Here is a 111,242-nt window from a genome sequence, read left to right as displayed (position 1 = left end):
CGGGCGCGGTCCCGAACGCAATTCCCGGTCAGGTTCCCATTGCGACACCGATAGCGGTTCCTGGTCAGGTTCCCACGCCGGTAGTAGCGCCGATCCTAACTCCGCCTCTGGCACCAAACGCGACTCCAAACCGGGTTCCGACAGCTGTTCCAAATCAGGTTCCGCCATTGGCTACTGGTCCCACCGCGGTGCCGCCGCAAGTTCCGACTGCAACTCCCAATCAAGTTCCGATAGCTATCCCTGGCCAGGTTCCGCCTCAACCTACCGGCCCAACAGCGGTGCCGCCACTTGCGCCCACTGCAACACCAAACCAAATACCAGTCGCAGTTCCTGGTCTGGTCCCACCTCAGCCTACGGGTCAAACTGCTGTGCCACCGCTCGTCCCGACTGCAACACCAAACCAGATTCCGGTCGCAGTGCCCGGCCGTGTTCCGCAACCCAGCGGCACTACAGCGACACCACCGCTTGTCCCAACCGCAACCCCCAATCAGGTTCCCACGGCGGTTCCTGGTCAGGTTCCACAGTTGACACCAAAACCTACGGCAACTCACGTGGCAGTCCCAGGACATCCGAAACCACAAGGCGTCGTGACAATCATGCGCCCTAAGCCGAGGCCGACAACCGGTACTGTCCAGCAACCTGGCACAACACAAGTGACCCACCATTTAACCCACCAAAGCAATGCGAAGAAACACGATCACGTCGCAGCAACACCTGGACGACATGACCCGCACGACCTACCGAGATTCCGCAACGCGGCGGCCAAGGAAGACTGGGAATGCGTTGCCAGCGGATTTGGACAGCGCCGGTATGATGCTGGGCGAGGCGTGTTGCTGAACAACGGAGCGTTGCGGCACCTCGGAAACGTGGACGCAATGGCACGCGATGTACCGGCACGACATCCAAAACACTCTGGCTGCATTATTTCGGTCAAACGAAAGCAGCAGTAGCGCCAGGCACATCTTGAAGCCTTAGAGGAATTCTTCCGAGTGGGAAGCTGGTATCCAACCAAGGTTAAGTTGACGAATAGACATCAACCGAAGGTGTCATCTCTCAGAAGGTTAATGAGGCATACAATATGCTTTTCTGAGTGCTGTTTGGGCATCCGGCTCGGATCATCGGGTGCCCAAAAAACCGACTAGGAATTTCGCAACAAAGCGAAACCTCTACGAGAAGGAGTCCTCCATGAGTGCCAGATTAGTCCTTCTGCTTGCTGCTGTCGGCCTCGTGCCAATTGCGTTATCATATGGCCTGATGCCGGGTAGTTCGATCCCAGTTTTACTGGGATTTCCAGTGGAAGGAACGAACCAAACCCACGTGTTCCGAGCGATTATGGGTCTTTACCTGGCAAACGCGTTGTTTTGGTTGGCGGCTGCTTCGAAACCAGAATTACAACGCCCTGCGCTTTGGGTTCTGTTTTTGTTTATGTCGGGACTGGCTGTTGGACGCATGCTAAGCATTCTTATCGATGGAGTTCCAAACGGGTTGCTTCTATTTTACCTTGCGGCCGAGATAGCTTTTGCAGCTCTGGCGGCGGTTTCCCTGAGAAAAGTACAATGAAACAGGAAGTGTTAAAGTGCTGAGGTTTTTCTTTGTTCTCTCGATCATTACAACTGCGTCGGTTTCGACATCCGGTCTGGCTCAATCGTCATCTGTCCAGACTGCGGTGGACAAAAACTTTTTAGAGCTTGAGACTGCCGTTGTCGAAGCGGGAGCTACTCCAATCGCATCGATAGATCACGCGCGCTTGGCCAAAGCTGAAGGCGTAGTAATGCCAGCATCACGTGTACTCATTTTCTCTGATCCAGAGGTAAACACGCCCATTCTGGAAGAGAACATACGAGCAGGATTGGACCTTCCTTTTCGCGCTCTTTCCTTCGATCAGGATGATCGCCCGCAGATCGCCTATACAGACTCTCAGTTTCTCAAAGTGCGGCATGGTCTGAATGACACCCAAGCGTTAAATACATTTGAAAGCAAGCTGCTCGAAGTTCTGAACGGCTTGGATGCAGCACCAGCGCCAATCAGCGGATTGTTTGCCGACTATGGGGTCATCGAACTGCGATCTCAGCTCAGCGTACCAGAGGCAGTCGAACGTCTCAGGACAGCCGTGATGGGGCAGGACGATACTGTCTGGTTTGGGGAAATCGATTTTGCGACCGAAGCGTCCCAACTGGGGGTGGACCTGCCGGAGGCGGTACTTTTACTGTTCGGCGGACCAGCACCCGGTGGCGTAGCTATGGCGGGCTTTCCGGCAATTGGTTTGGATGCCTTTTGCCAAAAACTACTAGTTTACGCGAATGAAGAAGGCGGCTCCGTAGTGATTTTCAATGACATCGCTGCATTGGCGGAATTGCACTACGGTTCTTCAGCCGAACCTCATTACGGTTTGAACAAACGGCTTACCTCAACATTTCGCACTGCAATTGAGTAGCCGCTGGTCGGAAGTCACAATTTTTCTGAATTGCTATATTCCGTATTTAGCTGCCCATTCTGGGCTGGGTACAGACCATCGCTACACTTAACCCCTAACGGCAATTTGCGGGCAATGTTGCCCTGGGCGCGAGTATACAGTTTTCATTCCAAAACAACGCAGCACGGCCTTGACCATACTCAGTTGCACATTTAGTCAAAATTGATCTGCCCGCTGGGACGACCCGGCTAATTACCGGCGTATCTTCAGGACGACCTGGCAGATTAGAGGTCGAACGTGACAACCAAAACCAAACCAGCCAAGAAACTGATCGAGGGTAGACCTGCCCTGATCTTAATCGACATTCAAAAGAGCACGTTTATTGATGACAGCGAAGTGCGCTCCATTGACAACATGCCGGGTTACAAAGAGCGCATGATCGCTGCGCGCGATTTGGTTGACGCCGCGCATGACAACAATGTGCCCGTCATCTTCGTTCAGGAAATCCATCGTCCCGATAAGATAGACTTCGGCCGTGAGCTGGATGGTGACGAAGACATACACTGTCTCGAAGGTGATCCAAGAACGGAAGTTGCAAAAGATGAGATGGGATATCGCAAAGGTGATTACATCGTCCTGAAGCGACGGTATTCTGCGTTTTTTGGAACCGATTTCGAAATCCTGCTGCGCGGTTTAAAGGTGGACACACTTTTGTTGTGCGGCGGGCTGACAGATGTTTGTGTACACTACACATTCGTCGATGGCCACCAATCAGACTACTTCTGCCGCGTTGTAGAAGATTGCGTTGGCGGGTCATCTTTCCAAGCCCATGAAGCTGCTCTCAAAGCTATGGAGTATCTACAAACCGGCGCTGTTCAGAACCGAGAAGCAGTGATCAATGCCATCTCGTCGCTCTAAGTTGCAATTGAACTGTTAGTACCAGTTGGGGAGCATAATTTTTAAGGTGCAGCAACGGGTGGAGTTTTTTTGTCGCCAGAACGCCTTGGACTAGCCCATTTGATGCAGAAGGTATCAACACTTTCAGTGCTAACCTTTGAGTTTTCGATTATAGACCTTCAAAATCTGGATTGCATCGTAATCCAGCCCTTGGTCCGTATAATGCGAATATGACAAGAGATATTGAAGCTAACGCTCAGAAAATCGCTGATGCCCTGACCTCTGCCCAGCAGATATCTAAACTGTCTTCAGAGACCGAACAGCTAACGCTGGATGATGCTTATTCGATTGCAAGTCGCGTCCGAGAGCTTCAGGGCAAAAAGAGAGTTGGCCGGAAGGTCGGCTTCACGAACCGCGCGATTTGGCCTGTTTATGGCGTAGATCAACCCATTTGGGGAGAGGTTCACTCAGATGGGCTGTTTTCGACTGATCAGCCGGTAAACTTGGCAAGGTATTCAGAACCGAGAATCGAGCCAGAAATCGTACTTGGCCTCGGCGATGCGCCGACGGCTGAAATGAACAATGAGCAGTTGGCAGGTTGCGTGGATTGGGTTGCCCCGGGATTTGAAATTGTTCAATCGATTTATCCCAACTGGAAATTCTCGGTCGAAGACTCAATCGCAGCACAAGGATTGCACGGCTGCCTTGTTCTTGGCGACAAAATCGAGGCGACGCATGATGTCTTGACCGGCTTGGCCGAAGTGCCTCTAGCATTGTTCAAGGGCACCGAGGCCATCGAGTCCGGCAAGGGTGAAAACGCGCTCGGTGGCCCAATTGAAGTCCTGGCTCATCTTATTTCTCTGCTCTCAGACGCCGACCAGCTTCAAGGAGGCGAGCTAGTCACAACTGGTACTTTGACAGACGCATGGCCAGTGTTTCCGGGCGAACAATGGTCAGCGGGCTTTGGTGGTGTCATGGACACCGAGCTGTCGGTGCGATTTACATGAGGCTGTAATAGAGTTGTGACGCCTACTTCACCAAAGAAAAGTTACTCTCAATAGCTGGGCGCGATAGTCTTCCACTGATTTCATCAATTCTGGAATGCAAATTATTCGATGCTATCCAAATCAGATTACATGATGTTTCTCAGGCACCCCGCCTGGCTATGGATCAAGAAACACGCCAGGCATCTGCTGCCGCCGATTGACCCTTCATTGCAAGCGCGTTTTGACGAGGGGCACGCGTTTGAGCCATATGCTGAGGAGCTATTTGGTGATCTCGTTCGCCTCGGTTTTTCAGATTTTTCAGAATACCAGGCTCTGCCCGCGCGTACTTTGGAGGCTTGGAGAAACGGTGCAAACGCAGTGGCGCAGGGACGCTATGAAGATGGAACCATAACTTGCATCTCCGACATCGTGAGCCGCAGTGGCGATGGGTACGTTCTGACAGAGATCAAGAGCGGGACATCTGCAAAGCCCGAACACACTTTTGATCTCGCATTCCAGCGTGTCGTGCTTGAGGCGGCCGGGTTCCCCATTGCGCGCTGCGAAGTGGCACATGTGAACCGTGATTACGTCAGAAACGGCGAAATCAATCCGCAAGAGCTTGTCGGCATCACTGACGTCACGGATGCGGTGACTGAGCAGCTCGAAAAAACACGCACGCGTATCGATCAAGCATTGAGCGTCGTTGCCAGTGGTACGATGCCTGATCCGTCCCCCGAACGTGCGCGCCTTAAATCCTATGGTGAATGGCTGGAGATCCGCGAAAAACTCGACCCACTTCTCGCGCAGGACAGTATCCACCGCCTTCCGTTCATGAATGCGGAAAAAGCCTCCGAACTCATCGCAGACGGGATCACAAAGATTGATGAGATCACTGATCCCTCTGTGCTGGGCAAGTCGACGCAACGCTACTTGAGAGCTCTGGCGAACGGTGCACGCACTATCGATCATCAGGAGTTAAGCAGGTTTCTGAGCGAGATTGTCTATCCGGTTTATTACTTTGACTACGAGACGTCTCAGAGTTTGCTGCCACCCTGGGACGGAACGCGTCCCTATCAGCAAGTGGCTTTCCAGTACTCCGTGCATATCCAGCATGAGCCTGGCGGAGAAATTGAGCACAGGGAGTATCTCCACCGAGACGCCAGCAATCCGATGCCAGCCTTGCTGAAAAGGCTTCGTGAGGACATAGGAGAGGTTGGCTCTGTAGTGGTTTGGTATGCGCCGTTCGAGAAATCGCGCAACACGGAAATGGCGGAAACTTATTCAGAGCACGCAGAGTTTCTGGAAGACTTAAACGCCCGCGTAGTTGATTTGATGAAGCCATTTGCGAATGAAGTGATCAACGATCCTACGTTCAAGGGTAGCGCCTCCATCAAGGCCGTTCTTCCAGCGCTTTTGCCAGAACTTTCATATGATGATCTGGACATCAAAGAGGGGGCAAGCGCGTCTCGTCTTTGGAAGGACGTAACACTGACGGAACCGGATGATCCAGCGCGCGAGAAGGTCTATTCTGATCTCGTTGCGTATTGTACGCGCGACACTTGGGCAATGGTCGCCATTCATCGCGAATTGCTGGCGATGTGAGGTGTGCCGCGAACCTCAAAACAACTTGCGGTGCTGCTCCCCAAGTAGACTAGGCGATTTACCGGAGTTACGGCGCCCCCAACACTTAATCTTGCCAATCCAGCCGATACAAAACGTGGTGGCCGCGTAGACCTTTCAGGAGTCTTGGTTCTATTTCAGAAAATGAGAAATCGGTTCGTCCTCCGACCATGGCGCGAGTCGCATCTGAAACGAGTATCTCGCCCGCCGCACCAACGGTCGTTATGCGTGACGCTTTATTGACCACCGTACCGAAAAAATCTCCACGAGATTGCACGACATCACCAGTATGAATCCCAATCCGGACACCGAAAGATGGCTCCTCGGAAGCCGATGCAATGGCCCCCTGAATCTTGATAGCGGCCGTTAGTGCTTCTTTCGCGGACGGAAAGACGGACAACGTTCCGTCTCCAAGGGATTTCACGAACTGGCCATGATACTTTTCAATGATCGCCGCCAAGACTTGGAAGTGGTTTTCGATCAGCACCGACCAACGCTGATCGCCCAACGCCTCCGCCAACGTTGTGCTGCCCTCCACATCAGTGAAAAGTACCGAAGCCAAACCTTCGGTTTGGACCAGCTCGGGTCCATCTTCACGCGCAGCATCAACCAGTTTTTGGATGGCCAGCTGCTCTTTACCCACGAGTTCAATATTTGGAGTGGGCACTGAAGCGTGGCGATTGATGATCTTCCAGGCCGCTCCCTCAAGGACAAAAATCAGGACGGTGCGATAAAAGACGGCTTCATCAAAGCCGACAAACTGAATCTTATGGACGAAGGATGACCATCCCGTTTCTCCGTTTTCGAAGGCCTCAGCTTCAACTTCTTCGAAAACGACGGGTGCCGGGATCTCCGCAAAAAATCCGCTAACCCCATCGCGAACTGCTTGCCCGCTCCAAAACTCACCTTCGCCTGTGCCAACGAACCTTAGTTCATCTGCTTTCGACAGAAAATCCTGCAACTCGTCAGTACTCTTCTTGGTTCTGAGTATTTCATACCAACGCCTCGAAACCGCCAGCAATTCAGGTGAGGAACGTATCATCACAGATTACTCGAGACGCTAAATGGATTGAAACTTGCAAGGTCTTGCAATCGGTATCTCCATTTTTCGAAAGATGCAGGTCAATGCTGCCGCCGAGGTTTGGTCAGATCAAGACTTTTGTATTTCTTCAGAACGGAACGCATCAGACGCAGATCAAAAGGCGCGCGTCGGTTCAGAGCGAACTATCGACGGAGTTTCTAAGTTCGAGTCCGGATCACAGGGTATCGAATCGTTTCTCTGTCTGAGAACTACTCGACGCTGTACTGACCCGCAAAATAAGATGCATCAGTGTATCGGGCACACGCTAAGCTAGAAGGTTCCCAGAACTACGCGGTGAATTTCGAAGTGCAGCACGCTCCGTCTTGACATGGTTATGCGAACTGGTTCAGCTTGCGGTCATGACGTTCACACGCATCCACTGCCATCGAATATCGGCCTGAAGTCGATAACCCACGCAAAATCCGTGGGAGGCAGCATTGGTATGCGGGCGAGGCTTATATCCTTGTAATTGCTCCAGATTAGAGTGCACGAGTCGGTTCGATTCCGACGCCTCCTACCATCCCCTGGAGGAGTCCGACATGCCGGAAGGCGCTACGAACACAATTGATTTCAACGACATCAAGCAATCGGTCGAGGAGAGCCTCGGCCGCACATCCAATGGTTGGTCAGGCTTGGTCACGACGCACTTCTCAGAGATCAAACAGTACTGCGATCAGAAACAAATACCCTATCCCGTCGTTCTCCAGATAAAGGAAAAACTGGGAGAGCTCCGTATCTACCACAGGGGTGATGATCGACACATTCAGTCGATGATCGCTGCCACAATTGCACGCGCAAATCGCACCTGTGAGCAATGCGGCAATGCTGCCGAGACCCAACTTCTGGACGGCTGGTACACGACACTGTGCTGCTGGTGCGCGCATGATGTCGCGAGCAAGCGCCACCCTGAAAGGAAGAGGTTTTTTGGCGTTCGGAAAAACCCCGTTCGGGACAGGTTGACGTGCTCAATTTGTGGATATTTCGGTCAGATCGACCGATCTGATGACCACGGACGCTGTCCTGCATGTGTGACGAAAGGGTGGTGAGTGATGCTCAAAATCGTTGTCTACGTGAATGAGAGCGAAGTCGCCCGGGCCCATGCCGGGAATGTCAGCGATGATCTTAGTGGACTCTGCGACTACGAAGTGCGCGTGAACGAAAGAGAGTCCGAGCAGCTCGGTATCGAAGAGAAAGCAGTGCGCTTCGATATCTCGCAGCATAATCGCAGGCAGACGGTGTGGACACTCGTTGAGAAGATCGCCGCCATGTGGCTGGAGAAGACCGGTGCGCGAGAGCCCCGCACTAAGGCTGATGAGGTGACGCGCGCATTCCTGAAGCTGAAGAAGGCCAAATTTCTCGCCGGACAAGCATCGCTGTTTGATCCGATTGGCGCAGAGGAGTTCGACGCGCTCGCTGCTGACGTCGAGATTGATCCACTGACCAGGGCGCTTTTGGCACTACAAGAGGCAAGGATCGCACTTGGCCGCGCAAAACTATCTGATCCGATTTCCGCAGATGAGATCAGAGCGCGCAAGGTACATGAAGGTAGTGACAACGAATTGCTGTCGCAGATTCGGACGAGCATTCGCGAATTGGATGAGCGCATCGCTAGTGAAGTGAATGGCGAGGACCAGGGCGACGACGAGCATATAGATCCAGCCATCGAAGCTTTCCTTGAGCTTTTGGAAAAGGACATCGCAGCAGGCAATCTTGCTGGAGACCTAGCCGAGCACATTGCAGCGCACAAACGTCGATTGGGTGAAGATGACGACCAGGACAATTGAGCCAAATTTCACAGATACCGAAGATCTTCGATTCCTGAAGACGACATTTGCGGTTCACGACAGTGAAAGCAATGTCGTGCTCTCAATCTCGCCTACCGATTTCGTGGATATCGAAGATCTCACTGACGAAGACATTATGCGTGTATTGAATTGCAAAGCTGACGCCTTGGAGCAGCTGAAGGATGGGTAATGTGAAACAGGTTGTCGACTGGAATGACATCCATACAAGCATGTTGAAAGCCCTTGGAGAGCATTGTGTGGGTTGGGCTGACCAGCTCGCTCTAGTGTTGGAAGATGTGAAGTGCAGTGTTGCGCAACACCCCGATGTCTTTGGAGATGAGTTGCCGGTGATCGTACAGATCAAGCAAAAGTTGGGAGGCCTTCGTGTCTACACACGAGAATGCAATCGAAACATCTTCGACGAGCTGGATACGCGTGTCGAAGAGATCGAAAAGAGGTGTGAGAGATGCGGAAATTCTGCCGAAATCCAAAACATCAGGGGATATTTAGTCACCCTTTGTTGCTGGTGCTACAACCGTTACCTCGAAGATCGGTTTGAAGGCGCTGAGATGATTTGGCCAACAGATCTTGAGCTCAACGTAGCAAATCGCTTTCCAGACCTGGTGAGCGCTGATACGGCATCATTATGGCCAAGCATTGGTCCGGGCAGGTTGGTCTTGCTTGGCCGGTTCCTCGCAGAGGCGGAGCATCTGGTTCGAGAGAACCGTGAGACACCGATTCAAGTGCAGATCTCGGATATGACGACGGGCTCAGACGGTTCAATCCAGATCAACTTCCGTCGGTACGATCAATGCCTGGATCTCCCGCTCAAACGTCTCGTACTGGACAGCAAGCGCACATGTGCAAGATGTGGTCATGTCGGGGATATCGTACGGAAGAAGAACAAGGCAACTGCTCTGTGCACGCACTGTCAGGAGCAAGGCGATTGGAATCCCTTCGATGAGTGATGAGCTTTCCGATGAAGAGACCTTTGGACGTCGGTTGGAGTCCATCCCTCTGGATGACCTGATTGATGAGCTGAAAGCACGTCTGAAAAAGGATTCAAATGCATGGCCGGCACTTCTGACGACTGTACCAGAGCACATCGTGAACGCTGCTCCAGCTGATGGACCAGCAGAATGGACTGACATCTGGATTAAAGAAAATAAGTGGCCAGAATGAGTGAAAACGATAAAATCACCGAAGGATCTGGTAGCGTCTACCAGGATATTGGTCTACCGGAACCGGTTGTCAGTATGCTGTTCTGCGACCTGAGGTTCGTAGCCGTAAGAGGGCAGTTTTACCCAGTTGAAATCGCGTTCTTGAGAGTGATCGATGACGAGCCATACACTTGGTCATCTCGGATCTACCCTGCGCGATCATGGCCACAACAGGTTCTAGATGCGTCTCCAAACGACCTGTCGACGGCTCCGGCCGCTAAGGAGGTAGCAAACCAAACACTCGATCTCATCGAGCTCTCTGAAGCCGGATGGATCTACTCGGATTCTTCAGCGACCTCAGGATTGTTGGAGCGTCTTTTTGCTGAAGCAGAGGTTGGGCATTTACACAAAGTCGACGTACTTCGTGCGGACCAAATCATGCAAGATGAAGCATCTCGTCGGGCGATGAAACAGCAGTTGACGTTACACAAGCGGGTATCTGACGATCCTCGCGATGAGGTGGAGCGGTTGTGGGCCTGCTACCATGCAGTTAAAGCCTTAGCCTGATGATTTTGGATTGTTCATGCCCGTTTTCGATGGTGGTCGGAAAGGCGGGGTAATTTTTCCAGCGTGGATAGTGCCAATACTGCCAGAATGTCTCCCCTGAGACATATTGTTGCCGGCTTTGAAGGCCGACTTTTTCCGGGTCGGCCTCTTTTTGCGTGTCAAATACGACATACTTAGTCTAAATCATTGCACGTGAACGATTTTTGTACGCTTTCCTGTGTTTTGGTTGATAGGTTTTTCGCAACATTTCAACAACGCAAGGTTAACGCCAGTGGTTTCACGATTTCTTTGTTCGCTCGTCTTTGGTTTCGCCGCAGGGTTTGCGGGAGCGGAGGTGCCTAAATGTGAACGCCTGTGTTCGCGTGATTACCTGTTCAGCCTGACCTCACCGGATGCCATCATTGTGGATGTGGCCAACGGAGAGACGCCGAACGGTTACATGGAGGATGGTCGGACGCCGCTGATTTGGGCAGTCCTCGACCCTGATCCGCACGAAGCTTTCACTTATGGCCGTGCATTTCTCAGTGCAGGGGCGGATGTGAATACACGGGACAAAGAACACGGACGTACTCCATTGCACTTCCATTTCAACTCAAATTTGGCAGTGCCAGACGAAAACCTTGTGATGGAATTGTTGGGCAGGGGCGCCGATTTGCTCATTAAGGATAACTATGGGCTCACAGCCGTAGATATGGTTCACGGCCCCAACGCCACACGGAGACTTGAGCCTTGGTTATTGCGGGACATGCTTGATGAGCAAAGGAGGCAGGCTTCCCACCTCGAAGGTTTGAAGGCGATGGAAAAGAAGCGGCTGCCCGAAGCAGCCAATATCTTCGATGCTTTGGCGAGGGAGGGCTATGCCAAGTCGCAGTATACGCTGGGTTTCTTGCTCGAAACCAGTGATGACTTTTTGGTTCCAAAGGATCCTGGCGCGGCTAAGGAGCTGTATTCGGCGGCCGCAAACCAGGACTATGTGCCTGCGATCTACAGAATCGCTAGCGGTTATTACTTTGGTCGTCTTTACGACCAGGATTACGATGCTGCATTCGAATGGTTCACCCGCGGTGCACAGCTCAACCACAAGGAGGCCCAAGCTCACCTCGCATTGATGTATGCCGATGGGGATGGCGTGGACAAAGACATTTACACTTCGATGATGTGGCTGAACCTCTCCCAAGGTTCAGGCCTTGAGTGGGCTGAGGAACTGCATGCCAATATTTTCAGCAAGCTTGAGCCAGCGGACCTTGAGATGATCGCTCAGATGACAAGAGACTGCATTCTCGACTACCTGGATTCGTGTGAAACCATTGCTGGCAACTATGTTTCAGAGAGTGGTGATGAAGTGCAGGAAACATCAGAGACTTCCACTGTGTCTGAGGTAGGCTGGCCGCCCGCTCCTATTAGCAGAGAGGGGGAGCCGAAGGTATTCAAGATCGACAGTTCCAACCGGCTTTGTGAGGTTCATTGGGATGGTTACAAGGAAAATGATGTTGTTATCGACATTTCAAACGACCCTCCGGAGTATTGGACCGAGTCGATCCTGATAACTGGCTCTGGCAATGCAATCTTTGTGCAGACAGACCCACTTCAGATCTACGATGAGAGTTTGTCATTCGAATACGTGGATGAGGATGGGCTCGAGGTTTACGCCTCGATCCTTACGGAATCCGGATACAATAAGGATTACGTCATCGAGCTCATGGAGTATCGACAAGAGACGGACGATAGGTCTGTCTACCGTGGTCGGGTGTTTTGCCCGTAGAGGCAAATACCGTGTCTGACGTTAGCTCCTGCCGGATGGTTTTAAGGGCTTGAGCATCGGAAATGGGGTCAACGAGCCGAGGCACGACCAAAACCGTGGTGATTTTCAACTAAGAGGTTCGCCCTTTTAACTGTGCGAGTGCAGGATCGGCTCAGAAATGCATATTACTGTTTTGATGGTTGGAATGTTGCGAGACCCAGATGAAGTAAAACTGGTGCTTCAATAACTTAAAGGAAGGAAATTCCAATCGCCCTTGCCCGACTGAAAGCGTTCTTGGCAAAGCCACAGAAGCCTGATGCCAAAGAACCGTTGTCTATGCAGGTTATTCTGACAGAAACATACGGCAAACTGTCGGAATTGACCGTCGTTGAAAGCTCGCCTGCGCGGCGGCAAGAAGTGGCTTTCTTGCTTGAATTTATGCTCAGCGAGTTAAGGCTGGCTCAGCCGGAAACCTTAATCGAACCAATGAACTTAGTCCACGAATTCATACTGGCAATGATAGACAAACGCGAAGACGACGCAGCAAACCTTGAGAACGCAATTCTTCACTTGGTGCGCGGTGCGGGCAATAGCGAACGACAAAAATCGCGCGTCATGATGTTCATGGTAGCTCCAAACAGAGCTAACGAACTCTGGGGGTTACCCGACAATGGCGCGTGAATCTCTACCTCCTGGGTGCATAGGAATACCTTTGCTTATGCCCGTCGCTTTGACTGCGCAAACAACTGGAAATCCCAGGATGCGAAATAGATATGGCACCAGCGACATGGATATGGACGGCCGAGGAAAACTCAAATTGAACTGTACTGCGGCTTGGATCACCTTCGTTGGTTAGACCGACTTACCTTTCAACACGTGACGGACAATTAGATACTGTGAAAAGCGCTTCTCCAAAAATCATCGTTTTGCTGATCGTATCAGTAGCCGTTGTGGCTGCCACAATTGTCTATTTTGATCCATCAGATCGAATTTTCGGTCTGTTTCGCCAGTCCGATGCATCCTTTACAAGTTCCAAGCTGTGCACATGGGATCATTGCCTTGATGACAACCGAAGCTTTATCCAGTTCTTGGAAACGAACCAGGGCAGCAGTGCTATGGTCGATTTTCAGATTGATATTCCGTTTGGAGCGGGTGAATTCCAATCAGAGTGTTATGGAAAATTAGTTCTTTCGCATCCTCATGATGGAGCAGACGAAATGATTTTGGCAGTTTTGCCGAGTTTTGATCAGTGTTTTCCACCAGGCGCCGTTTTCCTAAGAGTGATGGCCGAAGATATTATGCATGTTACTGCCGTGACTGGAAATTATACAGATCGCGTTTCCGGAATATTCTCTGTTTCCCTTAGCTCATATGCTGACTCACCAATGTATACATTGGTTCGAAATCAAGACTAGTATCAGTTGATGGTGCCACCTTGGTTGCCAGTACTCCAAGTACTACAAAAAATGCAAACACAAATTCAGATGTTATTATTTTTCGCGGCTGCAACACCTACGATCTAAGGCAAATCCAGCCAAAAATAGGCTTGTATCGCGATTGGGATAAGCTGTTCAAAAAACCGAACTTGCTGCGTGGTCAAAGCATCCATTCGACCGGCAGCCAAAGTGGGCTCAATATTGCCGTTCTCTGCGGTTTGCATGGTTGGCGGGTCGCAGCCCAAACCGGACATCCATCGTCGGGCTTTGCAAACTCCCAAATGAGGTAAAAACCTGCCTCTTAACACTTGGTGCCCAATATCTGGTTCCTGCTTCTCGCGATGCTGCCAAAATTAAGTCAGCGCTGAATCAAAGCTCTTCTTCGACGAGAGAAAACAATTCGATTGGACGCGCAAGTCCACGAACTTCTTGAAACCCACAAGGGGAAAACAGATCAGGGGAGACTTCGGCAATCGCAGATGTTGCCAGCACTCTCCGGCCAATAGATTTAGTCAGCCCCTCAATTCGACTCGCAACGTTCACTGCACCTCCGAGAACCGTGAAATCAAGTCGACCAGGGCTGCCGATGTTGCCATAGCTGACTTGTCCAACATTGATCCCGATCCCAACGTCCAAAGACGGCTTTTTCGCTTCAGCGCGGCGACGGTTGAGGACCGTCAAACCGGCCAATACACTTTGTGCGGCTTGCGCAGCCTTTCGGCATCGGTCGGCGTGATCAGCCTGAGTTGCGATGGTGAAGATCGAGAGAATTCCATCACCCATGAACTTGAGAACATCGCCACCGTTATCTTCCACAGACTGAACAACCAGATCAAAGTAGCCGCTCAGCGCGTCAAACACATCGGCCTCGGGTGCGGCTTCTGAAAGCGCCGTGAACCCTCGTAAATCAGAAAACATGACCACCGCATCAAGGGTCGTTCGTTCGCCTCGCTTGATCCGCCCGCTCCATACGGCGTCGGAGGGCCCATCGCCAAGATATGTTCGCAATAGACCCTTGGCTGACTTGCGCATCGTGACAGGTTCCAAAGCGGAAGACAAAGCAGGCAGCGCTGCCTCAATCAATTCCAGATGTTGCGGTGAAAAGCCGTCTGGTTCCTGCGTGACAAATGTGCAGCCGTGCAGAGATCCGTCGCCATAATACATCAGAGTTGCATAGTAATCTGTGCCACCGAGCTCAGCGAACTCTAGATACGATAAATGCTCAGTCTTTGGATCCAGTTGTCGCAGGCTTTTGTGAAGCGGCTTTCTGTGCTCCAGAATGTACTCAAACGAGCTACCAACATACCCTTCCGTCAACATCGTTTCATGAGTTACGTCGTAGCTGTCGGTCCCATCAGGTGTCCAAACGACCCCCCATGCAATGAGTAGCGGATTGGCGAAGCGCTGACCGATATTGACCCGCCAGAGCGGTACACCTTCCTCAATTAAGGACGAGCAGAAATGCGAAACTACTTTAACAGGGTCGCCTGAGCGGCGTCCTTCGGTAATCATCCAGTCGGTTAGTTGTGCTACGGAGGCCATGTTCTCAAACTAGCTGCTTAGACAAGATGATAAAGAACCTTGTCTTTGCTTTGTTTGCCTTAATCCAAGCAGTTTCTCAACGACCTTAACCGCATACGGCAGAGCGAAGCGCTAGGGTGCAACGACCGAAAGACCGTTGCTTCAGTCTTCAATTATCTGACGACTTTTTCTCATCGTAGTCCCTAAGAAGGGCATGTGTGAATTGTACAAACAGCGTGATGAAGACCCCGACGCCTACGAAAATATACAACACGGTAAAGAGTTTTCCTGTGTCGGTTACGGGCGTTAGGTCACTGAGGCCAACCGTAGAAATAGTAGTTGCACTGAAGTACAGCGCGTCCACCCAAGACCACCCCTCGACGCTGACATAAAACAAAGTTCCGGAAAGCAACAAGAGTATTGCAAGGGTAAGCGCTCCGCGGAATCTAGGGCTACTCCACGAGCGGACAATCGCTTTTAAGAGCCTGTAGAAATTCAAAAAAAATGAAAACATTCCGCCGTCCAATCCATAGTTCTGTTTGGCAAATCGTTGAGGTGCCATTGCAATCCGTCAAGGGAACTCTGCTACATCGGAGCCGAGATTCGTATTAATCGGTTTTCGGCAGAACTAAAAAGACAACCGGTCAAATGGGTACAGTACGCTCAATTTGCTCTGATGGTAAAATTCCATATATGCTTTTGTACAGGCTCCCAAATCGTCCCAAATCGGTGAATCCGTGAGCGAGCGCCACTTGCTTCACCATGGGTTTTTGCTGAGACGCCTGAACAAGTTCATCATGGACATTGGCCAGTCTTTGAAGAGCAAAAAATCGTGCTGGTGTTTCACCCGTTACGTCGCGAAATGCTGAGATCAATGTTGGCGCGCTTACCGCGGTTACTCGACACAGATCTGCCACTGATGGCCTTTTTGACAAGGCGGAAGAATAGTACTCTCGTGCTTTTGAGACCAAACCCACTTTTTGAGACCAAGTCGCTTTGCGTGCATTCCCACTATTCAGAGATAAGGCAAAGAAGATCGCAAGCGTCCTTGCAAGACGCGCCTCCAAATCACTCTGGGTATATTGACCATCGGCTTGGTTCATTATGCAGCTAAGTGTTCGCACCAAAGCTGCGTGAAAATCAGAAGACAGTTTCACGATAACCGTTGGTCCGCGAAAATCCGATGTATTTCTGCCGGAAAAAAGTTGAACCTCTTTGAGAAATCGTTGCAAGGGCACACGACCACATAACGAAGTTCGATTGCGCGCGACTACCTCGGTTTCCGATGCAGTGAAATTGAAGAAAACGGAGTTTTCTTTCAAAGGAACGCCACTTACCGTCCATAACTCTGAAGCGCAGATTGGTACAGTGAAATTAGCGAAGCTTTCACTTTGTGCGGTTCTCACCAATGCATTGGGCTTGAAGCGGATACTAGACAAACGGGAAAGCCCTAAACGAGCTGTGAAAATTGCGCCTTCGTCAGCCCCCTTTCCCAACTGTATCACATCGCCATCGAAAACCTCTCCTGTCATTGCTTCACGTACGGTTGCCGCAAAAAGCTCCGGTTTGCCTTCGCCAAGTTCCTTAAAAAAGTTCATATCGATTTTCCTCGGAGAGTTGGCTACCTTCGTTAAAATTAAACAATCGAATGCTTTGATATTCCTAGGGTGAAAGATATGCGCAAAAATCAATTGTCAACGCTCTGCTTGGTAATCTCAAGCATGCTGGCAACGCTGGCGAGCGCTCAAGAGGATTCTACAAGAACTCTCATAACGAATGTTCATGTTTTTGACGGGGTAAACGAAGCACGCATCGAGAATGCTAACGTTTTGATCGAAGATAATCTCATAACCGCTGTTTCTTCCGACCCAATCGAAGCCGAGAACGCGGTGGTGATTGACGGTGGCGGTCGCACGATGATCCCAGGATTGATCGATGTCCATTGGCACACGACGTATGCCTACACCCCTGCATCCGTTCTAATGTTGAATCAAGGCGACATGTCGGAAGTGGCCATTCGCAGTATGAAGGGGGCTGAAGAGACTTTAATGCGTGGATTTACCACCGTTAGAGACCCTGGCGGAAATCCGTTTACGATCAAGAAACTGATTGACGCTGGTGAATACCCCGGTCACCGCATTTTGCCCTCCGGACCATTCATGAGCCAAACGTCAGGCCATGCCGACTTTCACACGCTGCTTGAAAACCCAAGAAACTCCAACTCTGAACTGAGTTATTGGGAAAAAAATATGATGGCGATGATTTCTGATGGCGTACCGGAAGTCAGAAAGAGAACCAGAGAAATCCTCAAGTTTGGTGCTACTCAGGTCAAAATCACGACTGGTGGTGGTGTCTCTTCCCAATACGATCCGCTGGATGTGAGCGAGTATTCGGTCGACGAAATTCGTGCGGTAGTCGAAGAGGCAACGAACTTTAACACCTATGTTTTGGCGCATGTGATGACAGACAGAGGTATCCGTACCTCAATAGAAAACGGCGTGATGAGCATTGAGCACGGCTTCTTCGCATCAAGAGAAACACTGGAATTGATGAAGGAAAAAGGCGCTTGGCTCAGTCCTCAGGCGATGTTTGAGGCCGATATGGTTTGGGATAGCCCAGTTAGTGCCAAAAAGTGGAAACAGGTGACTGATGCTGTAGACGCGCTGTACCCAATGGCCGTCGAAATTGGCGTGAATCTCGCCTTTGGCACCGATCAACTCATGGATCCATCAAAGGCGTATCAACAGAGCGAATATCTTGTGAGGTTGGGAACTTGGATGACGCCTTATCAAGCGCTCAAGATAGCGACCTCTGAAAATGCCCGCCTAATGGAAATGAGTGGCCCTCGTCATCCCTACCAAGACGGTCCACTCGGAGTTATCAGAGATGGCGCATACGCTGATCTGATCCTCGTGGACGGCAACCCGCTTGAAAACTTGGAGCTTGTAGGGGACCCACAAGAAAACTTCGACCTGATTATGAAGGACGGAGTCATCTATAAAAACGAGCTTTGAACTGTGTTTCGCTTAGAGCCCAAGTGTCCATAAATGTCTTAAGCTGGCAGGTGATGACGCATTGACCAACATCCAAGTGGCCATACGGTTGAAAAGGATAAGTCATGAAGATTTGGAGAATAGTCTGTGTTGCCTCTTTGATTTCAACGTCGTTGTCCGCAGAAATCGCTGAGTTAGACTGGAACCAATTGATTGATGAAGAATCTCAGGAATACGTAGATCCTTTCAAAGAACTGACACCTGACCAGCTTAGTGGTCTTGTTGAAGTCGTCCGACTAAAGCTCAGACTGGATAGTGGAGCCCATTCCGAAGATGTCCGCAAAAGTCTTGAAGCGAAAATTCTGGAAAATGAGACGCCGCTGCAAAAGGCTGGGATCGACGTTGATTGGTTGATTGAACAACGATGGGTCGTTGCAGAGCGACGAAAGAAAGCCGCCACGGCTGGTAATCCAGAAATTGACGGAAAAGTCGTAAAGCTGGCGGGCTATGCGATACCCGCACCACCGGATCCTGATGGTACAAACGTCGCTTACTTGGTTCCGGAGAGAGGTATGTGCAGCCATACGCCTCCACCGAACCCAAACCAGCTTATTCGTGTTCGATTGCCGGAAGGTTGGTATCCAGAACGCTTTCACGAGCCAGTTCGCCTTACAGGGATAGTTTCTATTTCGCCGTCAGAGAGGACGATGAATTTCGTGGATGGGTTCGTTCCAATGAGAGCAACGTATTCATTTGAAGCTCAGTATGTAGAGGCTGGCGATGATCTCCCAGCTTATGGTTGGAAGTTCACTGACGCGGATGAGGTCAACGATCCAAGCGCCATTGGAAAATTAGGTTCCGGGGCTGCAAAATTTGACGCGTCAAAATTGGCAAGTTTTCGAGCCAAAGCTGCGCGTGAAGCAAATTCGAATTAAAAACCGCCTGTCTTAAGCATATGAAAGCCAGTGTGTTACGTGCCCAGACTGTGGATAAAACAGAATGTCATGCAGTAATACTTAAATGAAATTGCTTAATACGATTATCAATCTGGCGCCCACCAAGCATTGAAGTGCTGCTTGAAGTGGAGACTGTGACTTTGCAAAGTCAGCTTTCTGCGCATCGCAGACCTTCGCGAGAATCCAAGGTTCCTTAGGGAGGCCCTTTGCGGGATTGAGCAATGCAAAGGGCCATAACCGCGACGACTAAGCCATAAACTGATTGAATTCGTCGCTAATGCAGACAAACGCGCAGCGCAAAACTATGGGCGAACTACGTAAACTTATGGGGTGCGCGAAGTGTTATGCGCAAACCTACAAGTTTCTAGAAGTCCAAATTCTCCACACTCAAGGCGTTCTGCTGGATGAATTCGCGGCGTGGCTCGACCACATCTCCCATCAGTTTGGTGAAAAGGTCATCAGCCTCGACCATGTCATCGACACGTACCTGCAGCAGGGTACGAGCATCAGGGTCAAGTGTCGTCTCCCACAGTTGATCGGGGTTCATTTCGCCCAAGCCTTTATAGCGCTGCAGCGAAAGACCTTTTTCGCCCTCTTCCAGGATCGCGCGCAACAGATCTAGTGGGCCGTGGATGGCCTGCATGCGATCGCGGCGAACCAGTGTCGCAGGGGTGTTGTAAATCTCTTGCAAGCTCTGCGTAAAGCTGCCGGTTTTGCGGGCCTCGCCTGAGCGCAGCATTGGGCCGTCCAGCGTGCGGACCTCTTCAACGCCGCGCAGGATACGTGCCAGACGGATGCCATGATCCTGTGTAATGCGCCCTTGCCAGCCGCGCTCGTATTCCAGCGCGATCAGGTCTAGGCGGGCAGCGACTTTGTCGGCCACGCCTTGCAGGTCGGCATCGACAGCACCGGGTACGAACGCCCCGGCAACTGCAGCTTGCTCCAGAATGTGGCGCGGGTAATGCGTTGGGAAAGCATCCAAAACGCGTTTAAGCTGGCGCGCTTCATCAACGACGCGGGTCAAGTCTTGGCCGACGATTTCCTCACCCGAGCCCAATTTGAGCACGGCGCCTTCGACACCCTGATTGATCAGGTAGTCATCAAGCGCCGCTTGGTCTTTCAGGTAAACCTCTGATTTACCACGTGAAACCTTATACAGAGGTGGCTGGGCAATGTAGAGGTACCCGCCTTCGATCAGCTCCGGCATCTGACGGTAGAAGAAGGTCAACAGCAGGGTCCGAATATGTGCGCCGTCGACGTCCGCATCGGTCATGATGACGATCTTGTGGTAACGCAACTTTTCGATGTTGAACTCATCCCGGCCAATTCCGGTGCCCAGCGCCATCACAAGGTTACCGATTTCCTGAGACGACAGCATCCGGTCAAACCGGGCACGCTCGACGTTCAGGATTTTACCACGTAGGGGCAGAACGGCTTGTGTCAGGCGGTCCCGACCGGTTTGCGCGGAACCACCCGCCGAGTCACCCTCGACCAGGAAGACTTCGGTCTTGGACGGGTCTTTCTCGGAGCAGTCTTTCAGCTTGCCGGCCAGATAGTTCACATCCATCGCCGTCTTGCGGCGTGTCAGTTCGCGCGCCTTTCGAGCGGCCTCACGAGCCAATGCGGCTTCGATGATCTTACCGACGATTCCTTTGGCCTCGTTCGGGTTTTCCTCGAACCATTCAGCCAGCTTTTCGTTCATTAGACCTTCGACCGCTGGGCGGACTTCGGAAGAAACCAGCTTGTCCTTGGTCTGCGACGAGAATTTCGGGTCCGGCACTTTGACCGACAACACGCAAGTCAGGCCTTCGCGTGCATCGTCACCAGTGAAGCTGACCTTTTCCTTCTTGGCGATCCCGCTGGACTGAGCATAGTTGTTGATCGTCCGGGTCAGAGCGCCCCGGAAACCGGCCACGTGCGTACCGCCATCCCGCTGCGGGATGTTGTTGGTGAAGGGCAGAACCGTCTCGTGATAGCTATCGTTCCACCACATCGCGATTTCGACACCGATATCGTCGCGTTCACCCTTGATATAGATCGGTTCGGGCATCGCAGGGGATTTGGAGCGGTCGAGATATTTGACGAATTCCTTGACGCCGCCTTCGTAGAAAAGTTCGGTTTCCAAACGCTCAGCGGGGCGTTCGTCGATCAGGATGATCCGCACGCCCGAGTTCAGGAAGGCCAGTTCACGCAGCCGCTTTTCCAGCGTCTCAAACGAATATTCGAGGTTCGAGAACGTGTCGGTCGAGGCCAGAAAGCGCACCTCGGTCCCGGTGCGATCTCCGCATTCGCCCACGACTTTCAGGTGCTCAGCAGTCTCACCGCCCTCAAAACGTGCCACGTGTTCTTTGCCGACACGCCAGATGCGCAGCTCCAGCCAATCGGACAACGCGTTTACAACCGAAACGCCCACACCGTGCAGACCGCCCGACACCTTGTACGAGTTGCTGTCGAACTTACCGCCTGCGTGCAGCTGGGTCATGATAACCTCGGCCGCAGAGACACCTTCTTCGGGGTGAATATCCACTGGAATCCCGCGTCCGTTATCACTGACCGAGACGCTGGAATCGGCGTGAATCTTAACAGTCACGTGGTCGGCATGACCTGCTAGAGCCTCGTCAATTCCGTTGTCGACAACTTCGTACACCATGTGGTGCAGACCCGAACCATCGTCCGTGTCACCGATATACATACCGGGGCGCTTACGAACCGCCTCTAAGCCTTTGAGAACTTTGATGGAATCAGCGCCGTATTCTTGTGGTGCCTGTGCGTCTTCGGACATGCCGTTAGTACCTATATTATTTTGGTAACTTATACGTTTTCTGGTGGGGATTGTCACGCGGTCCCCCAAGATTTTGTGGTTCTGATCCGCTTTATTTGCGGATCAAAGCCGATCGAGGTCAGACGCGATATCTGCGGCGATTTCCGATGCGTTCACATCATCGCGTTCTGCTGACAATCTCAACCCAAGAAGGTCAGATTGATAGCGCGCGGCAAGACGGTCCGGGTCGTGATCAGGCGCGATCTCTCCGGTATCCTGCGCGCGGCGAAAAAGGTCTGCAAAGCAGTTCTTCATCGCAACCATATGCGTACGGGCCTGACCGGCCAGATCGTGATCTTTGGCCTGCAACTCGGCATAGGTCTTGGCCAACATGCAGGCTTTGGTCGGCAGCTCTGATGCCTCGATTACGCGGCGCGGCTGCGCCTTGAGCGCGCCGAGCGGACCCAACTTTTCAGCCAGGGCCAACACGTTGGCGACCCCCTCCTGCGCATACCGCTCTAGCGCCAAGGCATAGAGGGCATCCTTCGACCCAAACGCCGCGTAGAAACTGCCCGGCTTCAGTTTCAACTCACGCTCCAGATCCTTCAGTGACGTCCCTGCCCAACCGTGGCGCCAGAAAATGTCACGGGCCTGTGCGATCAGTTCGTCGCGGTCGAATGAGGGTTTACGGGGCATAGTTTCACCAATTCTTGAACGCTCACTCAAATATATACTTGAGTGAGCGCTCAATAAACCCTAAATACGACTCATCGCGCCAGAAACAGGAGCTTTGATATGGCTAATTTCCCGTCTCACGACCTCGAAACTGCCCCTGAGGGGTCCAAACCGCTGTTGGAAAAATCGCAAGCCGCCTTTGGCCGGCTGCCCGGTCTGCACAAAGTGATGGCGGAAAGCCCGCAGCATCTGGAAGGCTATCAGGTTCTGCACGGCCTCTTCATGCAAACCGATTTCGACAACGACGAGAAAACCGTCGTCTGGCAGACCATTAACGTCGAAAACGAATGCCACTACTGTGTGCCCGCTCACACCGGTATCGCAAAAATGATGAAGGTTTCGGACGAAATAACTGAGGCTCTGCGCAACGAAACCCCACTGCCGACCGCCAAGCTTGAAGCGCTTCGCACATTCACGCTGCAAGTGATGGAAACCCGCGGCAACCCGACCGAAGAACAGCTGCAGGCGTTCTTTGACGCCGGTTATTCACACCGTGCGGTTCTGGACGTCGTCCTAGGCTTGGCACAGAAAACCATGTCGAACTACGTCAACCACATGGCCAAAACTCCGGTCGACGAAGTCATGCGCGGTTTCCTGTGGGAACGTAAAGTCGGCGAACCGGCCTAAGTGGCCACGACCGAGCCCTCATCGCCTTCGGTAACAACAAGCGTCTGGGCCCGGTCACCCAATTCCGCAAACAGTTCAGGCCCGGTACCCGTCATCCAGGCCTGAGCACCCAGCGCGCAGATCTCATCATACAGCGCTGCACGCCGCCCGGCATCCAGATGCGCGGCGACCTCGTCTAGCAACACGATCGGCGGCGCCCCCACCATACCGGCCAGCGCCCGCGCGTTGGATAAGATCAAAGACACCAGCAGCGCCTTTTGCTCACCAGTAGAGCAATCCTTGGCCGGAACTCCTTTGGCCGCGAATACACCGTACAAATCTGATCGATGCGGGCCGACAAGTGTCCGCCCGGCTGCGAGATCGCGAAACCGGCTTTCGTTCAGGGCTTCACGCAGATCATCAACGGTTTCGGGCATCGCACCTTCGGTCTGCACTAGTTCCAGATCAGCCGAAGGAAACGCCGTCTCCGCCAGTTCTTGCGCCGTCCGCAGATGATCCAAAGCGGCTAAGCGGGCCGCGTGAATGCGATGACCGGTCTCGGCCATTTGCCCTTCCAAAGCGGCATACCAATGCGCGTCCCGTACCTGCTCTTTCAACAAACGGTTACGTTCGCGCATGGACTTTTCGTAGATCAGCGACGCTTCGGCGTGGGAGGGATCGAAACTCAGCGCTATTCGGTCCAGAAACCGCCGCCGCCCCTCGGCCCCTTCGATCCACAGCCGATCCATCGAAGGGATCAGCCAGACAACACGCGCCAGCTTACCCAACTCAATCTGACTGGATGATTTACCATCAATCCGAACCTGACGCGCCGCGCCATCTTCGGACCATGTTTCGATCTCGTAGTTCTGACCCTGAGCATTCAGAAGACCGAACAGTTTCCAACCCAGTGCCTCGGGTCGTCTGGCCATATCAGCTGCACTGGCTCTGCGCATACCACGTCCAGGCGAGAAAAGAGATACCGCCTCAAGGATATTAGTCTTACCCGCCCCATTCGGACCGTGGATCGCCACTGGGCGTCCATCCAAAGACAACCGCGCCAACTTGTGCGAGCGGAAATGTGAGACCGTAAGTTCGGTCAGGGCCAAACCCATGACCCCTCCCTTTCTTTAGAAATTACCCTAGCAAGGGAATCAGACGCGCATTGGCATGACGACATAGACCGCGCTCTGGTCATTACCTTCGCGCATCAGGGTCGGGTCGCCGGCCGAATTGAACAGGAATACAGCGTTTTCACGATCCACCTGAGATGCAATCTCAAGCAGGTACTTAGCGTTGAACCCAATCTCAAGCCGTTCGTCACCGTAAGCAACGGCCAGCTCTTCCTCAGCGGCACCGCTATCCGGCGCGTTGACCGACAGCACCAGCTTGTCCGCGTCCAGTTGCAGCTTCACAGCACGCGAGCGCTCAGACGAAACGGTCGCAACCCGGTCCACGGCTTGCGCGAACTCTGCTGCGTCCACTTCTAGCTGGCGGGTGTTGCCCTGCGGAATAACACGAGTGTAATCGGGGAAAGTTCCGTCGATGACCTTCGACGTCAAAGTGATATCTGGCGTAGCAAAGCGCACTTTGGTTTCGCTGACGGACACCGCGATATCCATCTCATCATCATCCAGCAACTTGCGCAGTTCGCCTACGGTTTTGCGCGGAACAATCACACCCGGCATATCCGCCGCGCCATCGGGCAGATCAGCGTCGATACGCGCCAGTCGGTGACCATCGGTCGCCACACAACGCAGCACCTTGCCGCCCTCTGAGCCGTCGGCCACATGCATATAGACGCCGTTCAGATAGTACCGAGTCTCTTCGGTGGATATCGCGAATTTCGATTTATCAAACAACCGACGCAGCAAGGCTGCGGATGCAGTGAAATTCGACTGATATTCAGACGACGCCATCACCGGGAAGTCTTCTTTCGGCAGGGTCGCCAGCGAAAAGTTCGACCGACCCGCTTCGACCGTCAGACGGCCAGCGGCGCTGTCGGCGGTCAAAGTGACCAAAGCGCCATCCGGCAGCTTACGCACAATTTCATGCAGAGTTGTGGCCGCAACGGTTGTGGCACCTGCCTTTTCAACTTGCGCCGGGGCCTTATCCACCACTTCGATATCTAGATCCGTAGCCCGGAACATCGCTTGATCGCCTTCGGCTTCGATAAGAACGTTGGCAAGTATTGGAATTGTGTTGCGACGTTCGACAACTGACTGGGCCTGGGAAACGGCCTTGAGAAGGGTGCCGCGTTCGATGCTGATCTTCATACCCTCAATTCCTCTGACTTACGTGCCGAAATGGGCGGGACTGGCACGTTAGCGGTTCCGCCCTGAGGCACAAGGATTTTTTATGGTTTTCTGTGTCGGATTACCCAAAGCGTCAAGAGGCGCGTGACCACTTGGGCACAGTTCCTATCCAACCGTGGACTATAGTGCACAAGAAAACGCCCCGGGCGTGAGGGTCCGGGGCGTTTCCTGAGTGGTAGGGGAAGGAAGTCAGGCTTCCAGTGACCGACGCAGCATTTCAACGTCTTCAGCGATCTGGCCGTCGGTCGTCTTCAATTCTTCAATGCGTTTTACACCGTGCATGACCGTGGTGTGGTCGCGCCCACCAAAGCGGCGACCGATCTCGGGCAGGGAACGGCTGGTCAACTGCTTGCACAGATACATTGCCACCTGACGGGGACGTGCATAGGACCGCAGACGCTTGGGACCAATAATGTCGGACAAGCGAATGTTGTAGTAATCGGAAACTTTACGCTGGATCTCTTCGACCGTGATCTTGCGTTCGGATGCACGCAGCACGTCTGCCAGACAATCCTGCGTCAGCTCCATATCGATTTCGCGACCAACCAGCGAGGCAAATGCAAACAGTCGGGTAAGGGCACCTTCCAGCACGCGAACGTTGGTCGAGATGCGATGGGCCAGAAACTCTAGAACGCCATCGGCGATGGTCAGGTCGGGATAAGTGCTGCTGTACTGTTGAACCTTGTTCTGCAGGATACCCAGGCGCAGCTCATAGTCAGTTGGGTGCAGGTCGACGACAAGACCGCACTGCAAGCGCGATTTCACGCGGTCTTCCAAATCCTTGATCTCGCCCGGGGCACGATCAGCCGAGATGATGATTTGCTTGTTCTGGTCAACCAGCGCGTTGAAGGTGTGGAAGAACTCTTCCTGCGTTGACCCCTTGCCAGCGATGAACTGCACATCATCAACCATCAGCACGTCTACGGAACGGAACAGGTGTTTAAAGTCCATCATGCGACGTTCACGCAGCGCTTGTACGAACCGATACATGAATTGCTCTGCCGACAGATACAGCACATTCAATTCGGGACGCTTGGTTTTCAACTCCCATGCAATGGCGTGCATCAGGTGAGTTTTACCAAGGCCGACGCCTCCATAAAGGACAAGCGGGTTGAAAGTGACAGGGCCACCCTCTGCAACGCGACGCGCGGCGGCATGGGCCAACTCGTTGGGCTTACCGACAACGAAACTGTCAAACGTAAAGCGGGAGTCCAAAGGCGCAGCTTGCAGTGACTCTAACGCATCCCCCGCAGCTTCTGCCTGTTGTGAAATGGCTTGTTCAACTACGGCAACGGGCGCTGGTTCGGCCTCTGTCGACGGTCGCACCGGAGAGTTGGCGGCAACGCGAAACGCCAAACGTTGCACGGTCTCCCCAGCCGTATTCATCTCATATAAGATGAGATCCGCAAAATTCTGGCTCACATAATTGCCCATGAAATTCGTCGGTACCGAAAAAACCGCTACGCCATCCTGAAGCTCTTGGAATTCCAGAGGTTCAATCCAGGTGGTGTAGTTGTTCTTGCCGACCGCCTTGAGCAATTTGTTACGCAGTTGTCCCCATTTCTCTTGTGTCATCAAGCGCCTCACGCATCCCATTCTTTATTGGCCCTTCGGCCTTATTACTAAGTTCCGGTTTCCCGGCTCAGCTTTCACACGCAAAAGGATACCTACGCGCCAAACTGCAAAAGTCTGGCGGCTCTATCCTCGATAGCCAGCACTTCCAGGTTTATCGACATCCAACAGAAAGACGTCCCAGGAACCGGGTCGCGCATCGCAATCTAATTTTTCGACAGGGCTTGGTTCTTCGGTTTCCCCAAGATCCAGAGCAGATCGGCAAATCAGTAGTAACTGTTTGCCAACATTCGCTTCATGATCGTCCTGATGCCCGTCAGTGTGATCAATGAAACAGCCTGTCCCCCCAAGCGAGTGAATCGCTGAATCAGTGGTAACAAGAGGCTGCCGCTTACGGCAACGAAACTCTGATGTTGACTCGTGTTCTTGGCAGAAAGAATCTCTCGAGATCGTGAAGGCGCGGTATTCTGGCAACATAAAAAAGGCGCCGCAGGGCGCGGCGCCTTCTTAAATAGTTCAGTCTTTCTTACATGACCCTAGGTCAGCAAGAGACTCAGCCCAGCGCCTTAACGCGGGAAGACAGACGCGACATTTTACGCGCTGCAGTGTTCTTGTGGAAAACGCCTTTGGTGACGCCGCGCATCAGCTCAGGCTGTGCCGCACGCAGAGCAGCGGTTGCTGCGTCTTTGTCGCCGGATGCGATAGCTTCTTCTACTTTGCGCAGATAGGTACGGATGCGCGAACGACGAGCTTTGTTGATTGCAAAGCGCTTTTCGTTCTGACGAGCGCGTTTTTTGGCTTGGGGCGAATTTGCCATGTGTTTCTGACCTTCATTCGGTACGGTTATCAATAGAAGCGCGTCACGGACTATCCGCACCGGATCAGAAATCACGAGTGTGAGTCGGGCCAAGCGGGCCGCACGCGCATGTATAGCGGCGCTAGTTATCCAAGTTTGCAGGCTTTGCCAAGCCGATTCTTTCCCTGCACCAGGCAAGAATGAAAAAGGCGGGACATGCCCGCCTGTTCCGATCGGTTAGGAAGGCTTTACTTGTCGCGGAATTGAGCCGCTCGTTTTTCCAAGAAGGCAGCCATGCCTTCTTTTTGGTCTTCGGTCGCAAACATGGAATGGAAGACGCGACGCTCGAACAACAGGCCTTCGCTCAGAGTCACTTCGTAACTGCGGTTGACGGCCTCTTTCGCGGCCTTCGTGCTCAGCTGTGATTTCTCAGCGATCTTGTGGGCAGCACCGACGGCTTCTTCCATCAGCTTTTTGGCCGGGACAACCCGACTGACCAGCCCGGCGCGTTCGGCTTCTTCGGCGTCCATGAAACGACCCGTCAGGTTCATATCCATAGACTTGGACTTGCCGACATAGCGGGTCAAACGTTGCGAACCCCCAAGACCCGCGATCACACCCAGATTGATTTCGGGCTGACCAAACTTGGCTGTGTCGGCCGCAATGATGAAATCGCACATCATCGCCAATTCACAGCCTCCGCCCAGCGCATAACCTGCGACAGCCGCGATGATCGGCTTGCGGATTGCATTGAACCGTTCGTTCACATCCCCAAAGAAGTTGCCGTCAAACACATCAACAAAGCTGAGTTCCGACATCTCCTTGATGTCCGCGCCAGCAGCAAAGGCTTTGTCTGACCCGGTAATGACGATGCAGCGCACCTTGTCATTGGCATCGGCATCTTCCAAAGCCGTGCAAAGCTCAGAGATAAGCTGTGAATTGAGCGCATTCAGCGCGTCGGGTCTGTCGAGCTTGATAAGGGCGACGTGGTCTTCGATTTCGACGATGATCGTCTCAAAAGCCATGAGGTTTAAGCTTCCGGTTGTTCCGTTCAGATACGATTCCTTATCACGCGATTTCGCTGGATCAAGTTATCTTTGGCATTGCGCACAATAGAAGGATGAGCGACCGGACTGGGTGATTCTCTTGATTTCGCCGTCGCAGCCCTCGGTTCTGCAGGGTTCGCCCTCACGGCCATAAACATCAAAGCTGTGCTGGAAATATCCAAGTTCCCCATCAGCTTGGCGGAAATCACGCAGGGATGAACCACCCGCTTCAATCGCGTCCTGAAGCACCTTTCGGATGATCGGAACCAATGCTCCAACACGTGACGCAGAAATCTGTCCCGCTTTACGACGCGGCGACACTCGGCCGCGATAAAGCGCCTCACAAACGTAGATATTGCCCAATCCGGCAACGATTCCCTGATCCAGAAGCGCTGATTTGATCGGAGTGTTCTTACCGCGAAACGCATCAATCAGGTGCTGTTCGTGGAAATCGTTTCCCAACGGTTCTGGCCCCAGCACCGAGAGCAGTTTGTGATCTTCAGCGGTGGCTGTCGGCAACAATTCCATCACCCCGAACCGGCGTGGGTCGTTAAAAGTGATGCGTGCACCGTTAGCCATGTGAAAGACAACATGGTCGTGTTTCTCGGGCATGGGGTGCTCATGGACAAACTGACCCATCGGATCACCCGATACCGTCATCCGCCCGGACATGCCCAAGTGAATCAGCAGAGTTTCTCCGCTGTTGAGATCCGCCAGAATGTATTTCGACCGCCGTCGCAGCCGATCAACCCGTTTTCCGGTCAACCGTTCGGCCATGCGATCTGGAAACGGCCAGCGCAGATCCGGGCGGTTCACGTCCGCTCGTTCGATCACCACACCTTCCATTGCAGGCGTTAGCCCACGACGGACCGTTTCGACTTCGGGAAGTTCCGGCATGTACCCTCCTGATTAGCTGCAAGGGCGTTTTCGAGCGCCCGCACCATTTCATCATGTCCGGTTACATATTTCAGAATGCGAGCCGTCTTCCCATCTGAAAAACGCAGTACATAGTTTCCATTGTTCCGGAGAATGATTTTGGTGAGCTTGTTCAGGTCATAATACCGGCGCTGAAACAAAGTCCCCATTGTCACCAGTTCTGGTCCGTCAATCGAGATCGAATTGGCGAGATGAAAGGCTAGCGTGTAAACCACCAGCGCCATGATTCCGACCTTTATGAACACGAATGTTTCTGGATCCTGCGATGGAAACAACTCTTCGATGGCCGCCAAATCCGGCTGCACAAAGCTCATGTAAAACAGAACAACCAACACCAGCACAGTCAGGATTATGACCCCTGGAGTTGTTCGAAAGGTCAGCCGCGTTAACGATTGTTGCGCAGGCCGCTCGCTACCGGCGCGCGAAATAGATGCCGTCAAGAAATCGTTCGGTAACTCTCCAATCGCCGCGTCGACCTTACCGCCCACCCCATCGGCGTGCCGTATTCTTCGGATCGCGCGGGTAATTCCTCTTACCCACCACACGACAACAAGCCCGAAAAAGGCGATGGTCAGGATCGCCCCGACGATTACCTCAAGAACCAAAATATCTAACATGCTTGAAGGATTACTCGCTGAGATCTCAGTTATCTTAAGCAGTGACTAAGGAAAATCTGTGACGTGCATTGGCACCCTGCTACCTTTTCGCGCGATTGTCTTCCCGGCGCTGAGGCCTATAAGGATGATCAACACAGACAGAGGCGTCCCTGACATGTCCGACACCAATGACAAGACCACCCATTTCGGGTTTGAAACTGTACGCGAGACTGAAAAGGCCGGACGAGTGCAGGGCGTGTTCAACTCGGTCGCGTCGAAATACGACGTAATGAACGACGTCATGTCGATGGGTATCCACCGGGTCTGGAAAGACGCCATGATGGATTGGCTGGCACCGCGCCCGGGCCAACGGCTGTTGGACGTTGCGGGTGGTACCGGTGACATCTCCTTTCGGTTTCTAAAGCGCGCAGGCTATGGTCACGCCACCGTGCTGGACCTTACCGAACCGATGCTGGTCGAAGGCCGCCAACGCGCCGAGGCAGATCAGATGGCGGACAGCTTGAACTGGGTAGTGGGTGACGCGATGGCCCTGCCGTTCGAGGACAACACGTTCGACGTCTATACGATCTCTTTCGGCATCCGGAACGTGACCCGTCCGCAAGAAGCCCTGAACGAGGCGTTCCGCGTACTGAAACCCGGTGGCCGCCTGATGGTGCTGGAGTTTAGCCAGCTGCCCAATGACGGGCTGCAAAAGCTATACGATCTTTACAGTTTCAACGTCATCCCCCGCATGGGCAAGCTCATCGCCAACGACTATGACAGTTACCAGTATCTGGTGGAATCAATCCGCAAGTTCCCGGATCAGGATACGTTCCTCAGCATGATACGCGCCGCAGGTTTCGAGAACGCCAAGTACCGCAACCTCAGCATGGGCATCGCCGCGCTGCATTCCGGCTGGAAGATCTGATCTATGCGCGGCCCTCACAATATCATCCGCCTGATCCGCACAGGCGCCACGCTAGAGCGCACCGGTGCCATGAATGTCGTGCTGGACGCTTTCGAAGCACCAAAGTCATTGCGCTTTGTTGCGCATGCGCTGGGCAAGCCATTCCAATGGTTGGGTTACAAAGGCGATCCAGCTATGCCACCTGCCACCCGCGCGCTGACGGCTTTAGGACCTGCCTACATTAAATTCGGTCAGGTGCTATCGACCCGTCCCGACGTCGTCGGAGACGAACTGGCAGAGCAATTGCGTGTCCTGCAGGATAAGCTCCCTCCTTTTTCGAAAGCCGAAGCAATGGCAGAGGTCGAAAAAGAGCTGGGGCAACCGGTCAACGAAATCTTCAGTGAATTCAGCGAGCCAATCGCTGCGGCATCCATTGCGCAGGTCCACAAAGCCAAGCTGACCAGCACCGGAGAGGACGTCGCGGTCAAAGTTCTGCGCCCCGGTATCGAACGCGCTTTCCGCAAAGATGTCGACGCGTTCTATTTCGCCGCCCGCATCGTGCAACTGTTTGCCCCCGGTGCACGCCGCCTGCGCCCGATGGAAGTAATCGAGCATTTTGACGGTGTGGTACGTGGTGAACTGGATCTTCGCCTGGAAAGTGCTGCTGCTTCGGAATACGCGGCCAACACGAAAGACGATGCAGGTTTCTGGCTACCTCCTGTCGTGTGGTCTCTGTCTGCACGCCGTGTGATGACGCTCAGCTGGGCCGATGGTATTCCGCTGGGTGAGAACGAAGCGCTGGATGCCGTGGGTCACAATCGCCGGGATTTGGGAGAACGGGTTCTGCGCCTGTTCCTGCTTCATGCCCTGCGCGATGGCTATTTCCACGCAGACATGCATCAGGGCAACCTGAAGGTCGCCGCAAATGGTGACATCATTGCCTATGACTACGGTATCATGGGCCATATCGACGAATACACCCGCCGGGTCTATGCCGAGATCCTCTTTGGCTTCATCCGCCGGGATTATAAACGCGTTGCCGAGGTGCATTTCGAAGCTGGGTATGTCCCTGCCAATCAAGACGTCGATGAATTCGCGCGCGCTCTTCGCGCAGTGGGCGAACCGATCTTTGGCATGGACGCCACTCACATCTCGATGGGTCGTCTATTGAACTATTTGTTCGAGGTGACCGAGCGCTTTGGCATGGAAACCCGGACCGAGCTGATCCTGCTGCAACGCACAATGGTTGTTGTCGAAGGCGTTGCGCGGTCACTGGACCCGCATATCAATATCTGGGAAGTCGCCCGCCCCGTGGTCGAAGACTATATCAAACAGTCGATCGGCCCACGCGCCGCTCTGCGGGACTTTGGGAAAACGGCAATGGTATTGGCGCGTTTTGGTCCACGCTTGCCGGCGCTGGTCGAGAACGCTTTGATTGCGCAAACCCAAAAGGATGATCAACCTTACTCGCGCCTGTGGTCAGCGACCCTTCCTGCAGCTATCGGAGCTGCTGCAGGTGCAGCGCTTGTACTTTTGATAAGCGCGCTCAGCTAAAATCAAACCGCTGCCCTAAGCGGGTATCACTGTCTTTGAAACTTTGCGCCATCGGGCGATGGGGGATTGTTAACCCCCATGCCCAGATCGGGATCAGAGGCGTTCGAAGGCGATGGCGATGCCCTGACCACCCCCGATGCACATAGTGACCAATGCTTTAGAACCGCCAGTTCGCTCCAATTCGTACAGCGCCTTCAGAGTGATAATCGCACCTGTTGCACCGACCGGATGGCCAAGCGCAATGGCTCCACCGTTCGGGTTTACTTTGGCCGCATCCAGGCCCAGTTCTTGATTCACGGCCAGTGCTTGCGCGGCAAAAGCCTCGTTACTTTCGATCACGTCGAAATCGTCGACCGTCAAACCGGTACGAGCCATCAGGTTTTGCACGGCGGGAACGGGGCCAATTCCCATGACCTCGGGGCGGACGCCCGCGTGACCGTATCCAAGAATACGCGCCTTGGGTTTCAGGCCAGCCTTTTCGGCTGCGTCCGCGGTGGCCAGAACCATCGCTGCGGCACCATCATTGATGCCCGACGCATTGCCAGCCGTTACACGCCCGTCCTTTTTGAACGCAGGACGCAAACCACCCAATGCTTCGATCGAAGTTTGCTTCGGGTGCTCGTCGACAACAAAATCGACCATGTCCCGCTTAACCTTTACCTGAACTGGCGCAATCTGGCTTTGGAAATAGCCTGCCTCTAAAGCTGCTGCTGCGCGGGTTTGACTGGACAACGCAAACTCATCCATCTGTTCGCGCGTAATCTGATGTTCGTCCGCCACGTTTTCGGCTGTGATACCCATGTGGCCCGTTCCAAACGGACAGTTCAACGCACCAAGCATCATATCCAGCGAGGTAACGTCGCCCATCTTTGCGCCCCAGCGCGCCTGAGGCACAATGTACGGGCTGCGCGACATGCTCTCTGCTCCGCCGGCGACAGCAAATTCTGCATCACCCAGCATCAGGGATTGCACCGCCGAAACAATCGCCTGCGCACCAGAACCACATAGTCGGTTCACGTTCATCGCCGGAGTTTCAACCGGAATACCAGCCTGCTTGGCCGCTGCACGCGACAGGTACATGTCGCGGGGTTCCGTATTGATGACATGACCAAAAACCACATTACCAATCTGAGTGGCCTCGACACCGGAACGCTCCATGGCGGCCTCGGTCACAACTGTCGCCAGATCAATGGGTGCTGTTGATGCCAACGCTCCGCCAAAGGTTCCGATTGCGGTACGGGCACCATCAAGAATGACGATATCTTTCATGTCTCTTCTCCTCCTGGGGTTGGCCGCACTATGCCCCCGGCGCACCGGGCTGTCCCATAGGACGTACCGTCACAACCGCAATTGACATACAGAAAGCAAAAGCGCATGAAATTCCGTCATGACGGAAAGCTCAGACGATATCCTGACACGCCTGCCCGCACGCCTGAAGGAGGCGCGCCGGGCCAAAGGTTTGTCCCTAGAAGCTGTCGCAAACCTGAGCGGCGTATCACGGTCAATGGTCAGCCAGATCGAAAGGGGCGAAAGCAGCCCAACAATCTCGACCCTTTGGAACCTGACGCGCGCGCTTCAGGTCGATTTTGCAGGCCTGCTTGAAGAAGCGGACGCAGACAGTCAGATCGAAGTGCTCAGGAAGTCCGAAGTTCCCAGCATCGAGAATATGGGCCAGAATTGCCGAATTCGTATTCTGTCTCCGCCAGAAGAGGCCGGCGGGCACGAAGTCTACGATATCCTTTTCGATAAGGGTGGTGTCCTTTCCAGCCAGCCCCATGCGCGGGGGGCACGGGAACAACTGACTGTGCTTGAAGGGGCGGTGCGCGTGACCTCGGGCACCGCTGTCAACGATCTCCAACAAGGGGACACGGCGCGCTACGCCGCTGATGTGACCCATTCGATCACGGCAGCGAACCCTGCCCGCGTTTTCCTGATCGTCAAAAACGCCTGACAGTTCCCGCCCCTGGTTTAGGGAAAACAGCAGTTCTGTGATAATTTGGAGCTTTCTCATTCATTGAGGAGGCAACCAAATGGCACTTGATGTGATAGGGGCCGGCTTTGGCCGCACGGGAACGAATTCACTCAAGATCGCATTGGAACAATTGGGATTTGGCCCGTGTCATCACATGTTCGAAGTTCGGGACAATCCCGAGCAACTACCCGCATGGGAGGCCGCCGCACAGGGTGAACCCTCGGACTGGGACGCTATGTTTCGGGGCTATCGTGCACAGGTCGACTGGCCCGGTGCAGCGTATTGGCGTCAACTGGCCGCGCACTATCCCAACGCCAAGGTCATCCTGAGTATTCGGGACGCCGACGCCTGGTTTGATAGCGTGCAAGCCACGATTGGTCCCTTCATGACCACAATGCGGGGCAAACACGAACAACCCCATGCAAACGCCATTGCTGAAATGTGCAGCAAATTCATCGTGCAGGATATTTTTGATGGCCGGTTGGATGACCGGGACCATGCTAAAAGAGTGTTCAAAACACATATCGACACTGTGCGGCAAGCAATCCCAGTTGAGAGGCTTCTTGTGTATGAAACCGGTAGTGGCTGGGACCCACTTTGCACTTTTCTGGGCGCGGATATCCCGGACACCCCCTATCCCACCACCAATTCAACCAAAGAATTTCGCGAAAAGGTAAGCGATCCTAGATAATTAGCTACATCACAGTGGATGGGCCACTTGCAATTCCAATATTTAGGATTTTATTCCGCAATACAGTATTCCCGTATTTCGGAATCTAATCCGTTATGGTAGATGCCGTTTTGCGCAAGGAGGATTCGATGTCACAAGATTTCCTGAACCACATCACCGAAACGCTCGGTCAGATCCGGTCTGAAGGTTTGTACAAGACCGAACGAATGATCACCTCGCCTCAGGGCGGTGAGATAACGGTGGGCGACAAGCAGGTGATCAACCTGTGCGCCAACAACTATCTCGGGCTGGCCGATCACCCAGCGCTGATAGACGCCGCCAAGGGCGCGATGGATCCCAAGGGGTTCGGCATGGCGTCAGTCCGGTTCATCTGTGGCACACAGGACATTCACCGCGAGTTAGAGCAGAAGCTAGCCAGGTTTCTGAAAAAGGATGATGCGATCCTCTTTGCGGCATGTTTCGACGCCAATGGAGGGCTGTTTGAGCCTTTGTTAGGGCCTGATGACGCCATTATCTCGGACAGTCTGAACCACGCTTCGATCATCGACGGCGTGCGTTTGTGCAAGGCGAAACGCTACCGCTATATGAACAATGACATGAACGACCTTGAGGCTTGGCTGAAACAAGCTCGCGAGGACGGGGCGCGGCACATCATGATCGCAACGGATGGTGTGTTCTCGATGGACGGTTACCTGGCGAACCTGCCAAAGATCCGGGAACTAGCCGACAAATATGACGCCATCGTCATGGTCGACGACTGCCACGCCACAGGCTTTATGGGGCCAAACGGCGCGGGCACACCAGATCACTTCGGTGTCGACGTGGACATTTTGACCGGTACTTTGGGCAAAGCACTTGGCGGAGCAATCGGCGGTTACATCGCCGGGCCGCAACCAGTGATTGATCTGCTACGGCAGCGGGCGCGGCCCTATCTTTTCTCAAATTCGCTGCCACCCTCCATCGTCGCCGCAGGTATTGAAGCGATCCGCTTGGTCGAAGAAGGTGACATGCTGCGAGCTCAACTGTTCGGCAACGCCAAGTACTGGCGCGCGGGGCTTGAGAAACTGGGTTTTGACCTGCTGCCCGGAGAGCATCCGATAATCCCTGTCATGCTAGGTGAAGCAAAGCTGGCGCAGGAGATGGCATCGCGCCTGTTCGAAGAAGGCGTCTATGTCTCCGGCTTCTTTTTCCCGGTAGTGCCGCGCGGGCAAGCGCGGATCAGAACTCAGATGAATGCGGCTCTAACAAAGGACGAATTGGACCGAGCGCTGTCCGCCTTTGGAAAAGTTGGCAAAGAGTTAGGAGTGATCTGATGCGACCCAATACGATGAAAGCTCTTGAGAAGTCCAAGCCCGAAGAAGGCCTCTGGATGGTGCAGGCCCCAGTGCCTGAGATCGGTCCGGAGGAAGTGCTGATCCGCGTCAACAAGACTGGCATATGCGGAACGGATATTCATATTTGGAACTGGGATGAATGGGCGGCAGCAACGGTACCGATCCCAATGATCACGGGCCATGAGTTTGCCGGTGAAATCGTAGAGATCGGCCGCAACGTATCCGGGCTTGAAATCGGTCAAAGATGCTCAGGCGAAGGTCATCTGATAACCACCGACAGTCGCCAGAGCCGCGCGGGTAAGTTTCACCTGGACCCTGGCACACGGGGGATTGGCGTGAACGAACAAGGCGCCTTTGCTCAATATCTGAAACTACCTGCCTTCAATGTCGTTCCTTTGCCTGACGATGTGCCCGATGAAATTGGTGCGATCCTCGACCCACTGGGGAACGCCGTCCATACAGCACTGAGTTTTGACCTGCTGGGTGAAGACGTCCTGATCACCGGTGCCGGCCCGATCGGCATAATGGCCGCTGCCGTTGCACGCCATGCCGGCGCGCGTCATGTGGTGATCACCGACATTAACCCCGACCGCCTGAAACTGGCTGAGCACGTTGTGCCCACTGTGCGAACCGTCGATGTTTCTAAAGAAGAGCTTCAGGACGTTATCACCGAACTGGGCATGAAAGAGGGCTTCGATGTCGGGCTTGAGATGTCCGGCTCGCAAATTGCTCTGGACCAGATGGTCGAAGCGTTGGTGATGGGGGGTAAAATCGCATTACTGGGTATTCCACCCGGGAAATCTCCAGTCGATTGGTCCCGCATCGTTTTCAAGGCCATTACCATTAAGGGTGTATACGGGCGTGAGATGTTTGAGACTTGGTACAAGATGATTGCCATGCTGCAGAACGGTTTGGACGTCAGCCGCGTTATCACTCATCAGATGAAAGTCGACGATTTCACCGAAGGGTTTGCCGCCATGAAATCCGGTCGATCCGGTAAGGTGGTTCTCGACTGGACCTGAAAACAGTTGATTTCGCGCGCGGGCTGCTCAAGGAATACCCCATAGACGAAAAGGGTTTTTTCTATGCTGTATCGCGGATTTTCGCAGGATGAACTGGATCAGGAGTATTCTCCGCGCTCTATGATAGGTGGCGATCTGACACCCTATTTAGACAGCTATGCGGCTCTGAGTGTGCAATACCGCGCCCAAATGAAGGTGATCGAAAACCTTGCCTATGGTGACAACCCGACGCAGGTTCTGGATTTCTTTCCGGCAGTAGGCGCGGGTGCACCGCTGCATATCTTTATCCACGGCGGCTATTGGCAGGCTCTCAGTCAACGCGAGTCGGCAATGATGGCCCCTGCGCTTGTCGAATCCGAACAGTCCTTTGCAACGTTGAACTACACACTCGCCCCGGATGCACGCATTGGAGACATGGTTGACGAATGCCGCAACGCCTTGCTCTGGCTAGCGGAAAACGCGTTCAATTTGGGGTTCGATCCATCCCGCGTCACCCTATCTGGTCACAGTGCTGGGGCTCAATTGGCAAGTATGGTCATGGCGACTTCAGCCGACGCGCTGGCGCGCGCAGGGCTGCGTGTGCGTGATGTGATTCTGATCAGTGGGGTTTATGACCTCGAACCAATCAGCCTGACCCCGGTGAATGAGCCGCTGCAACTGACCCCGGTCGAAATTCATGACCTGTCCCCTATCCTGCACCTTCCAGCCCCCGGTCCACGCTACCACGTGATTGTCGCGGAACGGGATACGCCCGAATTCATCCGCCAAAGCCGAGACTATGCCGAATTGCTACGAAAGGGCGGACATTCGGTCAGCTTCGATCTGCAACGGGGGATGCAGCATTTCGACATCATAATGCATCCCGGCACGTTTCTACCCGAAGGTCACTAGCACCAAAGAAAAACAGCGGCCCGAGGGGCCGCTGTTTTCTATCTCTACAGTGTACTGGATCAGTCCAGGGTGCGGGTGACTTCTTCGCGTTCGAAGATTTCGATCACATCGCCAGCGCGGATATCGTCGTAGTTTTCGAACGCCATACCGCATTCCTGACCCGACTGAACCTCAGACACCTCGTCCTTGAAGCGCTTCAGCGTCTTCAGCGTACCTTCGTGGATCACCACGTTGTCACGCAGCAGACGGACGCCTGCGGACCGGCGGGCAACACCCTCGGTGACCAGACAGCCAGCAACTTTGCCAACACCGGTAACCTTGAACACTTCGCGAATTTCGGCGTAACCGATGAACTTTTCACGGATCTCAGCGCTCAGCAGGCCGGATGCGGCCGCTTTCACGTCGTCGACCAGATCGTAGATCACCGAGTAATAGCGAATCTCGACACCCTTCTGGTTCGCGGTGTTCCGTGCCGAAGCATTGGCACGTACGTTGAAACCAAAGATCGGTGCGCCCGAAGCCTCAGCCAAACCGACATCCGTTTCGGTAATCGCGCCAACGCCCGAGTGCAGAACGCGTACACGTACTTCGTCGTTACCGATCTTTTCCATCGCCTGAACGATAGCCTCAGCCGAACCTTGTACGTCCGCTTTCATCAGAATCGGCAGTTCGGTGACGTTTTCGTCTTCCTTGGCCTTCTGCATCAGCTGCTCAAGGGTTGTTGCGGCACCAGCGGCGGCGCGTTTGTCCTTGGCGGCTTGCTCGCGGTATTCAGCGATCTCGCGGGCTTGAGCTTCGGTCTCGGTCACGTTCAGAACGTCACCCGCCTCGGGCGTGCCATTCAGGCCGAGGACCTCAACCGGTACCGACGGACCTGCTTCTTTTACGCGATCACCCTTGTCGTTGATCAGCGCACGGACCTTACCGTACTGCTCACCCACAACGAAGATATCACCCTGACGCAGTGTACCATTCTGAACCAGAACGGTCGCCACGGGGCCGCGGCCCACATCCAGCTGAGCCTCGATCACGGCACCTTGGGCGGCGCGATTCGGGTTGGCCTTCAGTTCTAGAATTTCGGCCTGCAGCGCGATGGCTTCCAGCAATTCATCCAGACCCTGACCGGTGATGGCGGACACTTCGACGTCCTGAACCTCACCAGACATTTTCTCGACGATCACTTCATGCTGGAGCAGATCGGTACGTACCTTGTCCGGGTTTGCATCCGGCTTGTCGACCTTGTTGATCGCCACGATCATCGGCACTCCGGCCGCTTTGGCGTGGTTGATCGCTTCGATCGTCTGCGGCATCACTGCGTCGTCAGCAGCAACAACCAGAACTACGATATCCGTAACCTGAGCACCGCGCGAACGCATCGAAGTAAAGGCCGCGTGACCCGGTGTATCCAGGAAGGTCAGCGTTGTGCCGCTGTCGGTTTTCACCTGATACGCGCCGATATGCTGGGTGATGCCGCCGGCCTCACCAGCTACAACACGTGCGTCGCGGATTGCGTCCAGCAGCGAGGTCTTACCGTGGTCAACGTGACCCATGATGGTAATGACCGGCGGACGCGGCTGCAGATCGTCTTCGCTGTCTTCGACCTCTTTGATGACGTCTTCAACATCCGAATCAGAAACACGGGTTACCTTGTGGCCGAATTCCTCGATGATCAGTTCCGCGGTGTCTGCGTCGATGGTCTGGTTCTGAGTAACCATCATGCCCATCTGCATCAGTGATTTGACTACGTCAGCAACGCGTTCAGCCATACGGTTGGCCAGCTCAGACACCATGATTGCCTCGGGCAGCTGAACGTCGCGGATCACCTTTTCCCGCTCGACCGGGCCGCCCATGGCTTTCTGACGCGCACGCTCCTGCTTACGCTTCATCGACGCCATCGAGCGTTGACGGTTGCCTTCGCCACCAGTGGCCTGACCCAGTGTCAGCTTGCCGGAACGACGGTTGTCATCACGACCCTTGCCACGGCCACGCTGTTCGCGTTCACGCTCCTGCTTGCGCGGAGCTGCGGCAGGCGCCGGCTTGCTGGCCGGGCTACGAGCCGCTTTGGGCTCTTCAGGGGCCGGAGCTGCAGCAGCGCGTTTGGCAGCTTCTTCTGCCTCTTTGCGCTTACGCTCTTCTTCTTCGGCCTTCTGACGCGCACGTTCCTCGGCCTCACGCTGTTCGCGTTCTTTGGCCTCTTGTTCCGCACGGCGACGGGCGCGCTCTTCTTCGCGCGCCTTTTCGGCTGCCTCACGGGCTGCGGCCTCTTCGGCCTCGCGAGCTTTGGCTGCCTGAAGCGCCTTGAGGCGGCGATTCATTTCCGCGTCTGAGATACCCGCAGGGCGGCGCGAAGGATCACCCGATGGCGCAGCTCCGCCACCCGGCTTGCCAGCACCCGGCTTGGGAACCACCACGCGCTTGCGTTTGGTTTCCACCACGACATTCTTGGTGCGTCCGTGGCTGAAACTCTGTTTCACATTTCCGGGGCGTGCCCCGCCACGAAGACCCAATGTCTTTTTGCCGTCATTATCGCTCATAAAGCTTCTTACCCTTCCGCGCGGCCCCTGCCGCCGTCATCCGTTTCGCGCAAGCCACGCAGGCGCTGCGCTTCCTCTACAACACGTTTGGCGAGTCCGCCAGAGGCCAGCGCTGCATGAATCACGGTTTGGCGCCCAAATGCCTGTCCTAATTCATCTGCAGTCAACCAGCCGATGTATTTACCGAAGTGCGGCGTGCTTAATTTCGACTTGCCGCGCCCCGATCCGTCAACGGCCTGAATCAGCACCTGGGCCTCTTCACGGTCCAGCCACGTCTTGACCTTTTCGTAACCGGCAACTGCGTCACCGGACTTTCGCGCAAGGCTCAGCAGTTCGATCACCCGGCGCGAGACTTGTCGCTCGACCTCTTCAGTCAGGTCCTTCGGCACAGTTACCTGCGCTTTGAACCCGCGCGCGAACAGCTTTTTGCCGACCGCCTTGTCCAGCGCCGCGCGATCTGCTGCCACATAGACCCCACGCCCCGGCAATTTCGCCGCGACATCGGGAAAGACCTGACCGTCCGGCCCCGTCACAAAGCGGATCAACCCGTACTTAGGCTGAACCTCGCCCGTGGCGATGCACTTGCGCTCAGGTCCTTCTGACCGATCCTTATGGACGCCACCGCGACCCATTCACGCCACCCGAGGCCCTGAGATCAGGCCTCGGCCTCCTCTTCAGCAACTTCGCCATCTTCTTCGGCTTCTTGTTCCAGCTCGGCAGGATCAACCCAGCCCAGCATGATGCGGGCGGTCATGACCAAATCCTGTGCTTCTTCCAGCGAAACGCCGAAAGGCTCTAGTACACCGTCATCCTTGATACGCTCACCATCAACTGTGGTCCAGCCACCGGCCAACTCCCAGTCGGCGCAAGTTGCAAAGTCTTCCAACGTCTTCACGTCGTCCTTTGCCAGCGCTTCTACCATTTGGGGTGTCAGGCCTTCGAATTCAATAAGGCTGTCTTCGGCACCCAACGCGCGGGCACTATCCAGCGCCGCCTTGGCCTGTGCTTCCAGGAATTCGCGCGCACGGGTCTGCAATTCTTGCGCAGTGCCTTCATCGACGCCGTCAATCACCAGCAGCTCGTCCAGCTCGACATATGCAACCTCTTCGAGGTTGGTGAAGCCTTCGGAAACCAACAGCTGAGCAAAGAATTCATCCAGATCCAGGCTGTCCATGAACAGCTGGGTGCGGGCTTCGAATTCCTTCTGACGACGCGCCGATTCTTCGGCTTCGGTCATGATATCAATGTCCAAGCCAGTCAGTTGGCTGGCCAGACGCACGTTCTGACCACGGCGTCCGATTGCCAGCGACAACTGTTCTTCAGGAACAACAACTTCGATCTTGCCGGCTTCTTCGTCCAGAACCACCTTGGAAACCTCGGCAGGTTGCAGAGCGTTCACGAGGAAAGTCGGCTGATCTTCGTTCCACGGGATGATATCGATCTTTTCACCCTGCAGCTCGTTGACAACGGCCTGCACACGGCTGCCGCGCATACCAACGCAGGCACCGACAGGGTCGATCGAGCCGTCATACGAGATCACGGCGATCTTGGCGCGCGAACCGGGGTCACGGGCCACGGCCTTGACCTCAATGATGCCGTCATAGATTTCCGGCACTTCCATCTTGAACAGCTCGGCCATGAATTCCGGCGCAGTGCGCGACAGGAAGATCTGGTGACCACGAACCTCGCGGCGAACCTCTTTGATGTAAGCGCGCACGCGGTCATTCGGGCGATAGCTTTCACGGCCGATCTTGTCGTTGCGGCGCAGAACAGCTTCGGCACCGCCCAGATCGACGATGACATTGCCAAATTCTTCACGCTTCACAGCACCATTGATGATGGTGCCGGCACGATCCTTGAATTCTTCGTACTGACGGTCACGCTCGGCTTCACGAACCTTCTGCAGGATGACCTGCTTGGCGGATTGCGCCGCGATCCGGCCCATTTCGACCGGCGGCACTTCTTCAACGAAGACATCACCCACCTCGGGCGCTTCCATATACTGACGCGCCTGCTCGACGGTCATCTCAGCTTGGTAGTTCTCCAGCTCGTCGTCTTCGACAACGGTACGAACGCGAGTAAAGGTCGCCTTGCCGGTCTTACGGTCGATGCTGACGCGGATGTCCATCTCGGCGCCGTAGCGGCTCTTGGCGGCACGAGCGAGCGATTCCTCCATCGCTTCGACAACCAGACCGGGGTCGATCATCTTTTCGCGGGCCACGGCCTCGGCGGTCTGCAGCAGCTCCAGCTGGTTGGCTGAGGTGATTGCCATCAGTTCGTCTCCTCTTCGGACCCTTCGGTCTCAATCTCGTCGAAAGCGTTTTCGTTCAGGGCACCTGCGTCTTTGCGCTGGCGCAGCATTTCTTTGATCAGGTCATCGGTCAGGACAAGCTTAGCATCGCTCAGCCAGTCGAATTGCAAACCGATGGTGATCGTTTCGGATCCCTCGGGAATGTTGATCAGAACCTCATCCCCTTCGATCCCGGCCAACTCACCCTTAAACCGGCGGCGACCGTCGATCAGCTCAGCGGTCTCGATCTTGGCCTCATATCCTTCGAAGTTCTCAAAATCCTTGAGACGGGTCAAAGGGCGGTCGATACCTGGGCTGGAAACCTCAAGCGTATAGGCGTCCAGAATCGGATCCTCGACATCCAGCGTGGCGCTGACGGCGTTGGAAATCTCGGCGCAGTCATCCACTTCGATACCGCCATCCGGCTTATCTGCCATAATTTGCAGCGTCGTCTGCTTGCCGCTCATCAGGCGAATACGGACGAGCTCATACCCCAGATCCTCGATCACGGGGGTGATGATCTCGGCCAGTCGCCGGTCAATGGCAGCTTTGGCTATCAGGTCGTTTGTCATATGGTTCTCTACCCTTCGAACGGGCACAAAAAAACGGGCGCGCGGCCCGTCGAAATTTCCGGTGGAGCCCCGGACCGAAGCCCGACACGCCGCTGTTGGAACTGCATATACGCAGGGTTTCCCGAAACTGCAACCCCCGGTGGGAATCGTGAACGGATTTACGCCATCCACCACCGCTCGGCGATGCGCCCGTCATCCAGCGCACGGCCTCTGGCGATCTGGCGCGGCATTCCCACATGAGGCGCCACGGCAAGTGCCATTTCTGATTCGTCAGGATAATAACGCAGGCCGCGCTCGCCCTTCAGTTCATCGCTTTCCGGCAAGGCCGCAACGTCCACGTATCCATCCCGCAGAGCTTCGGCTCGAACGCGCGCGTCCGGAATCACAATAATCTCGAACGTCTCGGCCCACCCTGCTGCGCCATTTTTGTAATGGCCTGCTACTTTTCGCCCAAGGAAATGACGATCATCTTCGGCCCGCTCAACCCGGTAACATCCAGTGCCGTTGGCCGTGTGCAGCGGCGTCACGCCCTGTCCATCCCGCGTGATGACAAAACGACTGTCGGCCAGCAAGAAAGGTAGACCCGGATTGGCCTGGGCCAACTCAAGCCGCACTGTGTCAGGAGCTAAAGCTTCTACTTGTCCAACCTCACGCAACACGGACACCACATCAACTACGTCCAAAGCCGCACCGTCATGAAAGGTCACATCCCGGCGCAAATCAAAACGCCAAACACGTGCGTCGGAATCAGTGTGCCAAGCAGTTGCCAATTCGCCGCGTAAGGTGCCGTCGGGCGCAATCTCGGTAAGAGTGTCAAAGACAGCCCCGCGCGCTGCCTGTTCAAGGCTGTCATCACGCGGTACGGCAAGGCGCAAAGTGCCTCCTGCTTTCGGAGTATCTGCAAGCGAAGCCCCAGTGGCCGCCAGAAGTGCCGCAGCGGCACCCGAAGCAAACAAAGCACGGCGGTCGATCCGAGTCATGCGACCTCCTCGGCCACGCGGTCCATGATACGAACCAACTCGGCACTGATTCCGGGCTCGGATAAGGCATGACCTGCTTGGCGCACCATTTTCAACTCAGCATTGGGCCAACGTTCGGCAAGCTTCCACGCTGCCTGCGGTGGACAGATCATGTCATAGCGCCCCTGAACGATGTGGCCGGGGATATGGGCGATCTTCTCCATCTGATCCAGGATTTGGCCATCTTTCTCGAGAAAAGCGCCGTTGATGAAATAGTGGTTCTCAAGACGCGCAAAGGCGCGCGCGTACTCACCAGGGCTTTCCCCCGTTGAGCCGTGCGAATGGATAGACGCCAGCGCGTTTTCCCAAGCAGACCACGCCCGGGCGAAAAGAATCTCCGTCGCTCGATCACCCGAAAAGAGGCGTTTGTTATACGCTCCGATCGTGTCGGACAGCTCGGCCTCGGTTAGAAGGGCCGTGAATTTCGACCATTGTTCGGGCCAGAACTTGCCCGCGCCGCCACCATAGAACCAGTCCAACTCGGACTGGGTGGCCAGAAAGACACCGCGCAACACCAGCCGATTCACCCGATCAGGATGGGCCTGCGCGTAGATCAGAGCCAGGGTCGCGCCCCAGCTGCCCCCGAATACAGTCCAATTGTCGATATCCAACAGCGTCCGAAGCCGTTCAATATCGGCCACCAGGTGCCAGGTCGTATTGTCACTCACTGCCGCGTGGGGCCGCGACCTACCGCATCCGCGCTGATCAAAAAGAATCACCCGATAGACCGTCGGGTCGAAATAACGCCGCATCGCAGGGCTGCAGCCGCCACCGGGGCCGCCATGCAATATAACCACCGGCTTTCCGTCAGGATTACCGCATTGCTCCATATAGATGCGATGGCCTTCGCCAACATCCACCATGCGCTGATCGAACGGGTCGATCGGCGGGTACAGATATTGAACTGCGCGCTTTTGGTCCGGGTACTTGTCCATTATTGCCCTATATAGTCCTTAAACGTAAAAGAGCATACGGAGACAGGAATGCAAGCGCATCCGAACACGGTGGACCCATCCGAGATCGCAAAATTCGAAGCGATGGCGGCGGAATGGTGGGACCCTCATGGGAAATTCAAGCCTCTGCACATGCTCAATCCGTGCCGTCTCGACTATATCACACAGCAGATCGCTGGCGAATTTGACCGCGATCTGAAGTCCTCGAAGCCTTTCGAAGGGCTTCGTCTGCTGGACATCGGCTGCGGTGGCGGATTGCTCAGCGAGCCTATGGCCCGTCTCGGTGCAACTGTGGTGGGGGCTGACGCTGCCGAGGGCAACCTGCCTGTCGCGCGCATTCATGCCGAACAATCGAACCTTGAAATCGACTACCGCCATACCACGGCCGAGGACATGGCCGCCGCAGGTGAACAATTCGACGTGGTTCTGAACATGGAAGTGGTCGAGCACGTGGCCGACCCACTTAGCTATCTCACCGCAACCCAGCATTTGCTGAAACCCGGTGGGCTTGAAATCTGCTCGACCATCAACCGCAACCCGAAATCTTATGCAATGGCGATTTTCGGGGCTGAAGTTGTCATGCGCTGGCTGCCGCGCGGCACACATGAATGGAGCAAGTTCATCACCCCTGATGAGTTGTTCGACCTGCTGCGCCAAGCCGGGCTGGACCCGGTGGACCGCAAGGGGTTCGTGTTCAACCCGATCCTGTGGAGCTGGTCGATCTCTGACCGGGATTTGAGCGTGAATTATGTTACGGCGAGTGTGAAGCCGGGATAAACTCAGCACGACTGTGAAAACGACCAGTAACTGGGCATATCAGCATCAGCTAAGTGCATTAGGAGCGGAGTAAGGTGGTCTCGCGCATCCAAGACCCAATACCGGCGCAAGATTTCACTCTGCGCCCTTACTCCCCCTCTAGCTGCAACCTTAAGTCCCGTAACACTGGCAGGGTGCTGCGGACGCGTTCCAGCCCCAGCTCTCCAACCACGCGGTTGATCAGCGGGGCAATTGACGAAATCGCCTGATCGCGCGCACGACGACCGGCGGGGCTGATCGCCACCATCTTGCGGCGGGCGTCGTCCCAGTCGGGGCGGATGTGGATGTATCCGGCCCATTCCAGCTTGGCCAAGGTGTTCGTCATCGCTCCGCGTGTGACGTGGAAGGTGCTGGCCAATTGCGCCGGGGTACGCTCATCACCCACGAAAACCAGATGGTTCAGCACCGAGAAATGCGAAATTTCCATGCCCTTTGGCAGAACTCGGCTGAGCCGGTTCCGCAATAGCTGGTCGGCGGTCAGGATCTCGCTGAACAGCGTGACCGCAAGGGCGTTGGTGTCGTCAGTCATAGTCCGGTTCTGGATCAAGGTCCGTCAAAACGGCGGGAGTGAGTCAGCGAGGGCACGCGGCGACGCGCCTCTGTCACAGAACTATCATCCAAATCGAAAATGTGAATGCCCGGATCGGTACCTGCGTCGATGACGACCTCTCCCCAAGGCGCCACAACCATACTGTGGCCGTAAGTATGGCGCGTCTTTCCGCGTGTTTTGGGATGCTCGCCAGTTTGTGCCGGAGCAAGAACCCAGCAAGTGTTTTCTATCGCCCGCGCCCGTAACAACGGCTCCCAATGGGCGGCTCCTGTAACCGGAGAAAACGCGGCCGGCACAGTCAAAATGCGTGCACCCGCCTGCGCAAGCGCAGAATGCAGGTGAGGAAACCGAATGTCGTAACAAATCGTCAGTCCAACTTTGCCGAACTCTGTCTCGGCGATCACAGCTTGACCACCGGGACGATAGTTTTTGGATTCTCGGAAGGTCTCAGATTCGGTAACCTGAACATCAAACATGTGAATCTTGTCATACCGCGCGACGATCTTTCCCGTCGGATCGATCAGGAAAGAGCGGTTGGCAAACCGGCCGTCAGCATCATGGGTCTTGATCGCCAAAGAGCCGATCAGCAGCCACACACCTAACTTGGCGGCCTGATTTCGCAGACCGGCAAGGGTAATGTCATCTTCTTCGTGCTGCAGGACTTCGCGTTGTCGCGTTGTGCTTGTGGACACGCAATTCGTCACCTCAGGGGTCAGAATGAACCGTGCACCTTGCCTGGCGGCTTCGGCCATCATGGCACATACAGTCGCAAGGTTTTCGGACGGGTCATCCGACGAGGTAATCTGCAGCAGCGCGGTTTTCATCAGGCCGCCAGCAGACGGTCCAGTTTGCCCTGGCGCTCCAGCTCGTACAGGTCATCGCAGCCGCCCACATGCTGGGTACCGATGAAGATCTGCGGCACCGTGCGTTTACCACCGGCACGCTTGATCATTTCAGGTTTACGTTTGGGGTGCATCAGAACGTCGACTTCTTTGAATTCAACGCCCTTCTGTTTCAGCAACCGCTTAGCCGCGTGGCAAAATCCGCACAGCGGCGAAGTGTAAATTTCAACCGGTTTCATATTCCGTCCCTTCGGGTTTCGCGCAATCCTGTGCGAATTAGGCATCCTTGGCAACGCGCGCCAGAGCCAACACGAAAATATGATTTGCCCCTGATGCAAGGCAGACGCGTGTACAGGCCGCCAGAGTTGCGCCCGAAGTCATGACGTCATCCACCAACAATACATCCCTGCCACGCATTCGATGCTGGCGTTTGGGATGCGCTTCGATGGCATCCGAAAGCGTTTCCATCCGTTCCACCGCGGTTTTACCGTCCAATACCGGGGTCCGCGTACGCCGCACCAGCAGGTCGGGGCAGACTTCCAACCCGGTTCGACGCCCAAGATGCTGCGCCAACAAGGCTGACTGATTATAGCGCCGCTTCAACAAGCGCGACCAATGTAGTGGAACCGGCGCAATGAGCATGCCCTTTTGCAACAAGTCCCGCCCGGCATGTGCCATCCAACCTGCCGCTGGACGCGCCAGTTCTGGTCTGTCCCCGTGTTTCAGAGCCAATATCAAGTACCGCGCTTTACCGTCATACAAAAGTGCTGCCCGCCCATCCTGCCATGGTCGGGGCGATTTCATACATTCATCACATTCAATCCGGTGACCGTCTGCCTCGCCCGGCAGAGGCACGCCGCAGCTTTCACAAACCACGCCGCCGATAAAGGGCGTGTCGCGCCAGCAAGACCCACAAAGGCCGAAGTCCTGTTCCGTCAACTCGCCACAACCCAAACATCGCGGCGGGTAGATGAGTTCGACAGCGGTTTGAATTCGCTGCCGTATGCGATAATTGCGCCGTATGAAGCTGCCTGACTCCAAAGCACCCTCTCTGTTTGATCGCCCTACATTGGCCCGGCATCGCGCCCGCGCCAGGAACGAAGCCCTGTTTTTGCACCGCGCCGCCGTGGACGAGGTTCAGGATCGGCTTTCCATGGTTAACAAATCCTTTACGGCACCCGCGATCGTGACGCCCTTCAGTCATGTTTGGCAGGGTGTGCTGCCGGGGGCACAGATCACTGCCGACGACGAAGTCCTGGAACTGACGCCCGGAGCGCACGATCTGGTCATTCACGCAATGGCCCTGCACTGGGCCAACGACCCGGTCGGGCAGCTGATCCAATGTCACCGCGCCTTGCAACCCGATGGGTTGCTGTTGGTCGTCTGCCTGGGTGGAGAGACCCTGCACGAGCTGCGCGCCGCCTTAGGGCAGGCGGAAATAGAGGTCACCGGAGGCCTTAGCCCTCGAATCGCCCCTATGGCCGAGCTGCGTGATTTGGGCGGTCTGTTGCAACGCGCAGGTCTTGCCTTACCAGTGGCAGACACTGCGCGCCTTACGGCAGAATACCGCGATTTAACCCATCTGATGCATGACTTGCGAGCAATGGGAGAAACAAACAGTCTGTCTGACCGAGTGAAAACCGTTACAAAACGTCAGATTTTTGCCCGAGCCCAGCAAATCTATGCAGACAACTTCTCAACGGCTCAGAACCGTCTGGCCGCCACGTTTGAACTTATTTGTCTGACAGGCTGGTCGCCCGATGACAGCCAACAGAAGCCGCTGCGCCCCGGATCAGCCCAAACACGCCTTGCAGATGCGTTAGGGGCAAAAGAGGGCAAACTGCCCGATTGACGACCCGACATTTCCGGTTATCTCAACCCGGTACAGAGAAATTCAGGAAGCCCGACATGTTTGACGCTACTCGCCCATCCCATGCCCCCACAGACCATCCCAAGGTCAAAATGGGCCGTGTCGGCATCCTGCTGGCCAATCTGGGTACGCCCGATGACTATAGCTATTGGCCAATGCGCCGCTACCTGAATGAGTTCCTGTCTGACCAGCGCGTGATCGATTATCCCAAGTGGAAATGGCAACCGATCCTACAGGGGATCATTCTGACCAAACGCCCTTTTAGTTCTGGCGAGGCCTACAAGTCGATCTGGAACCATGACAAGGGCGAGAGCCCACTGATGACGATCACCAAAGACCAGACAGCCAAACTGCGCGACGCGATGCATGAGCGCTATGGAGAAAAAGTCCTTGTGGACTTCTGTATGCGCTACGGCAACCCGTCCACCAAGTCCAAAGTACGCGAGATGGTTGCTGCAGGCTGCGATCGGATCCTGTTCTTCCCGCTTTACCCGCAATATGCGGGCGCTACGACGGCCACTGCGAACGACCAGTTCTTTCGTGCCCTTATGGATGAGGCCTGGCAACCGGCGTCACGCACTGTGCCCGCTTACTTCGATGAACCTGCCTATATCGACGCTTTGGCCGGATCCGTTGAGAAAGCCTATGCAGCGATGGAAAACAAACCGGACACTCTGGTTTGTTCGTACCACGGAATGCCCGACCGTTATCTGCAGCAGGGCGATCCCTATCATTGCCAATGCGCAAAGACTTCGCGGCTACTCAAGGAACGGCTGGGCTGGGCAGACGATCAGCTTGTATCAACCTTCCAGTCGCGATTCGGTCCCGAGGAATGGTTGAAGCCCTATACGGTCGATCATGTTGCCGAACTGGCCAAACAGGGCAAAAAGAACATCGCCGTCATTGCACCGGCGTTTTCCGCCGATTGCATCGAGACGCTGGAAGAGATCAACGAAGAGATCAAGGAAAGCTTCGAAGAGGCGGGCGGCGAGACCTTCACCTACATCCCCTGCCTCAACGACGATGATTCGCACATCGCAGCGCTTGGCAAGGTTATCGAAGACAATCTGAAGGGCTGGCTGGACTAGCCGGCCCCTTCAACAAGACATGAAAAAAGGCGGTGGAGACATCCACCGCCTTTTCTCTAGATAACGCTCGTCAAATTAGCTTGCTGCAACAGCTGCGGCAACTACGACCAGCAGGATCAGCGGCAGGATGATGCCCTGCGACGAACCTTGAGTTTCCTCAACAACAACCGGTGCTTCTACAACCGGCTCTTCCAGGTTGCCGGCATAAGCGGTCGAAGCAGCAGCGGTCAGTGCAGCGGCGAGAACGAGTTTCTTCATATTAACCTCCAGAATTTGCACGGTTCCATATAGCGAAACCGCACACCCAAGACTTACCTCGTACTTTTTTTCTAATCAGCTATCCGACTGGAATGCAATTACAACTTGCGCCACAAGCGGGTTCGTGCGCGAAAATGTCGTCAAATAAGCAACACTTGCGTGCCGACCTTCGCCATAGAGAACAGTTCAGCGATATCATCATTGAACAAACCTATGCACCCATTTGACGATCTACGGCCGATTTTGCGCGTATCGTGTGTGCCGTGGATGCGATAATACTTCCAGCTCAGGTATAATGCGTGTGTTCCCAACGGGTTATCCGGTCCGGGCGGAATGTAATCCGGCCATTCGGGATTACGCTTCTTCATTGACGGCGTAGGTGACCAACTGGGTCCCTCCACCTTGCGGATAACACTTGTGCGTCCCCGTCTGGTGAGTTCTTCGGTCAAAGGCACCGAAGAGGGATAAAGTTTGTAAACAGTCTGGTCATCTGACCAATAATGCAGCGCCCGTGAAACGGTATCGACAAGAATGGCACCGTTATTTGTATTGGAAAAGTAGGGCTGCCAATCCAAAGCACGGAAACCCGAGATGTTGCGGCGAACCTCTGGTTCAGGCTCGGGCGCAGGGCGTAAAGGGTCACCTGGGATGTACTGGGCGATTGCGGGCGAGGCCAACAGAGACGAAGCTCCGACCAGAAAACCACGCCGGGTCGATAAGCGAATGTGTTTTTTGACCATGATGAACGGTCCTTTGCTAAGGCCAACTTGAAAATCTTACACATTTTATTGCCAGAATGCTTCAGTCGCAAATCAAACCGGCAGAATCACGCGAAACTATATCACTGCGCGTTTGCCCAACGCGGCCTGTCGCGCTATGCCGTATGACGACACAATAATCAGGTCGATCATGACGCGTATCCTTTCTTTACTATTCGTTTGCCTTGTTGCGCTGTCCGCATGTACCCCCGGCAGTACCCCAACCTATGGATCAGATGGGCGCCCTTTGCCGTCGGTCTACAAAATTCGGGGGAACCCAGAAAAGCTCCAGTACCGCATGCTTGATTCGGTCAATGCACTGCGTCAGGCACAGGGTCTACAAGCTGTTCAGCTGAATTCGCAGCTAAACGCAGCAGCGGCGACTCACTCCAAAGACATGGCGCGCCAGAACCGTCCTTGGCATTTCGGATCAGACGGATCATCGCCAATCGATCGAGCCGCACGCGTAGGTTATTACGGCACATTCCTGGGTGAAGCGATTTCGGAAACCTACGAAACGGAAACTGAGACCCTGGCAGCATGGATGCAGGAGCCTGGACCGCGGTCAGTAATTATGGACCCCAAGGCCACTCAGATGGGTTTTGCCTGGCACCAGGAAGGTGGCGGTAAAATCTGGTGGACGCTGGAAATGGGTGCGGGCGGTTAACCGCCAGCGCACACCACAAACAAAAAAAGCCCCCGTGAAACCGGGGGCTTTTTTGTAGCTACAGGGACTTAGGCCGCTTGCATGGACTGCGCTTCGGTCAAAATAGCATAGAGTTTAACCGGATCAGGATTTGCGCGAAGCTTGGCGCATACCGACGTGTCGCGCAGAGTGCGTGACACCAAAGCTAACGCCTTTAGATGATCGACCCCAGCTTCTTCCGGCGCGAACAAGGCGAATGCGATATCCACCGGCTGACGGTCGACCGATCCAAAATCAATCGGCTTTTCAAGCATGACGAACACGCCTGAAACAGTTTCCAAATCGCCCATACGGGCGTGAGGCAGGGCAACCCCATGGCCAACACCGGTTGGACCAAGGCTCTCACGCTCCAAAAGCCCGTCGACGACGATCTGGGCATCAAGGCCCAGCGTCACTTCAGCCACATCGGCGATTTCCTGAAACAGCCGCTTCTTGCTGGATGCGGCGGATAAAACACGCACCGCTTCGGGCTTCAGTATGCTCGAAAGCTCCATGATCACGCTCCATGGCGAGGCCCCCGCGGTTGCAGGGGCGTGCCTTTGCTATTCTTGCCTGTTACGGATCGATCCAGCCGATGTTACCGTCTTCCCGACGATACACGACATTCAATCCATCTTTGTTTTCATTCCGGAACACCAGCACCGGGGCGCCAGCCAGTTCCATTTGCATTACGGCTTCGCCAACACTCAGCGATGGGATCTTGGTTTCCATCTCAGCCACGATCATCGGCTGCAGAGTATCAGGCTCATCAGCCGACTCAGATTCGTCAGAGGCGAGGATATAGGAGGATGCACCAAAGAGTTCAACCGGCTCAGCCCGATCCTTGTGGTGGTCCTTGAGACGGCGTTTGTACCGGCGCAATTGAGTTTCCATCTTGTCGCAGCAAGCCTCAAATGCCGCGTAGATTTCAGTTGCGTGGGCTTTGGCCTGCGCCGTCAGGCCGGTAGAAAGATGCACGGTGGTTTCGCATACATATTCATGCGCAGAACGGGAAAAGACGACATTGGCATCGGTTGGACGCTGAGCATATTTGCCCACAACCTCACCCAGTTCGGTCTGCACGTGAGTTTGCAGCGCTACACCGATGTCGATCTGTTTTCCGCTGATTTGATAACGCATGTGATCTCCTTCACAATTCACACCCATTTTGACGTCACGTTACACGACGCGCCTTTTTTTATCGGGTGGGGGATAGAGGCAGTTCCTGCGGTAGCCGCGCTTGTCGCCCTTCGAAGAAGGGGCATCGTGATCCAGACGGGAACCGAAGAAATGCCATGTCCCAATTGAGGCAAGAGACGACGGAAGAGTCAATCAAAACAGACGTGTATATACGTGATTTCCGACATGCATTCGGCGCATTTCTGCGCAAGCTTATGAAATTCGGAAATTTTCGCCCAAATAGACGCGACGTACGTTTTCATTTTCGACAACTTCGTCAGGCGTACCCGACATAAGCACTTGACCGTCATGCAGGATGTATGCGCGGTCAACGATCTCAAGCGTCTCACGAACGTTGTGATCTGTGATCAAAACCCCGATGCCGCGCTTTTTCAGATCGGCGACAAGGTGGCGGATATCGCCAACACTGATTGGATCAACACCTGCAAAGGGTTCATCTAAAAGCAGATATTTAGGGTCCGCGGCCAAACACCGGGCAATCTCGACTCGACGACGCTCACCGCCAGATAGTGCCAGCGCCGGAGCGCGGCGCAGGTGCTCAATCGAGAAGTCCGACAACAACTCTTCCAACCGTTCCTTGCGGCGATGGGCATGACGGACCGTAATATCCAGAACAGAGGCGATATTGTCCTCGACGCTCATACCCCGGAAAATCGACATTTCCTGCGGCAGATAGCCGATACCCAGACGCGCACGGCGGTACATGGGCAGAGTCGTAACCGTTTGACCATCAATGGTGACAGTCCCCGCTTCGGGGAAAACCAACCCAGCGACAGAGTAGAAGGTAGTGGTCTTTCCCGATCCGTTCGGCCCAAGCAGCGCCACGACTTCAGACCGGTCCAGCGTCATCGACACATCCCGGATCACCGTCTTCTTGCGGTAGGATTTCCGAAGTTTTTCAATCCTGAGACCAGAGGCGCCCTCAGCAACGGTCAAATTTGGCCGAGCCATCAATTGCCCCCCGGCTGCAGTATCGTTTTCACGTTGCCGGTCATCGTCGCCGTTCCGGTGGTCAGGTTGGCGTTCATCTGATCACCGCTGATCGTGCTGGGCCCTTGCGTCAGCAAAACGTTGCCCTTCATCACAATCACGCCCGAGTCGATTGTATATTCCGCCCAGTCGCCTTCGGCTGCATCGGGAGGGCTGACCAGAACCACGTCTTCGGTCGCTTCCATACGTTCGATGCCCGAACGTTCTTCATTGTAGATGACGAGTACACGCTCGGCCGTCAGGCGCATTTCACCCTGAATGACGATCACGTTGCCCAAAAACTCGGCCGACCCGTCTTCTTGGTTCACGTTCAGCCTTTCTGACGTGACCTCAACCGGCAGGCTCGGGTCTGCGTTGACCGCTCCGAATGCGACCTGTGTCTCCTGCGCGGACGCAGAAACTGCACTGATTACCAGAGCACAACTCATAAGGGCTAAACGAAAATTAAACACAGGTTATCTTTCTGCTTTTTGAGGCTCATATATCAGCTTCACGCCATCTGTAAAAATAATATGGACCGGACCGTCCTTTTTTTCAGTCCCGAATGTCATCCGCCCGGCAGTAAAGTTCCCGATAATGCCCGATCCGTTGACCTGACCGGGCGTATCGCCTCGTATTTCATCCAACGCCGTGTTCAACAGATCAGTCGTGATTTCGGTGCCATCCGTCGAGGTTATGACCACATCGCCCACGAAAGTCGCGGTGTTCTTGTCAGGGCGGATCATGCCGGAATTGGAATCCAGCGTTATCACGCCCCCGTTCGAAAGGCCCATACGCCCCCGGAATTCAGCGGCAGTCGGTATCGAGTCCTCGGTCCCCTGACTTGCCCGGATGGCTTCGATCTGGACCTCTTCGCCTTTGCGGGTGGTGCCGCGGTAGTTCGGCTGCGTCACCACCTGATCGGCCAGACGTTCATCAATGTCCTTTTGGGTGAAGGGAACGCTCACGTTCGTCTCGATGCTGCGGGACAACAAGAACACGGTGGACAGCATCAAAATGGCTACCAGCGGTAGCACCACTTTGAGAAACTGAACCATGCGTGAGTGTCCGTCCACTGCTCCGCCCTCCGCTTAACCCAAGCCGACCCGAAGACAGTCGTGTATGTGCAGCAACCCTTCAGCGGGGCCCTGCGTCTCAGGATCAACGACAAACAACGAGGTGATCTTGCGGTCATTCATGATGGCCACGGCTTCCTCCGCCATTGCATTCGGCGCAATGGTCAGCGGGCTGCTGGTCATCACCTCTTCGGTTTTCTTGTTCAGAAGCCCGTCCATGTTACGGCGCAAATCCCCATCCGTAACGATACCCACCAAGCGTCCAGCTTCGTCTGTCACACCGACAACACCAAAGCTCTTTTGACTCATGACCAGCAGCGCTTCGCTCATGGGGGTGCCGACAGGAACGACGGGCAGATCAGCGTGCATCAGATCGCGCACGGTGGACAGCTGCGCCCCCAGCTTGCCACCGGGGTGGAAGGCGCGGAAATCCTCGGGCTTGAAATCCCGGTACTTCATCAAAGCGATCGCGAGCGCGTCACCCATCGCCAAAGTCAGGGTGGTCGAAATCGACGGCACCATTCCGAAACCGCAAGCCTCACCCATCGACGGGATCAAAAGGTGCACGTCGGCCTGTTTCATAAGCGTGCTTTCGGGCTTGCTAGACAGCCCGATCAGCGGGATGCCAAAGCGGCGCGTAAAGGCCAGCAAGTTCGCTAGCTCCGGCGCCTCACCCGAATTCGAGATCGCCAGAACAACATCACCCTTCGAGACCATGCCCAAATCACCATGGCTGGCCTCGGCCGGGTGCACGAAATAGGCGGGCGTGCCGGTGCTGGCGAGCGTTGCGGCGATCTTGTGACCAATATGACCCGATTTACCGATGCCGCTGATGATGATGCGGCCCGAAGCCTGCAGGATCAGTTGCACTGCCTCGGCAAAGTGCTCATCCAGGCTGTCGGCCAACACGTCCAACGCGCGAGCCTCGTCGGTGACGACCTGCCGGGCGGTTCTCAGAAATGCTTCGGAATCGGTCATGAGTGCGCAAAAATATCCGTTTCGGGCCAACCGGCGAGATCAAGCTTCGCACGCATCGGCAAGAAGTCAAAACAAGCCTGCGCCATTTCGGTACGCCCTTCGCGGGCCAGACGTCCATCCAACGCGTCACGCAAGCGATGCAGATACAGAACGTCTGAGGCCGCGTAGTCCAGTTGTGCGTCAGTAAGGGTTTCTGCGCCCCAATCGCTCATCTGCTGCTGCTTCGAGATATCCACACCAATCAGTTCTTGGCACAGGTTCTTAAGGCCATGACGGTCAGTATAGGTGCGCACCAGACGGCTGGCGATCTTGGTGCAATAGACCGGCGCGGCCAATGAACCAAACGTGTGGTACATCGCGGCAATGTCAAACCGGCCGAAATGGAACAACTTCAGAACGTCCGGATTTTCCAACATGGCACACAGGTTCGGAGCCTCGGTCTGACCTTTTTCGACCTGTACGATATGGCTGTTACCGTCACCGCCCGACATTTGGATCACGCACAGGCGGTCGCGATGCGGGTTTAGCCCCATGGTTTCGCAATCAATTGCCACAACGGGGCCCATATCCAACCCGTCCGGCAGGTCGTTTTTGTACAGATGGTTCGCCACGAAGGTCTTCCTTTGTCTGGTATCGCCCCCGAGATAGGAGGTTTGGTCTGCAAACTCAACGCCATCAATAGGTTTGCGCCGCTTGTCATGCGGTTAACTTGACGCAATCCCTATGGGGGGGATAGGGATATTACATGGAACAGCACACTCACGAATCCCATGCACAAATCAAAGCACGTCTAAAACGGGCAAACGGGCACTTGGCGAAAGTCATAGCCATGCTTGACGACAATGCCCCTTGTACAGACGTGGCCCAACAGTTGTTTGCAGTGGAAAAGGCAATCACCAATGCAAAACGGGTCTTAATTCACGACCACATCGATCATTGTTTGTCGCCCGGGTCAGACACCCAGACAGCCGATATCGACGACTTCAAAGCCATCACGAAATACCTGTGACAGATGCTTAGCGTTCTTCGAAACCGTGTCTACCGCCACCTGCTGAGCGCACAGGTGGTCGCCCTTATGGGCACCGGGCTGGCAACGGTTGCGCTAGGCCTTCTGGCCTATGATCTGGCGGGTGACGCTGCGGGGCTGGTTCTGGGTACCGCGCTGACGATCAAGATGGTCGCCTATGTGACCATCGCCCCCGTTGCCGCTGCCTTTGCCGAACGCCTTGACCGTCGCCGGATGCTGGTTGCTTTGGATTTGGTTCGCGCGTTGGTGGCGCTTTGTTTGCCTTTCGTGTCCGAGATCTGGCAGGTTTATGTACTGATCTTTGTGCTGCAATCGGCCTCAGCCGGATTTACCCCTGCGTTTCAAGCCACCATCCCAGACGTTTTAACGGACGAACAGGACTATACCAAAGCCCTGTCCCTGTCTCGGCTCGCTTATGATCTGGAAAGCCTGTTGAGCCCGATGTTGGCCGCAACACTGTTGTTGGTCGTCAGTTTTGACAGCTTGTTCTGGGGTACAGGCTTGGGCTTTATCGCATCCGCCATGCTTGTGGTTTCGGTCGCATTGCCCTCGCCGAAACCAACGGAGCGCAGGGGAATCTACGAACGAACGACTCGCGGCATCCGTTTGTACCTTGGAACACCGCGCCTGCGGGGTCTCCTGGCGCTGAGCTGGACGGCAGCCGCGCTTAGTTCGATGGTGATCGTCAATACCGTGGTTCTGGTCCGGGCAGATCTCGGCTTGTCTGACAGTGCAGTTGCCGTCGCTCTGGCCGGCTTCGGCGGTGGCTCCATGCTGGCTGCATTCACCCTGCCCAAACTGCTGGAAACGTACGACGACCGAAGCGTCATGCTTACTGGTGCTACTATCGGGACACTTGCGATGGGAATGGCTGCGGTTTCATTCTCCTTCACACAAGTGTCGCTGATCGGGCTCGCGCTTCTGTGGGCGTGCGCCGGGTTCGGTTACTCTGCAACATTGACGCCTTCAGGGCGGCTGCTTACCCGTTCGGCTCGCCCCGAGGACAGACCGGCGGTCTTTGCGGCGCAGTTCACGTTGTCTCATGCGTGCTGGTTAGTGCTGTATCCCTTTGCGGGATGGATGATGACGACATTCAGCGCGGCAACGACCATGACATGCATGACCCTCGTTGCGTCGCCCGGCCTTTTAGTGGCTGCCATCATCTGGCCACGCTCCGACCGGAAAGCCGTTTCAAAAGAAGGCTCTGACACGACTTGAGCCTTTGGGCCTGTCTGCTTTACATCTTGGCTACCATGGATCAACTTGACCGCCGCATAATCGCCGCCCTGCAACACAACGCCCGCGAGTCGACCTCGAAGATCGCCGCAAAACTCGGCGTGGCCCGGACGACCGTGCATGAACGGATTCGCCGGATGGAGGCGAATGGTGTTATTGCCGGGTACTCGGTCGTACTGAAAAGCTCCGAAGACGCCCGGCACGTTCAGGTCGTTGTGCTGCTGGAAGTGCAGCAAAAGGAAACCACACGTATCATCAAACGGCTTGAGGCCTATCCCGAGGTAAAACTCTGCCTTTCGATCAATGGCGAGTTTGACCTTTTGCTATCAGCCGAGGCCCCAAGGCTTGAGGATCTGGATATTCTCGTCGACGATCTGGCCAAAATTCCGGGTGTTCTGCGTACCAATACCAGCGTTGTTTTCGGTCGGCGGATCGATCGAAACTGAGCGGTTGATAACCCTCTGTAAACTGAAACAAGACTAGCTTGGCCCGGACTGATCAGAATCCCGGACCGGCAGAATGCCCTATCGTTTGATCTTTGGACTGAGTTTCCTTGCGCTGTGCATGGCGCAAAAGGGATTCGCTATGCCGGATGCCCGCGTGGCTGAGGTTTGCGACAACGCCGCCCGTCGTGCGGCGCAGTCCGAAGGTGTGCCCCTGAATGTGCTACGCGCAATTACCCGGGTGGAAACTGGGCGCTTGCGGGACGGGCGGTTAGAACCTTGGCCGTGGGCCATCAATGTCGGAGGGCAGGGATATTGGTTCGCATCCGAGTTTGAGGCCAAGACTTACGTTTTCAACATTTTCAAAGCAGGTAAGCGCAGCTTTGACATCGGTTGCTTCCAGGTCAATTACCGCTGGCACGGCAAGGCATTCAACTCGATCGACGCCATGTTCGACCCAGATGAAAATGCTACCTATGCCGCTCGATTTCTGAACGAATTGCATACCGAGCTTGGGTCCTGGCAAGCTGCCGTTGGGGCGTATCACTCGCGCACCCCAAGTCTGGCGAACGCCTATTCTGGCCGATTTCAAGCTGTTCTGGCGCGATTGGATCAATCCTTACCCGCTGCCGCTGAACAGGTGACCCGCGATCCATTTACCGCCGCCGCATCCCCTCTGCTGCCCGTAAACCATGCGCAATCTGACAAAGGCGCCTTGGGATCGCTTGTTCCGCCCTCTGGCTCCAACAGCGCCTTTATCTCGTTCAATTAGGAGACACGCGTGCCCAAAATAGACGCCCGCTCCCTATTCTCGCCGACCGTGCTGCTGGCGCTGGCGCTAATGACGGTCATTGTGATGATGATCCTGCCGATGCCGGCATGGGTGTTGGATGTGGGATTGGCGGCCTCATTCGCGCTGGCAATTTTGATTTTCACACTAACCCTGTTCATCGAACGGCCGCTGGATTTTTCCTCTTTCCCGACAATCCTGCTGGCCTCACTTATGCTACGGCTGTCGCTGAACGTCTCCTCGACCAAGTTGATCATCGGTGAGGGGCACACCGGTCCCAACGCTGCGGGGGACGTTATCGAAGGCTTTGCCGATTTCGTTATGGGTGGCAGCATATTCCTTGGTCTGGTCGTCTTCGGCGTGTTGCTGATCGTGAATTTCATGGTCATCACCAAAGGCGCCGCGCGCATGGCCGAGGTCGGTGCGCGTTTCGCGCTGGACGGGATGCCTGGCAAACAGTTGGCCATCGATAGTGATATGTCTGCCGGGGCCATTGACCATCAGCAAGCCAAGGAACGGCGTGAGCGTGAGCAACAGGAAACGACCTTCTTCGGCTCGCTTGATGGGGCATCGAAGTTCGTCAAAGGCGATGCGGTTGCTGGATTGCTGATCACCCTGCTGAACCTCGTGATGGGGTTGATTATGGGCGTGATCGTACACGGCATGCCAATCTCATCCGCGTTTGAGACCTATGCCATCCTGACCGTTGGCGATGGTCTGGTATCGCAAATCCCGGCGGTGATCATTTCAATCGCATCAGCCTTGTTGTTGGCACGGGGAGGAACACAAGGCGCCACCGACAATGCGATTTTCTCGCAACTGGGGCGGCATCCAGCAGCGCTTGGAACGGTCGCGATCCTGATGGTGCTATTTGCACTTGTTCCTGGTTTGCCATTCCTGCCGTTCATCTTGGGGGCAGGTGTTTTGGGCTATGCCGCCTTCACCGTCCACCGCAAACAAAAGGCCGAAGAAGCGGCGGCTATGGCCCCGACAGCTCAGGACGACACACCAGTCTCTCAGGCGATTGGCGACATTCTGGATCTGGACGATGTCCATCTGGAATTTGCTCCAGACCTGGTCAGCATGGTCCTGAACCCTGGCACCGGCCTGGATGCGCGCATCGCCAATATGCGGACCTATGTCGCTTCGAGCTTTGGCCTGATCTTACCCGATACCCGATTAACCGACCGCGCCGATCTGCCAATGGGCACCTATGTAGTTAAGGTTCAAGGTGTCGAGCAAGCACGCGGTGTTCTGAATCCTGATCTGGTGCTTGCGCTGGTCCAGGACGGCCATGACATGCTGCCTGAAGGCAATGACGTGACCGAGCCTGTGTATGGTGCCCCTGCTCGCTGGATCCTACCCAAGGACCAAGAGGCCGCAGCGATGAGCGGAGCCACCATTGTCTCTCCTCCCGAGATTTTGGCCACGCATCTGCTGGAGATCATCAAACAGAACTTCTCGCGCCTGTTAACGCTCAAATCCCTGCGACGTCTGCTATCCGAGATGACCCGCCTCAGCGATCCCGTTCGTGCCGAGGCCAACCGCAAGCTACTCGACGAACTGATCCCCGACAAAGTGCCGATGGACACATTGCATGCAGTTCTACGGCTCTTGCTGGACGAAAAGGTTTCGATCCGAAACATGGCACTAATCCTCGAGAGCGTGGCCGAGGCGCGCCTGACCACAACACAACCCGAAGGCATTTGCGAGTTGGTCCGGCAACGGCTGGGTTTCCAGCTGGTGGCCGAGATGAAACGAGAAGATGGCTCGATTCCATTAATCCAATTGGCACCGGAGTGGGAGGACACCTTTACAACCTATCAAATCGACGCGCCGAGTACTGGACTAGACGTCGCGCTGCCACCAAATTTGTTCAACAAATTGGCCGATGGTGTCGTCAACAGCGTAACACAGTCTGCGGATAACGGGCTGTTCCCAGCAGTCGTCACCTCAACCCGGAGACGCAGGTTGCTGCGCACCATTATGCACGCACGCGGCGTGTCCAACCCGGTCCTGTCATTTGAAGAAATCGGCCTTGAGGCGCGCCCAGCGCTGGTGGGAACGGTACCGGCGTGATCACACTGCCGCCAGAGCTTTTGCCTCAGGTGGGTGTTGGACTTTGGCACCTATTCGTCGTTTTCCTACGTGTTTCGGCGCTGGTTTCAATGCTACCTGCCTTTGGAGAGCGCAGTATTCCTGCCCGGGTTAAACTCGGTATCGCTACGGCTTTTACCCTGATTGTTGCACCAGCAATTCAAACGCCAAGCGTAAACGTCACCCTATTTTCAACCGTGCAAATGGTTTTGGTCGAAGTTCTGATCGGAATAGCATTGGGCATGGGTCTGCGTCTGTTTGTATTGGCTTTGCAGACTGCCGGTTCTATTGCGGCTCAAGCAACCTCCCTGTCTCAGATCCTCGGTGGTGCTGCGGCGGATCCTGTTCCCGCAATGGGCTATCTGCTGACACTTGCCGGGTTGGCACTTGCAGTGCTGCTGGGTTTGCATATCCGTGTCGCGCAATTTCTCATCCACAGCTATATGCTTTTTCCCCTTGGTTCCGCTCTACCTGCTCCAGACCTGTCGCTATGGGGAGTGCAGCAAATCGCCTTTAGTTTCGGCTTGGCATTTGCTCTAGCGATGCCCTTTGTCATCGCCTCGCTGATCTACAACCTTGCACTTGGCGTTATCAATCGGGCGATGCCACAATTGATGGTCGCATTTGTCGGTGCCCCCGCGATTACTTTTGCGGGCCTGTTTCTGCTGTTCGCCGGTACGCCATTGATCCTCTCGGTTTGGTCAGAGGCCCTCTTCGCCTTCATAATAAACCCACTTGAGGGTGCACGATGAGCGGATCCGACGATGACAGCGACAAGTCATTCGACCCGACGCCGCAGAAACTGCAGAAGGCGCGCCAAAAGGGTGAAGTTGCCAAGTCCACAGATTTGTCGGTCGTGGCTGCATATGCTGGCTTTTTGATCGCTTTGTATGCCTCCGGACAATTCGGACTGCAAAATCTGGGGGCTTTGTTTGTAGTCCTGATCGATCAGTCTGGCCAGATTGCCCCTTTGTTGACCGACGGTCCTGCTGCCAGCCCTGTCGGAGGGATGCTGAAATCGGCGATGCTCTCGATCTCCGTCTTATTCGCGTTGCCTGCAGTTGCGGTGCTTTTGAGTCTTATCGCCCAACGCGCTTTGGTTTTTGCGCCCAGTAAATTGAAACCCAAGGCGTCGCGTATCTCGATTCCATCGAATGCAAAAAACAAATTTGGTCGAGGTGGGTTGTTCGAATTCGCCAAGAGCTTTGTGAAACTAGCGATCTATTGTACCTGTCTGACCTTATTCCTGCGCGCCAACCTTAGCGACATTCTATCAGCCAGCGCAGCACCGGCACGGTCTTCGGTAATGCTCATGATGAACCTTTTGTTCCGGTTCCTTTTTATCGTCATTACCGTAGCACTGGCGATCGGCGTGGTTGATTTCCTCTGGCAGTATTCTGAACACATCCGCAAAAACCGAATGTCCCGCAAAGAGATTCAGGACGAAACCAAAGATGCCGAGGGCGACCCTCATGTGAAACAACAGCGTCGCCAACGCGCACAGGACATCGCGACAAACCAAATGATGGCAGATGTACCCAAGGCGGATGTGATCATCGTCAACCCCACGCATTTTGCAGTGGCTTTGAAATGGGCCAGAACAGCAGGGTCCGCTCCGATTTGCGTAGCGAAAGGTGTGGATGAAGTAGCGGCTGCAATCCGTGGTAGCGCGGCCGAGGCCGGCGTTCCAATCCATTCCGATCCACCGACCGCACGCGCTTTGCACGCGACTGTAGAGATCGGCCAGGAAATCCCCGAAGAGCACTACCGCCCGGTTGCAGCCGCAATTCGGTTCGCTGAGGCAATGCGCAAACGCGCGAAAGGACAGATCAGATGACCCTAGATGGGCTTTCAGACCTCGAGCAAGTCACCGAAGCTGCGTTCCAAAAGGAGTATAACACCCTGCGTCCCCTGCTTGAGGCGGAAGCCAAGATTCAGGCCCAACTGGCGCGGCTGGACGCGCAAGTTCAACAAACCCGGTCGGAAAGTGTGACAACCGAGGGATACTGCGTGACTGGCACTGAGGTTTTGTGGAACGGGTGGGAATCCGCAACTCGCCGCAACCTCAACATGGAGCTCGCCCGACTGCGTGCTCGGAAACTAGCTGCGTTAGAGGCCCTGCGCACGGCCTTTGGGCGCAAGCAAGCCGTCCTCAAACTATCTGCGGCCCGAAAAGACGAACGCAAACGCGCTATAGCCAATAGCATGCAGCTGTTCTGACTGGGGCCTTGCAGATTGCAAGGCCCTCTCCTCAAACATCCTGGCGGCTTACGCTCATGATGAGGATCTGCGAAACGTCATCACCCAGATCTTTGCGTGCCGTTTCCAACAACGCCTTGCGCAGAACTTTCAGGTTGTCCGACTCGGTGAAAAAACCGTCAAATCCACCCGTGTTGGCATGATCAAACATGACTTGCAAAAAGCCGTCTCGGAGTTTTGGTTCGAGCGCATAAAACGCCTCTGTCATGCCACGTGTGATTTCAAGGCTAAGGGACATGGTAACCATGGCTTCAATCCGATCCGCATCCACAACCGGAATGACGAACTGCTTTGTCAAAGGCAGATACTCAAATTCACTTTTCCCGTCTTCTTTTCCAACTTTGTGCGGTTTTGCGTCACCCGCTTTGTCTGATGAGGTTTCAGCCTTGGCCGCTTGCGTACTGTGTTCAGCGTCTTTTGATGGCGACATCACAACGCCAGCGCTAATACCGACGCCAAGCCCAACCAAAGGCAAGAAAACGGGTATAAACTTCTTAATCATTTCACACCTCAGAACGGCAACAGAGTATCAAGGATTTGCTGACCGTAACGCGGCTGCTGGACATCGGTTATCTGCCCTCGACCACCATACGAAACCCTCGCAGAGGCAATCTTGTCGTAGGTGATTTCGTTCTTGCGAGAGATGTCCTGTGGCCGCACAAACCCTGTCACCAAAAGCTCGCGCATCTCAAAGTTGACGCGTAACTCTTGTGAACCCGATATCGAAAGAACACCATTCGGCAAGACGTCAACTACGGTTGCGGCAACACGCAGTGTCAGTTTTTCTTTTCTCTTAACCGAGCCCTCACCCTTGGATTCTGAGGTGGATTCAATTCCGACAGCTTCCGCAAGCGAGGCCCCCTCGGGTAATTGTCTGGCGGCACGTTGAGGCAACCCGAACAAGCTTTCGATACCCAGACTTTCTGAGCTTGTGCGAGATCGCTCAGTATCATTTGAAATCTCTGCTTTTTCATTCAGCTCGATCACGACCGTCAGAATATCGCCTTTCTTTATCGCTCGTTGATCCCCTAGCAGCGAGTGCTGCCCCCCGCTCCAGAGCGATGCCCTGTCTACATTGCGTTGAGGTTGCGTGTGCAACGGCAGGCCTGGCCAAAGCATGGCGACATGCTCTGGTGAGTCTACGTTTGAGGAAAAACTTGGTGGTTTCCCCAAGTGATCGACCCGCCCGCAAGCCGACAAGGCAAGGCCGGCAAGCAACATGGTTATCGGAAATTTTGACATTACTTCACCTCGATTTGGCCGTCTGGCCGAATGACTCCGGTAACGGTTGTGCGGGACGACGAGTTCATAACGCGAATGCGGTCTCCGACCGCTCCGCGCCCCAGCGCGCGGCCTTCGGCGGTGATCGACAAAGGGCGGCGATCGAAGACCAGCACAACAAGGTCATTGCGATCGACCAGCGCCGGAGGCCCAACGTCCCCGGACCGAATGGGACGACCGGGATAGAGAGCCACACGTGCTTCTTGCCCGATCAGTATACTGGCATTGATCACGGCGCCCGGCACCTGCTGGTCCTTGGTCTCGATATCCGTGGCAGTGATGATCTCTTTGGCGCGAATGGTGCGGGTTGGTACGACAATGTCGGCCTGAACGGGAATTGGACCCAATAACGCCAATGCCAGAAACAGCACTCGCATCACCGCACCTGCGTCGTTGCGCCCATCATCTGATCGACTGCGGAAATGACCCGAGCATTCATCTCATATCCACGCTGCGCCTCGATCAACTCTGTCACCTCGCGAACAGCATCAACAGAACTGTCTTCAAGGTACCCCTGCCGAACAGTACCCAACCCATCTTCACCGGGTGTTCCAACAACCGGCGCGCCCGATGCTTCGGTTTCTTTGAATAGGTTGCTGCCCATTGCTTCGAGCCCTTTGGCATTTGAAAAACTGGCCAAAGTGAACTGGCCCAGCAACTGACCTTCGGCAGCGTCATCGAAATATGCGTAAACCTCCCCCCAAGCGTTGATCGAAATCGATCGTGCATCGTCGGGGATCGTTATTTCCGGAGCCACCGTGAACCCATCTGAGGTCACAATCAGCCCCTCAGCAGATCGTTTTAGACTGCCGTCACGAGTAAAACCGGATTGCCCGTTGGGCAGCGTCACCTCCAGATATCCGCGACCGTCAATCGCAACGTCCAAGTCACTTCCGGTGGCGGACAAAGCACCCTGCGCCAATTGAACGGTCACAGCTGCGGGCCTAACCCCCAAACCCATTTGAACACCCGTTGGAAGAACCGTTCCATCACTAGAGTTAATGGCCCCTGCCCGCGCCATCTGTTGATAGTGGAGATCTGCAAACTCGGCGCGACGCGCGTTGTAACCAGTGGTATTCATGTTCGCTAGGTTGTTCGAGATCGTTTCGACTCGCATCTGCTGCGCCGTCATTCCAGTCGCTGCAATTTTCAAAGCCCGCATGTCATAATTCCCTTTATTTTTATCAGCGCATCAACGCTTTGAGTGCTTCACGCACGCGCTCGTCTTCGGTTTCCAGAAAGCTTTGACCTAACTCATAGGCGCGCTGGATCTCGACCAACCGGGTTACCTGCTCAATCGCGTTGACGTTTGCCCCTTCCAGAAACCGATGCAGGATCACAGGCTCATCGACAGGATCTATGTCGCCTTCAGCTCGGAACTGAGTGCTGCCTTCACGCACCAGCGCCTTTGGGTCGGCCACCCGGTAGACCCCGATTTGGCCCAGCAATTGGCCCTCAATGCTCAGCGTGCCATCGCTGCCAACGTCAATAGAGGCTGCGTCTGGCGGAATGAAAACCGGAGCTCCGTTGCTGTCGAGAACCCGATGGCCATCCATCGTGACCAGATCACCTTCGGCACTCGGGGAAAACGCGCCCGCACGTGTCAATCGGTTTCCTGCTGGCGTTTCGACCAGGAAAAAGCCATCGCCCTCAATGGCGAAATCGAACTGCCCTCCGGTCTCGGTCAGCAAACCCTGCTGCAAAGAAGTGTTGCGCACTTCGGCCCTACTCATGGAAAGGGAGGGGGTTCCCGGCATGTCTTGAACGAACTCTGAGAAAACCAAGCCCTGCGCACGGTAGCCAGTGGTATTGGCATTAGCGATGTTGTTAGCCACCAGCCGCATTTCATTCATCAGTCCTGACTGGCGGGACAAGGTGACATAGGCGGTATCCATTAGCGGCCTCCTGCAATCAACGGGATGAGAGTTGTGGTGAAGAACGTCACCAGCGTTTGGGTCATGAAACCCATCGACATCCAGAACACGACGACTATGGCTATCAGCTTGGGCACGAAGGTTAGCGTCATCTCTTGCACTGAGGTCAGCGCCTGGAACAGGCCGACGATCAGGCCCGAAACCAGCGCCACCGCCAGGATCGGAACCGAGGTGATCACCGCGACCCAAAGCGCCTGACGCACGATGTCATAGAAGAGACCTTCGCTCAGCACGTCTTTAGACCGGCATCCGCAGAATTTCCTGATAGGCCTCGACTACTTTGTCCCGCACGACAACGGCCGTTTCCACGGCCAGTTCGGTTTGCGCCAAAGCCTGAACCAGCGCATGCGGATCGGCCTGCCCGGTCATGGCGGCCTCGGATACTTGCTCGCTGTGTTTCAGCGTTGCGGCAAAGTCTTGAAATGTACTGCGCAACCCACCCACAAGCCCCGCATGATCAGGGTCGGCCTGCGTGGCAGGGCGAGCAGTGGCATAGTTCTGGGCGGCGTTAAGGGATCGGATATCCATTCTGGTGTCCTTTATCTTCTGAGGAGGTCCATAAGGTTCGACGACATCTGTCGCGTCTGGTCGAACATCTTGAGGTTAGCTTCATAGCTACGCTGAGCTTCGCGCGCGTCCGCGATTTCGATCATCAAATCGACGTTTGAACCAAGGTAGTGACCGCTTTCGTCAGCCATTGGGTGGCTGGGGTCATAGATCCGCGACCCTTCGCGGTGATCCAACTTTACCCGTCCGGCCTGCACAACATCGCGCCCGTCTTTCTGTATTGTTTCGAACGGGACAGTCTTACGGCGATAGCCCGGCGTGTCAGCGTTCGAGATGTTTTCGGATACGTGGCGCAACCGAGCGGACTGTGCCCGCAGGGCGCTGGCCGACGCCTCGAGTGAATGGGAAAAATCACTCATCCTTCGACCTCCCTTAAGTTCGACCCAAGCTACTGCGCAGGACGTTCATGGAAGATTTGTAGATCGCCAACGCGCGGTCATGTTGCCGCTTGGCTTCCACCGATTTCAGCATCTCTTCTTCGATTGAGACCCCATTACCGTTAGGGTCGCCCGAAGGGTCAGCCTTGATCTCGGCCCACTGAGGTGTACCGGCGCCACCATGCAAGTGACCCCGGCGCGTTGCGGCCATATCGGTTCTAGGTCCGGAGTTTTCGAAAGCTTTTTGAAAGGCCTCGATGTCGCCAGGCTGATAGCCCGGTGTATCTGCGTTGGCCATGTTGCGCGCAATAACGGCTTGTCGTTGCCCGGCGTGGGTTGCCATTGCGTACGCAGTCTTAAAGACGTTCAGGTCGTAGAACATCGGGGTTTCTCCCTCGATCAATTTCAATCAAGGCTTAACCCCGATTCCTTTAGAAAGCGTTTTCAGAAACCCGTTGGAGAACCCACGATGTCTGATTTCGACCCGATGCTTCTGAAATGCGAATTCGACCGCCTGTCTGCTGTGCGCCATATGGGCCGAGTGTCCAGCGTGGCGCGTGGTGTCATTGAAATACAGGGGCTTGAGGGGCAGGCGCGGATCGGTGACCACCTGACCTTACGGCGACGCAGCGGGCCGGATTTGCCGGGCGAAGTGCTGCATGTTGAGGCCGAGGTTATTCATATGATGCCGACTGCCGCCCCTGATGGCGTCTGTCTGGGCGACCGGGTGATTCTTGACCAAACACCCGCCTTTGCGCCGGGTATTCACTGGCTTGGGCGGGTTGTAGATCCGTTCGGCAAACCGTTGGACGGGAAGCCCTTACTGTCCGGTACGCAGGATCAGGACATCATGCGCAACCCGCCCCCCGCCGTTAAGCGTAAGCCGCTGGGTATGCGGATGGAAACCGGACTGGCAATTCTCAACACCATACTTCCGGTGGTGCAAGGGCAGCGCATCGGCCTGTTCGCTGGTTCGGGCGTGGGCAAATCCACCCTGTTGGCAACGCTGGCTAAATCTATGCAGGCGGATGCGGTGGTGGTCGCACTGGTCGGCGAACGTGGGCGCGAAGTGAATGAATTTGTCGAAAATGCGCTAGGAACCGAGGGGATGAAACGTTCGGTTGTCGTCGCTGCCACATCGGATCAGTCGGCGCTGGCACGCAGACGCTGCGCCTGTTCCGCAATGTCGGTTGCAGAGTACCTGCGCGATCAGGGTATGAATGTTTTGTTCCTGGTCGACTCGGTAACGCGATTTGCCGAAGCCCATCGGGAAATCGCCGTTGCGATGGGCGAGACACCCTCGTTGCGCGGCTTCCCACCATCGGTCACACCGTTGATCGCCGGGTTATGCGAACGCGCTGGGCCCGGTACAGCTGAACAAGGCGATATAACAGCGGTGTTCAGCGTTCTGGTTGCCGGATCCGATATGGATGAGCCTGTCGCCGATATCGTGCGCGGCGTCCTGGACGGGCATATCGTTCTAAGCCGTGACATCGCAGAACGAGGACGTTTCCCGGCCATTGACCTAAACCGCTCTGTCTCACGTAGCCTACCCGCCGCAGCATCCGAGGATGAAAACCGAATGATCTCGGAGACACGAAAACTGGTGGGAAGTTATGAACAGTCAGAAGTGATGATAAAAGCTGGGCTTTATGCCGAGGGCGCAGATCCGCTGTTGGATCAGGCTGTGCGAGTGCATGAAGAGTTGGATGCGTTCTTTGGCAAAGCGGAACCGGATGGAATCAAAAACAGTTTTAACCGCTTACAACTAATTCTCCGGCGCGCTTCCCCAAACTTGCCGCTCTAGAGAATTCAGACAGTTTTAAGCGTTAAGCCCACCTTAAGACCTGCCCGGCTACGCCTGTAGTTGGGTGATAAAAAAGGTGGTGGAGATGGGTGCGCAATCCAATGCGGCGCCAATCATCATCAAGAAGAAACGTGTGTCAGGTGGTGATGGTCACCACGGTGGCGCGTGGAAGGTCGCGTATGCCGACTTTGTCACGGCCATGATGGCTTTCTTCATGTTGATGTGGCTGTTGAATGCAACGACTGAAAAACAACGTAAGGGACTGGCGGATTATTTTTCGCCAACGATTCCGGTGAACCCGGTGTCAGGTGGTGGTGACGGAGCTTTTGGCGGAAACAACATGTTCTCCGAAGAAACCATGGTGATGGACGGCTCGGGGGCTACGAAACAGCATCCCACAGTCGCCAGAAAAGCAAGAGGATCAATAGGGGTGAATCCCGAAGGCGGTGAAAAAGAAACCGAAGATTTTTCTACGCTTGAAGCACAGTTGCTAGGACGAACCGGTGAGAGCATGGTGTCGGACAAAGTCCTGAAACACATTATCACACGTGTGACCGACGAGGGTTTGGTCGTCGAATTATTCGACACCGACGAACAACCGCTGTTCGAATCGGGCACAAATAATCCGACTCCGATGATGCGGGCGTTGGCCCTGCTGGTCGCGCGATCTTCTGATATGGTGACGAACGCCGTGGCTGTCGAAGGGCACGTTGGTGCGTCACCCGTGGTTCTGGCGCAAGATCCGTCATGGGATTTGTCGACTTCTCGAGCACAGAAAGTGCGTCAATTGTTGCAAGACAAAGGCGTCATAAAACCAAGGCTGGACCGAGTTACAGGCCATGCAGACCGCCATCTGTCGCACAAGAACCCAATGGCGGCCCGAAACAACAGGATTGAGGTTATATTTCTCCGAAATTCCTGAATCTGAAAGGATAGTACGCATTTTACCTGTTAGCGCGCTGTTAAGGCCCAGCGCGTTAGCTGTTGCATCAACGATTGACGCAACAGAAGGGCGTGCCAATGACAATTTCCTCTTCGCTGAACGCCGGTGTGGCCGCTTTGAAGGCCAACGCCAACCGGCTGGCTACCATTTCGGATAACATCGCGAACTCTTCGACCTTCGGATACAAGCGGGTTGAAACCGACTTTCATTCGATGGTGACGTCAGGCCAGGGCGGCAGCTATTCAGCGGGCGGTGTCAGGACCACCAGTCAACGTCTGATCGATCAAGGCGGGTCTTTGGTGACAACCAACAACTCGACCGATCTGGCTGTGCGCGGCCGTGGTATGCTACCGGTACGCCCAAGCTCTCAAATCGCGGGTGGGTCGAACGTTATGCATCTGACCACAACTGGATCCTTCCGCACGAATGAAGAGGGATATTTGGTTACAGAATCGGGCCTCGTGCTATTGGGCTGGCGCGCGAATCCTGATGGTTCAATTCCTCCAGTTGCCCGCGATACCCCTGCGGCCCTTGAACCGATTCAGCTGAGTGCCAACCAACTCTCTGGCTCTCCGACCACACAAATGAATCTCCGAATGAATCTACCTGCGACGGCTACAGATGCCGGGGCTCCGGGCAACTCTGAGCCTCTTTCGGTCGAGTATTTTGATAACCTTGGGAAATCGGCAAGCGTCGATATTGAACTTGTTCCAACCGTCCCCGCAACTGGAACCAGCAACGAATGGACCATGATTTTGCGGGATTCGGCCTCGGGCAACGCTGTGATCGGGGAATACACGCTGACTTTCACCGACAGTCGGGCCGCTGGCGGAACGCTGGCCAGCGTTACAGCGGTGTCCGGCGGCGCGTATGATCCAACAACCGGCAGCGTCTTGGTCAACGTCGCCGGCGGTCCAATGGAAATCAACCTTGGGCAAATCGGCGATGCGGACGGCATTACTCAACTCTCTGATACCTTTGCGCCTGTATCAATTACGCGCGATGGCTCGGCCGTTGGCACTATGACCAGCGTGCAGGTAGATGAAAACGGCTACGTCTATGCGTTCTACGATACCGGTGTCAGTCGCCGCATGTTTCAGATCCCGCTTGCGGATGTTCCCAACCCAAACGGGCTTACAGCGCTTGACAGCCAAACTTACGCTCCATCCCGGGAAAGCGGCGCCTTCTTTCTATGGAATGCAGGTGAAGGACCAACTGGCAGCATGGTCTCCTTTGCTCGCGAGGAATCCACCACAGATGTGGCAACCGAGCTTACCTCTATGATCCAGACACAGCGCGCTTATTCCTCAGGCGCGAAAGTCATCCAGACCGTGGACGAAATGCTTCAGGAAACCACCAACATCAAACGCTGATTTGGGTTTTGACCAGAAAAGGGGGCTTGTCTCATGAATATGTCGACAGCACTTAACAATGCTCTGAGCGGTTTGACAGCAGCCAGCCGTGGTGCATCCGTAGTATCGGACAATATCGCAAATGCTCTAACGCCCGGATTTGGCCGCAGATCTTTGGAACTGGCGACAAACACTATTTCGGGCAATGGTGTGCGACCAATCGGCGTCATCCGGCATCAGGATCCTGTCTTGACCGCAAACCGCCGCACTACTGACGCGGCGCTTGCGCAGCAGACGGTTGTATCCGGCTTTTATGCGAGTCTGGAAAACCTCGTCGGTTCAGCAGATGATCCGACCTCTCTGGCCACCAAACTTGCAAGTTTCGACGGTAGTCTGATCACAGCTTCCAGCCTGCCGGATTCAGCTGAAAGACTTGATCAGGTCGCTCGAACAGGCCGCGATTTGGCAGCGGGGCTCAACGCGGCATCCGAAGGGTTGCGCCAATTGCGATCCGACGCAGATCGCACTATCGGAAAGCACGTAACCAATCTGAATCAGGCCCTCAAAGACATCGAAGACCTGAACTCCAAGATTCCGGCAATCAAGCATTCAGGCGGCGATATCAATGCCTTATTGGACCAGCGCCAAGTATTGATCAACCAGGTCAACAAGTTGGTGCCTGTAAATGTAGTCCCGCGTGCCAATGAGCAGGTTTCCATTTATTCTGAAGGCGGGCTGATCCTGCTGGAAGGCAAAGCGGCGGAGTTTTCTTTTTCTACTACCGGTGAAACCAAAGCGCACATGACAGTGGCGAACGGGTTGCTGTCCGAGCTGGAAATGAACGACAACCCCGTGCGAACTGGGGGAGACCGTGCTCAGATACGAGGTGGTGAGCTGGCGGCCCAATTTCAGATAAGGGATGAACTGGTTATTGAGGTCCAAACTAGTCTGGACTCAGTTGCCCGCGACCTTATCGAACGCTTTGAAACGCCTGGTTTAGACCCTACCGCGCTTGCCACCGATCCAGGTTTGTTCACCGATAATGGAAGCCGTTTCGATGCAACGGCCCCTGCCGGACTTGCATCGCGGATCAGTTTGAACTCGGTGGTGAACCCTGATGCTGGCGGGAACAGTTGGAAGTTACGATCGGGGTTAGGCGCAGCAACCCCAGGGGCTCCGGGTGATGCCAGCCAGCTTCGCGCTTTTGGGTCCATTCTCAGCGAAGCCCGCCCTATTGCCGGAACGGTCTTTGGAACCGGAGATTTACGCGCTGCCGATATCACCGAAGCGTTGTTGTCCAAAATTGGATCGGACGCACACACCGCAAGTCAACGCATGGCGTTCGCAAATGGGGCTCAACAGGAAATGGCCCGGATTGAGGCCGAGCAGGGCGTAGATACTGATCAGGAACTGCAACAGCTAATGCAGATTGAACGCGTTTATGCAGCAAATGCGAGACTTGTCTCTGTCGTGGATGAGTTGATGGAAACCTTGTTGAGGCTATGAACATGAACCTGACATCAATCGGTGATCTGGCCCGAGGCCTGACATTGCGAACCCAAGCCACGGAAATCAAAACTCAGATCGAAACCCTGTCGTACGAAATGTCCACGGGAAAGGTTCACGACGTCGCAAGCCGATTGGACGGCGACTACTCACATCTTCTGGATTTGGATCGCAGTTTATCCCGACTAGACGCATTCAAAGTCGCGACGGCAGAGGCGGGGCTGTTCACGGATGCAATGCAGTTGAGCCTGACAACCATCAATGACTCGGTTTCCGAAATTACGGCGTCCTTGCTATCGTTTGGCACCTCTAACCAAGCCGTCACTCATGAAAACGCATCTGTTCAAGCCCGGAATGAGCTAGACACGATCGTTTCAGCGCTAAACACACGCGCCGGAGGGCGCAGCCTGTTTGCAGGGGTGGCTACGGACGTTTCACCATTGCTTTCGGCAGATGCGCTTCTGACGGCGTTAGAGACAGAATTGACCGGTCTGACAACTGTTGCGGATATCAGGCAAGCAGCCGAAGACTGGTTCAACGACCCGGCGGGTTTTGATGCGGTAATCTATCAGGGATCGGACACTGCACTTGCGCCGATGCAGATATCCGAAAATGAAAGCGTCACCATCCCCCTTACCGCAACAGACCCTGCCATCAAGGCCGCCTTGCGAGACATCGCAGTTGCAGCCGTCGTATCGGACGATGCGCTCGCCTTACCCTCAAATCAACGTACGGCCCTTTTCACCCAGCTGGGTGTAGATTTGGCCAATAGTCAGAACCAGACAGTAAATCTTCGCGCTTTAGTGGGATCAGCCGAAGCTCGGATCGAGCAGGCAGCCACGCGCAATGGCGCTGCGCGAACAAGTTTGGAGTTCAGTCGGAATGAACTCTTGGCGGCTGACCCCTACCAAACGGCTGCTCAGCTACAAACCGTTCAGTTCCAGTTGGAAAGCCTTTATTCTGTAACCGTTCGCAACGCGAACCTCTCGCTGGTGAATTTCCTGAGATGAAACTCCTCGCTTTCTTACTGATGTTCCTACCCTGCGTGGCGACAGCCGGCGCTATTCGGTTGAAAGACCTTGTTGATTTCGACGGGGTGCGAGGAAATGACCTTGTGGGGTACGGCCTGGTTGTCGGACTGAACGGAACCGGCGACGGTTTGCGAAATTCGCCCTTCACCGAAGAAATCATGTCGAACATCCTGGAACGTCTGGGGGTCAACGTCACAGGTGAGGATTTTCGACCTAAAAATGTAGCGGCCGTTTTGGTGACAGCTAGTTTGCCGCCTTTTGCCCGCGTTGGGGGTCAGATCGACGTCACGGTCTCAGCCATTGGTGACTCCAAAAGCCTGTTGGGCGGGACACTGATCATGACACCGCTTAACGCTGCAGACGGTCAGATCTATGCGGTGGCGCAGGGCACAGTTCTCGCGGGCGGAGCAGTGGCCGAGGGCGAAGCAGCCTCGGTTGTTCGGGGTGTCCCGACATCTGGTGTCATTCCATCCGGAGCACGAGTTGAACGCGAGATCGATTTTGACCTGTCAACGCTCACGCAAATGCGTCTGGCATTGCGTGAGCCCGACTTCACTACAGCGAGCCGCATCGAAGCGGCTATCAATACTGAATTCAACCGGGCTGTCGCGATTATGCGGGATTCTGGAACGGTAGAATTGAACATTGAGGCGACACAGGCGATATCGCCCGCACATGCCCTGGGGCGGATCGAGAATATCCTTGTAGAGCCCGAAGCCAAAGCGCGCGTTGTGGTTGACCAACGATCGGGAACCATAGTCATGGGCCAAGAGGTGCGTATCTCACGCGTTGCCGTATCGCAGGGGAATCTTACCCTGACCGTCGAAGAAGCCCCTATTGCAGTGCAACCGAACCCCTTTGCACGAGGTGAAACCGTCGTTGTACCCCGAACCTTTGCGGGAATAGAGGAAGAGGAAGGCACGGGATTGGCCGAGATACCCGAGGCTACAACCTTGTCTGAGGTCGTAGCCGGCCTGAACGCGCTTGGGGTGTCCCCGCGCGACATGATCGACATTCTAAAGACGATTAAAGCCGCAGGCGCACTTCATGCAGAGTTTGTTGTCCGTTAGTGCGCCCAGCAGAGAATAGGTAGTGGGGCCGTTCAGCCCCATGCCAACCTCATTTTGACTTCCAACTGTTCAGCCATTTTTTGAACCTGCTGCTTCTTTCTTCGATCGCGTCTCCAGCAGCGTAGAACCCATCTTCCACATTCTCGAGCATAGGATCGACGCGGGCCTCACGGAACCGGCGCCAACGTACCCAGATCGCCCAGATCAACGCAAAGAAGACAGTCAGGAATATGATGTTGAACCACGGGATAATCCGGACATCCGGATCGTCAACCTGCCAGATCTTCACGGCGTTGGGAAAGATCGACAGAAATTCGCTGCGCCATCCATAGTGACGCACAACAACCCACCGCGGGCTTTCGGTAGTCGATTTAAGGTCCGCGGCCTCAGCCTGCAGGTTTGAGGAATTCAGCTTGAAATAGGGCGGCCAACCCCAACCGGTATCTTCGTTCCGATAGACCATGACTTTGCCATTGGTCTTGCGCGTCTGAATGAAGAAAACATCCCGGTTTGGAGTAGTCGGATCGCTGCCAACGTCCTGAACGGACCAGAAGATGCTGTTCTCACCGGGATCGATACGTTTTTCATACGTATCCGAGATCCTCACCACGTCATGCTGCGGCAGGGTATAGTTGAGCACCGCTGCAATCGTCCCCCAGAACAGGATGATAATGGCCCATTTGATGTAACGCATTGGCGAAACCCTCACATGAAATTCGTAACGTAAATCAGGATCGCGATCAGGCCCAACGGCACCACGTAAATCCCAAGGATCAGTTTGCGGCGAAATGATCCGTCATATTTTTCCAACCCGCGCCGGACAAATGCGTCACGGTCACCAGTCAGACCCTTTTTCTCCCAATGTGCGATCAGTTTACCGCGTCGGACCCAGCGGGAATAGATTGAAACACCCACATAAACAATCGTCAGAAAGATCAGCAGCGGAACCAAAAAACGCAGTGCGACAAACATTTAACTTCTCCCAACGGCGCCCCAGGGCCCGACGCGTGCGATGATCTCATCGCTGACCCTGTCTTCGCCGCTCATATCTGGCTCGTGGCCGAACAGCGCGGCCCGCGCACCCGCCTTGTCCACCTGATACTCTCGCGCAAGGAAGTCGGCAACATAGGCTTTCTTGGTTTCCGGCCAAGTCGAATAGGTGCTGTAGAACAGTTCCTTATGGCAGATGAACATCTGGCGAGGGTCTAGCGGGGCCAATTCGGTTAGAAGCATGTTAACCAGATCGCGATTGGGAGTATTGGCCGCCCGGAGAGTATAGAAATAGGCCGGATGATCCGACGTGATGCGCGGCCATGGCCCACCATCGCTGGCCCAGCGCAACAATTGGGCAAGTCCATGAAATGCCCCGGGCAGACGATCTGAAAAGTTCCGGGCCAGTCTCCGCATATCGCTGCGGTCAAGTCCGGTCAGGTCAACACCTGCATCCGCGGCGGCGTGAACCGTAAGAAAATCCATCTTTTGTTGTAGGACGGCCGTGGCGTTCACACCACGCGCCTCAATGATCGTCTCGACCAGATTGTTGTCGTTGAGAAAGGCCGCAATACGGTGCCTTTGCGTGCGGTCAAACAAGTGCTCAATTGGCATGTCGTCCGGACGTTCGCCCATACAAATCGCTGCCGGATAATCCAGATCTGGGAACAGGTAGAGGCCACCAAAATGCGCCGTCCAGAAATTGCGCTGCTCGAAAGCGGTGTGGCGCAAGTGGACGGGGTTGCGGGTGACGTCTCCGGTTTCCTTGGCGGTTTCGATCATCTTGGCGATCAGCACATCGTCGAACCAGGCGTCCTCTTCGGTTTTGAACCGTTCGACCATGCCCGCCAGTTGCTCAGCCTTACGCAGGGTGCCGCCGATCGTGTCGGCCTCGATCTCGATCTTGCGCAGGTTCAGCAGATCGCGCGGCGTAGTGAGTTTGAAAACCGAGTTCACCAGCTCTCCGGCCACCGCATCGGTGGCGGTCAGGGCGAACAGCTGCGCCTCGTTCATCTCGATGAATTCGCGCAGGATATCACGTGAGGTCGAGAATTTGACGTTCAGCAGAGGCGCACGTTTCTGCTCGGTCGTCAGCAGGATAAACTGCCGGTTGACCCCGTTGGGGTTGAGGTAGAGCGGGTCGTCCAGTTCAATCCCCACCTCTGGCGAGTAGCCCGAGATATCGACATGGAAATCCGTCAGTTCCGTGGTCTTGCCCGCCAGATGCTGCAGCGCGCGGTTATACCGCTCGACCAGAGCCGGGCTGGAGATGTGGACGAGATTGCCGAACATCAGGCCTTTTTTGATGAGGCGGATCAATTTGCCTCCTTCCAAACGTCTGCGTTCATCATAGTTTGTAGAGACGAGTATATTTCCATAATTCGCCAACGGTGGAGTTTAGATGCATCCGCATTGGAAAGAGCAGGTTTTTGTTTTGCCATCTCCTCAACAATTTGGAACAAATCCATGACCGGGCCGAATTTTGTAGGCTGGTCTTCACCGACAATTTCCGCACCTTTGGTTATTAGAAGCCTTTCCGCATCCGAGAGCTTTCTAGAGATGTGCTCTAATTTCTCGCGTAGCGACAACTCGACCGTAGACCTAAGATAAAAAGGGCGGAGTTCTTTAAGCCTTCTCGACCCGAATTGGTCTTCATACCAACAATCCCATTGGGTATCACGAAGTCTCTCAAGCTTCAGCTCTTCGTTAAGCTGTTCCAACAAATTATGAAATTCGGCACCTGCAGCAGCTTCTTCACGCTGCTTTTGTTCCTTCAAAAAGATCACCTTTTGAACGTCCATGATTTCAACTTGCTTTTTTTGAGCTTCCGACATCTTCTCAAACTCACGTCGCGTGAGAACAAGCTCTCGTCTTTGAGCGGAGAGTTGCTTCCCCTGAAGCATTACTGTCACAATTAGCCAAAAGAAGGCGAGTGAACCCGATACACCTGCTAAGGTGTCACCAATTTCGTTAGGTTTAGCCGACCAAAAGTTTGCGTATTTCGATCCTGAGCAATTCGCTTCTTGAGCGCAGCCAGATGCAAACGAAAATAGAAAGATTAGAACGAGAAAACTCACGGTAACCCAAATCGCAAATTTTACGGTCGGGTCTAAGTTTCTCCATAATCTCTGAGAATACTTGAACCTTGCTTCTAGAGACCATTTTTCAAACCTTTTCGGCAAACAAAGCATAGTAATAAAAGTTGCGATTATACTACGCATTCTTCCCCTCCAGATACCGCCGCTTGGCCTCTTCCATCCGGCCCATCTCACGAACGGCGTTCTCGATGGCGACCTCGTCGCTCTTGTCGGCATAGCGGAACTCGCTGTCGGCGTAGCGGTTGATCTCTTGCATCACCATTTCCACCGTGATCGGCTGGCGCAGCTCCTCGATCATCGCCTTTTTGGTGTCGTAGTCGCGGAACAGGAACAGGTCAGGGTTTTCCATCCATTCGTCGGGCAGTTCGAAATCCATCGCGCGGACCTTGACCGCGTCGGTGATGTTCTTGATCGCGCGACCGGTGAACCGCTCATCGGCCTGCTGGATCGCCTTGAGGTAGGTGCCCAGCTTGGCGATGGTGTCCATCTGGCCGATATCGCCGGAGACCCGGTCATAGACCTGCAGTAAAGCGTCTTCATGCGGGCGGGAATGCCTTTCGAAACTAGCGGCGACGGCCTTTTTGATCTCCTGCGCGGCATAGGCTTCGTGTTCACCCAGCGGGATGTCGTGGTTACGGCCCATCAGCAGATGCAGGATGTCGATGTAGTCTTCGCGCGTTTGTGGACCGTCCACCAGAAACCGCGCGCCCGCCCGCTGCCGCAGGGCGTCGTCCACATTCTCGGGGTAGTTCGAGAACATACCAAAGGTGCAGTTGCCGCGCACGACAGTGTTGGCGCCGGCAAAGCTCTCCATCAGCACAGCGGTGATCTCCAACTGTCCGGCGGAGGACTGCCTGTCGCCGCGCTTGCCCGCCAGTTGGTCGATATCGTCGATGGTGCCGAAGCCGATAACCGAGGGGTCGATGATCGTGTTGATAAACGCCTTGGCGTTCTGCCCGGATTTGCCCTGATAGCTGTCGATATTGTCGGTGCTCAGGTTCTGATAGCGGAACGGGTAGCCCGCGTTCTGGCAATAGTCGTTGATCAACCCAGCCATCATCTGGATCAGGGTGGTCTTGCCCGTACCCGGCTTGCCGTCGCCCATGAATGTGAAAATGAACCCGCCGAGTTCCGCAAACGGGTTCAGGCGGCGATCAAAGTCGTAGGCCATCAGCATCTTGGCCAGCTTCATTGCCTGATACTTGGCGATATGGTTGCCCACCACCTCGTTCGGTTTCTTGAACGTCATGGTGAGCGTGGTGGACTTGGCTTTGGAGGCGGGCTCAAACCCACGGATCGTCAGATCGTCGGACTCGATATGCCAGGCGGCGTTCTGGAACGGGGCCAGATGGCCTGCGGACTGAGCACGCAGGGCGGCCTTCTCCATCAGTTGCTCGGCATAGGCGCTGGTGGCGGCGATCAGATGCGCGTCATCCGGGGCGTGTTTGGCCAGCGTCTGGTCCAGTTCCCAAAGCGCGCCGTGCAGGGCGAGTTGCCCATTATCGGTCAGAACCTCTTCGATCTCACCGATATCGGCAGTCGTCTCGCCCAGATGCGAGGACATCAGATAAGCCAGCGCGTTGCCGAAGGTGTGGGACGTGATCAGAGCCTCCGCTATCAGCAGTTCCGAAAACTCGGTTTTGCGGGCGGGCGGCAGATCTCCGGCCAGATTGGCCCGTTTCAGGTCGGCCAGAGGCGTCTGCTCCGCATAGGCCTCGGCCACGGCCAGAGCGATGGCAATGGCGCGGCGAATAGCCTGCTGAACGGTGGCCTGGGGCGGTGAAACCAGCGCATCGCCCTCATCCGAGGCCTCGATCCGTTCGACCAAATGCACGCCATCCGCGCGCACGGTGCGTCGTGTCACCAGCCCCGGTGTGGTCGATCGGAACCGCCGCCCCGTCGAAACACCCGGAGATCGTTCAACAGCCGCCTCAACGGGTTTGGCAATACGCGGCGCGTGGTCGAAGCCGTTCAGCAAGGCGGTCGCGGCCGGATAATGCTTGCGAATATCCTCTTCGCGCAATTCCATCTGATCTGACGTCAAACTCATTTCAAAATCGCCTTTGCTATCTTCAATATCTCAGGACCTGTCCGGCCTTACTGACCACGAACTTGCGCACGTCTGCAAAGCCCGGCGGATTGCGTTCGGCCAAAACCTGAAACGGGCGCTGGGGCAGGATGATCGACCTCTGGGTGCGCGTGGCACCGGTCTCGGCTCCTTGCCCGCCGAACGGGTCCAAAGCGAACACCTCGCGCTCGACGGTCGAAAACCACCCGGCGCGTTCCTCGATCACCTCTTCGCTTTCCAGCTCTTCGGTGGTCCAAGCCAGCGCCCAGTCCTGACCTTCGGGCGCCTGCGCGTCCTCCAACACTTGCCGCAGAGGGCCGGATTGCTCGGTATAGGCCGAGGAATACATCGGGCCTACATGGATGCGGCGCAGGTGTTTGGGGTGCAGGTCGTCGAAATCCTGATCGAACCCCTTGGCAATGGTCACCAGTTTCAACCCGCCCAGAGACTGCGCCATCAGATGCGCCTGCACCTCGGGCCAGCGGCGTTGGTCCTTGGGCAGGGCGGTTTTGCCACTGTCCTCCAACTGCATCAGGTAGATGACCGGCAGGTTGATCTGGCTGTCATAAACCGCCCAGTGGATCATGAACTTGCGCCGTTCTCCTTCATTTCCAATCCAGTGGCACTCGGGATCGTTACGGGCCCAGAACAGCTGACCCTTCAATAATTCCTCGTAATAGAGCCTTTGGGACAGCGCGAATTGCAGTTTGGTGGGGATTTCCTGTTCGCTGATGATGGTGCGCACCATGTCGGTCTTCAGGTCATCCTCGGACGGCATGTTTTCCAGATGCACCTGCGCCTGCTGCGCGTCATTGGCCATTGTCAGCAACTCTGCCGCCACCGGAAATCCGCTGTCGCGCTTGTCCATGGCGAGGCTGCCAAAGAACCGCCCCGTATCGCGCCCGACCAGCAGGTATTTCATGGACAGCGCGCGGAAGGTGTAGAGCAGCCCAGAAAGGTAACTCGACACGATCCGCACCTCTTGTTTCGAGATCGCGCCCTCTGCTTCCATCGTCGCGGCCACGCGCAGGAGGTGGACGGTGATCACCTCGAATTTGCGGAAATAGCGGCGCGAGGCGAAGGTGTCGGTCAGGCCGACATGGTCTTGGGTGGGGTCAGTGTTCATCAGTCTCCACCATCGCCGCCGCCGTCGCCATCTCCATCCCCGTCTCCAGAGTGAAAACCGTCAGCTTCGTTATAGAACGCAATTTCCGCCGAGACGGGGTCTTCCTGCTTGTAGATATGATACACTGCATATCCGACACCAAAGAACACAACAAATCCTACCAGGGCGAAGAACGGTAAGCCCGTAATCATGGCGAGTACAAGACCTATGCCGATGGCAAACCATCGCATAAACATTGCTCTTTCCACCCAATCTGGCAGGTCGATATCTTTGCGTGACAATCCCGAAGGAGAGTGTTTTCCGCGGTATTGCATTGAGAGGGTGTCCTTCAGGACCCACCATACAAATTCTTATCATGCTTCTCGACAATCGAGGCAAACCGGCGGGCAAAGCGTTCATCCGCCTTGGCCTTTTTCTCCAGCACATCGCGGGCAAAGACCATGTGGTCCTCATGCGCCTCAAGCATGTCGGCCATCTTCTGGTTGGTCGCGGTGCCGATGGCGGCCATGGCGGTTTGCGCCTCTTGGTCGGTCTGCACGCCGATTTCGTTGATACGGTGGGCCACGTCCTGCTGCTGCGCGGTTTTCAGCGATTTGGTCAGGGCGTCATACAGAACCACGCGCTGCTGCGTGTCTGTCTGCAGCTTGTTAATCAGCACCATCTGCGTCGCCGCCTGGTTCTGCAGTGAATCGACCCAGGTTTTACCCTTTTCGATATAGCGCTCCAGCGTTTGGCTTTTGGCCAGCTTGACCTGCTCTTCCTGAACCTTGGCGTTATATTGCTTGTTCAGCTCGGCTAATTCAGTCTCTAACTGGGTCCGCACGGCGGCATCCTGTTCGACGCTGATTTTGTTCTCCAAGGTGATGATGGTCGGGTCCATACCCTGAATTTCGGCGCGCAGAGCTTCAAGCTCGGCAACGGTTGCCTCACGGTCATCCAGCGTACCGGTCAGGTTATCCTCGACCTTTACACGCTGTTCTTCCAACACGGACAACTGACTTTCCAGCAGTTTCACGATCACATCGGATTTGGCGATCAGGTCCTGCAATTTGTCATCGATATTGGCGGTGCGCATCCGTTCCTGCCGCATCGACTCGGATTTTCCCTTCGCGAAGATGCCAACAAAGGACTCCCAGCCGGTTTTCGAACGCATCTCGTCGAAATCCTTGGAGAACGCATTGGTGACGTCGTCCAGACCCATAATCAATTCGGCGATATTGGCGTTCATCACCTCGGTGTGGGCGTGGACATCCTCAAGCGTCGCGTTTTCGATGTCGATTTCAGCTTCGGCAGTCCCAATCTTGGCGCGCGCGGCCTCAATTCGCGAAGTTAGCCCTTCGATCTGTGACTGGCTTTCGCGTACTTTGGCCTGCGTTTCCTGAATTAACGCATCAAATTGCTGGTTCGACATTTCTGCTATCCCTTTTTTTCTTTATATGCTCATAAGATAGGGAATGTTACGGTGATTTACATCCCCTCTGAGTCCAAAATCACTCGGACTTTGGCAAACTCATACCCAAAAAGATAGCAGTATACTGAAACCGATCGGCACACTATTGAACGGCTTCATAAGGTAATTTTTGATCAAATCTGGATTGATCTGAGGCCAACTGTGGACATAGACAAATCCGAAGCCACCTGATTGGGTGCGCTTGAAACGATCCCTGCCGGAGACCGACCCATGCTGGACGCAACAACCGATCTGAAATCCATTCTGAAAAACCCCGACCTGTTGGTGACCAAAGCCTATATCGGTGGTCAGTGGGTAGACGGAGAAAACGGAACCTTTGCCGTAACCAACCCCGCCCGGGGCGACGTCATTGCCGAAGTCGCTGACGTCAGCCGCGCACAAGTGGCAGGTGCAGTTGCTCAGGCCGAGGCCGCGCAAAAGGAATGGGCCAAGTTAACAGGTAAGGAGCGCGCAGCGATCCTTCGGCGCTGGTTCGATCTGATGATGGAAAACGCCGAGGATCTCGGCAAGATATTGACCGCAGAACAAGGCAAGCCGCTGGCTGAAGCGATTGGTGAGATCGGCTATGGCGCGTCCTTCATCGAGTTCTTCGGCGAAGAAGCCAAACGTGTGTATGGCGAAACTATCCCTGGTCACCAGCGAGACAAGCGGATCACCGTTTTGAAACAACCCATCGGTGTGGCGGCTTCGATCACTCCGTGGAACTTCCCTAATGCGATGATCACCCGCAAAGCCGCCCCGGCGCTGGCTGCCGGGTGCGCCTTTGTTGCACGCCCTGCCACCGAAACGCCTCTGTCGGCATTGGTTTTGGCACTGCTGGCCGAACAAGCTGGCATTCCCGCCGGCGTGTTCAACGTAGTGCCATCCTCTCAGGCTAGCGAGATCGGTAAGGAGTTTTGCGAAAACCCCGGCGTGCGGAAGCTGACCTTTACAGGCTCGACCGAAGTTGGGCGCATCCTGCTACGTCAAGCAGCCGATCAGGTAATGAAATGTTCGATGGAACTGGGTGGCAACGCGCCGTTCATTGTTTTTGACGATGCCGATCTGGACGCGGCCGTCGAAGGCGCAATGATGTGCAAGTTTCGCAACAACGGCCAGACCTGTGTCTGCGCCAACCGCATCTATGTGCAGGCCGGCGTCTATGATGCATTTGCAGCCAAGCTGAAAGCCGCGACCGAAGCGCTGCAGGTTGGCGATGGCCTGACGCAGGGCACAACCACCGGCCCGTTGATCAGTCACGAAGCTGTAGACAAAGTACGCGAACACATCGCAGATGTGACCGAAAAGGGCGGCGTCATCCTCACCGGCGGCCTGCCTCACGATCTGGGCGGAACATTCTTTCAGCCCACAATCGTAACCGGCGTCACGCAAGAGATGAAAGTCGCGCAGGAAGAAACCTTTGGTCCGCTGGCGCCCCTGTTCAAGTTCGAGGATGAGGATGACGTGATCGCAATGGCTAACGACACGATCTTTGGCCTGGCGTCCTATTTCTATGCCAAGGACCTTAGCCGCGTGTACAAGGTGGCCGAGGCGTTGGAATATGGCATCGTCGGCGTAAACACCGGTATCATCTCGACCGAGCTGGGCCCGTTTGGCGGCGTAAAGCAATCCGGTTTGGGTCGTGAAGGCAGCCACCACGGCATGGAAGACTATCTAGAGATGAAATACATCTGCATGTCAGTCTGAGCAGAAATGGCCATCGCTTTAGGGCGGTGGCCTTTCTCAACGCGCTTGTCACCAAACTGAATCCAAACCGTCACAAAAGCGCAATCAAGGGCGGTCATCCCTCTTGCATCCAAGTAAGAGGGGATACCTACCGATGTCACTGCGCTTTGTCTGCCTGACATCTGCCCTTGCCCTGACCGCCGGTCAGGCTGCGGCAGAGATGAACTTCAACCGAATTGCTTCTTTCCCGGTCGTCAAAAACATGGCCGAGGGAGCGGATACCAATCGCGAGACCTCGCCCGAGATCATCGCAGCGACTGCGGACGGGATGACGCTGGTCTATACCGACAGCCCACTGGGTGTGATCGGTATGGTCGACATCACCAATCCCGCAAACCCCGCGCCGTTGGGTGCGATGGAAGTGGGTGGAGAGCCGACCTCTGTTGGAATCGTCGGCGCGACGGCTTTTGTCGGTGTGAATACCTCGGAAAGCTATACCGCTCCCTCGGGCAAACTGATCTCGGTCGATATCGCGGGTAATACGGAAACCGGCGCCTGCGATCTGGGTGGTCAGCCCGACAGCGTTGCCATCGCCCCCGATGGCAGCTTTGTTGCCGTGGCCATCGAGAACGAGCGTGACGAAGACCTGAACGACGGCGTCATCCCACAGCTACCCGCCGGATCGCTGGCACTGGTGCCACTGAAAGGCGGCGCGTTGGACTGTTCTGGCATGAAGATGGCCTCGCTGACCGGTCTGGCCGAGGTCGCCCCGACCGATCCCGAGCCGGAGTTCGTTGACATAAACGGCCTTGGCGAAACCGTCATCACCCTGCAAGAGAACAACCACGTCGCAGTCGTCGACAAAGATGGCAACGTGGTCAGCCATTTCTCAGCAGGCGCAGTTGATCTGGAAGGCATTGATGCCACTGACGAACGCGGCGCGCTGATCTTTACCGAAAGCCAAAAGGGCCGCCTGCGCGAGCCAGATGCGGTGAAATGGATCGACGACAACCACTTCGCCACCGCAAATGAAGGTGACTATGAGGGCGGGTCGCGCGGCTGGACGATCTTCCACAAGGACGGCACCGTTGTTTACGAAAACGGCACCGATTTCGAGAAAGCGATAATCCAGATCGGCCACTACCCCGACAAACGCTCGGACGCCAAAGGCGTTGAGCCGGAAAGCGTGACCGCAGCCACTTTCGGCGGCACTCCGATGATCTTCGTTGGGGCCGAACGCGCCTCGGTCGTAGGTGTCTATGACGCCACCGATCCTGCCAACCCGGTTCTGAAACAGCTGCTACCCTCAGGCGTTGGGCCGGAAGGTTATGTTGCCATCCCCGAGCGCAATCTGCTGGTCTCGGCAAACGAAAAGGACCTGATCGAAGATGGCGGCCCGCGTGCGCATGTCTCGATTTTTGAGTATCAGGACGCCCCCGCCAACTATCCGCATTTGACCTCGGAAGGCGCGGAAGAGCTGATCGGATGGGGTGCTCTGTCCGGTCTGGTCGCGGATGAGGACGGCATGATCTATGCGGTCAATGACAGCTTCTACGGCTTCCAACCGTCGATCTTCAAGATCGACCCCAGCCAGCAGCCCGCCCGCATCGTGGATGTGATCCGCATTCACCGTCAGGACGGCAACCCGGCGCAAAAACTGGATTTGGAAGGCATCACGCTGGACGGCAAGGGTGGCTTCTATGTCGCCTCCGAAGGCCGCACCGACCGTGTCATCCCGCACGCGATCTACCACGTCTCGGCCGACGGTCTGATCAAAGACCGCAAAGGTGAGATCGGCCTGCCGCCGGAACTGATGGCCGTTGAGAAGCGCTTTGGTTTTGAAGGGATCACCAAGGTAGGCGATACGCTGTGGATGGCCGTTCAGCGCGAGTGGAAGGACGACCCAGATAACCACGTGAAGCTGGTCGCCTACAATCTGGAGACCAAGGAATGGGGGGCCGTGCACTATCCCAAGGCGGATCCTGAAAATGGCTGGGTTGGCCTGTCGGAAATCGTGGCTTTCGGTGACCATGTCTATGTGATCGAGCGCGACAACCAGCATGACCACCGTGCGGTGACCAAAAAGATCTACCGCATCCCGCTGTCCGAGATGACCCCAGCCCCGCTGGGTGGTGAACTACCTGTCGTCAGCAAGCAAGAGGTACGCGACCTGCTGCCTGATCTGACCTCAACCGGAGGCTACGTGCTGGACAAGATCGAAGGTCTGGCCATCCTGCCCTCGGGCGAGGCGTTCGTGATGACCGACAATGACGGCGTTGACGATGCTTCGGGCGAGACGATGTTCTGGTCGATCGGATCGGTGACCGCTGGGAACTGACGTTCATGTCCGGATACCAAAATTACCCTGCGCAGCAATTGTGCAGGGTTTTTCAATCCTCGACTAGAAGATGTTCTAGGTTAGAAGGTCGAGCTTAGAACGGTTATTGGTTGCTCCATCGACGCCATAGTAGTCGTGCCAATGGGAAGCAGCTAAAAAACAGTGCAAGCAATATCATACTTACAGCCCGCGGATCAGTTAGCAAAATTGCAATGGGTCTTGGGGTGTCTGGGACAGGTTCTCCCTTTGGAACTAAAACATGTTCTATCGTCCAAGCAGATTTTGTCTCATCAGATAGATTAGACCACCCAACGACGCGAATTGCATCTGTTTCTCCGTAAGTGAGCAGCAGGTCTGTTTCTCCGTTGAAGCCGGGTACTTCCGTCCTTTCAACCGCATCTTCGGGGACACCGCGAAACCTGATCCGATTGCCCGCGGCACTGTGATCGACAATAGTGTCCGCTCCATCACCCAATTCAAAAGTATATGTGTCGTAGGAATCGTATCCAACCAGAAGGTCGTTCCCTTTCGCGCCCCAAAACGCATCTTTCAGATTGGTGCCTCCCAGATCGTTGTCTGCAGAATTTCCATTTCGCACCAACCCCATATTCAGCGTAGGACCTTTGTCGACCAGACCAGAGTAGTCTTCGGTCAAGGCCGGAGGCCCAACTTCAGCCAAGGTCAGATTTGGGATTGATAAAAGTAAGAGCGGAATGAAACGTCGAAACATCAACAACCTGAGACAGCCAGTGCCTCAACGTTGGCAGGGCCGCATAGAAGAAACAAGCGTCAATGAAGCCAATGCGTGCATTCTTCGAAGTTACTGAACTCTAGCTAGAGTGCGGTCATCTTTCTCAATCCTAAAAACACAACGCCCCGCGCCTGGAGGTGCGCGGGGCGTGCAGTCTGCGATAATCCAGAGAGGCGGGACTATCGCTGTGTGTCAGGTGCCTTAGTTCACGGCTTTGGCGTCAACCACATCTTTTTCGATGGCTTTGGCCGAAGAAATCTCGATCCGGCGTGGTTTTAGCGCCTCGGGCACTTCACGTTTTAGATCGATGTTCAGCATACCGTTTTCATGGCTCGCGCCAGTTACACGCACGTGATCGGCCAGCGCAAAGCGGCGCTCAAACGCGCGGGTGGCGATGCCACGGTGCAGGTAGCTGCGGTCTTTATCCTCGGCGGCTTTTTTACCGGCGACGATCAGGGCATTTTCCTTCACTTCAACCGACAGATCCTCTTCTGAGAAACCGGCGACTGCAATCGAAATACGATATGTGTCGACGTCAGTTTTCTCAATGTTGTAAGGTGGGTAGCTGGGCTGAGCCACGTCGTTGGTCAGAACGCGGTCCATCATGTCGGCGATCTGGTCGAACCCAATGGTGGCGCGGTGAAGCGGTGCAAAATCAAAACTACGCATGTGTCGTATCCTCTTTCTCGAGCGATTAACGATAAAGCCCTCCGTTTTGGACGGGCGGTTCTGGTCTCAGGCCCCGATTTCGGCGACCCGATACAGTTCACATGGGTAGCGATTTGGGCGAGTTCAACCCCCTCCGGGACTGATGAATTTCGCACCGGTGTCCGACTTGTCCGATCCAACCCGCAAGCGGCGGATTGATGCCTTGGGTTGGGGGGCGTCACGGCGCAAAATGGCTTTGAGATCCGAGACGATGTCCGAAAGTTCCATACCAAAACCGATCTTCTGACGGCCATCGGATCCAACGGCAGAAACCACCGACAAAATTTGCCAACGTGGGCCGTTTCGAGCCAAAAGCGCCGAACCGGATGACCCGAATGTAATATCGCAATTGAAAGTAATCAGTCCCTGCTGCCTGTGCAAAATACGGCAGGATCGCTCTCGAGTGATCGCCTCGGACCGTCCACGACCATAGGAGGCGATGCTGACTTCATTTCCCCCAATGCGCCCGCTGTGCAACGCGAAAGGATTGGCAACCGAATATGGGATGGGTTGATCTAGACGCATTAGGGCAACATCGGCGCGAACGGCCTGCGCCGACAACTCAGGGTATTTGGCGTAATCCGGTAAAATAGCGATCTGGACGACTTTGCGATCAGCCAAAGACTTGCCGTCACTCAAACCGGCACGGAAGGTAACCTTACCAGGCGCATATGGCTCACGCGTGCGTCTCTCGATCGCACAATGCGCCGCCGTCAGAACCAGATCCTTGGCTATCAGAGTTCCAGTACAGAACCCCTCATCGCCGATGTCCAGCCGTCCGACGGCCTCCCAGCCATAAAGATCGTCGCGATCCGTAAGCTTACGCTTGCCGCTTTGTGCATTCGACGCAGTTGCCAGCAAAGACAAGCCAAGCAGGATGATCAAAAAACGGGTCATGGTTTGATAAACCGAGCGCCGATGTTTGTTTTGGCTTTTCCCTGAGAAGAGGACGCGCCGAACCCGCGCCCAGCCAATAGTTCAGCCTCCAGCAATTCAAGCGAGCCTTCCACAGCGGTGCCAACGGCGACACGCTGACCGTTAAACTCAGCTTTGGCTGCGACGACGGAAACGATACGCGGCCGTTCGTCATCAAAGGAAAAGACTGGCGCGCCTGAGGAACCGAGCTCCACATCGCAGGACATCACCAGAACTTTGGACTGGCGGGTCATAACAGAACAAACCTTTTGCAGCGACGGAGCCTCGGCCCGGTCCTGACCATATGAAACAACTCCGACTTCTTCGCCGCGCCGAGGGCGTGCGCCAGTCTCAAATGGAATGACGGTGGTATTTCGTATGGGCTGCCATAGCTCAATCAAAGCGATGTCGCTGCTTAGCCGTGCCGAGGAAGTTTGATTGTCGAATTGATAATCCGGGTGAATTACCGCCTGCCGCGCCGCCCGGTAGGCAGAGGCGCGCCCAAGCCGCCAAGCGGCCAGAAACTCGACTTGAGATAAATCTATCCGCTGGCCCGTGGCCTGATCGAACAAACAATGCGCAGCTGTAAGGACAAGAGTTGGGGAAATCAGAGTTCCAGTACAGAACCCGGTTCCGTTTATGTTTAGACGCCCGACAGCCATCCACGCCCGCCCCGCATCGGTGGTGTCCAAGCTTTTAAGCCCGCTGTCCTGCGCCATAGCGGCCATCGGCGTTAAAGCCAGCGCAAAAGCCCTGATCCAGTTTCGCAAACGGTTCTCCGGCGTTTTTGTTGGCTTATCTTCCTACGCGCTGGGTTGGGCGAAAATAGGGCGGTAGCGGTCAGACCGGTTTAAACGCGCAACTGATGCAGCGGTGCATCAGACAAACTCACCGTAACATTGGGACCGCTTGTTCGGAACGTTCCTGCGTCATTGCTCGGGGTTTCGGGCCACCTGTTGCCCAATCCAGCAACTCGACCGTGTGCAGAATTGGGACATTCGAAGCCGAGCCGATCTGCATCATGCATCCGATATTGCCAGCAGCAATTACGTCCGGGTTCTTAGCTTCAAGCGTTCTGACTTTGCGCTGTTTCAATTTACCTGAGATTTCGGGCTGCATCAGGTTGTAGGTTCCCGCGCTACCGCAGCACAAGTGGCTATCAGCAGGCTCTACAACGGTGAACCCGGCGTTTTTCAACAGATCTTTTGGGTAGGTCTTAATTTTCTGACCGTGCTGCAACGAACAGGCAGCGTGATAGGCAACCACCATTTCCTTGTCTGCACCCTCAGGAACATCCAATTGCATCAGCAATTCACTGATATCCATCGAGATGTCCGACACACGTGCTGCGTCTTTGGCCAGAGGATCGTTTCGAAACATATGACCATAGTCTTTGACTGTAGTGCCGCAACCGCTTGTGTTGATCACAATGGCATCCAGCCCGTCGCCATCCATTTCCGAAGTCCAGGCTCTAATATTGGCTTCTGCAGCCTTGTGGCTGTTTTCCACCTTGCCCATGTGATGGGTCAACGCACCACAACAGCCGGCGCCTTCGGCCACAACGACCTCGCACCCCAAACGCGTGAGCAAACGGATTGTCGCGTCGTTGATATCTGTGTTCAGGGCCTTTTGCGCACAGCCCGTCATTAGCGCCACGCGCTTTTTGCGCTCGCCATTGGGTGTGAAACTTTGCGGATCATCGTTTCGGCTGACTGGCGGTATGTGTTTCGGTGCCATGTCCAGCATTGCCCGCAGTCGCGCATCAGGCATCAGAAACCGAAACGGACGACCCAGTTTGGCCCCGATCAATGCCCAACGGAACCGCATAGGATAAGGCAATATCTGCGACAGGACCCAACGCAGAGCGCGGTCCGTGAAAGGGCGCTTGTAGTTTGCTTCGATGTATTCTCGCGCGTGATCGACCAGATGCATGTAATGCACACCCGAAGGGCAAGTCGTCATACAAGCAAGGCAGGACAGGCAGCGGTCAATATGCTTTACGGTTTTCTCATCCGGGACACGCTCATTCTCGAGCATGTCTTTGATGAGATAGATGCGCCCCCGCGGACTGTCGAGCTCATCCCCCAAAACCTGATAGGTCGGACAAGTAGCAGTGCAAAACCCGCAATGCACACAACTGCGCAGGATTTCGTTCGAGCGTTGGACCGCCGGGTCCTGCAGTTGTTTTTCGGTGAACGTTGTCTGCATCCGCCTACCCCATCAAACCCGGATTAAACACGCCTCGCGGATCGAAACGCTGCCGAATACCCTTAGTTAGAGCCTTAATTTCGGTGGATTCCGGCTGGAACCGCCCCATTGCGTTGACAGTTTCAGCGTCACCGCGAACCAGTGAGGTGTGACTGTCTACACCACGCAACTGCTCTCTCAGGTCAACGTCCTTTGGGGCCAGTGTCCAAATCAGTCCGCCGCCCCAATCCAAAATGTGATCGAATTCCCATTTTCCGGCAACGTGAACCAAATCCGTTGGCTTTACCGAAGTTTTCCAAACATTACCGGCCGACCCAGCGAAGGGTTCGACATCGCGGACCGAGCGCCAGAGTGCTTGGTTTTCGTCTAAGTCCAAAACGACCTGATCGGGCTTTGTGTCGGCAAATAGCTCCAGCAACTTACCAACACGGTATTTCACCGAGGCCTCAAAACCCTCTACTCGAATAAACGTCCGAGAAGACTCTTGTGAGCCGTCCTTTGCCTCGGGCAACCTTGCTGCTCCGGTAACTTCGTAAGGTGAGGTCAGCGCCTCGGAAAATAACTTACTTGCAACGGCCCAACCGCATCCATGCCAAACCAATGTCGCAACAGTCTCGGGCTTTGGCAGAACTTTCAGGGATACCTCCGTCAAAACCCCAAGCGTGCCCCAAGAGCCAGCCATGAGCTTGACCAAATCGTAGCCAGTTACGTTTTTCATCACCCGGCCGCCGTTCTTGATGACCTGCCCCATACCATCGACATAGCGCACGCCCAGCAGAAAATCGCGGCACGCTCCGGCCTGAATACGCCGCGGGCCTGAGATGTTGGCGGCTACGACGCCGCCAATGGTGGGCGTCCCGCTAGTCCCAAGTAGGCGCCGATGGTCCATTGGTTCGAACGCCAGTTGTTGGCCTTCTGAATCCAGAACCGCTTCGATCTCGGCTACCGGCGTGCCGGCTTGAACGACCAATGTCAGCGCTCCGGGCTCGTAAAGTGTAATACCGCTCATCCCCGAGGTTGAAAGCGTCGTCTCCGGTCCGTCCACGCCGCGCGTACCACCGCCCACAATTCGCACGGGGTCTTGCAATCCGGCCACCAACTCAGCCAGTTCGGTCTCTGTCTCTGGTTTCATGCGATTCTTCTTTATTAGAGCCTGTTATTCCGCTGCAATTCGCGTGTCCCGACGAGATTCGGACACATCCAGAGGGAATACCTTGGCCGGATTCAGCAGCCATTTGGGGTCGAACACATCCTTGACGGCCATCTGCGCCTCAAGGTCCGCGGCCGTGTATTGGTGGGACATCAGATCTCGCTTTTCGATACCCACGCCGTGTTCACCGGTCAGACAACCGCCCACATCGACACAGAGCTTCAGGATATCCGCCCCAAAGGCCTCACACTTTTCCAGATCACCTGGCTTGTTGGCATCAAACAGGATCAACGGGTGCATATTTCCGTCGCCCGCGTGAAAAACATTGCCCACGGGCAGACCGTATTCTTCACTCAACTCTCCGATCCGACGCAGAACTTCGGGCAGCGACGAGACCGGGATCGTGCCGTCCAGGCACATGTAGTCATTCATCTGCCCCATCGCGCCAAAGGCCGATTTCCGGCCCAACCAGATTTTCGCGCTTTCTTCGGCCGACTGGCTTTCACGCAGTTCCACCGGGTTGTGGCGTTTGGCGATCTCAATAATTTTGGACAGTTGATAGTCGATCTCTTCCTCGGACCCTTCGACCTCAACAATCAGCAGGGCATGGCAATCCGGATAGCCTGCATGCGCAAAATTCTCGCAAGCTTTGATACAGAGAGTATCCATAAACTCGATCGCCACTGGCAGAATGCCTGATTTGATGATGTCTGACACGCATTGCCCTGCGACCTCATTGTCATCGAAGCCCATTAGCACCGGCCGTGCCCCTTCGGGTTTGCGCAGGATGCGCAGCGTCGCCTCGGTCACAACGCCCAACTGTCCTTCGGACCCACAGATGACTCCCAACAGGTCAAGACCACCCGCATCCAGATGCGCGCCGCCGATTTCGATCACGCTGCCATCCATCATGACCATTGTTACGCCCATCAGGTTGTTCGTGGTCACGCCGTATTTCAGGCAATGCGCTCCACCTGAGTTCATCGCGATATTGCCGGCAATTGCGCAGGCTAGCTGCGAGGACGGGTCAGGCGCATAGAAGAAATCTTCTTCTTCGACAGCTCCGGTCACGCTCAGGTTTGTACGGCCGGTCTGAACTCGGATAAAACGGTTATCATAATCAGTCTCTAACACGTCGTTCATGCGCGCAACGCCAAGGATTACACAATCCGCAGTTGGCAATGCTCCGCCCGCCAACGATGTGCCCGAGCCGCGCGGCACCACCGGCACACCTTCCTCGTGGCAGATGCGTAGCACGTCCGATACCTCTTGCGTATTTGATGGCAAGACCGCCAGCATTGGCGGACAGCGGTAAGCCGTCAGCGCATCACATTCATAGGCACGCGTTTCTGCCGGGTCATGGATCACAGCGTCTTTGGGCAGCACCTGTAGCAACCGCGCCAGCACAGCCTGCTTGCGCGCAAGGACTTCGGGGTTTGGCTGGGGCATTTCCATCGCTGATCCTCCGTTTGGTAAAATAATATTACCAATTAACCCATCTGGCAAGTTCCTATCTCTGGCCCTACTGTCCCGAGCATGACCTGGATTGACCGCGCCCTTATGTTCTCGACACTTGATTATGCTGCCGTGCTGCTGCTGATAGGCGCATGGCAGTGGATAGGTTGGCGGATTGAGCACCCCGCTCCTGACAAACAATCCGTCGCTATGATGATGGATGACTTCCGGCGCGGCTGGATGCACGAGATGGTCACCCGGCAACCCCGAATGTTTGACGCACAGGTCGTGGCAGCGATGCGTCAAGGCAGTACGTTCTTTGCATCCACCACCATGATCGCCATCGGGGGCGGGTTGGCGTTGCTAGGAAACACAGAACGGTTGGCGGGCGTTGCCAGCGATCTGGCCATCGGCAGTGCCCCGGCGCTGGTGTGGGAGATCAAAATACTTGTGGTGATCCTGTTTCTGGCCAATGCGTTCTTGAAATACGTTTGGGCCCATCGGCTATTTGGGTATTGCGCGGTGCTAATGGCCGCCGTCCCGAATGACCCAGAAGACCCTCAAGCCTATCCGCGCGCAGCTCAAGCGGCCGAAATATGCGTCACCGCCGCGCGCAGTTTCAATCGCGGCCTGCGTGCTACCTATTTCGCGCTGGCCTCACTGGCATGGATATTGGGACCACTTGCCTTGATAATTGGAACTGTCATCACCCTGGGCGTACTCTACCGTCGCGAGTTTGCCTCGCACTCCCGGTCAGTCTTGTTAAACCTGCCACCCAACACAGAGTCGTGATGACGCCGCTGCGCATCACCTCGTATGGTCGCCCTATGCGATATCTGATTCTCAGCGCCTTTCTGGCAGCTCCCGCCTTTGCTGATCCCGCAGTGATCGAGAATGTCTCGGCCAGCCAGAGTGGCGACACATGGCGGTTCGACGTGACGATTCGGCATCCGGACACCGGTTGGGATCACTATGCCGACGGATGGCGCGTTCTGGATATGAATGGAAATGAGCTGGGGATGCGTGTGCTTCACCACCCCCATGAGAACGAACAACCCTTCACGCGTTCACTAAGTGGCGTCGCAATCCCCGAGGGCGCCACGCAAGTTCAGATTCAGGCGCGGTGCAATGTGGACGGTTGGAACGATGGCACCACCGTTGTCGATCTGAACTGAGTCTCAGAACACACCCAGACTCAGACCCGCAGCCAAAGCGGCACCGATTTCACGGCATTGATCAAGCTGATCGTCAGGAATGGTCTTTTCGGCCATGATTGCCTTGGGCGATTGGGCGTGGGTGCAGATGATGAGGGGCGGTTGCACCTCTTTCAACCGCCAGCCGGTGGCGATCCGAGCCATCTGACGAGCCGCGTTTTCTCCGTCAGACCCGGCGCAGACCATCTGCGCATAGGGGCGTCCTTCGATCTGACCCAGTACTGGATAGTAGCTGCGGTCAAAAAACTCCTTCATCAGACCCGAAATCGCGGCCAGATTCTCTGGCGCGCAAAAGATATAGCCATCGGCGGCCAGCAGATCGTCAGGCCCGGCTTGATCGGCGGATTTCAGGATAGTGTCGGCCTCAACATTAGCGGCCTCAGCCGCCGCTTCGGCCATCTGACGGGCGCCGCCAGTGCGCGAATGGTAAACGATCAAAAGCTGCGCCATGTCAGACCCGGTGATAGGGACCGCCGGAAAGGATGGTTGCGGCCCGGTAAAGTTGCTCGGCCAGCATCACACGGACCAGCATGTGGGGCCAGACCATCGACCCAAACGAGATGGAAAAATCGGCCTCAGCCCGCAGATTAGGGTCTATTCCGTCCGCTCCGCCAATAATCAGCGCGAGATCCTGACGTCCAACGTCGCGCCATCCGCCCAGCTTTTTGGCAAAGTCAGGTGACGACATGACCCGCCCACGCTCGTCCAATGTGCAAATCACAGCGCCTTTGGGCAGCGCCTTGCGCAGCAGTGCAGCTTCGGCACCCATGCCAGCATTTTTCTTGTCTTCGACCTCAATCACCTTCGCAGGACCAAGGCCCAGCGCGCGGCCGGTCCGATCAAAGCGGGTCAGGTAATCGTCAAGCAGGGTCTTCTCCGGTCCGGCACGCAATCGCCCGACCGCAACTATGCTGATACGCATATCTCTCTCGCCTCCGGCCCCTCAATACAGGCCGGGATGGCGCCTCAGTTCGCCGAGGCGCTGCCGCCCTGAGGCAGCCACATCTTTTCCAGCTGATAGAATTCACGCACTTCGGGGCGGAAGATATGGACGATCACGTCGCCCGTATCGATCAGCACCCAATCGCCGGCATCCTTGCCTTCGACCTTCGAGGTGAAACCGAATTCCTGCTTGATACGATCCGTCAGCTTTTCCGCCATGGCAGCGACCTGGCGAGTCGAGCGACCCGAGGCAATCACCATGTGATCCGCAACAGAAGACTTACCTTGCAGGTTGATCTGCACGACGTCTTCGGCCTTGTCATCGGAAAGTGAGGAAAGGATGCGTTCAAGCAGCTTATCGCTGATTGACTGAGAGTGAGCCATTACACCGGCTCCGTCATCGGCGGGCAAACCCGCCTGGGTATGTAGAGACAGGACATAGTCCTCCTTTGCTGCGCGCCGCCAAACCCCGGCGCAGGGGTACTAATAAGGTAACAAGGGGAATGCAACATTTCAATGAATGGAGGCTGTTCAGGACGCACAGAAGGTCACTCTTTGGCGACCTGTTGCGCACCTGCGCTGTCTGACAACAGCCGAACTTCGCGTTGTGGAAACGGAATCGAGATGCCCTCGGCCTTGAACGCATCCCACAGCGACAGATAGACGTTGCCCCTGATATTGGTCAGCCCCTTGGTCGGATCACTGATCCAGAAGCGAAGAACATAGTCTACGCTGCTGTCTCCAAAGCCGGTGATATGACAAACGGGTTCGTGTGAGCCACCACTCAAAACCCGTGTCACTGTTTTCACTGCCTTAATTGCCGTTGCGCGCACGATGTGCGGATCATCGTCGTAGCTGGTGCCAAACTCCAGATCCAATCGAACAAACTTGTCTGAATGGGACCAGTTCACCACCTGATTGGTGATCAGATCCTCATTCGGGATCAGATATTCCCGCCCGTCCCGTGTGACCACCGAGACATAGCGCGCGCCCAGCGCATTGATCCATCCGAAGGTATCACCCAGCGAGATCACGTCGCCCGGCTTGATCGACCTGTCCATCAGGATGATGATTCCCGAGATCAGGTTCGACACCACCTTTTGCAAACCAAAGCCGATCCCCACACCGATCGCACCTGACAGCAGTGCAATCCCTGTCAGGTCAAACCCCAGCGTCCGTATGGCGGCCAGAAAAACAGCGCCATACAGAAGCACCTGAATGCCCTTAGCCAGCAACACCTGCATCGACGGGGTGATGTCGTCGTTGCTCATCAACCCTCGTTCGGCGGCACGGGTGCCAACACGGGCAAGGGTCAGCAATATGCCAATGAGCAGAGAAGCCTTAAGAATCCCCAGCGCCGAGATGTGCAGATCACCGATCGAGATAGCGACACCATCAAGAAACTCTGCCACATCATCGGTAAGATTCAGGGCAACGAGGGTTGCATAGACCCACATTGCCCATTTGAAGATTCGCCGCAGGGTCCGGTTGCGCACCAACCGCGCCACCAGCGCAATTGCCAACCACGCCAAAGCCAAAGTCGCCACAACCCCGATAATATAACTGCGTGAGGGCCATGTGATCTGCTGCATAAACAGGTATAGCGCCCAAGACAGCAGCACGAAATAAACCAGAGTCAGACGCCGCATCAGCTGCACCAGAATCCGCAAACGCCATTTCGGCCAACCTTCGCGCGCTCTGGCCCAGGCCTCCCACCGGCCCTGTGTGACCAGTTTTAGTCCAAAGGCAAGCGCCCACAACGCAAGGATCATAACCAGCTGATGCTGGCGCCAGCCCGGCGTGACGACCAGCTCGACAAGGTTTTCGAATTGCACGGAAAAACCCGCGACCATGTTGTCATAAAGGTCCGACAGCGTACTGGGGATCAGGTCTTGGTTCATGATTCCAGCTTGTACAGCGTTTTCGCGCGATGCAAGCCCGGTGCGGGATTGAACCTTGATTGACGGCAAACCCCGATATATCTGGAGCGCATGAGACTCAATGTGGCCCAACTTCAGAATCTGGAAGACCGCGCGCGCCTGCGTGAACGGTTCTTTGGGGCTGCCCGCACGGTCCTGGCCCGCCTATCCGCGGCCTGAGCCAACTCGCCAGCCATTTCTCATTACATACGGGAGAGGACCGATGTCCCCCAAAACACTCTATGACAAGATCTGGGATGCCCATGTCGCGCACGAAGCCGATGATGGAACCTGTTTGCTTTATATCGACCGCCACCTGGTGCACGAAGTCACCAGCCCACAGGCGTTCGAAGGCCTGCGCATGGCGGGCCGCAAGGTACGCGCACCAGAAAAGACCATCGCCGTGCCGGACCACAACGTTCCGACCACAGCGGACCGCGTAAACGGGATCGAAAACCCGGAATCGCGCATTCAGGTCGAAGCGCTGGACAAAAATGCCAAGGATTTTGGCATTCACTACTATCCAGTGCATGACGTCCGTCAGGGCATCGTCCACATCGTCGGCCCCGAGCAAGGTTGGACCCTCCCGGGCATGACCGTTGTCTGCGGCGACAGCCACACGGCCACCCACGGCGCGTTTGGTGCGCTGGCCCACGGCATCGGGACTTCTGAAGTTGAGCACGTTCTGGCCACTCAGACCCTGATCCAGAAGAAATCCAAAAACATGAAGGTGGAAATCACCGGCAAACTGCAGCCGGGCGTGACCGCCAAAGACATCACTCTGGCCGTGATCGGTGAAACCGGCACCGCCGGCGGCACCGGCTATGTCATCGAGTATTGTGGTGAAGCGATCCGCGATCTGTCGATGGAAGGCCGTATGACCGTCTGCAACATGGCGATCGAAGGTGGCGCACGCGCGGGCCTGATCGCACCGGACGAAACCACCTTTGAATATGTCAAAGGTCGCCCACATGCTCCGAAAGGTGCGCAGTGGGAAGCAGCTCTGGCATGGTGGAAAACGCTCTACACTGACGAAGACGCGCATTTCGATAAGGTCATCACCCTCCGTGGTGAAGATATCGCGCCCGTCGTCACATGGGGCACCAGCCCCGAAGACGTGCTGCCGATCACCGCAACCGTACCACAGCCCGAGGATTTCGAGGGCGGCAAGGTCGAAGCGGCCCGTCGTTCGATCGAATATATGGGTCTGGAAGCTGGTCAGAAGCTGAGCGATGTCGAGATCGACACCGTCTTTATCGGTTCGTGCACCAACGGCCGCATCGAAGACCTGCGCGCCGCAGCTGAAATCCTGAAGGGCAAAAAGATTAAGGACGGGATGCGTGCGATGGTCGTACCCGGATCGGGTCTGGTCCGCGCGCAGGCCGAAGAAGAAGGTCTTGCGGACATCTTCAAAGAGGCCGGCTTTGAATGGCGTCTGGCCGGTTGTTCAATGTGTCTGGCGATGAACCCCGACCAGTTGCAACCGGGCGAGCGCTGTGCCGCGACCTCGAACCGCAACTTCGAAGGTCGTCAGGGGCGTGGAGGCCGTACTCACCTACTGAGCCCGGCCATGGCTGCCGCAGCGGCAATCACAGGACGGCTGACAGACGTCCGTGAATTGATGTAAGCTACCCTCATATCTAGATATTTGAGGGATTGAACTGATGAGTGACTGGATCAAATGGCTACTGCTTGGGCTTCTGTCCATCGCGTTTGGTATCTTTGTGCTGGGCGCGCCCGCAGTGGCGTCTATAGCAGTGACAGTAGTGACGGGAGTGTTGCTGCTGATCTCGGGAGTGTTGCAGATTGTCGGCGGCTTTACGGTCGAAGGCACCGGTAACAAGATCCTGTCACTTATCATGGGTGTGGTGATGGTGTTCCTGGGGTGGTCCTTCTGGATGCATCCGCTTGAAGGCACGCTGACGCTGGCGACAGTCTGTCTGATTCTATTCATGGCAGGCGGCATTGCCCGGGTCATCCTATCGTTCCAGATGCGGGGAACTCAGTTTTTCTGGGCGACGCTGATCTCTGGCATCATGTCGATCCTATTGGCCGTCCTGATCTGGCGCTTTGCCGCCACAGATCCGCAGATTTTGCTGCAATTGCTGGGCATCCTGTTGGGCATCGAGATGATCTTTAACGGTCTTGGCCTGGTCTTCATGGCGTTCTTCGTCAAGGACGCACCCACAGACGAAACAACAGAAGCGAAAGAAGCTTAAACGCGGGGTACGGGCGCGGCCCTCTCCCGCAGGAGTGTGAACATGGAAAAGTTTGAAAAAGTCCACGGGGTGGCCGCCCCAATGCCATTGATCAATATCGACACCGATATGATCATTCCGAAAGTACACCTCAAAACCATCAAACGGTCCGGCCTCGGCGTCGTGCTGTTTGATGAGATGCGTTATCACGACGACGGGCAGGAGAATGAAGAATTCGTTCTGAACAAACCCGCCTATCGCCAAACCGAAATTTTGGTGGCTGGCGACAACTTTGGCTGCGGTTCGTCGCGAGAACACGCGCCTTGGGCGATCAAAGACTTTGGCATCAAGGTCGTGATCTCGACCAGCTTTGCCGACATCTTTTTCAACAACTGCTTCAAGAACGGCATCTTGCCTATCGTTGTCGAGGAAGAACACCACGCAGTTCTGATGGATGATGCGCACAAAGGCGAAAACGCCCGAATGACCGTGCATCTGGAAGATCAACAGATCACCACATCCGACGGCGTTGTGATCGAGTTCGAAATCGACCCGCACCGCAAGCACTGCCTGTTGAATGGTCTGGACGATATCGGTTTGACGATGGAAAAAGATCACCACATCGACAAATTCGAGGACCACGCTAACCAAGCTCGTCCTTGGGTGTGATTCCTTCAACGATTCTGTTGATGCACAATCTTATGGGGTCGCCAAGGCGGCCCCATTCGCGTTCTTGGGGTTGAAATTCCGGAATCCACAACATCTAGGTATCACATTGATACACACGCCGCATTTGCGTCAAAAATGATGCAATCGCGCACCAGTTGCGCCATCATTTTGCCCGAAATGGCGTGTTTTCTGCACCGTGGCTTGAGCGAAATGCCGCTTATCGCCAATGTTGGTGGCAACAGGCATCCACCAAGTAGAACGTTGGTGAAATAGGCATCTGCCGCAGCACTCGCGGTGGGCACAAGTTGGAATGAAGTCGGCGAAGAATCGACTAATCCAGTTTGAAAGGGTTCGGATAGTGATTGCGCGCACAACAGGGGCGGCAATTCGGGGATTATTGGTTGCACTCATGGTGTTGACCCCCGCGTTGTACTTGCCCGTATCGTCAACGAATGGGACCGAGATTGTCGTCTTTCTCGCCATTCTCGCGTTTTTCCTGACTTTTGCCGAATACAACTCGGCCTTTCCCAGCTTTATTGAATTTCGCGATGCGCCTCCGGTGAACCGTCTACGCTTTGTCGGCCTGCTGACAATGGTCACCTTCCTGACTTTGATCTGCAAAAACGCCTATTCACCAACTGATCTGACCACGACCGTCTACAAAGTGGGCTTGGGCGTCGCCAATGTAGCGGACTTTCCGTATTCACCGGTTCGCCTGATTGTACTGATGCTACCCGCAGATGCCGGTGCGCCGCTGATTGAATTGGTGCGTATTTCAGCGAGCGTGGCGTATGTCGCCGCGCTGGTCACAATCGGAAGCTTTGCCTACGCCGTGAAAATGCGCGGTTGGCCGACCGGAAATGGTGCTTTCAATGTTTGGACAAACCTGCCGCTGTTCGACCCCACCAAAGGCGGTGACGTTGTCACCCGCCTTCAGCGCGACGGGCGTCTGAACATTTCGATCGGCATCCTACTGCCATTCCTGATCCCAGCATTGATCAAAATGCTGACCGACTTTGCTAATCCAATCTCTTTGAGCAATCCGCAGACACTTATCTGGACGATGAGCGCCTGGGCTTTCTTGCCCGCCAGCATGATCATGCGCGGCATGGCCACGTTGCGAATTGCCGGATTGATCGTAGAAAAGCGGCGCGCCTATTCCACAACCGAGTCTACACAGACTGCATGATCCGCGCGCTTGTTCTGTTGCTGGTGCCTGTGATGGCACAGGCGGAAACAGTACGCATTGCCACATACAATACTGAGCTTAGCCGCGATGGGCCTGGGATCTTGCTTCGGGATATCGGGCGGGACGATGCACAGGTGCAAGCGGTTGTAGATGTGCTCGTGGCAACTCAGCCCGATATCGTCAGCCTTCAAGGCATCGACTGGGATTTGCAGGGGCAAACTCTGATGGCACTGGCCGAGCTATTGCGCGAGCAGGGCCTGGACTATCCTTATCACTTTGCACCTCAGCCGAATGCCGGGCTTGAAACGTCTATTGACCTGAATGGCGACGGAAAGACCCACGGTCCGGCAGACGCGCAGGGCTGGGGGCGTTTTACGGGCGACGGCGGGCTTGCAGTGCTTTCTCGGTTCCCAATCCGCACAAATGCAGCACAGGACTTTACCAGCCTGCTTTGGCGCGATTTACCAGGCGCAGAAATGCCAGAGGTCGACAACGCTCCCTTCCCCTCGGCAGAAGCTCATCACATTCAACGTTTGTCGTCGGTAGCGCATTGGATCGTTCCTGTGGACACACCCAACGGACCGCTGGATATCATGACCTTTCACGCCGCCCCGCCTGTGTTTGACGGCCCGGAAGACCGCAATGGCCTGCGCAACCGCGATGAAATCCGTCTTTGGTCTGCGGTTCTGGATGGTAAACTTGGGCGTCGGCCAGATGGATCGTTTGTAATCGCAGGGGATGCCAATCTGGACCCGATACGTGGGGAAGGGCGTAAACAAGCGATTCAGGCCCTTCTGGCTGATCCCCGCGTGCAGGACCCGCGCCCGGCCGACGCCGAAGGTGCAGTGACTACTGTAGAATGGAAGGCTGTGGGCGAGATGCGGGTGGATTACGTGTTACCCTCGGCCGATCTGCAGATCACCGGCTCGGGCGTCTATTGGCCTGCCTCAAACTCTCCGGAACGCGCCGCAGCTGAACAAGCCAGCCGCCACAGGCTGGTATGGGTCGATGTGATTTCGACCGAGAGGCCAACAAATTAACCCATTCAGTTCATTATACGAATTGCCGCCACAGGCAGAAAGTGTATTCATTTCTGAATGGACAAAGCGCTTACTCATGCCGATTGGTCACTAATCCAAAGCTTTCTGGCTGTGGCCGAAACTGGTTCACTTTCAGCTGCTGCACGACAATTGGACCGAAGCCAGCCAACCCTCGGGCGCCAGATACACGCACTTGAAGATGAATTGGGCGTATCGTTGTTTGACCGTCACGCGCGCGGTCTGAAGCTCAGCGAAGTTGGTGCACAATTGTTGCCCATGGCACAGCAGATGCACACCGCCATGACATCATTTAGCCTGGCGGCCGCGGGGCAATCTCAGCAACTTGAGGGGTCGGTGCGCATCACTGCCTCAGTCTTTGCTTCGCATCATCTGTTGCCGCCTATTCTGGCGCAGATTCGAGCGCTCGAACCGGCTATCCAGCTTGAACTGGTGGCCACGGACACCACTGAGAATTTGCTGTACCGCGAGGCCGATATCGCCGTGCGCATGTACCGTCCAGCGCAGATGGATATCATCTCGCGCTATCTGGGGGATGTGAACCTGTGTTTTTGCGCCGCCCAGACCTATCTGGATCGGGCCGGACGACCTCAAAATCCAGAGGAACTGTTCAATCACGATCTGGTCGGCTTTGACGCCAATGAGCAGATTATCAAAAGGATGCAGCAACGGGGCTGGCCTGCCAGTAAGGACAGCTTTTCTACCAGATGCGATCTGCAGAGCGCCTATTGGCAACTGATCCGAGCCGGATGTGGGATCGGCTTTTCGCAGGTGCAGGTGGCTGAAGCCGACCCGGACGTCGAAGTATTGAATCTGGAAGTCGAGATCGAACCCCTTCCCGTTTGGCTGGCCGCGCCGCAAGCCATGCGACAAACACCCCGAATCCGGCGCGTCTGGGATTTGCTGGCCGACGGGTTGAAAGCCAGTCTTTGATCGAAAAGCGCAGGTTGGGCGGTGATTTCGGCCCGGAAACCGGATTTCCCGGCCACAAAGACCTGCTCGTCTCATTGACCCGATGCGGCGCAAGCGCTAGGGCCATTGCGACGAAACGCAAGGAGATCCTTCATGTCCAACCCCTCGCTCCTCATCCTGCCCGGAGACGGTATTGGCCCCGAAGTCATGGCCGAAGTGCGCCGCGTAATCGACTGGTTCGGTGCGAACCGCGGCCTGGAATTTGACGTGAGCGAGGATCTGGTCGGCGGCGCCGCCTATGACGCGCATGGCAAGCCCTTGTCCGACGAGACAATGGCCAAAGCTCAAGAAGTCGATGCGGTTCTTCTGGGTGCCGTTGGCGGCCCAAAATACGACGACCTGGATTTCAGCCTAAAGCCCGAGCGTGGCTTGCTGCGTCTGCGCAAGGAAATGGACCTTTATTCCAACCTGCGCCCGGCGCAGTGCTTTGACGCTCTGGCGGATTTCTCGTCGCTGAAGAAAGACATCGTTGCCGGTCTAGACCTCATGATCGTGCGCGAGCTGACCTCGGGCGTCTATTTCGGCGAACCGCGCGGCATCTTCGAAGAAGGCAACGAGCGTGTGGGCATCAACACCCAGCGTTACACCGAATCCGAGATCGAACGCGCCGCGCGTTCGGCTTTTGAACTGGCGATGCGCCGGAACAAGAAGCTGTGCTCGATGGAGAAGGCCAACGTGATGGAGGCCGGTATCCTCTGGCGCGAGGTCGTGGACCGTGTAGCCAAGGACTACCCCGAGGTCGAAGTGACCCACATGTACGCCGACAACGGCGCGATGCAGCTGGTGCGCGCGCCCAAGCAGTTCGACGTCATCGTCACCGACAACCTGTTCGGCGATATCCTGTCGGATTGTGCCGCGATGCTGACCGGTTCGCTGGGTATGCTGCCCTCCGCGTCCTTGGGTGCTCCGATGGCCAATGGCCGCCCCAAGGCGATGTACGAACCCGTACACGGCTCGGCCCCGGATATCGCAGGTCAGGGCAAGGCAAACCCGATCGCCTGTATCCTTAGCTTTGCCATGGCGCTGCGCTACAGCTTTGATCAGGGCGCTGAGGCCGACCGCCTTGAAGCCGCGATCGAGAAAGTTCTGGCTGACGGTGTCCGCACCGGTGATCTGCTGGCCGATGAAGGCGTTCAGCCGGTTTCCACCACAGAAATGGGTGACGCCATTCTGGCCGCTCTGGACGAAAGCCTGTAATCAGGCAACCAACTAGTTGCTAAAGGCGGTGCCAGTGCACCGCCTTTTTTGTATCTCAGTTTCCGAACACATTCTTGAAGAAGTTGTTGATGGTCTCTTCAAAGCCACGCCCTTGACGGCGGCGCTGCTGTTGGGGTTGTGCTGTGCGCACTGGAGGATCGGGTGCCAACATTGGCAGCGGCGTCGGAGTCATCCCTTCGGTAACGCGCAGCATCGTTTCTTTCCAGATTTCTGCAGGCAATCCGCCGCCAGTCACACCAGAAAGCGGCGTGTTGTCATCGTACCCCATCCAAACACCGGCTACGTAATCCGCGGTGAACCCGATAAACCATGCATCCCGCGCCGCTTGTGTCGTGCCAGTCTTGCCTGCCACCTGCCATCCGGGCAGTTGCGCCCGCGCGCCGGTGCCCTCGGATACCACTCGCTCCATCATCCATGTCAGCTGCTTTGCGGCTTTGTCGTTGATCACACGTTCGCCAATACCAGTCGTCGTCACCATTAGCGGGCTTTGATCGCCCAGCAGTTTCAGTTCAGTCAGACCATAAGGTTCAACGGCAGAGCCGCCATTCAGGATGCCAGCGTAGGCTCCTGTCATCTCAATCAGAGTGCTTTCAGATGCACCCAGAGCCAGCGCCGGCCCCTCAGCAAGATTGCTTTCTATGCCAAACTCGCTTGCCACGGTGCGCACATTCTCCAGCCCAGCGACTTCGGCCACTTTGACCGCTGGAATGTTGAGCGAGTTCTTCAGTGCATCCGCCAGAGTAACCCGGCCATAGAACTTGTTTGTATAGTTCTTAGGGCACCACTGACCTGATCCGGGGATGTTGACGCAATAAGGCTCGTCCACAACCGTATCCAGCGGTGAGTAGCCTAGTTCAAGCGCGGTAGCGTAGACAAATGGCTTGAAGGACGACCCCGTCTGCCGCAAGGCCTGCGTCGCCCGGTTGAACGCACCTGAGACCCGCGTCTTACGCCCTCCGACCATTGCACGCACGGCACCGTCCGCCGACATCACCACAATCGCAGCCTGCGCCTTGGACCCTTCGCGTACTTTCTCCTGAAAGATGTACTTAAGGGCTTCTTCTGCAGACTTCTGCAATCGCTGGTCCAAAGTTGTGCGGATCACAACGTCATCTGTTGTTTCTGACCCAAAGAAGCTGGGCAGCTCAGTAATCACCCAATCCGCGAAATACCCGCCTGCTCGTGCCGCTGCGGCCTCAGACAGTTGCGCAGGATTGCCGCGAGCACTGCTAGCCTGGGCGGTCGTCAGATAACCTTGAGCCTCCATCAACCCGATCACCAACTGCGCCCGGTCCTGCGAGCGTTGCAGGTTGTTCGTGGGCGCATATCGTGTGGGCGCCACCAGCAAGCCAGCCAACATCGCGGCCTGCGCTGGGTTCACCTCGGCCGCTGAAATGCCAAAATAACGCTGACTTGCGGCCTCAAAACCACGGGCACCTGCACCCAGGAACGCCCTATTCAAATAAATGGTCAGGATTTCGTCCTTGGAGTATTTCACCTCCATCGCCATCGCATAGACCGCCTCCTTGGCCTTACGCCACAGTGACCCTTGACGGCAATCCGCTTCATATGCGGCCTCGGATTCCCATTCGCTGGGCACATAAGGAACACCCAGACACAACAGCTTGGCGGTTTGTTGCGTAATGGTTGATCCACCGTGGCCTGACAACGGCCCACGCCCTTCGCTCAGGTTGATTCGAACGGCACTGGCGACGCCACGAGGGCTGACACCGAAATGACGGTAGAATCGCTTGTCCTCGGTCGCGACCACAGCGTTCTTCAAATGCGGCGAAACGGTATCAGCAGTGATCACTCCACCGAACTGATCGCCACGCCAGGCAAAGACCTTGCCGTCGCGGTCCAGCAAGGTAACCGACCCCCGCGCCCGACCATCCAACAGTGCGTCCACATCGGGCAGCGAAGTGTAGACAATGCCTACGGCAAGCGCCAGCAACAGGGCGGCCACCGCGCCCACGCGCCACGTAACCCCCCAGATCAACCGCCAAATCCAGCGGAACATCCGGCGAAAGAAACCACCACCGCCACCGCCGGTGGATTTCTTGCGCGTTGTCTTTCGGGTCGTTTTACGAGTGGTCGTTTTGCGCGCAGTCGCTTTCTTGCCTGCGGGCTTCGCAGTGCGTTTAGCCGCCGTGGGCTTGCGCCCTTTCGACGGGTATCTTTTATCCGCAACAAGCGGAGCCTTTCGGCGCCTGGACTCAGTCATGCTCAAACTCTGCCCGGTTTTCGTTTTGTCGCACCATACCCTGCCAAACCGGTGAAGTAGAGGTATGAATTTCCTGAAAAGGTCTTCCTCATATCGCCTATATTTTAATCATTCATCATTTTTTGTGCAAAAATTGTGCACCTTGCCACTATTTTCCCCAGCGTTTCGCCCCCCAACCCGTTCCTTACTGCGCGCAAGCACGCTTTTTTCTGCAGGTGCAAACAAGCCGGACAGACCGGGGAACCAGAGGGGAAGAACGTGAAACTGATCATTGCGACAATCAAGCCGTTCAAGCTGGAGGAAGTGCGTGAGGCACTGACCGAAGCAGGCGTGCGCGGCATGATGGTGACCGAAATCAAGGGCTTCGGCTCGCAATCAGGTCACACGGAAATCTACCGCGGCGCCGAATACGCCGTGAACTTCGTACCCAAGATCAAACTCGAGATCGTCGTACCTGCCACGATGGCGGACCAGATCGTCGAAACCATCACCAGCACCGCCAAGACCGGCAAGATCGGTGACGGCAAGATTTTTGTCCTCGATGTCGAGCAAGCCCTGCGCGTGCGGACCGGGGAAACGAACGAAGAGGCGCTGTAAGCGCCCCCACTCACTATCATTCGAGGACTAAAAATGAACCTGATGAAATCTCTCATCCCTGCCGCTGCGATTGTCGCGCTGCCGCAGATGGGCCTTGCGCAAGAGGCCGCTGGCGGCGAGACCGCGCAGCACACGCAATTTATTCTGACCTCACTGCTGTTCCTGGTTGGCGGCTTTCTGGTGTTCTGGATGGCAGCTGGCTTTGCCATGCTCGAAGCAGGCCTGGTACGCTCCAAGAACGTTGCCATGCAGCTGGTCAAGAACATGGGCCTGTTTTCCTTTGCTGCCATCATGTACTGGCTGATCGGCTACGGCCTGATGTACCCAGGCGATGGCTGGATGATCCCGGGCGTTCTGGGCGCAATCTCGCCAGCATCGCTTGAAGCCGTTGGCCTTGACGGCGTGAATGCAGACCTTTCCTACGCATCTGTGGGTTCGGACTTCTTCTTCCAGCTGATGTTCTGCGCCACCACCGCGTCCATCGTTTCGGGCACCATGGCCGAACGCGTCAAACTGTGGCCCTTCTTCGCCTTCGTGATCGTCCTGACCGGCATCATCTACCCGATCGAAGCTTCCTGGCAGTGGGGCGGCGGCTGGCTGTCCGAAATGGGCTTCAGCGACTTTGCTGGCTCAACTCTGGTGCACGCCGCAGGTGGTTTCGCAGCACTGGCAGGTGCCATCGTACTGGGCCCACGTATCGGCAAGTACAACAAAGACGGCAAAGTGGTTCCGATCCCCGGTTCTAACCTGGCACTGGCCACTCTGGGTACGTTCATCCTGTGGCTGGGTTGGTTCGGCTTCAACGGCGGCTCGCAGCTGGCAATGGGCACCATTGGTGACATCGCCGACATCAGCCGCATCTTCGCCAACACAAACATGGCCGCTGCTGCTGGTGCCGTCGCCTGTTTGATCCTGACACAGCTGATGTACGGCAAGGTCGACCTGACCATGGTGCTGAACGGCGCTCTGGCCGGCCTGGTCTCGATCACCGCGGAACCGCTGGCTCCAACCCTGTTCGAAGCGCTGATCAT

At 55.4% G+C, this 111,242-nt stretch carries 119 protein-coding genes and 1 tRNA gene (2 of these 120 cut by a window edge); 58 read left to right on the top strand and 62 right to left on the bottom strand.

Annotation, left to right across the window (positions count from 1 at the left end; translation table 11 throughout):
• The 6 genes from ACR0EO_RS16425 to ACR0EO_RS16400 form a co-directional block, all read left to right on the top strand.
• Positions 1 to 950 carry the 3' portion of a hypothetical protein gene (locus tag ACR0EO_RS16425; RefSeq protein WP_480691593.1) on the top strand. Its footprint begins 262 nt before the window's first position, so 950 of the gene's 1,212 nt are visible here — the last part of the coding sequence; its start codon lies off the left edge, out of view; it ends in the stop codon at positions 948 to 950.
• A gap of 235 nt (positions 951 to 1,185) precedes the next feature.
• Positions 1,186 to 1,560 (top strand): DUF4345 domain-containing protein, encoded by a 375-nt coding sequence (locus tag ACR0EO_RS16420; RefSeq protein ID WP_480691591.1) that lies wholly within the window; start codon positions 1,186 to 1,188, stop codon positions 1,558 to 1,560.
• 16 nt (positions 1,561 to 1,576) lie between these two features.
• Complete coding sequence (locus ACR0EO_RS16415) at positions 1,577 to 2,434, top strand: DUF302 domain-containing protein (protein ID WP_170334783.1); 858 nt, start codon at positions 1,577 to 1,579, stop codon at positions 2,432 to 2,434.
• Between the two features lie 276 nt (positions 2,435 to 2,710).
• On the top strand, positions 2,711 to 3,331 hold the full coding sequence (locus ACR0EO_RS16410) for a cysteine hydrolase family protein (RefSeq protein WP_170334781.1): 621 nt from the start codon (positions 2,711 to 2,713) through the stop codon (positions 3,329 to 3,331).
• Positions 3,332 to 3,540: 209 nt separating this feature from the next.
• Positions 3,541 to 4,317: a 2-keto-4-pentenoate hydratase gene (locus ACR0EO_RS16405; protein WP_170334779.1), complete on the top strand. Its 777-nt coding sequence runs from the start codon at positions 3,541 to 3,543 to the stop codon at positions 4,315 to 4,317.
• Between the two features lie 108 nt (positions 4,318 to 4,425).
• Positions 4,426 to 5,898 carry a DUF2779 domain-containing protein gene (locus ACR0EO_RS16400; RefSeq protein WP_480691589.1) on the top strand — a complete coding sequence of 491 codons (1,473 nt, stop codon included), beginning with the start codon at positions 4,426 to 4,428 and terminating at the stop codon, positions 5,896 to 5,898.
• A gap of 85 nt (positions 5,899 to 5,983) precedes the next feature.
• Here ACR0EO_RS16400 and ACR0EO_RS16395 read toward each other — a convergent pair whose 3' ends face one another.
• Entirely contained in the window at positions 5,984 to 6,958 is a 975-nt protein-coding gene (locus tag ACR0EO_RS16395) for an adenylate/guanylate cyclase domain-containing protein (RefSeq protein WP_480691587.1), read from the bottom strand.
• A 465-nt stretch (positions 6,959 to 7,423) separates the two neighbouring features.
• Here ACR0EO_RS16395 and ACR0EO_RS16390 point away from each other — a divergent pair.
• From ACR0EO_RS16390 to ACR0EO_RS16345, 10 genes are all read left to right on the top strand, one after another.
• Positions 7,424 to 7,517, top strand: a tRNA-OTHER gene (locus ACR0EO_RS16390).
• Between the two features lie 19 nt (positions 7,518 to 7,536).
• The gene (locus tag ACR0EO_RS16385; RefSeq protein WP_480691585.1) at positions 7,537 to 8,043 is read left to right on the top strand and encodes a hypothetical protein; all 507 of its coding nucleotides are present in this window, start codon (positions 7,537 to 7,539) and stop codon (positions 8,041 to 8,043) included.
• Positions 8,044 to 8,046: 3 nt separating this feature from the next.
• The gene (locus ACR0EO_RS16380; protein WP_480691583.1) at positions 8,047 to 8,781 is read left to right on the top strand and encodes a hypothetical protein; all 735 of its coding nucleotides are present in this window, start codon (positions 8,047 to 8,049) and stop codon (positions 8,779 to 8,781) included.
• On the top strand, positions 8,762 to 8,971 hold the full coding sequence (locus ACR0EO_RS16375; protein WP_480691581.1) for a hypothetical protein: 210 nt from the start codon (positions 8,762 to 8,764) through the stop codon (positions 8,969 to 8,971). Before ACR0EO_RS16380 ends, ACR0EO_RS16375 begins: the two co-directional genes overlap by 20 nt.
• 1 nt (position 8,972) lies before the next feature.
• Positions 8,973 to 9,749 carry a hypothetical protein gene (locus ACR0EO_RS16370; protein ID WP_480691579.1) on the top strand — a complete coding sequence of 259 codons (777 nt, stop codon included), beginning with the start codon at positions 8,973 to 8,975 and terminating at the stop codon, positions 9,747 to 9,749.
• Complete coding sequence (locus tag ACR0EO_RS16365; RefSeq protein WP_480691578.1) at positions 9,742 to 9,963, top strand: hypothetical protein; 222 nt, start codon at positions 9,742 to 9,744, stop codon at positions 9,961 to 9,963. Before ACR0EO_RS16370 ends, ACR0EO_RS16365 begins: the two co-directional genes overlap by 8 nt.
• The gene (locus ACR0EO_RS16360) at positions 9,960 to 10,508 is read left to right on the top strand and encodes a hypothetical protein (RefSeq protein WP_480691576.1); all 549 of its coding nucleotides are present in this window, start codon (positions 9,960 to 9,962) and stop codon (positions 10,506 to 10,508) included. The genes ACR0EO_RS16365 and ACR0EO_RS16360 overlap by 4 nt, the downstream gene beginning before the upstream one ends.
• 334 nt (positions 10,509 to 10,842) lie before the next feature.
• The gene (locus ACR0EO_RS16355) at positions 10,843 to 12,270 is read left to right on the top strand and encodes a hypothetical protein (protein WP_480691575.1); all 1,428 of its coding nucleotides are present in this window, start codon (positions 10,843 to 10,845) and stop codon (positions 12,268 to 12,270) included.
• Between the two features lie 273 nt (positions 12,271 to 12,543).
• The gene (locus ACR0EO_RS16350) at positions 12,544 to 12,930 is read left to right on the top strand and encodes a hypothetical protein (protein ID WP_480691573.1); all 387 of its coding nucleotides are present in this window, start codon (positions 12,544 to 12,546) and stop codon (positions 12,928 to 12,930) included.
• A gap of 167 nt (positions 12,931 to 13,097) precedes the next feature.
• Positions 13,098 to 13,664, top strand: a complete 567-nt coding sequence (locus ACR0EO_RS16345) for a hypothetical protein (protein ID WP_480691572.1) — start codon at positions 13,098 to 13,100, stop codon at positions 13,662 to 13,664.
• A gap of 390 nt (positions 13,665 to 14,054) precedes the next feature.
• Here ACR0EO_RS16345 and ACR0EO_RS16340 read toward each other — a convergent pair whose 3' ends face one another.
• The 3 genes from ACR0EO_RS16340 to ACR0EO_RS16330 form a co-directional block, all read right to left on the bottom strand.
• Positions 14,055 to 15,227: an adenylate/guanylate cyclase domain-containing protein gene (locus tag ACR0EO_RS16340; RefSeq protein ID WP_170332093.1), complete on the bottom strand. Its 1,173-nt coding sequence runs from the start codon at positions 15,225 to 15,227 to the stop codon at positions 14,055 to 14,057.
• A 148-nt stretch (positions 15,228 to 15,375) separates the two neighbouring features.
• On the bottom strand, positions 15,376 to 15,720 hold the full coding sequence (locus ACR0EO_RS16335) for a potassium channel family protein (RefSeq protein ID WP_170332502.1): 345 nt from the start codon (positions 15,718 to 15,720) through the stop codon (positions 15,376 to 15,378).
• A gap of 130 nt (positions 15,721 to 15,850) precedes the next feature.
• Positions 15,851 to 16,804 carry a helix-turn-helix domain-containing protein gene (locus ACR0EO_RS16330; protein WP_170380016.1) on the bottom strand — a complete coding sequence of 318 codons (954 nt, stop codon included), beginning with the start codon at positions 16,802 to 16,804 and terminating at the stop codon, positions 15,851 to 15,853.
• Positions 16,805 to 16,882: 78 nt separating this feature from the next.
• On the opposite strand from ACR0EO_RS16330, the gene ACR0EO_RS16325 reads away from it, so the two are divergent.
• Positions 16,883 to 18,220 (top strand): metal-dependent hydrolase family protein, encoded by a 1,338-nt coding sequence (locus ACR0EO_RS16325; protein ID WP_170380015.1) that lies wholly within the window; start codon positions 16,883 to 16,885, stop codon positions 18,218 to 18,220.
• Between the two features lie 104 nt (positions 18,221 to 18,324).
• On the top strand, positions 18,325 to 19,134 hold the full coding sequence (locus ACR0EO_RS16320; RefSeq protein ID WP_170380014.1) for a DUF3299 domain-containing protein: 810 nt from the start codon (positions 18,325 to 18,327) through the stop codon (positions 19,132 to 19,134).
• 385 nt (positions 19,135 to 19,519) lie between these two features.
• On the opposite strand, the gene gyrB is transcribed toward ACR0EO_RS16320, so the two are convergent.
• The gene (gene gyrB / locus ACR0EO_RS16315) at positions 19,520 to 21,937 is read right to left on the bottom strand and encodes a DNA topoisomerase (ATP-hydrolyzing) subunit B (protein ID WP_480691571.1); all 2,418 of its coding nucleotides are present in this window, start codon (positions 21,935 to 21,937) and stop codon (positions 19,520 to 19,522) included.
• Between the two features lie 102 nt (positions 21,938 to 22,039).
• Positions 22,040 to 22,612, bottom strand: a complete 573-nt coding sequence (locus tag ACR0EO_RS16310; RefSeq protein WP_480691569.1) for a TetR/AcrR family transcriptional regulator — start codon at positions 22,610 to 22,612, stop codon at positions 22,040 to 22,042.
• A 99-nt stretch (positions 22,613 to 22,711) separates the two neighbouring features.
• Between ACR0EO_RS16310 and ACR0EO_RS16305 the strand changes: the two genes are divergently transcribed.
• Positions 22,712 to 23,278 carry a carboxymuconolactone decarboxylase family protein gene (locus ACR0EO_RS16305; RefSeq protein WP_480691567.1) on the top strand — a complete coding sequence of 189 codons (567 nt, stop codon included), beginning with the start codon at positions 22,712 to 22,714 and terminating at the stop codon, positions 23,276 to 23,278.
• Here ACR0EO_RS16305 and recF read toward each other — a convergent pair.
• From recF to ACR0EO_RS16270, 7 genes are all read right to left on the bottom strand, one after another.
• A complete protein-coding gene (recF, locus tag ACR0EO_RS16300; RefSeq protein WP_480691565.1) occupies positions 23,275 to 24,372 on the bottom strand; it encodes a DNA replication/repair protein RecF in 1,098 nt (365 codons plus the stop codon). The genes ACR0EO_RS16305 and recF overlap by 4 nt on opposite strands.
• Positions 24,373 to 24,411: 39 nt before the next feature.
• Positions 24,412 to 25,533: a DNA polymerase III subunit beta gene (gene dnaN / locus ACR0EO_RS16295; RefSeq protein ID WP_170743073.1), complete on the bottom strand. Its 1,122-nt coding sequence runs from the start codon at positions 25,531 to 25,533 to the stop codon at positions 24,412 to 24,414.
• Between the two features lie 228 nt (positions 25,534 to 25,761).
• Positions 25,762 to 27,147 (bottom strand): chromosomal replication initiator protein DnaA, encoded by a 1,386-nt coding sequence (gene dnaA / locus ACR0EO_RS16290; protein WP_480691564.1) that lies wholly within the window; start codon positions 27,145 to 27,147, stop codon positions 25,762 to 25,764.
• Positions 27,148 to 27,697: 550 nt separating this feature from the next.
• Positions 27,698 to 27,961, bottom strand: coding sequence for a 30S ribosomal protein S20 (gene rpsT / locus ACR0EO_RS16285; RefSeq protein WP_152459792.1), 264 nt, complete (start codon positions 27,959 to 27,961; stop codon positions 27,698 to 27,700).
• 227 nt (positions 27,962 to 28,188) lie between these two features.
• Positions 28,189 to 28,965: an enoyl-CoA hydratase gene (locus ACR0EO_RS16280; protein ID WP_480691562.1), complete on the bottom strand. Its 777-nt coding sequence runs from the start codon at positions 28,963 to 28,965 to the stop codon at positions 28,189 to 28,191.
• Between the two features lie 66 nt (positions 28,966 to 29,031).
• Positions 29,032 to 29,883: a bifunctional DNA-formamidopyrimidine glycosylase/DNA-(apurinic or apyrimidinic site) lyase gene (mutM, locus tag ACR0EO_RS16275; RefSeq protein ID WP_480691560.1), complete on the bottom strand. Its 852-nt coding sequence runs from the start codon at positions 29,881 to 29,883 to the stop codon at positions 29,032 to 29,034.
• Entirely contained in the window at positions 29,841 to 30,539 is a 699-nt protein-coding gene (locus tag ACR0EO_RS16270; RefSeq protein WP_480691559.1) for a hypothetical protein, read from the bottom strand. The genes mutM and ACR0EO_RS16270 overlap by 43 nt, the downstream gene beginning before the upstream one ends.
• Before the next feature lie 154 nt (positions 30,540 to 30,693).
• Between ACR0EO_RS16270 and ubiE the strand changes: the two genes are divergently transcribed.
• Together ubiE and ubiB are read left to right on the top strand one after the other, a co-directional pair.
• Positions 30,694 to 31,446 carry a bifunctional demethylmenaquinone methyltransferase/2-methoxy-6-polyprenyl-1,4-benzoquinol methylase UbiE gene (gene ubiE / locus ACR0EO_RS16265; protein WP_480691558.1) on the top strand — a complete coding sequence of 251 codons (753 nt, stop codon included), beginning with the start codon at positions 30,694 to 30,696 and terminating at the stop codon, positions 31,444 to 31,446.
• A 3-nt stretch (positions 31,447 to 31,449) separates the two neighbouring features.
• The gene (gene ubiB / locus ACR0EO_RS16260; RefSeq protein ID WP_480691557.1) at positions 31,450 to 32,979 is read left to right on the top strand and encodes a 2-polyprenylphenol 6-hydroxylase; all 1,530 of its coding nucleotides are present in this window, start codon (positions 31,450 to 31,452) and stop codon (positions 32,977 to 32,979) included.
• Positions 32,980 to 33,072: 93 nt separating this feature from the next.
• Here ubiB and ACR0EO_RS16255 read toward each other — a convergent pair whose 3' ends face one another.
• Positions 33,073 to 34,248 carry an acetyl-CoA C-acyltransferase family protein gene (locus ACR0EO_RS16255; protein ID WP_480691556.1) on the bottom strand — a complete coding sequence of 392 codons (1,176 nt, stop codon included), beginning with the start codon at positions 34,246 to 34,248 and terminating at the stop codon, positions 33,073 to 33,075.
• Positions 34,249 to 34,366: 118 nt separating this feature from the next.
• Between ACR0EO_RS16255 and ACR0EO_RS16250 the strand changes: the two genes are divergently transcribed.
• The 5 genes from ACR0EO_RS16250 to ACR0EO_RS16230 all read left to right on the top strand — a co-directional run bounded on the left by ACR0EO_RS16250 (position 34,367) and on the right by ACR0EO_RS16230 (position 38,889).
• On the top strand, positions 34,367 to 34,930 hold the full coding sequence (locus ACR0EO_RS16250; RefSeq protein WP_480691554.1) for a helix-turn-helix domain-containing protein: 564 nt from the start codon (positions 34,367 to 34,369) through the stop codon (positions 34,928 to 34,930).
• Between the two features lie 79 nt (positions 34,931 to 35,009).
• Positions 35,010 to 35,642: a sulfotransferase family protein gene (locus ACR0EO_RS16245; protein WP_480691552.1), complete on the top strand. Its 633-nt coding sequence runs from the start codon at positions 35,010 to 35,012 to the stop codon at positions 35,640 to 35,642.
• Between the two features lie 128 nt (positions 35,643 to 35,770).
• The gene (locus ACR0EO_RS16240; protein ID WP_480691550.1) at positions 35,771 to 36,955 is read left to right on the top strand and encodes a glycine C-acetyltransferase; all 1,185 of its coding nucleotides are present in this window, start codon (positions 35,771 to 35,773) and stop codon (positions 36,953 to 36,955) included.
• Between the two features lie 14 nt (positions 36,956 to 36,969).
• Positions 36,970 to 37,998, top strand: coding sequence for an L-threonine 3-dehydrogenase (gene tdh, locus ACR0EO_RS16235; protein WP_480691757.1), 1,029 nt, complete (start codon positions 36,970 to 36,972; stop codon positions 37,996 to 37,998).
• Positions 37,999 to 38,061: 63 nt separating this feature from the next.
• Positions 38,062 to 38,889, top strand: a complete 828-nt coding sequence (locus ACR0EO_RS16230) for an alpha/beta hydrolase (RefSeq protein WP_480691548.1) — start codon at positions 38,062 to 38,064, stop codon at positions 38,887 to 38,889.
• A 59-nt stretch (positions 38,890 to 38,948) separates the two neighbouring features.
• Here the strand turns inward: ACR0EO_RS16230 and infB are convergent, their stop codons facing one another.
• The 6 genes from infB to pip form a co-directional block, all read right to left on the bottom strand.
• Entirely contained in the window at positions 38,949 to 41,423 is a 2,475-nt protein-coding gene (gene infB, locus ACR0EO_RS16225) for a translation initiation factor IF-2 (protein ID WP_480691546.1), read from the bottom strand.
• 8 nt (positions 41,424 to 41,431) lie between these two features.
• Positions 41,432 to 42,055, bottom strand: coding sequence for an RNA-binding protein (locus tag ACR0EO_RS16220; protein ID WP_480691544.1), 624 nt, complete (start codon positions 42,053 to 42,055; stop codon positions 41,432 to 41,434).
• Between the two features lie 23 nt (positions 42,056 to 42,078).
• Positions 42,079 to 43,695: a transcription termination factor NusA gene (gene nusA / locus ACR0EO_RS16215; protein ID WP_480691542.1), complete on the bottom strand. Its 1,617-nt coding sequence runs from the start codon at positions 43,693 to 43,695 to the stop codon at positions 42,079 to 42,081.
• On the bottom strand, positions 43,695 to 44,285 hold the full coding sequence (gene rimP, locus ACR0EO_RS16210) for a ribosome maturation factor RimP (protein WP_170463029.1): 591 nt from the start codon (positions 44,283 to 44,285) through the stop codon (positions 43,695 to 43,697). The genes nusA and rimP overlap by 1 nt, the downstream gene beginning before the upstream one ends.
• Positions 44,286 to 44,443: 158 nt before the next feature.
• The gene (locus ACR0EO_RS16205; RefSeq protein ID WP_480691540.1) at positions 44,444 to 45,265 is read right to left on the bottom strand and encodes an ABC transporter substrate-binding protein; all 822 of its coding nucleotides are present in this window, start codon (positions 45,263 to 45,265) and stop codon (positions 44,444 to 44,446) included.
• The gene (pip, locus tag ACR0EO_RS16200; RefSeq protein ID WP_480691538.1) at positions 45,262 to 46,239 is read right to left on the bottom strand and encodes a prolyl aminopeptidase; all 978 of its coding nucleotides are present in this window, start codon (positions 46,237 to 46,239) and stop codon (positions 45,262 to 45,264) included. The genes ACR0EO_RS16205 and pip overlap by 4 nt, the downstream gene beginning before the upstream one ends.
• Before the next feature lie 48 nt (positions 46,240 to 46,287).
• On the opposite strand from pip, the gene ubiG reads away from it, so the two are divergent.
• On the top strand, positions 46,288 to 47,034 hold the full coding sequence (ubiG, locus tag ACR0EO_RS16195) for a bifunctional 2-polyprenyl-6-hydroxyphenol methylase/3-demethylubiquinol 3-O-methyltransferase UbiG (protein ID WP_480691536.1): 747 nt from the start codon (positions 46,288 to 46,290) through the stop codon (positions 47,032 to 47,034).
• Positions 47,035 to 47,161: 127 nt separating this feature from the next.
• On the opposite strand, the gene ACR0EO_RS16190 is transcribed toward ubiG, so the two are convergent.
• From ACR0EO_RS16190 to ACR0EO_RS16175, 4 genes are read right to left on the bottom strand one after another with little or no spacing between them, the layout of a single operon-like run.
• Positions 47,162 to 47,602 (bottom strand): MarR family winged helix-turn-helix transcriptional regulator, encoded by a 441-nt coding sequence (locus tag ACR0EO_RS16190; RefSeq protein ID WP_170353764.1) that lies wholly within the window; start codon positions 47,600 to 47,602, stop codon positions 47,162 to 47,164.
• A 14-nt stretch (positions 47,603 to 47,616) separates the two neighbouring features.
• Positions 47,617 to 48,447 carry a carbon-nitrogen hydrolase family protein gene (locus tag ACR0EO_RS16185; RefSeq protein WP_480691534.1) on the bottom strand — a complete coding sequence of 277 codons (831 nt, stop codon included), beginning with the start codon at positions 48,445 to 48,447 and terminating at the stop codon, positions 47,617 to 47,619.
• Complete coding sequence (grxC, locus tag ACR0EO_RS16180) at positions 48,447 to 48,704, bottom strand: glutaredoxin 3 (protein ID WP_171181132.1); 258 nt, start codon at positions 48,702 to 48,704, stop codon at positions 48,447 to 48,449. Before grxC ends, ACR0EO_RS16185 begins: the two co-directional genes overlap by 1 nt.
• A 37-nt stretch (positions 48,705 to 48,741) precedes the next feature.
• Positions 48,742 to 49,506 (bottom strand): double zinc ribbon domain-containing protein, encoded by a 765-nt coding sequence (locus ACR0EO_RS16175; protein ID WP_480691532.1) that lies wholly within the window; start codon positions 49,504 to 49,506, stop codon positions 48,742 to 48,744.
• Between ACR0EO_RS16175 and ACR0EO_RS16170 the strand changes: the two genes are divergently transcribed.
• Both ACR0EO_RS16170 and hemH read left to right on the top strand, forming a co-directional pair.
• Complete coding sequence (locus ACR0EO_RS16170; protein ID WP_480691530.1) at positions 49,487 to 50,317, top strand: methyltransferase domain-containing protein; 831 nt, start codon at positions 49,487 to 49,489, stop codon at positions 50,315 to 50,317. The two genes, ACR0EO_RS16175 and ACR0EO_RS16170, sit on opposite strands and share 20 nt — an antisense overlap.
• Before the next feature lie 56 nt (positions 50,318 to 50,373).
• The gene (gene hemH, locus ACR0EO_RS16165; protein WP_480691528.1) at positions 50,374 to 51,423 is read left to right on the top strand and encodes a ferrochelatase; all 1,050 of its coding nucleotides are present in this window, start codon (positions 50,374 to 50,376) and stop codon (positions 51,421 to 51,423) included.
• A 75-nt stretch (positions 51,424 to 51,498) separates the two neighbouring features.
• Here hemH and ACR0EO_RS16160 read toward each other — a convergent pair whose 3' ends face one another.
• Together ACR0EO_RS16160 and ACR0EO_RS16155 are read right to left on the bottom strand one after the other, a co-directional pair.
• Positions 51,499 to 51,681, bottom strand: coding sequence for a hypothetical protein (locus tag ACR0EO_RS16160; RefSeq protein ID WP_010442520.1), 183 nt, complete (start codon positions 51,679 to 51,681; stop codon positions 51,499 to 51,501).
• A 140-nt stretch (positions 51,682 to 51,821) separates the two neighbouring features.
• Complete coding sequence (locus ACR0EO_RS16155) at positions 51,822 to 52,421, bottom strand: L,D-transpeptidase (RefSeq protein ID WP_480691527.1); 600 nt, start codon at positions 52,419 to 52,421, stop codon at positions 51,822 to 51,824.
• Between the two features lie 169 nt (positions 52,422 to 52,590).
• Between ACR0EO_RS16155 and dalA the strand changes: the two genes are divergently transcribed.
• On the top strand, positions 52,591 to 53,106 hold the full coding sequence (gene dalA / locus ACR0EO_RS16150; protein WP_480691525.1) for a divisome-associated lipoprotein DalA: 516 nt from the start codon (positions 52,591 to 52,593) through the stop codon (positions 53,104 to 53,106).
• Between the two features lie 68 nt (positions 53,107 to 53,174).
• Here the strand turns inward: dalA and ACR0EO_RS16145 are convergent, their stop codons facing one another.
• The 7 genes from ACR0EO_RS16145 to ACR0EO_RS16115 all read right to left on the bottom strand — a co-directional run bounded on the left by ACR0EO_RS16145 (position 53,175) and on the right by ACR0EO_RS16115 (position 57,958).
• On the bottom strand, positions 53,175 to 53,639 hold the full coding sequence (locus tag ACR0EO_RS16145) for a PTS sugar transporter subunit IIA (RefSeq protein ID WP_480691524.1): 465 nt from the start codon (positions 53,637 to 53,639) through the stop codon (positions 53,175 to 53,177).
• 61 nt (positions 53,640 to 53,700) lie between these two features.
• Positions 53,701 to 54,264 carry a ribosome hibernation-promoting factor, HPF/YfiA family gene (hpf, locus tag ACR0EO_RS16140; protein ID WP_480691523.1) on the bottom strand — a complete coding sequence of 188 codons (564 nt, stop codon included), beginning with the start codon at positions 54,262 to 54,264 and terminating at the stop codon, positions 53,701 to 53,703.
• Positions 54,265 to 54,516: 252 nt separating this feature from the next.
• Entirely contained in the window at positions 54,517 to 55,275 is a 759-nt protein-coding gene (gene lptB / locus ACR0EO_RS16135) for an LPS export ABC transporter ATP-binding protein (protein WP_480691522.1), read from the bottom strand.
• Complete coding sequence (locus ACR0EO_RS16130) at positions 55,275 to 55,742, bottom strand: LptA/OstA family protein (protein WP_480691755.1); 468 nt, start codon at positions 55,740 to 55,742, stop codon at positions 55,275 to 55,277. The genes lptB and ACR0EO_RS16130 overlap by 1 nt, the downstream gene beginning before the upstream one ends.
• Positions 55,743 to 55,769: 27 nt before the next feature.
• The gene (gene lptC, locus ACR0EO_RS16125; protein WP_480691521.1) at positions 55,770 to 56,351 is read right to left on the bottom strand and encodes an LPS export ABC transporter periplasmic protein LptC; all 582 of its coding nucleotides are present in this window, start codon (positions 56,349 to 56,351) and stop codon (positions 55,770 to 55,772) included.
• 33 nt (positions 56,352 to 56,384) lie between these two features.
• Positions 56,385 to 57,347, bottom strand: coding sequence for a KpsF/GutQ family sugar-phosphate isomerase (locus ACR0EO_RS16120; protein WP_480691520.1), 963 nt, complete (start codon positions 57,345 to 57,347; stop codon positions 56,385 to 56,387).
• On the bottom strand, positions 57,344 to 57,958 hold the full coding sequence (locus tag ACR0EO_RS16115) for a ribonuclease D (RefSeq protein WP_480691519.1): 615 nt from the start codon (positions 57,956 to 57,958) through the stop codon (positions 57,344 to 57,346). The genes ACR0EO_RS16120 and ACR0EO_RS16115 overlap by 4 nt, the downstream gene beginning before the upstream one ends.
• 134 nt (positions 57,959 to 58,092) lie before the next feature.
• Between ACR0EO_RS16115 and ACR0EO_RS16110 the strand changes: the two genes are divergently transcribed.
• The 8 genes from ACR0EO_RS16110 (at position 58,093) to ACR0EO_RS16075 (ending at position 65,160) form a co-directional block, all read left to right on the top strand.
• Complete coding sequence (locus ACR0EO_RS16110) at positions 58,093 to 58,356, top strand: metal-sensing transcriptional repressor (RefSeq protein WP_480691518.1); 264 nt, start codon at positions 58,093 to 58,095, stop codon at positions 58,354 to 58,356.
• 3 nt (positions 58,357 to 58,359) lie between these two features.
• A complete protein-coding gene (locus tag ACR0EO_RS16105; protein ID WP_480691517.1) occupies positions 58,360 to 59,592 on the top strand; it encodes an MFS transporter in 1,233 nt (410 codons plus the stop codon).
• A gap of 35 nt (positions 59,593 to 59,627) precedes the next feature.
• A complete protein-coding gene (locus ACR0EO_RS16100) occupies positions 59,628 to 60,056 on the top strand; it encodes an Lrp/AsnC family transcriptional regulator (protein ID WP_480691516.1) in 429 nt (142 codons plus the stop codon).
• 73 nt (positions 60,057 to 60,129) lie between these two features.
• Positions 60,130 to 60,825, top strand: a complete 696-nt coding sequence (locus tag ACR0EO_RS16095; RefSeq protein ID WP_480691515.1) for a lytic transglycosylase domain-containing protein — start codon at positions 60,130 to 60,132, stop codon at positions 60,823 to 60,825.
• Between the two features lie 69 nt (positions 60,826 to 60,894).
• Positions 60,895 to 62,922: a flagellar biosynthesis protein FlhA gene (gene flhA, locus ACR0EO_RS16090; RefSeq protein WP_480691753.1), complete on the top strand. Its 2,028-nt coding sequence runs from the start codon at positions 60,895 to 60,897 to the stop codon at positions 62,920 to 62,922.
• On the top strand, positions 62,919 to 63,692 hold the full coding sequence (locus ACR0EO_RS16085) for a flagellar biosynthetic protein FliR (RefSeq protein WP_480691514.1): 774 nt from the start codon (positions 62,919 to 62,921) through the stop codon (positions 63,690 to 63,692). The genes flhA and ACR0EO_RS16085 overlap by 4 nt, the downstream gene beginning before the upstream one ends.
• Positions 63,689 to 64,777 carry a flagellar type III secretion system protein FlhB gene (flhB, locus tag ACR0EO_RS16080; RefSeq protein ID WP_480691513.1) on the top strand — a complete coding sequence of 363 codons (1,089 nt, stop codon included), beginning with the start codon at positions 63,689 to 63,691 and terminating at the stop codon, positions 64,775 to 64,777. Before ACR0EO_RS16085 ends, flhB begins: the two co-directional genes overlap by 4 nt.
• The gene (locus ACR0EO_RS16075; protein WP_480691512.1) at positions 64,774 to 65,160 is read left to right on the top strand and encodes a hypothetical protein; all 387 of its coding nucleotides are present in this window, start codon (positions 64,774 to 64,776) and stop codon (positions 65,158 to 65,160) included. The genes flhB and ACR0EO_RS16075 overlap by 4 nt, the downstream gene beginning before the upstream one ends.
• A 31-nt stretch (positions 65,161 to 65,191) precedes the next feature.
• Here the strand turns inward: ACR0EO_RS16075 and ACR0EO_RS16070 are convergent, their stop codons facing one another.
• From ACR0EO_RS16070 to ACR0EO_RS16030, 9 genes are read right to left on the bottom strand one after another with little or no spacing between them, the layout of a single operon-like run.
• Entirely contained in the window at positions 65,192 to 65,701 is a 510-nt protein-coding gene (locus tag ACR0EO_RS16070) for a flagellar basal body-associated protein FliL (RefSeq protein WP_480691511.1), read from the bottom strand.
• Between the two features lie 8 nt (positions 65,702 to 65,709).
• Entirely contained in the window at positions 65,710 to 66,441 is a 732-nt protein-coding gene (flgH, locus tag ACR0EO_RS16065; protein ID WP_480691510.1) for a flagellar basal body L-ring protein FlgH, read from the bottom strand.
• Positions 66,441 to 66,857: a flagellar basal body P-ring formation chaperone FlgA gene (gene flgA, locus ACR0EO_RS16060; RefSeq protein ID WP_480691509.1), complete on the bottom strand. Its 417-nt coding sequence runs from the start codon at positions 66,855 to 66,857 to the stop codon at positions 66,441 to 66,443. The genes flgH and flgA overlap by 1 nt, the downstream gene beginning before the upstream one ends.
• The gene (gene flgG, locus ACR0EO_RS16055; protein WP_480691508.1) at positions 66,857 to 67,642 is read right to left on the bottom strand and encodes a flagellar basal-body rod protein FlgG; all 786 of its coding nucleotides are present in this window, start codon (positions 67,640 to 67,642) and stop codon (positions 66,857 to 66,859) included. Before flgG ends, flgA begins: the two co-directional genes overlap by 1 nt.
• Before the next feature lie 22 nt (positions 67,643 to 67,664).
• Positions 67,665 to 68,375 carry a flagellar hook-basal body complex protein gene (locus tag ACR0EO_RS16050; RefSeq protein ID WP_480691507.1) on the bottom strand — a complete coding sequence of 237 codons (711 nt, stop codon included), beginning with the start codon at positions 68,373 to 68,375 and terminating at the stop codon, positions 67,665 to 67,667.
• Positions 68,375 to 68,647 (bottom strand): flagellar biosynthetic protein FliQ, encoded by a 273-nt coding sequence (locus ACR0EO_RS16045; protein WP_480691506.1) that lies wholly within the window; start codon positions 68,645 to 68,647, stop codon positions 68,375 to 68,377. Before ACR0EO_RS16045 ends, ACR0EO_RS16050 begins: the two co-directional genes overlap by 1 nt.
• Positions 68,648 to 68,651: 4 nt before the next feature.
• The gene (gene fliE, locus ACR0EO_RS16040; RefSeq protein ID WP_480691505.1) at positions 68,652 to 68,942 is read right to left on the bottom strand and encodes a flagellar hook-basal body complex protein FliE; all 291 of its coding nucleotides are present in this window, start codon (positions 68,940 to 68,942) and stop codon (positions 68,652 to 68,654) included.
• An 11-nt stretch (positions 68,943 to 68,953) separates the two neighbouring features.
• Complete coding sequence (flgC, locus tag ACR0EO_RS16035) at positions 68,954 to 69,340, bottom strand: flagellar basal body rod protein FlgC (protein WP_480691504.1); 387 nt, start codon at positions 69,338 to 69,340, stop codon at positions 68,954 to 68,956.
• 13 nt (positions 69,341 to 69,353) lie between these two features.
• Positions 69,354 to 69,740, bottom strand: coding sequence for a FlgB family protein (locus ACR0EO_RS16030; protein WP_480691503.1), 387 nt, complete (start codon positions 69,738 to 69,740; stop codon positions 69,354 to 69,356).
• 105 nt (positions 69,741 to 69,845) lie between these two features.
• Between ACR0EO_RS16030 and ACR0EO_RS16025 the strand changes: the two genes are divergently transcribed.
• The 6 genes from ACR0EO_RS16025 to ACR0EO_RS16000 all read left to right on the top strand — a co-directional run bounded on the left by ACR0EO_RS16025 (position 69,846) and on the right by ACR0EO_RS16000 (position 77,067).
• On the top strand, positions 69,846 to 71,165 hold the full coding sequence (locus ACR0EO_RS16025; RefSeq protein ID WP_480691752.1) for a FliI/YscN family ATPase: 1,320 nt from the start codon (positions 69,846 to 69,848) through the stop codon (positions 71,163 to 71,165).
• Positions 71,166 to 71,250: 85 nt separating this feature from the next.
• Positions 71,251 to 72,087: a flagellar motor protein MotB gene (locus tag ACR0EO_RS16020; protein ID WP_480691502.1), complete on the top strand. Its 837-nt coding sequence runs from the start codon at positions 71,251 to 71,253 to the stop codon at positions 72,085 to 72,087.
• Between the two features lie 98 nt (positions 72,088 to 72,185).
• Positions 72,186 to 73,481, top strand: coding sequence for a flagellar hook protein FlgE (locus ACR0EO_RS16015; RefSeq protein ID WP_480691501.1), 1,296 nt, complete (start codon positions 72,186 to 72,188; stop codon positions 73,479 to 73,481).
• A gap of 33 nt (positions 73,482 to 73,514) precedes the next feature.
• The gene (flgK, locus tag ACR0EO_RS16010; protein WP_480691500.1) at positions 73,515 to 74,966 is read left to right on the top strand and encodes a flagellar hook-associated protein FlgK; all 1,452 of its coding nucleotides are present in this window, start codon (positions 73,515 to 73,517) and stop codon (positions 74,964 to 74,966) included.
• A 2-nt stretch (positions 74,967 to 74,968) separates the two neighbouring features.
• On the top strand, positions 74,969 to 75,976 hold the full coding sequence (locus ACR0EO_RS16005; protein ID WP_480691499.1) for a flagellin: 1,008 nt from the start codon (positions 74,969 to 74,971) through the stop codon (positions 75,974 to 75,976).
• Positions 75,973 to 77,067 carry a flagellar basal body P-ring protein FlgI gene (locus ACR0EO_RS16000; RefSeq protein WP_480691498.1) on the top strand — a complete coding sequence of 365 codons (1,095 nt, stop codon included), beginning with the start codon at positions 75,973 to 75,975 and terminating at the stop codon, positions 77,065 to 77,067. Before ACR0EO_RS16005 ends, ACR0EO_RS16000 begins: the two co-directional genes overlap by 4 nt.
• Before the next feature lie 49 nt (positions 77,068 to 77,116).
• Here the strand turns inward: ACR0EO_RS16000 and ACR0EO_RS15995 are convergent, their stop codons facing one another.
• From ACR0EO_RS15995 to ACR0EO_RS15960, 8 genes are read right to left on the bottom strand one after another with little or no spacing between them, the layout of a single operon-like run.
• Positions 77,117 to 77,761: a DUF1523 family protein gene (locus ACR0EO_RS15995; RefSeq protein ID WP_480691497.1), complete on the bottom strand. Its 645-nt coding sequence runs from the start codon at positions 77,759 to 77,761 to the stop codon at positions 77,117 to 77,119.
• An 11-nt stretch (positions 77,762 to 77,772) separates the two neighbouring features.
• Positions 77,773 to 78,039 (bottom strand): hypothetical protein, encoded by a 267-nt coding sequence (locus ACR0EO_RS15990; protein ID WP_480691496.1) that lies wholly within the window; start codon positions 78,037 to 78,039, stop codon positions 77,773 to 77,775.
• The gene (locus tag ACR0EO_RS15985; RefSeq protein WP_480691495.1) at positions 78,040 to 79,377 is read right to left on the bottom strand and encodes a DUF6638 family protein; all 1,338 of its coding nucleotides are present in this window, start codon (positions 79,375 to 79,377) and stop codon (positions 78,040 to 78,042) included. It lies immediately after the preceding gene.
• Positions 79,374 to 80,279, bottom strand: coding sequence for a hypothetical protein (locus ACR0EO_RS15980; RefSeq protein ID WP_480691494.1), 906 nt, complete (start codon positions 80,277 to 80,279; stop codon positions 79,374 to 79,376). The genes ACR0EO_RS15985 and ACR0EO_RS15980 overlap by 4 nt, the downstream gene beginning before the upstream one ends.
• Positions 80,272 to 82,206, bottom strand: a complete 1,935-nt coding sequence (locus tag ACR0EO_RS15975) for an AAA family ATPase (RefSeq protein WP_480691493.1) — start codon at positions 82,204 to 82,206, stop codon at positions 80,272 to 80,274. The genes ACR0EO_RS15980 and ACR0EO_RS15975 overlap by 8 nt, the downstream gene beginning before the upstream one ends.
• Before the next feature lie 22 nt (positions 82,207 to 82,228).
• On the bottom strand, positions 82,229 to 83,350 hold the full coding sequence (locus ACR0EO_RS15970) for a hypothetical protein (RefSeq protein WP_480691492.1): 1,122 nt from the start codon (positions 83,348 to 83,350) through the stop codon (positions 82,229 to 82,231).
• On the bottom strand, positions 83,350 to 83,664 hold the full coding sequence (locus ACR0EO_RS15965) for a hypothetical protein (protein WP_480691491.1): 315 nt from the start codon (positions 83,662 to 83,664) through the stop codon (positions 83,350 to 83,352). The genes ACR0EO_RS15970 and ACR0EO_RS15965 overlap by 1 nt, the downstream gene beginning before the upstream one ends.
• A 14-nt stretch (positions 83,665 to 83,678) precedes the next feature.
• Positions 83,679 to 84,761: a hypothetical protein gene (locus tag ACR0EO_RS15960; protein WP_480691490.1), complete on the bottom strand. Its 1,083-nt coding sequence runs from the start codon at positions 84,759 to 84,761 to the stop codon at positions 83,679 to 83,681.
• A gap of 270 nt (positions 84,762 to 85,031) precedes the next feature.
• Here ACR0EO_RS15960 and ACR0EO_RS15955 point away from each other — a divergent pair, with 270 nt between their 5' ends.
• Positions 85,032 to 86,507 carry an NAD-dependent succinate-semialdehyde dehydrogenase gene (locus tag ACR0EO_RS15955; protein WP_480691489.1) on the top strand — a complete coding sequence of 492 codons (1,476 nt, stop codon included), beginning with the start codon at positions 85,032 to 85,034 and terminating at the stop codon, positions 86,505 to 86,507.
• Positions 86,508 to 86,640: 133 nt separating this feature from the next.
• Positions 86,641 to 88,824 carry an esterase-like activity of phytase family protein gene (locus ACR0EO_RS15950; protein ID WP_480691488.1) on the top strand — a complete coding sequence of 728 codons (2,184 nt, stop codon included), beginning with the start codon at positions 86,641 to 86,643 and terminating at the stop codon, positions 88,822 to 88,824.
• 103 nt (positions 88,825 to 88,927) lie between these two features.
• On the opposite strand, the gene ACR0EO_RS15945 is transcribed toward ACR0EO_RS15950, so the two are convergent.
• The 7 genes from ACR0EO_RS15945 to ACR0EO_RS15915 form a co-directional block, all read right to left on the bottom strand.
• Positions 88,928 to 89,479 carry a hypothetical protein gene (locus ACR0EO_RS15945; protein ID WP_480691487.1) on the bottom strand — a complete coding sequence of 184 codons (552 nt, stop codon included), beginning with the start codon at positions 89,477 to 89,479 and terminating at the stop codon, positions 88,928 to 88,930.
• 297 nt (positions 89,480 to 89,776) lie between these two features.
• Complete coding sequence (locus tag ACR0EO_RS15940) at positions 89,777 to 90,244, bottom strand: Hsp20 family protein (protein WP_480691486.1); 468 nt, start codon at positions 90,242 to 90,244, stop codon at positions 89,777 to 89,779.
• Positions 90,245 to 90,367: 123 nt separating this feature from the next.
• Positions 90,368 to 91,180, bottom strand: coding sequence for a trypsin-like serine peptidase (locus ACR0EO_RS15935; protein WP_480691485.1), 813 nt, complete (start codon positions 91,178 to 91,180; stop codon positions 90,368 to 90,370).
• A complete protein-coding gene (locus ACR0EO_RS15930; protein ID WP_480691484.1) occupies positions 91,177 to 91,968 on the bottom strand; it encodes a trypsin-like serine peptidase in 792 nt (263 codons plus the stop codon). The genes ACR0EO_RS15935 and ACR0EO_RS15930 overlap by 4 nt, the downstream gene beginning before the upstream one ends.
• Positions 91,969 to 92,086: 118 nt before the next feature.
• Positions 92,087 to 93,406: a glycolate oxidase subunit GlcF gene (gene glcF, locus ACR0EO_RS15925; RefSeq protein ID WP_480691483.1), complete on the bottom strand. Its 1,320-nt coding sequence runs from the start codon at positions 93,404 to 93,406 to the stop codon at positions 92,087 to 92,089.
• A 4-nt stretch (positions 93,407 to 93,410) separates the two neighbouring features.
• On the bottom strand, positions 93,411 to 94,538 hold the full coding sequence (locus ACR0EO_RS15920; RefSeq protein ID WP_480691482.1) for an FAD-binding protein: 1,128 nt from the start codon (positions 94,536 to 94,538) through the stop codon (positions 93,411 to 93,413).
• A 24-nt stretch (positions 94,539 to 94,562) separates the two neighbouring features.
• Positions 94,563 to 96,011, bottom strand: coding sequence for an FAD-linked oxidase C-terminal domain-containing protein (locus ACR0EO_RS15915; RefSeq protein ID WP_480691481.1), 1,449 nt, complete (start codon positions 96,009 to 96,011; stop codon positions 94,563 to 94,565).
• An 81-nt stretch (positions 96,012 to 96,092) separates the two neighbouring features.
• On the opposite strand from ACR0EO_RS15915, the gene ACR0EO_RS15910 reads away from it, so the two are divergent.
• The gene (locus ACR0EO_RS15910; protein ID WP_480691480.1) at positions 96,093 to 96,803 is read left to right on the top strand and encodes a DUF599 domain-containing protein; all 711 of its coding nucleotides are present in this window, start codon (positions 96,093 to 96,095) and stop codon (positions 96,801 to 96,803) included.
• 35 nt (positions 96,804 to 96,838) lie between these two features.
• The gene (locus tag ACR0EO_RS15905; RefSeq protein ID WP_480691750.1) at positions 96,839 to 97,186 is read left to right on the top strand and encodes a hypothetical protein; all 348 of its coding nucleotides are present in this window, start codon (positions 96,839 to 96,841) and stop codon (positions 97,184 to 97,186) included.
• Positions 97,187 to 97,189: 3 nt separating this feature from the next.
• Here the strand turns inward: ACR0EO_RS15905 and ACR0EO_RS15900 are convergent, their stop codons facing one another.
• The 4 genes from ACR0EO_RS15900 to ACR0EO_RS15885 form a co-directional block, all read right to left on the bottom strand.
• On the bottom strand, positions 97,190 to 97,675 hold the full coding sequence (locus ACR0EO_RS15900; protein WP_480691479.1) for a flavodoxin family protein: 486 nt from the start codon (positions 97,673 to 97,675) through the stop codon (positions 97,190 to 97,192).
• Between the two features lies 1 nt (position 97,676).
• Positions 97,677 to 98,147: a 23S rRNA (pseudouridine(1915)-N(3))-methyltransferase RlmH gene (gene rlmH, locus ACR0EO_RS15895; protein WP_480691478.1), complete on the bottom strand. Its 471-nt coding sequence runs from the start codon at positions 98,145 to 98,147 to the stop codon at positions 97,677 to 97,679.
• Positions 98,148 to 98,191: 44 nt separating this feature from the next.
• The gene (gene rsfS / locus ACR0EO_RS15890) at positions 98,192 to 98,551 is read right to left on the bottom strand and encodes a ribosome silencing factor (protein WP_170327847.1); all 360 of its coding nucleotides are present in this window, start codon (positions 98,549 to 98,551) and stop codon (positions 98,192 to 98,194) included.
• Positions 98,552 to 98,715: 164 nt separating this feature from the next.
• Entirely contained in the window at positions 98,716 to 100,068 is a 1,353-nt protein-coding gene (locus ACR0EO_RS15885; RefSeq protein WP_480691477.1) for a mechanosensitive ion channel family protein, read from the bottom strand.
• A 102-nt stretch (positions 100,069 to 100,170) separates the two neighbouring features.
• On the opposite strand from ACR0EO_RS15885, the gene ACR0EO_RS15880 reads away from it, so the two are divergent.
• From ACR0EO_RS15880 to leuB, 8 genes are all read left to right on the top strand, one after another.
• Positions 100,171 to 100,266, top strand: coding sequence for an isopropylmalate isomerase (locus ACR0EO_RS15880; RefSeq protein WP_480691476.1), 96 nt, complete (start codon positions 100,171 to 100,173; stop codon positions 100,264 to 100,266).
• A gap of 43 nt (positions 100,267 to 100,309) precedes the next feature.
• On the top strand, positions 100,310 to 101,713 hold the full coding sequence (gene leuC / locus ACR0EO_RS15875; RefSeq protein ID WP_480691475.1) for a 3-isopropylmalate dehydratase large subunit: 1,404 nt from the start codon (positions 100,310 to 100,312) through the stop codon (positions 101,711 to 101,713).
• Between the two features lie 37 nt (positions 101,714 to 101,750).
• On the top strand, positions 101,751 to 102,305 hold the full coding sequence (locus ACR0EO_RS15870; RefSeq protein WP_480691474.1) for an HdeD family acid-resistance protein: 555 nt from the start codon (positions 101,751 to 101,753) through the stop codon (positions 102,303 to 102,305).
• 42 nt (positions 102,306 to 102,347) lie between these two features.
• Entirely contained in the window at positions 102,348 to 102,953 is a 606-nt protein-coding gene (gene leuD / locus ACR0EO_RS15865; protein WP_480691473.1) for a 3-isopropylmalate dehydratase small subunit, read from the top strand.
• A gap of 409 nt (positions 102,954 to 103,362) precedes the next feature.
• Positions 103,363 to 104,142: a hypothetical protein gene (locus ACR0EO_RS15860; RefSeq protein WP_480691472.1), complete on the top strand. Its 780-nt coding sequence runs from the start codon at positions 103,363 to 103,365 to the stop codon at positions 104,140 to 104,142.
• The gene (locus ACR0EO_RS15855; RefSeq protein ID WP_480691471.1) at positions 104,139 to 105,182 is read left to right on the top strand and encodes an endonuclease/exonuclease/phosphatase family protein; all 1,044 of its coding nucleotides are present in this window, start codon (positions 104,139 to 104,141) and stop codon (positions 105,180 to 105,182) included. Before ACR0EO_RS15860 ends, ACR0EO_RS15855 begins: the two co-directional genes overlap by 4 nt.
• A 57-nt stretch (positions 105,183 to 105,239) precedes the next feature.
• Positions 105,240 to 106,133 (top strand): LysR family transcriptional regulator, encoded by an 894-nt coding sequence (locus ACR0EO_RS15850; RefSeq protein WP_480691470.1) that lies wholly within the window; start codon positions 105,240 to 105,242, stop codon positions 106,131 to 106,133.
• Between the two features lie 132 nt (positions 106,134 to 106,265).
• The gene (gene leuB / locus ACR0EO_RS15845; RefSeq protein WP_480691469.1) at positions 106,266 to 107,369 is read left to right on the top strand and encodes a 3-isopropylmalate dehydrogenase; all 1,104 of its coding nucleotides are present in this window, start codon (positions 106,266 to 106,268) and stop codon (positions 107,367 to 107,369) included.
• A 55-nt stretch (positions 107,370 to 107,424) separates the two neighbouring features.
• Here leuB and ACR0EO_RS15840 read toward each other — a convergent pair whose 3' ends face one another.
• Positions 107,425 to 109,614, bottom strand: a complete 2,190-nt coding sequence (locus tag ACR0EO_RS15840; RefSeq protein ID WP_480691468.1) for a transglycosylase domain-containing protein — start codon at positions 109,612 to 109,614, stop codon at positions 107,425 to 107,427.
• A gap of 258 nt (positions 109,615 to 109,872) precedes the next feature.
• Between ACR0EO_RS15840 and ACR0EO_RS15835 the strand changes: the two genes are divergently transcribed.
• Complete coding sequence (locus tag ACR0EO_RS15835; RefSeq protein ID WP_480531499.1) at positions 109,873 to 110,211, top strand: P-II family nitrogen regulator; 339 nt, start codon at positions 109,873 to 109,875, stop codon at positions 110,209 to 110,211.
• 33 nt (positions 110,212 to 110,244) lie between these two features.
• Positions 110,245 to 111,242 carry the 5' portion of an ammonium transporter gene (locus tag ACR0EO_RS15830; RefSeq protein ID WP_480691467.1) on the top strand. 328 nt of this gene lie beyond the right edge of the window, so the window shows 998 of its 1,326 coding nt (coding positions 1-998); the start codon lies at positions 110,245 to 110,247; its stop codon lies beyond the right edge, outside the window.

The sequence above is a fragment of the Ruegeria sp. BE9 genome (assembly GCF_056538765.1).
The sequence above is the reverse complement of the archived record's forward strand: the minus strand, read 5'-3'. Positions and strand labels throughout refer to the sequence as shown.

What these genes read in the sequence shown, in the direction of transcription:
- ACR0EO_RS16000 (WP_480691498.1), top strand. Translation starts at nt 75,973, where the DNA reads ATGAAACTCCTCGCTTTCTTACTGATGTTCCTACCCTGCGTGGCGACA.
- flgG (WP_480691508.1), bottom strand. Translation starts at nt 67,642, where the DNA reads ATGCGGGCTTTGAAAATTGCAGCGACTGGAATGACGGCGCAGCAGATG.
- hpf (WP_480691523.1), bottom strand. Translation starts at nt 54,264, where the DNA reads ATGCGTTATCAAATCAGCGGAAAACAGATCGACATCGGTGTAGCGCTG.
- lptC (WP_480691521.1), bottom strand. Translation starts at nt 56,351, where the DNA reads ATGGTTCAGTTTCTCAAAGTGGTGCTACCGCTGGTAGCCATTTTGATG.
- ACR0EO_RS16160 (WP_010442520.1), bottom strand. Translation starts at nt 51,681, where the DNA reads ATGAAGAAACTCGTTCTCGCCGCTGCACTGACCGCTGCTGCTTCGACC.
- rsfS (WP_170327847.1), bottom strand. Translation starts at nt 98,551, where the DNA reads ATGGCTCACTCTCAGTCAATCAGCGATAAGCTGCTTGAACGCATCCTT.
- rpsT (WP_152459792.1), bottom strand. Translation starts at nt 27,961, where the DNA reads ATGGCAAATTCGCCCCAAGCCAAAAAACGCGCTCGTCAGAACGAAAAG.
- ACR0EO_RS15965 (WP_480691491.1), bottom strand. Translation starts at nt 83,664, where the DNA reads ATGCAATACCGCGGAAAACACTCTCCTTCGGGATTGTCACGCAAAGAT.
- ACR0EO_RS16335 (WP_170332502.1), bottom strand. Translation starts at nt 15,720, where the DNA reads ATGTTTTCATTTTTTTTGAATTTCTACAGGCTCTTAAAAGCGATTGTC.
- ACR0EO_RS16190 (WP_170353764.1), bottom strand. Translation starts at nt 47,602, where the DNA reads ATGACTGACGACACCAACGCCCTTGCGGTCACGCTGTTCAGCGAGATC.
- rimP (WP_170463029.1), bottom strand. Translation starts at nt 44,285, where the DNA reads ATGACAAACGACCTGATAGCCAAAGCTGCCATTGACCGGCGACTGGCC.
- ACR0EO_RS16155 (WP_480691527.1), bottom strand. Translation starts at nt 52,421, where the DNA reads ATGGTCAAAAAACACATTCGCTTATCGACCCGGCGTGGTTTTCTGGTC.
- glcF (WP_480691483.1), bottom strand. Translation starts at nt 93,406, where the DNA reads ATGCAGACAACGTTCACCGAAAAACAACTGCAGGACCCGGCGGTCCAA.
- flhA (WP_480691753.1), top strand. Translation starts at nt 60,895, where the DNA reads ATGACGGTCATTGTGATGATGATCCTGCCGATGCCGGCATGGGTGTTG.
- ACR0EO_RS16255 (WP_480691556.1), bottom strand. Translation starts at nt 34,248, where the DNA reads ATGAAAGATATCGTCATTCTTGATGGTGCCCGTACCGCAATCGGAACC.
- ACR0EO_RS16105 (WP_480691517.1), top strand. Translation starts at nt 58,360, where the DNA reads ATGCTTAGCGTTCTTCGAAACCGTGTCTACCGCCACCTGCTGAGCGCA.
- gyrB (WP_480691571.1), bottom strand. Translation starts at nt 21,937, where the DNA reads ATGTCCGAAGACGCACAGGCACCACAAGAATACGGCGCTGATTCCATC.
- ACR0EO_RS15855 (WP_480691471.1), top strand. Translation starts at nt 104,139, where the DNA reads ATGATCCGCGCGCTTGTTCTGTTGCTGGTGCCTGTGATGGCACAGGCG.
- nusA (WP_480691542.1), bottom strand. Translation starts at nt 43,695, where the DNA reads ATGGCAATCACCTCAGCCAACCAGCTGGAGCTGCTGCAGACCGCCGAG.
- ACR0EO_RS16360 (WP_480691576.1), top strand. Translation starts at nt 9,960, where the DNA reads ATGAGTGAAAACGATAAAATCACCGAAGGATCTGGTAGCGTCTACCAG.
- ACR0EO_RS15915 (WP_480691481.1), bottom strand. Translation starts at nt 96,011, where the DNA reads ATGGAAATGCCCCAGCCAAACCCCGAAGTCCTTGCGCGCAAGCAGGCT.
- ACR0EO_RS16320 (WP_170380014.1), top strand. Translation starts at nt 18,325, where the DNA reads ATGAAGATTTGGAGAATAGTCTGTGTTGCCTCTTTGATTTCAACGTCG.
- infB (WP_480691546.1), bottom strand. Translation starts at nt 41,423, where the DNA reads ATGAGCGATAATGACGGCAAAAAGACATTGGGTCTTCGTGGCGGGGCA.
- ACR0EO_RS16030 (WP_480691503.1), bottom strand. Translation starts at nt 69,740, where the DNA reads ATGTTCTACGACCTGAACGTCTTTAAGACTGCGTACGCAATGGCAACC.
- ACR0EO_RS15955 (WP_480691489.1), top strand. Translation starts at nt 85,032, where the DNA reads ATGCTGGACGCAACAACCGATCTGAAATCCATTCTGAAAAACCCCGAC.
- ACR0EO_RS16395 (WP_480691587.1), bottom strand. Translation starts at nt 6,958, where the DNA reads ATGATACGTTCCTCACCTGAATTGCTGGCGGTTTCGAGGCGTTGGTAT.
- ACR0EO_RS15905 (WP_480691750.1), top strand. Translation starts at nt 96,839, where the DNA reads ATGCGATATCTGATTCTCAGCGCCTTTCTGGCAGCTCCCGCCTTTGCT.
- ACR0EO_RS16025 (WP_480691752.1), top strand. Translation starts at nt 69,846, where the DNA reads ATGCTTCTGAAATGCGAATTCGACCGCCTGTCTGCTGTGCGCCATATG.
- ACR0EO_RS16095 (WP_480691515.1), top strand. Translation starts at nt 60,130, where the DNA reads ATGCCCTATCGTTTGATCTTTGGACTGAGTTTCCTTGCGCTGTGCATG.
- ubiE (WP_480691558.1), top strand. Translation starts at nt 30,694, where the DNA reads ATGTCCGACACCAATGACAAGACCACCCATTTCGGGTTTGAAACTGTA.
- ACR0EO_RS16100 (WP_480691516.1), top strand. Translation starts at nt 59,628, where the DNA reads ATGGATCAACTTGACCGCCGCATAATCGCCGCCCTGCAACACAACGCC.
- ACR0EO_RS16110 (WP_480691518.1), top strand. Translation starts at nt 58,093, where the DNA reads ATGGAACAGCACACTCACGAATCCCATGCACAAATCAAAGCACGTCTA.
- fliE (WP_480691505.1), bottom strand. Translation starts at nt 68,942, where the DNA reads ATGGATATCCGATCCCTTAACGCCGCCCAGAACTATGCCACTGCTCGC.
- rlmH (WP_480691478.1), bottom strand. Translation starts at nt 98,147, where the DNA reads ATGCGTATCAGCATAGTTGCGGTCGGGCGATTGCGTGCCGGACCGGAG.
- ACR0EO_RS15970 (WP_480691492.1), bottom strand. Translation starts at nt 83,350, where the DNA reads ATGAACACTGACCCCACCCAAGACCATGTCGGCCTGACCGACACCTTC.
- ACR0EO_RS15940 (WP_480691486.1), bottom strand. Translation starts at nt 90,244, where the DNA reads ATGCGTAGTTTTGATTTTGCACCGCTTCACCGCGCCACCATTGGGTTC.
- leuB (WP_480691469.1), top strand. Translation starts at nt 106,266, where the DNA reads ATGTCCAACCCCTCGCTCCTCATCCTGCCCGGAGACGGTATTGGCCCC.
- ACR0EO_RS16375 (WP_480691581.1), top strand. Translation starts at nt 8,762, where the DNA reads ATGACGACCAGGACAATTGAGCCAAATTTCACAGATACCGAAGATCTT.
- hemH (WP_480691528.1), top strand. Translation starts at nt 50,374, where the DNA reads ATGTTTGACGCTACTCGCCCATCCCATGCCCCCACAGACCATCCCAAG.
- ACR0EO_RS15920 (WP_480691482.1), bottom strand. Translation starts at nt 94,538, where the DNA reads ATGAAACCAGAGACAGAGACCGAACTGGCTGAGTTGGTGGCCGGATTG.
- ACR0EO_RS16205 (WP_480691540.1), bottom strand. Translation starts at nt 45,265, where the DNA reads ATGACTCGGATCGACCGCCGTGCTTTGTTTGCTTCGGGTGCCGCTGCG.
- ACR0EO_RS16365 (WP_480691578.1), top strand. Translation starts at nt 9,742, where the DNA reads ATGAGTGATGAGCTTTCCGATGAAGAGACCTTTGGACGTCGGTTGGAG.
- ACR0EO_RS16385 (WP_480691585.1), top strand. Translation starts at nt 7,537, where the DNA reads ATGCCGGAAGGCGCTACGAACACAATTGATTTCAACGACATCAAGCAA.
- dnaA (WP_480691564.1), bottom strand. Translation starts at nt 27,147, where the DNA reads ATGACACAAGAGAAATGGGGACAACTGCGTAACAAATTGCTCAAGGCG.
- recF (WP_480691565.1), bottom strand. Translation starts at nt 24,372, where the DNA reads ATGGGTTTGGCCCTGACCGAACTTACGGTCTCACATTTCCGCTCGCAC.
- flhB (WP_480691513.1), top strand. Translation starts at nt 63,689, where the DNA reads ATGAGCGGATCCGACGATGACAGCGACAAGTCATTCGACCCGACGCCG.
- ACR0EO_RS15935 (WP_480691485.1), bottom strand. Translation starts at nt 91,180, where the DNA reads ATGACCCGTTTTTTGATCATCCTGCTTGGCTTGTCTTTGCTGGCAACT.
- flgK (WP_480691500.1), top strand. Translation starts at nt 73,515, where the DNA reads ATGAATATGTCGACAGCACTTAACAATGCTCTGAGCGGTTTGACAGCA.
- ACR0EO_RS16325 (WP_170380015.1), top strand. Translation starts at nt 16,883, where the DNA reads ATGCGCAAAAATCAATTGTCAACGCTCTGCTTGGTAATCTCAAGCATG.
- ACR0EO_RS16405 (WP_170334779.1), top strand. Translation starts at nt 3,541, where the DNA reads ATGACAAGAGATATTGAAGCTAACGCTCAGAAAATCGCTGATGCCCTG.
- ACR0EO_RS16220 (WP_480691544.1), bottom strand. Translation starts at nt 42,055, where the DNA reads ATGGGTCGCGGTGGCGTCCATAAGGATCGGTCAGAAGGACCTGAGCGC.
- ACR0EO_RS16310 (WP_480691569.1), bottom strand. Translation starts at nt 22,612, where the DNA reads ATGCCCCGTAAACCCTCATTCGACCGCGACGAACTGATCGCACAGGCC.
- ACR0EO_RS16005 (WP_480691499.1), top strand. Translation starts at nt 74,969, where the DNA reads ATGAACCTGACATCAATCGGTGATCTGGCCCGAGGCCTGACATTGCGA.
- ACR0EO_RS16420 (WP_480691591.1), top strand. Translation starts at nt 1,186, where the DNA reads ATGAGTGCCAGATTAGTCCTTCTGCTTGCTGCTGTCGGCCTCGTGCCA.
- ACR0EO_RS16070 (WP_480691511.1), bottom strand. Translation starts at nt 65,701, where the DNA reads ATGATTAAGAAGTTTATACCCGTTTTCTTGCCTTTGGTTGGGCTTGGC.
- ACR0EO_RS15910 (WP_480691480.1), top strand. Translation starts at nt 96,093, where the DNA reads ATGACCTGGATTGACCGCGCCCTTATGTTCTCGACACTTGATTATGCT.
- ACR0EO_RS15995 (WP_480691497.1), bottom strand. Translation starts at nt 77,761, where the DNA reads ATGCGTTACATCAAATGGGCCATTATCATCCTGTTCTGGGGGACGATT.
- ACR0EO_RS16340 (WP_170332093.1), bottom strand. Translation starts at nt 15,227, where the DNA reads ATGGCCTCCGTAGCACAACTAACCGACTGGATGATTACCGAAGGACGC.
- ACR0EO_RS15960 (WP_480691490.1), bottom strand. Translation starts at nt 84,761, where the DNA reads ATGTCGAACCAGCAATTTGATGCGTTAATTCAGGAAACGCAGGCCAAA.
- ACR0EO_RS16050 (WP_480691507.1), bottom strand. Translation starts at nt 68,375, where the DNA reads ATGGATACCGCCTATGTCACCTTGTCCCGCCAGTCAGGACTGATGAAT.
- ACR0EO_RS15950 (WP_480691488.1), top strand. Translation starts at nt 86,641, where the DNA reads ATGTCACTGCGCTTTGTCTGCCTGACATCTGCCCTTGCCCTGACCGCC.
- ACR0EO_RS16185 (WP_480691534.1), bottom strand. Translation starts at nt 48,447, where the DNA reads ATGAAAACCGCGCTGCTGCAGATTACCTCGTCGGATGACCCGTCCGAA.
- ACR0EO_RS16130 (WP_480691755.1), bottom strand. Translation starts at nt 55,742, where the DNA reads ATGAGTTGTGCTCTGGTAATCAGTGCAGTTTCTGCGTCCGCGCAGGAG.
- flgH (WP_480691510.1), bottom strand. Translation starts at nt 66,441, where the DNA reads ATGTCAAAATTTCCGATAACCATGTTGCTTGCCGGCCTTGCCTTGTCG.
- ACR0EO_RS16270 (WP_480691559.1), bottom strand. Translation starts at nt 30,539, where the DNA reads ATGTTAGATATTTTGGTTCTTGAGGTAATCGTCGGGGCGATCCTGACC.
- ACR0EO_RS15870 (WP_480691474.1), top strand. Translation starts at nt 101,751, where the DNA reads ATGAGTGACTGGATCAAATGGCTACTGCTTGGGCTTCTGTCCATCGCG.
- ACR0EO_RS15860 (WP_480691472.1), top strand. Translation starts at nt 103,363, where the DNA reads ATGGTGTTGACCCCCGCGTTGTACTTGCCCGTATCGTCAACGAATGGG.
- ACR0EO_RS15900 (WP_480691479.1), bottom strand. Translation starts at nt 97,675, where the DNA reads ATGGCGCAGCTTTTGATCGTTTACCATTCGCGCACTGGCGGCGCCCGT.
- ACR0EO_RS16015 (WP_480691501.1), top strand. Translation starts at nt 72,186, where the DNA reads ATGACAATTTCCTCTTCGCTGAACGCCGGTGTGGCCGCTTTGAAGGCC.
- dalA (WP_480691525.1), top strand. Translation starts at nt 52,591, where the DNA reads ATGACGCGTATCCTTTCTTTACTATTCGTTTGCCTTGTTGCGCTGTCC.
- flgC (WP_480691504.1), bottom strand. Translation starts at nt 69,340, where the DNA reads ATGAGTGATTTTTCCCATTCACTCGAGGCGTCGGCCAGCGCCCTGCGG.
- ACR0EO_RS15980 (WP_480691494.1), bottom strand. Translation starts at nt 80,279, where the DNA reads ATGCGTAGTATAATCGCAACTTTTATTACTATGCTTTGTTTGCCGAAA.
- ACR0EO_RS15850 (WP_480691470.1), top strand. Translation starts at nt 105,240, where the DNA reads ATGGACAAAGCGCTTACTCATGCCGATTGGTCACTAATCCAAAGCTTT.
- mutM (WP_480691560.1), bottom strand. Translation starts at nt 29,883, where the DNA reads ATGCCGGAACTTCCCGAAGTCGAAACGGTCCGTCGTGGGCTAACGCCT.
- lptB (WP_480691522.1), bottom strand. Translation starts at nt 55,275, where the DNA reads ATGGCTCGGCCAAATTTGACCGTTGCTGAGGGCGCCTCTGGTCTCAGG.
- ACR0EO_RS16280 (WP_480691562.1), bottom strand. Translation starts at nt 28,965, where the DNA reads ATGGCTTTTGAGACGATCATCGTCGAAATCGAAGACCACGTCGCCCTT.
- ACR0EO_RS16250 (WP_480691554.1), top strand. Translation starts at nt 34,367, where the DNA reads ATGACGGAAAGCTCAGACGATATCCTGACACGCCTGCCCGCACGCCTG.
- flgA (WP_480691509.1), bottom strand. Translation starts at nt 66,857, where the DNA reads ATGCGAGTGCTGTTTCTGGCATTGGCGTTATTGGGTCCAATTCCCGTT.
- dnaN (WP_170743073.1), bottom strand. Translation starts at nt 25,533, where the DNA reads ATGAAGATCAGCATCGAACGCGGCACCCTTCTCAAGGCCGTTTCCCAG.
- tdh (WP_480691757.1), top strand. Translation starts at nt 36,970, where the DNA reads ATGAAAGCTCTTGAGAAGTCCAAGCCCGAAGAAGGCCTCTGGATGGTG.
- ACR0EO_RS16170 (WP_480691530.1), top strand. Translation starts at nt 49,487, where the DNA reads ATGAAGCTGCCTGACTCCAAAGCACCCTCTCTGTTTGATCGCCCTACA.
- ACR0EO_RS16230 (WP_480691548.1), top strand. Translation starts at nt 38,062, where the DNA reads ATGCTGTATCGCGGATTTTCGCAGGATGAACTGGATCAGGAGTATTCT.
- ACR0EO_RS15990 (WP_480691496.1), bottom strand. Translation starts at nt 78,039, where the DNA reads ATGTTTGTCGCACTGCGTTTTTTGGTTCCGCTGCTGATCTTTCTGACG.
- ACR0EO_RS16240 (WP_480691550.1), top strand. Translation starts at nt 35,771, where the DNA reads ATGTCACAAGATTTCCTGAACCACATCACCGAAACGCTCGGTCAGATC.
- ACR0EO_RS15975 (WP_480691493.1), bottom strand. Translation starts at nt 82,206, where the DNA reads ATGAGTTTGACGTCAGATCAGATGGAATTGCGCGAAGAGGATATTCGC.
- ACR0EO_RS16330 (WP_170380016.1), bottom strand. Translation starts at nt 16,804, where the DNA reads ATGAACTTTTTTAAGGAACTTGGCGAAGGCAAACCGGAGCTTTTTGCG.
- ACR0EO_RS16145 (WP_480691524.1), bottom strand. Translation starts at nt 53,639, where the DNA reads ATGGAGCTTTCGAGCATACTGAAGCCCGAAGCGGTGCGTGTTTTATCC.
- ACR0EO_RS16305 (WP_480691567.1), top strand. Translation starts at nt 22,712, where the DNA reads ATGGCTAATTTCCCGTCTCACGACCTCGAAACTGCCCCTGAGGGGTCC.
- pip (WP_480691538.1), bottom strand. Translation starts at nt 46,239, where the DNA reads ATGGACAAGTACCCGGACCAAAAGCGCGCAGTTCAATATCTGTACCCG.
- ACR0EO_RS16075 (WP_480691512.1), top strand. Translation starts at nt 64,774, where the DNA reads ATGACCCTAGATGGGCTTTCAGACCTCGAGCAAGTCACCGAAGCTGCG.
- leuC (WP_480691475.1), top strand. Translation starts at nt 100,310, where the DNA reads ATGTCCCCCAAAACACTCTATGACAAGATCTGGGATGCCCATGTCGCG.
- grxC (WP_171181132.1), bottom strand. Translation starts at nt 48,704, where the DNA reads ATGAAACCGGTTGAAATTTACACTTCGCCGCTGTGCGGATTTTGCCAC.
- ACR0EO_RS16380 (WP_480691583.1), top strand. Translation starts at nt 8,047, where the DNA reads ATGCTCAAAATCGTTGTCTACGTGAATGAGAGCGAAGTCGCCCGGGCC.
- ubiG (WP_480691536.1), top strand. Translation starts at nt 46,288, where the DNA reads ATGCAAGCGCATCCGAACACGGTGGACCCATCCGAGATCGCAAAATTC.
- ACR0EO_RS15885 (WP_480691477.1), bottom strand. Translation starts at nt 100,068, where the DNA reads ATGAACCAAGACCTGATCCCCAGTACGCTGTCGGACCTTTATGACAAC.
- ACR0EO_RS15840 (WP_480691468.1), bottom strand. Translation starts at nt 109,614, where the DNA reads ATGACTGAGTCCAGGCGCCGAAAGGCTCCGCTTGTTGCGGATAAAAGA.
- ACR0EO_RS16400 (WP_480691589.1), top strand. Translation starts at nt 4,426, where the DNA reads ATGCTATCCAAATCAGATTACATGATGTTTCTCAGGCACCCCGCCTGG.
- ubiB (WP_480691557.1), top strand. Translation starts at nt 31,450, where the DNA reads ATGCGCGGCCCTCACAATATCATCCGCCTGATCCGCACAGGCGCCACG.
- ACR0EO_RS16020 (WP_480691502.1), top strand. Translation starts at nt 71,251, where the DNA reads ATGGGTGCGCAATCCAATGCGGCGCCAATCATCATCAAGAAGAAACGT.
- ACR0EO_RS16245 (WP_480691552.1), top strand. Translation starts at nt 35,010, where the DNA reads ATGGCACTTGATGTGATAGGGGCCGGCTTTGGCCGCACGGGAACGAAT.
- ACR0EO_RS16120 (WP_480691520.1), bottom strand. Translation starts at nt 57,347, where the DNA reads ATGACCGATTCCGAAGCATTTCTGAGAACCGCCCGGCAGGTCGTCACC.
- leuD (WP_480691473.1), top strand. Translation starts at nt 102,348, where the DNA reads ATGGAAAAGTTTGAAAAAGTCCACGGGGTGGCCGCCCCAATGCCATTG.